The organism is Shigella flexneri 2a str. 301 (assembly GCF_000006925.2).
Taxonomy (GTDB): domain Bacteria; phylum Pseudomonadota; class Gammaproteobacteria; order Enterobacterales; family Enterobacteriaceae; genus ECMA0423.
On sequence record NC_004337.2, the window covers coordinates 4,349,998 to 4,465,340 of the forward strand.

General features: G+C 50.5%; 106 protein-coding genes, 1 tRNA gene, 4 pseudogenes and 15 other annotated features (3 of these 126 cut by a window edge). Of the genes and pseudogenes, 53 read left to right on the forward strand and 58 right to left on the reverse strand.

The genetic code is table 11. From position 1 onward, the window contains the following. From yjbH to pgi, 5 genes are all read right to left on the reverse strand, one after another. Nucleotides 1-2,058: the 5' portion of a hypothetical protein gene (gene yjbH / locus SF4176; protein NP_709890.1), read on the reverse strand. 39 nt of this gene lie to the left of the window's left edge; only the first 2,058 of its 2,097 coding nucleotides appear in the window; its start codon is at nucleotides 2,056-2,058; its stop codon lies beyond the left edge, outside the window. Continuing rightward, nucleotides 2,058-2,795 carry a hypothetical protein gene (gene yjbG / locus SF4177; RefSeq protein NP_709891.1) on the reverse strand — a complete coding sequence of 246 codons (738 nt, stop codon included), beginning with the start codon at nucleotides 2,793-2,795 and terminating at the stop codon, nucleotides 2,058-2,060. Before yjbG ends, yjbH begins: the two co-directional genes overlap by 1 nt. Then, nucleotides 2,792-3,460 carry a hypothetical protein gene (gene yjbF / locus SF4178; protein ID NP_709892.1) on the reverse strand — a complete coding sequence of 223 codons (669 nt, stop codon included), beginning with the start codon at nucleotides 3,458-3,460 and terminating at the stop codon, nucleotides 2,792-2,794. Before yjbF ends, yjbG begins: the two co-directional genes overlap by 4 nt. Before the next feature lie 83 nt (nucleotides 3,461-3,543). Then, the gene (yjbE, locus tag SF4179; protein NP_709893.1) at nucleotides 3,544-3,786 is read right to left on the reverse strand and encodes a hypothetical protein; all 243 of its coding nucleotides are present in this window, start codon (nucleotides 3,784-3,786) and stop codon (nucleotides 3,544-3,546) included. A gap of 462 nt (nucleotides 3,787-4,248) precedes the next feature. Beyond that, nucleotides 4,249-5,898: a glucose-6-phosphate isomerase gene (gene pgi, locus SF4180; protein ID NP_709894.2), complete on the reverse strand. Its 1,650-nt coding sequence runs from the start codon at nucleotides 5,896-5,898 to the stop codon at nucleotides 4,249-4,251. A 524-nt stretch (nucleotides 5,899-6,422) separates the two neighbouring features. Here pgi and lysC point away from each other — a divergent pair. Next, nucleotides 6,423-7,772, forward strand: a complete 1,350-nt coding sequence (lysC, locus tag SF4181) for an aspartate kinase (protein NP_709895.1) — start codon at nucleotides 6,423-6,425, stop codon at nucleotides 7,770-7,772. A 133-nt stretch (nucleotides 7,773-7,905) separates the two neighbouring features. Then, nucleotides 7,906-10,640: a mobile genetic element, on the forward strand. On the opposite strand, the gene SF4182 is transcribed toward lysC, so the two are convergent. Together SF4182 and SF4184 are read right to left on the reverse strand one after the other, a co-directional pair. Further along, the gene (locus tag SF4182; RefSeq protein ID NP_709896.1) at nucleotides 7,938-9,539 is read right to left on the reverse strand and encodes an insertion sequence element ISSfl4 transposase; all 1,602 of its coding nucleotides are present in this window, start codon (nucleotides 9,537-9,539) and stop codon (nucleotides 7,938-7,940) included. (Overlaps the previous feature by 1,602 nt.) Next, the gene (locus SF4184; RefSeq protein NP_709898.1) at nucleotides 9,884-10,558 is read right to left on the reverse strand and encodes an insertion sequence element ISSfl4 transposase; all 675 of its coding nucleotides are present in this window, start codon (nucleotides 10,556-10,558) and stop codon (nucleotides 9,884-9,886) included. Its footprint lies within the feature at nucleotides 7,906-10,640. Beyond that, nucleotides 10,641-11,957, forward strand: a mobile genetic element. On the opposite strand from SF4184, the gene SF4185 reads away from it, so the two are divergent. Together SF4185 and SF4186 are read left to right on the forward strand one after the other, a co-directional pair. Further along, on the forward strand, nucleotides 10,673-11,083 hold the full coding sequence (locus tag SF4185) for an IS2 repressor TnpA (RefSeq protein ID NP_709899.3): 411 nt from the start codon (nucleotides 10,673-10,675) through the stop codon (nucleotides 11,081-11,083). (Overlaps the previous feature by 411 nt.) Further along, nucleotides 11,041-11,946, forward strand: coding sequence for an IS2 transposase TnpB (locus SF4186; RefSeq protein NP_709900.1), 906 nt, complete (start codon nucleotides 11,041-11,043; stop codon nucleotides 11,944-11,946). Its footprint lies within the feature at nucleotides 10,641-11,957. The genes SF4185 and SF4186 overlap by 43 nt, the downstream gene beginning before the upstream one ends. 188 nt (nucleotides 11,958-12,145) lie before the next feature. Here SF4186 and yjiI read toward each other — a convergent pair. Continuing rightward, nucleotides 12,146-12,832, reverse strand: a complete 687-nt coding sequence (gene yjiI, locus SF4187) for a hypothetical protein (protein ID NP_709901.4) — start codon at nucleotides 12,830-12,832, stop codon at nucleotides 12,146-12,148. 135 nt (nucleotides 12,833-12,967) lie between these two features. Between yjiI and yjiH the strand changes: the two genes are divergently transcribed. The 4 genes from yjiH to yjiE all read left to right on the forward strand — a co-directional run bounded on the left by yjiH (nucleotide 12,968) and on the right by yjiE (nucleotide 16,282). Next, nucleotides 12,968-13,663: a hypothetical protein gene (gene yjiH / locus SF4188; RefSeq protein ID NP_709902.2), complete on the forward strand. Its 696-nt coding sequence runs from the start codon at nucleotides 12,968-12,970 to the stop codon at nucleotides 13,661-13,663. Next, nucleotides 13,660-14,121, forward strand: a complete 462-nt coding sequence (yjiG, locus tag SF4189) for a hypothetical protein (protein NP_709903.1) — start codon at nucleotides 13,660-13,662, stop codon at nucleotides 14,119-14,121. The genes yjiH and yjiG overlap by 4 nt, the downstream gene beginning before the upstream one ends. Nucleotides 14,122-14,133: 12 nt before the next feature. Next, a complete protein-coding gene (gene iadA / locus SF4190) occupies nucleotides 14,134-15,306 on the forward strand; it encodes an isoaspartyl dipeptidase (RefSeq protein NP_709904.1) in 1,173 nt (390 codons plus the stop codon). Nucleotides 15,307-15,370: 64 nt separating this feature from the next. After that, complete coding sequence (gene yjiE, locus SF4191) at nucleotides 15,371-16,282, forward strand: cell density-dependent motility repressor (protein NP_709905.1); 912 nt, start codon at nucleotides 15,371-15,373, stop codon at nucleotides 16,280-16,282. On the opposite strand, the gene iraD is transcribed toward yjiE, so the two are convergent. The 3 genes from iraD to insA (SF4194) all read right to left on the reverse strand — a co-directional run bounded on the left by iraD (nucleotide 16,275) and on the right by insA (SF4194) (nucleotide 17,650). Beyond that, on the reverse strand, nucleotides 16,275-16,676 hold the full coding sequence (gene iraD, locus SF4192; protein ID NP_709906.2) for a DNA replication/recombination/repair protein: 402 nt from the start codon (nucleotides 16,674-16,676) through the stop codon (nucleotides 16,275-16,277). The genes yjiE and iraD overlap by 8 nt on opposite strands. Nucleotides 16,677-16,937: 261 nt before the next feature. Next, nucleotides 16,938-17,705, reverse strand: a mobile genetic element. Beyond that, nucleotides 16,953-17,348, reverse strand: coding sequence for an insertion element IS1 protein InsB (insB, locus tag SF4193; protein ID NP_709907.1), 396 nt, complete (start codon nucleotides 17,346-17,348; stop codon nucleotides 16,953-16,955). Its footprint overlaps the feature before it by 396 nt. Continuing rightward, the gene (gene insA, locus SF4194) at nucleotides 17,375-17,650 is read right to left on the reverse strand and encodes an insertion element IS1 protein InsA (RefSeq protein ID NP_709908.1); all 276 of its coding nucleotides are present in this window, start codon (nucleotides 17,648-17,650) and stop codon (nucleotides 17,375-17,377) included. It lies within the feature at nucleotides 16,938-17,705. A gap of 411 nt (nucleotides 17,706-18,116) precedes the next feature. Here insA (SF4194) and yjiC point away from each other — a divergent pair. After that, the gene (gene yjiC, locus SF4195; RefSeq protein ID NP_709909.1) at nucleotides 18,117-18,947 is read left to right on the forward strand and encodes a hypothetical protein; all 831 of its coding nucleotides are present in this window, start codon (nucleotides 18,117-18,119) and stop codon (nucleotides 18,945-18,947) included. A gap of 140 nt (nucleotides 18,948-19,087) precedes the next feature. Here the strand turns inward: yjiC and uxuR are convergent, their stop codons facing one another. The 3 genes from uxuR to uxuA form a co-directional block, all read right to left on the reverse strand. After that, on the reverse strand, nucleotides 19,088-19,861 hold the full coding sequence (gene uxuR, locus SF4196) for a DNA-binding transcriptional repressor UxuR (protein ID NP_709910.1): 774 nt from the start codon (nucleotides 19,859-19,861) through the stop codon (nucleotides 19,088-19,090). A gap of 214 nt (nucleotides 19,862-20,075) precedes the next feature. After that, the gene (gene uxuB / locus SF4197; RefSeq protein ID NP_709911.1) at nucleotides 20,076-21,536 is read right to left on the reverse strand and encodes a D-mannonate oxidoreductase; all 1,461 of its coding nucleotides are present in this window, start codon (nucleotides 21,534-21,536) and stop codon (nucleotides 20,076-20,078) included. A gap of 80 nt (nucleotides 21,537-21,616) precedes the next feature. Then, nucleotides 21,617-22,801: a mannonate dehydratase gene (gene uxuA / locus SF4198; protein ID NP_709912.2), complete on the reverse strand. Its 1,185-nt coding sequence runs from the start codon at nucleotides 22,799-22,801 to the stop codon at nucleotides 21,617-21,619. A gap of 339 nt (nucleotides 22,802-23,140) precedes the next feature. On the opposite strand from uxuA, the gene gntP reads away from it, so the two are divergent. Beyond that, complete coding sequence (gene gntP / locus SF4199; RefSeq protein ID NP_709913.1) at nucleotides 23,141-24,484, forward strand: fructuronate transporter; 1,344 nt, start codon at nucleotides 23,141-23,143, stop codon at nucleotides 24,482-24,484. Between the two features lie 250 nt (nucleotides 24,485-24,734). Here the strand turns inward: gntP and fimH are convergent, their stop codons facing one another. The 10 genes from fimH to fimB all read right to left on the reverse strand — a co-directional run bounded on the left by fimH (nucleotide 24,735) and on the right by fimB (nucleotide 34,263). Further along, nucleotides 24,735-25,637, reverse strand: coding sequence for a minor fimbrial subunit, D-mannose specific adhesin (fimH, locus tag SF4200; RefSeq protein ID NP_709914.1), 903 nt, complete (start codon nucleotides 25,635-25,637; stop codon nucleotides 24,735-24,737). Between the two features lie 19 nt (nucleotides 25,638-25,656). Continuing rightward, nucleotides 25,657-26,160 (reverse strand): minor fimbrial subunit, encoded by a 504-nt coding sequence (fimG, locus tag SF4201; protein ID NP_709915.2) that lies wholly within the window; start codon nucleotides 26,158-26,160, stop codon nucleotides 25,657-25,659. Between the two features lie 12 nt (nucleotides 26,161-26,172). Next, entirely contained in the window at nucleotides 26,173-26,703 is a 531-nt protein-coding gene (gene fimF / locus SF4202) for a minor fimbrial subunit (RefSeq protein ID NP_709916.2), read from the reverse strand. 9 nt (nucleotides 26,704-26,712) lie between these two features. Then, nucleotides 26,713-30,125, reverse strand: a sequence feature ('Similar to Escherichia coli K12 outer membrane protein; export and assembly of type 1 fimbriae, interrupted gi: 1790772 (879 aa). BLAST with identity of 98% in 1137 aa. This CDS has been disrupted by insertion. The sequence has been checked and is believed to be correct.'). After that, nucleotides 28,762-29,529, reverse strand: a mobile genetic element. Its footprint overlaps the feature before it by 768 nt. Continuing rightward, a complete protein-coding gene (gene insB / locus SF4203) occupies nucleotides 28,777-29,172 on the reverse strand; it encodes an insertion element IS1 protein InsB (RefSeq protein NP_709917.1) in 396 nt (131 codons plus the stop codon). It overlaps the preceding feature by 396 nt. Beyond that, complete coding sequence (gene insA, locus SF4204; protein ID NP_709918.1) at nucleotides 29,199-29,474, reverse strand: insertion element IS1 protein InsA; 276 nt, start codon at nucleotides 29,472-29,474, stop codon at nucleotides 29,199-29,201. A gap of 66 nt (nucleotides 30,126-30,191) precedes the next feature. Beyond that, nucleotides 30,192-30,917: a periplasmic chaperone gene (fimC, locus tag SF4206; RefSeq protein ID NP_709919.2), complete on the reverse strand. Its 726-nt coding sequence runs from the start codon at nucleotides 30,915-30,917 to the stop codon at nucleotides 30,192-30,194. A gap of 36 nt (nucleotides 30,918-30,953) precedes the next feature. Beyond that, nucleotides 30,954-31,592 carry a fimbrial protein gene (gene fimI / locus SF4207; RefSeq protein ID NP_709920.2) on the reverse strand — a complete coding sequence of 213 codons (639 nt, stop codon included), beginning with the start codon at nucleotides 31,590-31,592 and terminating at the stop codon, nucleotides 30,954-30,956. Next, the gene (fimA, locus tag SF4208) at nucleotides 31,558-32,106 is read right to left on the reverse strand and encodes a major type 1 subunit fimbrin (RefSeq protein NP_709921.1); all 549 of its coding nucleotides are present in this window, start codon (nucleotides 32,104-32,106) and stop codon (nucleotides 31,558-31,560) included. The genes fimI and fimA overlap by 35 nt, the downstream gene beginning before the upstream one ends. A gap of 480 nt (nucleotides 32,107-32,586) precedes the next feature. Further along, nucleotides 32,587-33,183 (reverse strand): tyrosine recombinase, encoded by a 597-nt coding sequence (gene fimE / locus SF4209; protein NP_709922.1) that lies wholly within the window; start codon nucleotides 33,181-33,183, stop codon nucleotides 32,587-32,589. 594 nt (nucleotides 33,184-33,777) lie between these two features. Beyond that, complete coding sequence (fimB, locus tag SF4210) at nucleotides 33,778-34,263, reverse strand: recombinase (protein ID NP_709923.1); 486 nt, start codon at nucleotides 34,261-34,263, stop codon at nucleotides 33,778-33,780. A 1,444-nt stretch (nucleotides 34,264-35,707) separates the two neighbouring features. On the opposite strand from fimB, the gene yjhA reads away from it, so the two are divergent. The 3 genes from yjhA to yjhS all read left to right on the forward strand — a co-directional run bounded on the left by yjhA (nucleotide 35,708) and on the right by yjhS (nucleotide 38,604). Then, nucleotides 35,708-36,433: a hypothetical protein gene (gene yjhA / locus SF4211; RefSeq protein ID NP_709924.3), complete on the forward strand. Its 726-nt coding sequence runs from the start codon at nucleotides 35,708-35,710 to the stop codon at nucleotides 36,431-36,433. Then, a complete protein-coding gene (yjhT, locus tag SF4212) occupies nucleotides 36,345-37,559 on the forward strand; it encodes an N-acetylneuraminic acid mutarotase (protein ID NP_709925.2) in 1,215 nt (404 codons plus the stop codon). The genes yjhA and yjhT overlap by 89 nt, the downstream gene beginning before the upstream one ends. A 64-nt stretch (nucleotides 37,560-37,623) precedes the next feature. Further along, nucleotides 37,624-38,604 (forward strand): hypothetical protein, encoded by a 981-nt coding sequence (gene yjhS / locus SF4213; RefSeq protein NP_709926.3) that lies wholly within the window; start codon nucleotides 37,624-37,626, stop codon nucleotides 38,602-38,604. A gap of 453 nt (nucleotides 38,605-39,057) precedes the next feature. Continuing rightward, nucleotides 39,058-39,825: a mobile genetic element, on the reverse strand. On the opposite strand, the gene insB (SF4214) is transcribed toward yjhS, so the two are convergent. Continuing rightward, nucleotides 39,073-39,468: an insertion element IS1 protein InsB gene (gene insB / locus SF4214; protein NP_709927.1), complete on the reverse strand. Its 396-nt coding sequence runs from the start codon at nucleotides 39,466-39,468 to the stop codon at nucleotides 39,073-39,075. (Overlaps the previous feature by 396 nt.) Beyond that, complete coding sequence (insA, locus tag SF4215; RefSeq protein NP_709928.1) at nucleotides 39,495-39,770, reverse strand: insertion element IS1 protein InsA; 276 nt, start codon at nucleotides 39,768-39,770, stop codon at nucleotides 39,495-39,497. It lies within the feature at nucleotides 39,058-39,825. 39 nt (nucleotides 39,826-39,864) lie before the next feature. On the opposite strand from insA (SF4215), the gene SF4216 reads away from it, so the two are divergent. The 3 genes from SF4216 (at nucleotide 39,865) to SF4218 (ending at nucleotide 42,183) form a co-directional block, all read left to right on the forward strand. Further along, nucleotides 39,865-40,560 carry a DeoR family transcriptional regulator gene (locus tag SF4216; RefSeq protein ID NP_709929.2) on the forward strand — a complete coding sequence of 232 codons (696 nt, stop codon included), beginning with the start codon at nucleotides 39,865-39,867 and terminating at the stop codon, nucleotides 40,558-40,560. A 469-nt stretch (nucleotides 40,561-41,029) separates the two neighbouring features. Continuing rightward, a complete protein-coding gene (locus SF4217; RefSeq protein NP_709930.1) occupies nucleotides 41,030-41,314 on the forward strand; it encodes a hypothetical protein in 285 nt (94 codons plus the stop codon). A 56-nt stretch (nucleotides 41,315-41,370) separates the two neighbouring features. Next, nucleotides 41,371-42,183 (forward strand): hypothetical protein, encoded by an 813-nt coding sequence (locus SF4218; RefSeq protein NP_709931.1) that lies wholly within the window; start codon nucleotides 41,371-41,373, stop codon nucleotides 42,181-42,183. A gap of 21 nt (nucleotides 42,184-42,204) precedes the next feature. Next, nucleotides 42,205-42,435 (reverse strand) — a sequence feature (Similar to Escherichia coli K12 conserved hypothetical protein gi: 1790648 (265 aa). BLAST with identity of 95% in 76 aa. This CDS has been truncated. The sequence has been checked and is believed to be correct.). On the opposite strand, the pseudogene yjfZ reads toward SF4218, so the two are convergent. Both yjfZ and SF4220 read right to left on the reverse strand, forming a co-directional pair. After that, a pseudogene (gene yjfZ, locus SF4219) lies at nucleotides 42,205-42,435 on the reverse strand. Its footprint overlaps the feature before it by 231 nt. Before the next feature lie 67 nt (nucleotides 42,436-42,502). After that, nucleotides 42,503-42,826, reverse strand: coding sequence for a hypothetical protein (locus tag SF4220; RefSeq protein NP_709932.1), 324 nt, complete (start codon nucleotides 42,824-42,826; stop codon nucleotides 42,503-42,505). After that, nucleotides 42,652-43,419: a mobile genetic element, on the forward strand. (Overlaps the previous gene by 175 nt.) On the opposite strand from SF4220, the gene insB (SF4221) reads away from it, so the two are divergent. The 3 genes from insB (SF4221) (at nucleotide 42,901) to SF4223 (ending at nucleotide 44,765) form a co-directional block, all read left to right on the forward strand. Further along, nucleotides 42,901-43,404: an insertion element IS1 protein InsB gene (insB, locus tag SF4221; protein NP_709933.1), complete on the forward strand. Its 504-nt coding sequence runs from the start codon at nucleotides 42,901-42,903 to the stop codon at nucleotides 43,402-43,404. It overlaps the preceding feature by 504 nt. Before the next feature lie 105 nt (nucleotides 43,420-43,524). Next, nucleotides 43,525-44,773 (forward strand) — a mobile genetic element. After that, complete coding sequence (locus SF4222; RefSeq protein ID NP_709934.1) at nucleotides 43,561-43,899, forward strand: insertion sequence element IS911 transposase InsN; 339 nt, start codon at nucleotides 43,561-43,563, stop codon at nucleotides 43,897-43,899. Its footprint overlaps the feature before it by 339 nt. Beyond that, entirely contained in the window at nucleotides 43,926-44,765 is an 840-nt protein-coding gene (locus SF4223) for an insertion sequence element IS911 integrase core domain-containing protein (RefSeq protein NP_709935.1), read from the forward strand. It lies within the feature at nucleotides 43,525-44,773. Here the strand turns inward: SF4223 and SF4224 are convergent. Together SF4224 and SF4545 are read right to left on the reverse strand one after the other, a co-directional pair. After that, nucleotides 44,740-45,951, reverse strand: coding sequence for a P4-type integrase (locus SF4224; protein NP_709936.2), 1,212 nt, complete (start codon nucleotides 45,949-45,951; stop codon nucleotides 44,740-44,742). The genes SF4223 and SF4224 overlap by 26 nt on opposite strands. A gap of 198 nt (nucleotides 45,952-46,149) precedes the next feature. Next, nucleotides 46,150-46,234 (reverse strand) — tRNA-Leu (locus tag SF4545). Nucleotides 46,235-46,387: 153 nt separating this feature from the next. Between SF4545 and yjgB the strand changes: the two genes are divergently transcribed. Beyond that, nucleotides 46,388-47,449 carry an oxidoreductase gene (gene yjgB, locus SF4225; protein ID NP_709937.2) on the forward strand — a complete coding sequence of 354 codons (1,062 nt, stop codon included), beginning with the start codon at nucleotides 46,388-46,390 and terminating at the stop codon, nucleotides 47,447-47,449. An 80-nt stretch (nucleotides 47,450-47,529) separates the two neighbouring features. Continuing rightward, nucleotides 47,530-49,080, forward strand: a complete 1,551-nt coding sequence (yjgR, locus tag SF4226; protein ID NP_709938.1) for a hypothetical protein — start codon at nucleotides 47,530-47,532, stop codon at nucleotides 49,078-49,080. Nucleotides 49,081-49,198: 118 nt separating this feature from the next. On the opposite strand, the gene yjgQ is transcribed toward yjgR, so the two are convergent. Together yjgQ and yjgP are read right to left on the reverse strand one after the other, a co-directional pair. Continuing rightward, nucleotides 49,199-50,281 carry a lipopolysaccharide ABC transporter permease gene (yjgQ, locus tag SF4227; RefSeq protein NP_709939.2) on the reverse strand — a complete coding sequence of 361 codons (1,083 nt, stop codon included), beginning with the start codon at nucleotides 50,279-50,281 and terminating at the stop codon, nucleotides 49,199-49,201. Continuing rightward, a complete protein-coding gene (yjgP, locus tag SF4228) occupies nucleotides 50,281-51,381 on the reverse strand; it encodes a lipopolysaccharide ABC transporter permease LptF (RefSeq protein NP_709940.2) in 1,101 nt (366 codons plus the stop codon). The genes yjgQ and yjgP overlap by 1 nt, the downstream gene beginning before the upstream one ends. A 266-nt stretch (nucleotides 51,382-51,647) precedes the next feature. On the opposite strand from yjgP, the gene pepA reads away from it, so the two are divergent. The 3 genes from pepA (at nucleotide 51,648) to valS (ending at nucleotide 56,591) form a co-directional block, all read left to right on the forward strand. Then, nucleotides 51,648-53,159, forward strand: coding sequence for a multifunctional aminopeptidase A (pepA, locus tag SF4229; RefSeq protein NP_709941.1), 1,512 nt, complete (start codon nucleotides 51,648-51,650; stop codon nucleotides 53,157-53,159). 133 nt (nucleotides 53,160-53,292) lie between these two features. After that, the gene (holC, locus tag SF4230) at nucleotides 53,293-53,736 is read left to right on the forward strand and encodes a DNA polymerase III subunit chi (protein ID NP_709942.2); all 444 of its coding nucleotides are present in this window, start codon (nucleotides 53,293-53,295) and stop codon (nucleotides 53,734-53,736) included. After that, the gene (gene valS / locus SF4231) at nucleotides 53,736-56,591 is read left to right on the forward strand and encodes a valyl-tRNA synthetase (protein NP_709943.1); all 2,856 of its coding nucleotides are present in this window, start codon (nucleotides 53,736-53,738) and stop codon (nucleotides 56,589-56,591) included. Before holC ends, valS begins: the two co-directional genes overlap by 1 nt. A gap of 53 nt (nucleotides 56,592-56,644) precedes the next feature. On the opposite strand, the gene yjgN is transcribed toward valS, so the two are convergent. Next, nucleotides 56,645-57,841: a hypothetical protein gene (gene yjgN / locus SF4232; protein NP_709944.2), complete on the reverse strand. Its 1,197-nt coding sequence runs from the start codon at nucleotides 57,839-57,841 to the stop codon at nucleotides 56,645-56,647. A 192-nt stretch (nucleotides 57,842-58,033) separates the two neighbouring features. Here yjgN and SF4233 point away from each other — a divergent pair, with 192 nt between their 5' ends. Continuing rightward, a complete protein-coding gene (locus SF4233) occupies nucleotides 58,034-58,537 on the forward strand; it encodes a hypothetical protein (protein ID NP_709945.1) in 504 nt (167 codons plus the stop codon). A 45-nt stretch (nucleotides 58,538-58,582) separates the two neighbouring features. Here the strand turns inward: SF4233 and yjgD are convergent, their stop codons facing one another. Further along, the gene (yjgD, locus tag SF4234; protein NP_709946.1) at nucleotides 58,583-58,999 is read right to left on the reverse strand and encodes an RNase E inhibitor protein; all 417 of its coding nucleotides are present in this window, start codon (nucleotides 58,997-58,999) and stop codon (nucleotides 58,583-58,585) included. Nucleotides 59,000-59,160: 161 nt separating this feature from the next. On the opposite strand from yjgD, the gene argI reads away from it, so the two are divergent. From argI to insB (SF4237), 3 genes are all read left to right on the forward strand, one after another. After that, complete coding sequence (gene argI / locus SF4235) at nucleotides 59,161-60,174, forward strand: ornithine carbamoyltransferase subunit I (protein NP_709947.1); 1,014 nt, start codon at nucleotides 59,161-59,163, stop codon at nucleotides 60,172-60,174. Nucleotides 60,175-60,190: 16 nt separating this feature from the next. After that, nucleotides 60,191-60,958, forward strand: a mobile genetic element. After that, nucleotides 60,246-60,521 (forward strand): insertion element IS1 protein InsA, encoded by a 276-nt coding sequence (insA, locus tag SF4236; RefSeq protein NP_709948.1) that lies wholly within the window; start codon nucleotides 60,246-60,248, stop codon nucleotides 60,519-60,521. (Overlaps the previous feature by 276 nt.) After that, on the forward strand, nucleotides 60,548-60,943 hold the full coding sequence (gene insB / locus SF4237; RefSeq protein NP_709949.1) for an insertion element IS1 protein InsB: 396 nt from the start codon (nucleotides 60,548-60,550) through the stop codon (nucleotides 60,941-60,943). Its footprint lies within the feature at nucleotides 60,191-60,958. A gap of 2 nt (nucleotides 60,959-60,960) precedes the next feature. After that, nucleotides 60,961-61,718: a sequence feature (Similar to Escherichia coli K12 conserved hypothetical protein gi: 1790702 (617 aa). BLAST with identity of 90% in 252 aa. This CDS has been truncated. The sequence has been checked and is believed to be correct.), on the reverse strand. Here the strand turns inward: insB (SF4237) and yjgL are convergent. The 3 genes and pseudogenes from yjgL to yjgJ all read right to left on the reverse strand — a co-directional run bounded on the left by yjgL (nucleotide 60,961) and on the right by yjgJ (nucleotide 62,995). Further along, nucleotides 60,961-61,718, reverse strand: a pseudogene (gene yjgL, locus SF4238). Its footprint overlaps the feature before it by 758 nt. An 86-nt stretch (nucleotides 61,719-61,804) precedes the next feature. Next, a complete protein-coding gene (yjgK, locus tag SF4239; RefSeq protein NP_709950.2) occupies nucleotides 61,805-62,257 on the reverse strand; it encodes a hypothetical protein in 453 nt (150 codons plus the stop codon). A gap of 144 nt (nucleotides 62,258-62,401) precedes the next feature. Continuing rightward, on the reverse strand, nucleotides 62,402-62,995 hold the full coding sequence (gene yjgJ / locus SF4240) for a hypothetical protein (RefSeq protein NP_709951.3): 594 nt from the start codon (nucleotides 62,993-62,995) through the stop codon (nucleotides 62,402-62,404). A 70-nt stretch (nucleotides 62,996-63,065) separates the two neighbouring features. Here yjgJ and yjgI point away from each other — a divergent pair, with 70 nt between their 5' ends. From yjgI to yjgF, 6 genes are all read left to right on the forward strand, one after another. Then, a complete protein-coding gene (gene yjgI / locus SF4241; RefSeq protein NP_709952.1) occupies nucleotides 63,066-63,779 on the forward strand; it encodes an oxidoreductase in 714 nt (237 codons plus the stop codon). A gap of 131 nt (nucleotides 63,780-63,910) precedes the next feature. Beyond that, nucleotides 63,911-64,306, forward strand: coding sequence for a hypothetical protein (gene yjgH / locus SF4242; protein ID NP_709953.2), 396 nt, complete (start codon nucleotides 63,911-63,913; stop codon nucleotides 64,304-64,306). 280 nt (nucleotides 64,307-64,586) lie between these two features. Beyond that, complete coding sequence (gene pyrL / locus SF4243) at nucleotides 64,587-64,721, forward strand: pyrBI operon leader peptide (RefSeq protein ID NP_709955.1); 135 nt, start codon at nucleotides 64,587-64,589, stop codon at nucleotides 64,719-64,721. A 3-nt stretch (nucleotides 64,722-64,724) separates the two neighbouring features. Continuing rightward, complete coding sequence (pyrB, locus tag SF4245; RefSeq protein ID NP_709956.1) at nucleotides 64,725-65,660, forward strand: aspartate carbamoyltransferase; 936 nt, start codon at nucleotides 64,725-64,727, stop codon at nucleotides 65,658-65,660. A gap of 12 nt (nucleotides 65,661-65,672) precedes the next feature. Beyond that, entirely contained in the window at nucleotides 65,673-66,134 is a 462-nt protein-coding gene (gene pyrI, locus SF4246) for an aspartate carbamoyltransferase (protein ID NP_709957.2), read from the forward strand. 33 nt (nucleotides 66,135-66,167) lie between these two features. Beyond that, nucleotides 66,168-66,593, forward strand: coding sequence for a hypothetical protein (yjgF, locus tag SF4247; RefSeq protein ID NP_709958.2), 426 nt, complete (start codon nucleotides 66,168-66,170; stop codon nucleotides 66,591-66,593). A 205-nt stretch (nucleotides 66,594-66,798) separates the two neighbouring features. On the opposite strand, the gene mgtA is transcribed toward yjgF, so the two are convergent. Beyond that, complete coding sequence (gene mgtA / locus SF4248; RefSeq protein ID NP_709959.2) at nucleotides 66,799-69,495, reverse strand: magnesium-transporting ATPase MgtA; 2,697 nt, start codon at nucleotides 69,493-69,495, stop codon at nucleotides 66,799-66,801. A gap of 378 nt (nucleotides 69,496-69,873) precedes the next feature. Between mgtA and treR the strand changes: the two genes are divergently transcribed. From treR to nrdG, 5 genes are all read left to right on the forward strand, one after another. After that, the gene (gene treR / locus SF4249) at nucleotides 69,874-70,821 is read left to right on the forward strand and encodes a trehalose repressor (protein NP_709960.1); all 948 of its coding nucleotides are present in this window, start codon (nucleotides 69,874-69,876) and stop codon (nucleotides 70,819-70,821) included. 121 nt (nucleotides 70,822-70,942) lie between these two features. After that, the gene (treB, locus tag SF4250) at nucleotides 70,943-72,361 is read left to right on the forward strand and encodes a PTS system trehalose(maltose)-specific transporter subunits IIBC (protein ID NP_709961.2); all 1,419 of its coding nucleotides are present in this window, start codon (nucleotides 70,943-70,945) and stop codon (nucleotides 72,359-72,361) included. Between the two features lie 49 nt (nucleotides 72,362-72,410). Beyond that, the gene (gene treC / locus SF4251; RefSeq protein ID NP_709962.2) at nucleotides 72,411-74,066 is read left to right on the forward strand and encodes a trehalose-6-phosphate hydrolase; all 1,656 of its coding nucleotides are present in this window, start codon (nucleotides 72,411-72,413) and stop codon (nucleotides 74,064-74,066) included. A gap of 393 nt (nucleotides 74,067-74,459) precedes the next feature. After that, a complete protein-coding gene (gene nrdD / locus SF4252; RefSeq protein ID NP_709963.1) occupies nucleotides 74,460-76,598 on the forward strand; it encodes an anaerobic ribonucleoside triphosphate reductase in 2,139 nt (712 codons plus the stop codon). Between the two features lie 157 nt (nucleotides 76,599-76,755). Beyond that, a complete protein-coding gene (gene nrdG, locus SF4253) occupies nucleotides 76,756-77,220 on the forward strand; it encodes an anaerobic ribonucleotide reductase-activating protein (RefSeq protein ID NP_709964.1) in 465 nt (154 codons plus the stop codon). 82 nt (nucleotides 77,221-77,302) lie between these two features. On the opposite strand, the gene cybC is transcribed toward nrdG, so the two are convergent. Then, complete coding sequence (cybC, locus tag SF4254; RefSeq protein NP_709965.1) at nucleotides 77,303-77,647, reverse strand: soluble cytochrome B562; 345 nt, start codon at nucleotides 77,645-77,647, stop codon at nucleotides 77,303-77,305. A 182-nt stretch (nucleotides 77,648-77,829) separates the two neighbouring features. Then, the gene (gene pmbA / locus SF4255) at nucleotides 77,830-79,182 is read right to left on the reverse strand and encodes a peptidase PmbA (protein NP_709966.1); all 1,353 of its coding nucleotides are present in this window, start codon (nucleotides 79,180-79,182) and stop codon (nucleotides 77,830-77,832) included. Between the two features lie 93 nt (nucleotides 79,183-79,275). Here pmbA and yjgA point away from each other — a divergent pair, with 93 nt between their 5' ends. Continuing rightward, nucleotides 79,276-79,827: a hypothetical protein gene (yjgA, locus tag SF4256; RefSeq protein NP_709967.1), complete on the forward strand. Its 552-nt coding sequence runs from the start codon at nucleotides 79,276-79,278 to the stop codon at nucleotides 79,825-79,827. A gap of 82 nt (nucleotides 79,828-79,909) precedes the next feature. On the opposite strand, the gene yjfG is transcribed toward yjgA, so the two are convergent. Next, entirely contained in the window at nucleotides 79,910-81,283 is a 1,374-nt protein-coding gene (yjfG, locus tag SF4257; RefSeq protein NP_709968.1) for a ligase, read from the reverse strand. A gap of 175 nt (nucleotides 81,284-81,458) precedes the next feature. Between yjfG and fbp the strand changes: the two genes are divergently transcribed. Then, complete coding sequence (gene fbp, locus SF4258) at nucleotides 81,459-82,457, forward strand: fructose-1,6-bisphosphatase (RefSeq protein NP_709969.2); 999 nt, start codon at nucleotides 81,459-81,461, stop codon at nucleotides 82,455-82,457. Nucleotides 82,458-82,482: 25 nt separating this feature from the next. After that, nucleotides 82,483-83,909 (reverse strand) — a mobile genetic element. Here fbp and SF4259 read toward each other — a convergent pair. From SF4259 to SF4263, 5 genes and pseudogenes are all read right to left on the reverse strand, one after another. Further along, the gene (locus SF4259; protein NP_709970.1) at nucleotides 82,497-83,843 is read right to left on the reverse strand and encodes an insertion sequence IS4 transposase InsG; all 1,347 of its coding nucleotides are present in this window, start codon (nucleotides 83,841-83,843) and stop codon (nucleotides 82,497-82,499) included. It overlaps the preceding feature by 1,347 nt. A 19-nt stretch (nucleotides 83,910-83,928) precedes the next feature. Then, a pseudogene (locus SF4260) lies at nucleotides 83,929-84,924 on the reverse strand. Next, nucleotides 84,911-85,936 carry a transport system permease gene (gene ytfT / locus SF4261; RefSeq protein ID NP_709972.2) on the reverse strand — a complete coding sequence of 342 codons (1,026 nt, stop codon included), beginning with the start codon at nucleotides 85,934-85,936 and terminating at the stop codon, nucleotides 84,911-84,913. The pseudogene SF4260 and the gene ytfT overlap by 14 nt, the downstream one beginning before the upstream one ends. A 10-nt stretch (nucleotides 85,937-85,946) precedes the next feature. Further along, a complete protein-coding gene (ytfR, locus tag SF4262; protein NP_709973.1) occupies nucleotides 85,947-87,449 on the reverse strand; it encodes an ABC transporter ATP-binding protein in 1,503 nt (500 codons plus the stop codon). 139 nt (nucleotides 87,450-87,588) lie between these two features. Further along, nucleotides 87,589-88,545 (reverse strand): annotated as a pseudogene (locus tag SF4263). A 309-nt stretch (nucleotides 88,546-88,854) separates the two neighbouring features. Here SF4263 and ppa point away from each other — a divergent pair. Then, the gene (gene ppa, locus SF4264) at nucleotides 88,855-89,385 is read left to right on the forward strand and encodes an inorganic pyrophosphatase (protein ID NP_709975.2); all 531 of its coding nucleotides are present in this window, start codon (nucleotides 88,855-88,857) and stop codon (nucleotides 89,383-89,385) included. Nucleotides 89,386-89,764: 379 nt separating this feature from the next. Here ppa and ytfP read toward each other — a convergent pair whose 3' ends face one another. From ytfP to ytfM, 3 genes are read right to left on the reverse strand one after another with little or no spacing between them, the layout of a single operon-like run. Further along, nucleotides 89,765-90,106 (reverse strand): hypothetical protein, encoded by a 342-nt coding sequence (gene ytfP, locus SF4265; RefSeq protein NP_709976.1) that lies wholly within the window; start codon nucleotides 90,104-90,106, stop codon nucleotides 89,765-89,767. 2 nt (nucleotides 90,107-90,108) lie between these two features. Then, nucleotides 90,109-93,888: a hypothetical protein gene (gene ytfN / locus SF4266; protein NP_709977.1), complete on the reverse strand. Its 3,780-nt coding sequence runs from the start codon at nucleotides 93,886-93,888 to the stop codon at nucleotides 90,109-90,111. Further along, nucleotides 93,885-95,618 carry a hypothetical protein gene (gene ytfM / locus SF4267; protein ID NP_709978.1) on the reverse strand — a complete coding sequence of 578 codons (1,734 nt, stop codon included), beginning with the start codon at nucleotides 95,616-95,618 and terminating at the stop codon, nucleotides 93,885-93,887. Before ytfM ends, ytfN begins: the two co-directional genes overlap by 4 nt. 205 nt (nucleotides 95,619-95,823) lie before the next feature. Between ytfM and msrA the strand changes: the two genes are divergently transcribed. Together msrA and ytfL are read left to right on the forward strand one after the other, a co-directional pair. Further along, nucleotides 95,824-96,462 carry a methionine sulfoxide reductase A gene (gene msrA / locus SF4268; RefSeq protein ID NP_709979.2) on the forward strand — a complete coding sequence of 213 codons (639 nt, stop codon included), beginning with the start codon at nucleotides 95,824-95,826 and terminating at the stop codon, nucleotides 96,460-96,462. Between the two features lie 322 nt (nucleotides 96,463-96,784). Then, a complete protein-coding gene (gene ytfL / locus SF4269; RefSeq protein ID NP_709980.1) occupies nucleotides 96,785-98,128 on the forward strand; it encodes a transporter in 1,344 nt (447 codons plus the stop codon). 61 nt (nucleotides 98,129-98,189) lie between these two features. Here the strand turns inward: ytfL and SF4269a are convergent, their stop codons facing one another. Beyond that, nucleotides 98,190-98,462 (reverse strand): hypothetical protein, encoded by a 273-nt coding sequence (locus SF4269a; protein ID YP_008439296.1) that lies wholly within the window; start codon nucleotides 98,460-98,462, stop codon nucleotides 98,190-98,192. A 258-nt stretch (nucleotides 98,463-98,720) separates the two neighbouring features. Here SF4269a and ytfJ point away from each other — a divergent pair, with 258 nt between their 5' ends. Beyond that, a complete protein-coding gene (gene ytfJ / locus SF4270; RefSeq protein NP_709981.1) occupies nucleotides 98,721-99,275 on the forward strand; it encodes a hypothetical protein in 555 nt (184 codons plus the stop codon). 62 nt (nucleotides 99,276-99,337) lie between these two features. Here ytfJ and ytfI read toward each other — a convergent pair whose 3' ends face one another. Continuing rightward, on the reverse strand, nucleotides 99,338-100,276 hold the full coding sequence (ytfI, locus tag SF4271; protein NP_709982.1) for a hypothetical protein: 939 nt from the start codon (nucleotides 100,274-100,276) through the stop codon (nucleotides 99,338-99,340). Nucleotides 100,277-100,487: 211 nt separating this feature from the next. Beyond that, entirely contained in the window at nucleotides 100,488-101,228 is a 741-nt protein-coding gene (gene cysQ, locus SF4272) for a 3'(2'),5'-bisphosphate nucleotidase CysQ (protein ID NP_709983.1), read from the reverse strand. A gap of 189 nt (nucleotides 101,229-101,417) precedes the next feature. Between cysQ and cpdB the strand changes: the two genes are divergently transcribed. Continuing rightward, the gene (cpdB, locus tag SF4273; protein ID NP_709984.2) at nucleotides 101,418-103,361 is read left to right on the forward strand and encodes a bifunctional 2',3'-cyclic nucleotide 2'-phosphodiesterase/3'-nucleotidase; all 1,944 of its coding nucleotides are present in this window, start codon (nucleotides 101,418-101,420) and stop codon (nucleotides 103,359-103,361) included. A gap of 125 nt (nucleotides 103,362-103,486) precedes the next feature. Here the strand turns inward: cpdB and ytfH are convergent, their stop codons facing one another. Next, entirely contained in the window at nucleotides 103,487-103,957 is a 471-nt protein-coding gene (ytfH, locus tag SF4275; RefSeq protein ID NP_709985.2) for a hypothetical protein, read from the reverse strand. On the opposite strand from ytfH, the gene ytfG reads away from it, so the two are divergent. The 3 genes from ytfG to ytfE all read left to right on the forward strand — a co-directional run bounded on the left by ytfG (nucleotide 103,956) and on the right by ytfE (nucleotide 106,660). After that, a complete protein-coding gene (gene ytfG / locus SF4274; RefSeq protein ID NP_709986.1) occupies nucleotides 103,956-104,816 on the forward strand; it encodes an oxidoreductase in 861 nt (286 codons plus the stop codon). The two genes, ytfH and ytfG, sit on opposite strands and share 2 nt — an antisense overlap. 108 nt (nucleotides 104,817-104,924) lie before the next feature. Beyond that, nucleotides 104,925-105,890 carry a transmembrane subunit gene (gene ytfF / locus SF4276; protein NP_709987.2) on the forward strand — a complete coding sequence of 322 codons (966 nt, stop codon included), beginning with the start codon at nucleotides 104,925-104,927 and terminating at the stop codon, nucleotides 105,888-105,890. A 107-nt stretch (nucleotides 105,891-105,997) separates the two neighbouring features. Beyond that, on the forward strand, nucleotides 105,998-106,660 hold the full coding sequence (gene ytfE / locus SF4277; protein ID NP_709988.1) for an iron-sulfur cluster repair di-iron protein: 663 nt from the start codon (nucleotides 105,998-106,000) through the stop codon (nucleotides 106,658-106,660). Between the two features lie 44 nt (nucleotides 106,661-106,704). Here the strand turns inward: ytfE and cycA are convergent, their stop codons facing one another. Next, entirely contained in the window at nucleotides 106,705-108,117 is a 1,413-nt protein-coding gene (gene cycA / locus SF4278; RefSeq protein ID NP_709989.1) for a D-alanine/D-serine/glycine permease, read from the reverse strand. A 307-nt stretch (nucleotides 108,118-108,424) separates the two neighbouring features. Next, nucleotides 108,425-109,096 (reverse strand): FKBP-type peptidylprolyl isomerase, encoded by a 672-nt coding sequence (locus SF4279; RefSeq protein ID NP_709990.3) that lies wholly within the window; start codon nucleotides 109,094-109,096, stop codon nucleotides 108,425-108,427. Nucleotides 109,097-109,227: 131 nt separating this feature from the next. Between SF4279 and ytfB the strand changes: the two genes are divergently transcribed. Next, nucleotides 109,228-109,809, forward strand: a complete 582-nt coding sequence (ytfB, locus tag SF4280; protein NP_709991.1) for a hypothetical protein — start codon at nucleotides 109,228-109,230, stop codon at nucleotides 109,807-109,809. Here ytfB and ytfA read toward each other — a convergent pair. Continuing rightward, nucleotides 109,793-110,440: a hypothetical protein gene (ytfA, locus tag SF4281; protein ID NP_709992.3), complete on the reverse strand. Its 648-nt coding sequence runs from the start codon at nucleotides 110,438-110,440 to the stop codon at nucleotides 109,793-109,795. The two genes, ytfB and ytfA, sit on opposite strands and share 17 nt — an antisense overlap. A gap of 211 nt (nucleotides 110,441-110,651) precedes the next feature. Here ytfA and fabG point away from each other — a divergent pair, with 211 nt between their 5' ends. After that, nucleotides 110,652-111,443 (forward strand): 3-ketoacyl-ACP reductase, encoded by a 792-nt coding sequence (gene fabG, locus SF4282; protein NP_709993.2) that lies wholly within the window; start codon nucleotides 110,652-110,654, stop codon nucleotides 111,441-111,443. 9 nt (nucleotides 111,444-111,452) lie between these two features. Then, nucleotides 111,453-112,337, forward strand: a complete 885-nt coding sequence (locus SF4283) for a hypothetical protein (RefSeq protein NP_709994.1) — start codon at nucleotides 111,453-111,455, stop codon at nucleotides 112,335-112,337. Next, nucleotides 112,257-113,024, reverse strand: a mobile genetic element. It overlaps the preceding gene by 81 nt. Here SF4283 and insB (SF4284) read toward each other — a convergent pair. Further along, nucleotides 112,272-112,775 carry an insertion element IS1 protein InsB gene (gene insB, locus SF4284; RefSeq protein NP_709995.1) on the reverse strand — a complete coding sequence of 168 codons (504 nt, stop codon included), beginning with the start codon at nucleotides 112,773-112,775 and terminating at the stop codon, nucleotides 112,272-112,274. (Overlaps the previous feature by 504 nt.) The genes SF4283 and insB (SF4284) overlap by 66 nt on opposite strands. On the opposite strand from insB (SF4284), the gene SF4285 reads away from it, so the two are divergent. Next, nucleotides 112,850-113,845, forward strand: a complete 996-nt coding sequence (locus SF4285; RefSeq protein NP_709996.1) for an insertion sequence element IS600 protein — start codon at nucleotides 112,850-112,852, stop codon at nucleotides 113,843-113,845. Beyond that, nucleotides 113,025-113,888, forward strand: a mobile genetic element (partial). (Overlaps the previous gene by 821 nt.) Here SF4285 and SF4286 read toward each other — a convergent pair. Then, nucleotides 113,886-114,938 carry a lysine/cadaverine transporter gene (locus SF4286; RefSeq protein ID NP_709997.1) on the reverse strand — a complete coding sequence of 351 codons (1,053 nt, stop codon included), beginning with the start codon at nucleotides 114,936-114,938 and terminating at the stop codon, nucleotides 113,886-113,888. Its footprint overlaps the feature before it by 3 nt. A 119-nt stretch (nucleotides 114,939-115,057) precedes the next feature. After that, nucleotides 115,058-115,343: a mobile genetic element, on the forward strand; it runs 482 nt beyond the window's last position. On the opposite strand from SF4286, the gene insA (SF4287) reads away from it, so the two are divergent. Beyond that, nucleotides 115,113-115,343, forward strand: the 5' portion of a protein-coding gene (gene insA / locus SF4287; RefSeq protein NP_709998.1) for an insertion element IS1 protein InsA. The gene runs 45 nt beyond the window's last position; the window shows 231 of its 276 coding nt (coding positions 1-231); its start codon is at nucleotides 115,113-115,115; its stop codon lies beyond the right edge, outside the window. It overlaps the preceding feature by 276 nt.

Genomic DNA, 115,343 nt, shown 5'->3' on the forward strand with positions numbered 1-115,343 from the left:
CAACTGGAACTTACGCCCAAGTTGCTGACCACCGTCACGCGTCAGCGGCGTCCAGCCAATCGCCGCACGGCTGCGTGTCGGGCCAGACGAGAAGAGATCCAACGGTACCGAGACATACACGCCTTTGGTGAAGTCCCCTTCGCCGTACTCCTCTTTCGAAACGTTGGTGATCGTGGCATAGCCACCCACCACCACGCCGCTGTCAAAGCGTTTAGCGATCTCCAGCGTGCCGCCTTTATCCCCTGCCAGATACTGCCCGACGCTGGCTTTCACCAACACGTCCTGGGCGAAAGATGGCGTCCAGTAGGCGGTCAGATGTCCGGTTTTCACGCTGTAGTCGGTGAATTTCATCATATCTTTTGCACTACGCCAGTCGCGCTGTTTAACGTAGTTGGCATCCAGACCAAACGCCCAGTTACTGTCCAGCGGACGATACAACACTTCGGCCCCCGCACCGCCAAACATGGTTTCGAGATAACCTCCATAGACCTGACCGTAGAAGCCGTTGCCCAGATGCTGGAAGTAGTTGGCTTGCAGGTTATTCACATAGACATCGTTCTGCACATACTCGCGCACATGGGTACGAACGCGCGGTAAGTGCGAGTCCTGCGGTGGATTGGTGTAGTTAAACTTGTCGTAGTTGTTGGCAAGATTTGCAAACAGGCTGCCGGTGGTCAGTAGATGGTCCGTCAGCCACAAATCTGCCGTTCCCATCACGCCCAGCTGATACATGTAAAAGTTTTCCGGGCCACCGACCGACTGGTTCAGCACCGGATCGATATGGAAATCAAAGCGTGATTTGTCGATATACCAGCCCTGCTCGGTGGACTTCGGAACCACTGGCTCGACGCGTTTGTGCGCCAGCGTCGTTTCGTGGCCCAACGGCTCTCCGGCGAGATGATTTTTCAGGCTGGCGACATCGGTTTCCGTCGTCACTTGCGGCATGTTAAGGCGATTTTCCGTAATGCGGATCGTTTTGATCCCATCCGGCAGATCGTTCATCACGATCCGATTAGCACGGATGATCCCTTCGCGCGAATCACGATATTTCACCTGCTCGCCGGTAACATACAGCGTATCGCCTTTCGCCTGGATCTGCGGATCGGCAAGTCCGGCGTTGTATTTCAGCAACGTTAACTGATTCGCCACCACCGAATGCTGCAAAATGGCATCCTGCGGCTGCGGTTGATATTGCGGGCGGGCGTTATCGATGTAGGACGGGCGCAGATCGTTAAAGTTGGTGCGCAGCGTGACGCCAAACATAAAGGTGTTGCCACGTTCATAGCTAAGGTTAACGTCGGCCCAATCGGTAACGCGATAAATCGCCCCGACGTTAAACTTACTTTTTTGCTCCAGCTTCCCGGCAAAATCCTGCTGATAATTATTACCTTCATACTCCAGTTTCAGACGCAGCGGTTGCCAGGGCGTCTGGTATTCCACGCCGCCAAACAGTGAGGCAGGACCGTGGAACATCTGGCTACCGTCGATAGATCCCGCCTGTTTGTAGCTGTTATCGCGATAGCAATATTTATCACTGGCTGAACAGAGCGGATTTTTTACATTACCGCTGGTGCCCAGATATCCCCAGCCCAGGCCGAGCGTAAAATCGAACGGCCCCCAGGCTTTGCTGGCAACAAGATATTCCGCATCAAACAGCCCCGTACCGCCGATATCCCGCGCACCAACCGCCACTTGCGGCAGCCAGTAACTCTCTTCCCACAAACGCAGTTTGAGATCGAAGGCTTTATCTTTATACGTTTGATCGCCAGAGAACGCTTCGACGCTGCTGTACTGCCGGGTGCGCACGTCGGTGTAGCGCAGCGTTGTTTCCAGCCACGGGAAGAGTTGCACTGAAGCTGAGTAATAACGGTACTGATCGTTATCGCGATAGTTCAGACTCAACTCCCCTTCCCGTGCCATACGCGCGGTGGGAGTTTGTAATAATCCTACGCCACCGAAATCCGACTGCGACGGACCAATGGGCGCAGGATATGTTTCGCCGTAGCAAGCTGTGCTAATGCCCAGCGCCAGTAAGCTAAGCAGATGTCTTTTTTTCATTATTGGGGTATCCGCTGCGTCAGAGTCTGAAGAATGTCGGCGTTAAGGGCATCAGGCGTCTCACTCCAGACGGAATCTGCGAGGCCAACATAAATAATGCTGCCGGGCATCGGCTCTACGTGACGCTTGTTCCAGTAAGCCACCGGCGCTTTTTGCGTGCGTCCGTCCGGGTAAACGACCCACGCGTAGCTGCGATCCGCACCGCTGAGCAGGCTCTGGTCAGAGAGATAGCTCGCCACGTCGCGACCTGGAGTGAATGGCTGATTGCCAGGATGGCTGATAAGCCCGAACAACGTGACCGTGGACGGCGGTGGTCCGACCCACAGCGTGTAGTTGCCCTGCAACGGCGGGTTACCGCGTTCGGCAACGCGGACGATATCGGGATCAAGATTGATTTTTTGCCTGCCTGTCACTTTCAATGCCTGGATTTGCTGGCGTAAGGCGTTAATGGCGGCGGCATCGTCGGTGCTGGAATCTGCGCCCTGTTCTGCCAGCCGTGTCAGCAACGCCTGCTGCTGACGCAATGCTGCCGCCGTTGCCAGCTCTTCGCTAATCACCGCACCAGGCCACCAGCTGTTTGCCAGTCGAGGTTGCCCTACCAGATCGATTAAATGCTCTGCGCCCGTTAGCGTTTTGGCCTCACTGCTGCCATTGCTGAACACCTTGACGGTTCCTGCCGCGAAGACCGATGACGCTCCCACACTCAAAAGCAACGCGACAATAGTTTGTTTAATCATTGTTTTGCCGCCTTGATGAGAGTGGTTTTCACCGGGAAATAATCCGCGCCGAGATACTGTTCCGACTGGCGAATTTGCCCTTCGCTGTCGATCCAGTAGCGGTTATGCCAGCGCGCCTGGTCGGTGGAGACTTCTTCGTCCAGCACGCGAACCAGGGTTTCATCGCTGCCGACCTTGACGGTATCGGTGCCATCCCATTTGAAGACTGAGCGTGCGGTGGCGTAGCGTACCTGCTGGTACTCGGTCCAGCCCATCGTGCGCGTCCATGTTGCACCATCAACAATTTGTGCGGGTTTAATCAGCGGGTCGGCGGCAAGGTTATTCACTTCAATCAGGTTGTCGCCGCCAAGCAAAGTCTTCACCAGACGACCATGTTGTGTGACAAGAGTGGCTTGATCCTGAGTGACCCATTTTTGTTGTCCGTCTTCAGCGAAGGCCAGCACCACAAACAATTGCGGCCCGCCATTAAGCTGCATGTACTGGCTGGCGTAGGGCATATTTTGAATATCATCGTCCGTCAGCTGTACGCCTGGCGTGCCGAACAGACTGTCCCACAGTGAATTGCCCAGCTCTTTAGTCGTGGCTGAACAGGCCTGTAATAGCAGGCAGATAAGAATGAGTGCAGGTCGCTTCACGACTCTTCTCCAGAGGGGCAGAATAACCACACCGGAGTGTGGTTATGGTAAATCCCTTCATACTTCAAGCCACAGATGCAATGACTCAAATTATTTTGGGGATACATACTTTATTACTGGGTACTGGTGGTCGTGGTTGTGGTGGTCCCGGTATTAGAACCATCACCGCCACCGGTTGCCGCGAGCGCGACACCCACCGCCGAGCTTACGGTGCTGACGCTGGTCGCGGAGGAACTCCCCGCCGAAACCGACGTTGCTGCCGACTCTGCCGCTTCGCCCACCTGTACAGGTGCAGCCCACGCAGAAGTCGCCGCAAGCGCAGATATGGCAAAAATGCCATACAGAACTTTTTTCATAACAATTTCCCTTCATTGAATGAATGGAGATTTACCCAAAAACATTTCGGGCGGGATCGAGTATACACAACTAAAGCATGCGAATTACGGCGCGGGGAATTAGCGATGGAGTTTTAGGATAATTGGAATGAATATCAAATATAAGTTTCAACTTATATTTAAATAACAATAAAAATCATAAGCTTAAAATAAAAAACAAAAGTAATTAATCTGCGTATTCTCCGAAATAAACAACGATTAAAAATCTATTTTAGGATTAACCTCACGGTATGATTTCCGTTAAATCACAGACAAGGGGATTTATCTGATAAAACAATGCCGACTTATTGTCGGCATTGTTTTTAAGGTTATTTAACTCCTCATACTATGCATTAATGTCGATATTGGCATCAGGCTCCGGTTGCCGGATGCGGCGTAAACGCCTTATCCGGCCTACATATCGGCATCAGGCACGCATGATGATTAACCGCGCCACGCTTTATAGCGGTTAATCAGACCATTGGTCGAGCTATCGTGGCTGCTGATTTCTTTATCATCTTTCAGCTCTGGCAGAATACGGTTTGCCAGTTGTTTACCCAGCTCCACGCCCCACTGGTCGAAGGTGAAGATGTTCAGGATCACGCCCTGAGTAAAGATTTTGTGCTCATACAGCGCAATCAACGCACCCAGGCTGAACGGAGTGATTTCGCGCAGCAGGATGGAGTTGGTCGGGCGGTTACCTTCGAACACTTTGAACGGCACCACGTAGTCAAGCGTTGCCGGATCTTTACCCTGATCGCGATATTCCTGCTCAACCACTTCGCGGGATTTACCAAACGCCAGCGCTTCGGTCTGGGCGAAGAAGTTAGACAGCAGTTTCTGGTGGTGATCAGAGAGCGGGTTATGGGTGATAGCCGGGGCGATGAAATCGCACGGTACCATTTTGGTTCCCTGGTGGATCAGCTGGTAGAACGCGTGCTGACCGTTAGTGCCTGGTTCACCCCAGATAATCGGGCCAGTCTGGTAATCCACAACGTTACCGTTACGGTCAACATACTTACCGTTGGACTCCATATTGCCCTGCTGGAAGTACGCCGCGAAACGGTGCATATACTGGTCATACGGCAGAATCGCTTCAGTTTCCGCACCAAAGAAATTGTTGTACCAGATGCCAATCAGCGCCAGCAGGACAGGCAGGTTTTTCTCGGCAGGCGTGGTGGAGAAATGCTTGTCCATTGCGTGTGCGCCAGAAAGCAGTTCAACGAAGTTATCAAAGCCGATGGAGAGAACAATCGACAGGCCAATCGCTGACCACAAAGAGTAACGGCCGCCGACCCAGTCCCAGAACTCGAACATGTTGGCAGTATCAATACCAAACTCGCCAACGGCTTTGGCATTGGTTGAGAGCGCCGCAAAATGTTTCGCAACGTGTTTTTCATCACCTGCCGCTTTCAGGAACCAGTCACGCGCGCTATGGGCGTTGGTCATGGTTTCCTGAGTGGTGAAGGTTTTAGATGCTACCAGGAACAGCGTGGTTTCCGGGTTTACTTTTTTCAGCACTTCCGAGATGTGAGTCCCATCGACGTTAGAAACAAAGTGCATGTTCAGGTGGTTTTTGTACGGACGCAGTGCTTCGGTCACCATGTACGGGCCGAGGTCAGAACCGCCGATCCCGATGTTCACTACGTCAGTGATTGCTTTGCCGGTATAACCCTTCCACTCACCGGAGATAATCGCTTCCGAGAAGGTTTTCATCTTCTCCAGCACCGCGTTGACTTCTGGCATAACATCTTTGCCATCAACCAGAATCGGGGTATTGCTACGATTACGCAGCGCTACGTGCAGCACGGCGCGGTTTTCAGTGCGGTTGATCTTCTCGCCAGAGAACATCGACTTAATCGCGCCCGCCAGATCGCACTCTTTCGCCAGATCCTGTAATTTCGCCAGCGTCTCTTCAGTGATGCGGTTTTTGGAGTAATCCACCAGCATCTGATCGTCGAAGGTTGCGGAGAACTTAGAAAAACGATCGCCGTCTTTAGCAAAAAGATCGGCGATCGTAACGTCTTTCATTTCATCGAAGTGTTTCTGTAGTGCCTGCCAGGCAGCGGTCTGCGTTGGATTGATGTTTTTCATTAGCAATACTCTTCTGATTTTGAGAATTGTGACTTTGGAAGATTGTAGCGCCAGTCACAGAAAAATGTGATGGTTTTAGTGCCGTTAGTGTAATGTTGAGTGTAAACCCTTAGCGCAGTGAAGCATTTATTAGCTGAACTACTGACCGCCAGGAGTGGATGAAAAATCCGCATGACCCCGTCGTTGACAACCGCCCCGCTCACCCTTTATTTATAAATGTACTACCTGCGCTAGCGCAGGCCAGAAGAGGCGCGTTGCCCAAGTAACGGTGTTGGAGGAGCCAGTCCTGTGATAACACCTGAGGGGGTGCATCGCCGAGGTGATTGAACGGCTGGCCACGTTCATCATCGGCTACAGGGGCTGAATCCCCTGGGTTGTCACCAGAAGCGTTCGCAGTCGGGCGTTTCGCAAGTGGTGGAGCACTTCTGGGTGAAAATAGTAGCGAAGTATCGCTCTGCGCCCACCCGTCTTCCGCTCTTCCCTTGTGCCAAGGCTGAAAATGGATCCCCTGACACGAGGTAGTTATGTCTGAAATTGTTGTCTCCAAATTTGGCGGTACCAGCGTAGCTGATTTTGACGCCATGAACCGCAGCGCTGATATTGTGCTTTCTGATGCCAACGTGCGTTTAGTAGTCCTCTCGGCTTCTGCTGGTATCACTAATCTGCTGGTCGCTTTAGCGGAAGGGCTGGAACCTGGCGAGCGATTCGAAAAACTCGACGCTATTCGCAACATCCAGTTTGCCATTCTGGAACGTCTGCGTTACCCGAACGTTATCCGTGAAGAGATTGAACGTCTGCTGGAGAACATTACTGTTCTGGCAGAAGCGGCGGCGCTGGCAACGTCTCCGGCGCTGACAGATGAGCTGGTCAGCCACGGCGAGCTGATGTCGACCCTGCTGTTTGTCGAAATCCTGCGCGAACGCGATGTTCAGGCACAGTGGTTTGATGTACGTAAAGTGATGCGTACCAACGACCGATTTGGTCGTGCAGAGCCAGATGTAGCCGCGCTGGCGGAACTGGCCGCGCTGCAGCTGCTCCCACGCCTCAATGAAGGCTTAGTGATCACCCAGGGATTTATCGGTAGCGAAAATAAAGGTCGTACAACGACGCTTGGCCGTGGAGGCAGCGATTATACGGCAGCCTTGCTGGCGGAGGCTTTACACGCATCTCGTGTTGATATCTGGACCGACGTCCCGGGCATCTACACCACCGATCCACGCGTAGTTTCCGCAGCAAAACGCATTGATGAAATCGCGTTTGCCGAAGCGGCAGAGATGGCAACTTTTGGTGCAAAAGTACTGCATCCGGCAACGTTGCTACCCGCAGTACGCAGCGATATCCCGGTCTTTGTCGGCTCCAGCAAAGACCCACGCGCAGGTGGTACGCTGGTGTGCAATAAAACTGAAAATCCGCCGCTGTTCCGCGCGCTGGCGCTTCGTCGCAATCAGACTCTGCTCACTTTGCACAGCCTGAATATGCTGCATTCTCGCGGCTTCCTCGCGGAAGTTTTCGGCATCCTCGCGCGGCATAATATTTCGGTAGACTTAATCACCACGTCAGAAGTGAGCGTGGCATTAACCCTTGATACCACCGGTTCAACCTCCACTGGCGATACGTTGCTGACGCAATCTCTGCTGATGGAGCTTTCCGCACTGTGCCGGGTGGAGGTGGAAGAAGGTCTGGCGCTGGTCGCGTTGATTGGCAATGACCTGTCAAAAGCCTGCGGCGTTGGCAAAGAGGTATTCGGCGTACTGGAACCGTTCAACATTCGCATGATTTGTTACGGCGCATCCAGCCATAACCTGTGCTTCCTGGTGCCCGGCGAAGATGCCGAGCAGGTGGTGCAAAAACTGCATAGTAATTTGTTTGAGTAAATACTGTATGGCCTGGAAGCTATATTTCGGGCCGTATTGATTTTCTTGTCACTATGAGGTAGCCTGAGTTTAACGGACACTCCTTCCTGAAATAGAATGGCATCAGAAGGAGCTAATAATGAGCAGAAAAACCGTAAGCGCCCCGAGAAGTACGTAGCGTAAGGATTATTTTACAGACGAGAAGTTCCAGGGCAGCAGTTCATGCACTTGGTTCGACGGCCAGTCATTGAGCTTCTCGATCACTTCGCGCAACCAGTCCTCCGGCTCCACTTCGTTCTGTTTGCAGGTGACCAGCAGACTGTAGATGATCGCCGCACTTTCTCCTCCCTTGTCTGAGCCGAAAAAGAGATAATTTTTTCTTCCAACCGCCACCGATCGTAACGCGTTTTCACCGATGTTGTTGTCTATTTCCACCCAGCCGTCACGACAGAACTCGTTCAGCGCATTCCAGTGATTCAGGATATAGTCGAACGCCTTCGCCATCTCCGCATGTTTCGACAGCGTTTTCCTCTGCAACTGTATCCAGTCGTACAACGACTGCATCAACTGGACGCTTCTGGCTTTTCTGACTGCAAGCCGTTCCTCTGCCGGACTGCCACGTATCTCCGCTTCTATGTCGTATAACTCTGCTATCCGTCTGAGCGCTTCCTGAGTCATTTCTGTCGGACGGCGCACATCCTCGTCATGGATTTTTCGGCGGGCGTGGGCCAGGCACCCGGCTTCCTTCACCCGGCCCGTTTCGTACAGTACGTTATAACCTGCATAGGCATCAGCCTGCAGTACGCCCTGATACTTTGCCAGGTGGAGCTGCGGATGTTCTCCTTTGCGATCTGCCGAATACGCGAACCAGACGGCTGCCGGCAGGGATGAACCCGCATTACGATCATCCCTGACGTATACCCACAGACGACCCGTTTTCGTCTTTCCGTTCCCCGGGGCCAGTACTTTCACCGGAGTGTCATCTGCGTGCACCTTTCCTGCCTCCAGAACATAGTCATTCAGCGCTATATACAGAGGACGGAGTTTGTCTGCCATTTCTGATACCCAGCGCACCATGGTATTACGGCTCAGCTCCACGCCCTGTCGCGCGTATATTTCTGACTGGCGATATAAAGGGATATGTTCCATATATTTGCTGACCAGGATCCGTGCAAGTAACCCTGCACTGGCATAACCGCGTTCGATCGGTTTAGGAGGAAGTGGTGCCTGAACGATGACATCACACCGGCTACAGGCCAGTTTGGGACGTATGGTTTCGATAACTTTAAAGGCGGTATTAATGATATCCAGTTGCTCTGAGATTGTTTCCCCCATTTCTTTCAGAACACCTCCACAGGCCGGGCAACTGGTTTCAGCAGGCAGAAGGCGATGTGTCTCCCGGGGAAGTTCTGCCGGCAGCGGTTTTCGTGAAGATTTTCGTCCCGGGGATTCAGGCTTACTGGCGATCGGGTTTTCTGACGGGGGACTGGTGTCAGGTGAATCTGTGACTGACGATGCATCTTCCAGAAGATTTCTGGCTGTGTTCAGCCGGTTTTCCAGTTCCGACAGTCGTTTTTCTGCCTGTCGGATCTGATTTTCAAGCTTATGACGCTTTTTCTCTGAACTCTGGCCGAACAACATACGACGCAACCTGTCGAGTTGCGCTTTCAGCCGTTCAATTTCCTGCTCATAGCCCGCGACCTGACAGGCATACTGTCGAAGCCGACTCTGTTGCTTACGCAACATGGCTTTAAGCAGCTCAATATCATCGGGGAGTTCATTGTTCATTCCCTTGTTTTATCACGGGTTATATCCGGATGCCAGGCCGTTCTGTCCGTTTGGGATGTTGCCACGCGATCCCCTCCAGTAGCATGGATAACTGAGCTGGCGTCAGGTGTACTTTCCCTTCCCGGGTCACCGGCCAGACGTTTGGCGAACAGGCATAACCCGTCACGATCGGCCCACAGTATTTTCACCATTTTGCCACTGCGGCCCCGGAAGACGAAGATATGCCCGGAGAACGGGTCATCTTTCAGCGTGTTCTGCACCTTCGAAGCCAGGCCATTGAAGCCACAACGCATATCTGTGATGCCAGCGATGATCCAGATTTTCGGTACCGGTCGGCAGCGTTATCATCGGATACCCCCTTTCATTTCGCGGATTAGCGCCCGTAACAGTTCCGGAGTGAGAGGGTCAAACAGTTTTACCACACCTGATTTAAGATGCAGCTCGCACCGTGGGACGTTTCCGGGAGCCCCCTCAGGGCGCTCATCATGCTTGTTACGCCAGAAGGGATTTGTAACTGGTCTGGTCGGCTCCGGCGTATCAGTCAGTGCCACCGGGACAGGCATGCATTCCTGTATGTCATCATCGCTCAGTAAGCCGTCCTCGTACTGGCTTTTCCATTTAAACAGCAGGTTATTATTGATATCGTGTTCTCTGGCGATCCGGGCAACAACAGCCCCAGGCTGTAACGCCTGCTTAGCCAGACGGACCTTAAATTCACGGCTATAGCTGGTTCGCCGTTCTTTTCGCCATGAGCCTTCTCTGATTTGAGGCTCTGTTAATTCCTTCTTTCTGTTGGCATAAAGGATGGCGTCAAGTTGAGCGAATGAAACTGAATCGGGCAATGGCCATGCGATACCGGATGCAAGAAATCGCTGAAAAAGCGTATGTATTGTGGAATGACTGAGACCCAGACGCTGAGCGATGGCCCGGATGGTCAGTTTATCTTCAAATCTTAAACGCAGGGCATCAGGCAAATAAGAACGGAAGCAGGGAATATCTTTTGTTGTCTGGGAATTCATCGTTCGTGTCCATCAATATAGATGGGCGCGATTGTTGCCAGACAGGACAATTTTCACAAGACGTCGCTGATGGGGCGCTTACGAATCTCCAGACAACCAGTATCACTTATTTAAGTGATAGTCTTAATACTAGTTTTTAGACTAGTCATTGGAGAACAGATGATTGATGTCTTAGGGCCGGAGAAACGCAGACGGCGTACCACACAGGAAAAGATCGCAATTGTTCAGCAGAGCTTTGAACCGGGGATGACGGTCTCCCTCGTTGCCCGGCAACATGGTGTAGCAGCCAGCCAGTTATTTCTCTGGCGTAAGCAATACCAGGAAGGAAGTCTTACTGCTGTGGCCGCCGGAGAACAGGTTGTTCCTGCCTCTGAACTTGCTGCCGCCATGAAGCAGATTAAAGAACTCCAGCGCCTGCTCGGCAAGAAAACGATGGAAAATGAACTCCTCAAAGAAGCCGTTGAATATGGACGGGCAAAAAAGTGGATAGCGCACGCGCCCTTATTGCCCGGGGATGGGGAGTAAGCTTAGTCAGCCGTTGTCTCCGGGTGTCGCGTGCGCAGTTGCACGTCATTCTCAGACGAACCGATGACTGGATGGATGGCCCCCGCAGTCGTCACACTGATGATACGGATGTGCTTCTCCGTATACACCATGTTATCGGAGAGCTGCCCACGTATGGTTATCGTCGGGTATGGGCGCTGCTTCGCAGACAGGCAGAACTTGATGGTATGCCTGCGATCAATGCCAAACGTGTTTACCGGCTCATGCGCCAGAATGCGCTGTTGCTTGAGCGAAAACCTGCTGTACCGCCATCGAAACGGGCACATACAGGCAGAGTGGCCGTGAAAGAAAGCAATCAGCGATGGTGCTCTGACGGGTTCGAGTTCTGCTGTGATAACGGAGAGAGACTGCGTGTCACGTTCGCGCTGGACTGCTGTGATCGTGAGGTACTGCACTGGGCGGTGACTACCGGCGGCTTCAACAGTGAAACAGTACAGGACGTCATGCTGGGAGCGGTGGAACGCCGCTTCGGCAACGATCTTCCGTCGTCTCCAGTGGAGTGGCTGACGGATAATGGTTCATGCTACCGGGCTAATGAAACACGCCAGTTCGCCCGGATGTTGGGACTTGAACCGAAGAACACGGCGGTGCGGAGTCCGGAGAGTAACGGAATAGCAGAGAGCTTCGTGAAAACGATAAAGCGTGACTACATCAGTATCATGCCCAAACCAGACGGGTTAACGGCAGCAAAGAACCTTGCAGAGGCGTTCGAGCATTATAACGAATGGCATCCGCATAGTGCGCTGGGTTATCGCTCGCCACGGGAATATCTGCGGCAGCGGGCTTGTAATGGGTTAAGTGATAACAGATGTCTGGAAATATAGGGGCAAATCCACGGTATGACCGGAAGCGACGCTGATTCCAGTCCCCAACTGACCGCCTGCCGTAAATCACTTTAATTTCAGCAGTTGTTATTAAAGGATACCCTTTTTACGAGGGTATCCCTTCAGACTGATAACAAACGCTACATTGCCGGATGTGCTGCGCTTACCAGGCCTATATAACCCCTGCAATATATTGAATTTATTGTTTTTGTACCCCAGTCGGCATAAACGACCACTCAAGAAACTCAACAGCAACCGTTGATGTCAGCCAGACCCCGTTTTCCGCTTGCCAGAAAGGGATGCCTCGTTTCGCCATTTCCTGTGCTTTGACGGTTAAGACAACCGGCGATCCGTGTCTTGCTCCCACTTTGCGTGCCGTTGCTTCATCAGCAGAGAGATGCACGTAATGACGATCCCCTGCAATCAGCCCCTGTTTTTTTATCTCGTCAAGGAAACGGCTTGCCGTACCGTGGTAGAGAAACTGTGGCGGTGTTTTTTCGGCAAAGGAAATAGCGACCTGCGAAGTCGAATGCCCCTGAACCGCGCGGATGCACCTACCATCACTGGAATAACTAAAACGCTTTTTATCGCTGGTTGCGACCACGGTATCCAGCAATGCACGGGTTAATCGCTTGCCCGCTTTTTGGGCACAAAGTATGAGCTTATTGATATCCGCCCATCCTTCACGGTCCAGTACGATACCAATCGCCTCCGGTTTGTGTCGGAGGACAAAACTTAAAAACTTGCTCGTATCCGCCAGCTCTTTTTCGTTGTACTTTGCCATCGCGTTTTCGTCCCTGGATTTTCTGTTTTTATTTACTAATGTCATTGTCACTGGGTTTATGAATTTTCTGCAACTCAATCCTGCGCAGAACCTTTTCCACACAGCGTAATTTTTCCCCTATGCAAAAAACGCATAGCCAGAAACATACTTGCATTTTCCCCATACCCACATGGCTGATAAGGTTTTTCAGTTCCAGGAATTTTCCTGGCTCAAGCAACACACAAACACAAAAAAACAATGGGGATTGTTATGACACAACAAGGGGATGCTGTAGCCGGGGAGCTGGCGACAGAAAAAGTGGGCATTAAAGGGTATCTGGCTTTTTTTCTCACCATAATCTTTTTTCCCGGTGTTTTTTCCGGAACAGACAGCTGGTGGCGCGTTTTTGATTTTTCCGTTCTGAACGGATCGTTTGGGCAACTGCCTGGTGCGAATGGAGCCACCACCTCATTTCGCGGGGTGGGTGGCGCGGGGGCTAAAGATGGCTTTCTCTTTGCGCTGGAGCTGGCACCGTCAGTCATTCTCTCTCTGGGGATTATTTCAATTACCGATGGTCTTGGCGGATTACGCGCCGCGCAGCAGTTAATGACACCTGTGCTAAAACCGTTGTTGGGCATTCCAGGGATCTGCTCGCTGGCACTGATCGCTAACCTGCAAAACACGGATGCCGCCGCCGGTATGACCAAAGAGCTGGCGCAGGAAGGTGAAATTACCGAACGCGATAAAGTGATTTTCGCCGCATATCAAACCAGCGGTAGCGCCATCATCACCAACTACTTCTCTTCCGGCGTCGCGGTGTTTGCCTTTCTGGGCACGTCCGTAATCGTACCTTTAGCCGTCATCCTGGTGTTTAAATTTGTCGGAGCCAACATTTTGCGCGTCTGGCTTAACTTCGAAGAACGTCGCAACCCAACGCAAGGAGCGCAAGCATGACAACTCAGGTCCGCAAAAACGTCATGGATATGTTTATCGATGGCGCGCGCCGTGGCTTTACTATCGCCACGACCAACCTGCTGCCAAACGTGGTGATGGCGTTTGTCATCATTCAGGCGCTGAAAATTACCGGCCTGCTCGACTGGGTGGGGCATATCTGTGAACCCGTAATGGCGCTGTGGGGATTACCCGGTGAAGCGGCAACCGTCCTTTTAGCCGCATTAATGAGTATGGGCGGCGCAGTCGGTGTTGCCGCCAGTCTGGCAACCGCTGACGCATTAACCGGCCACGATGTCACCGTTTTACTGCCCGCAATGTATTTAATGGGCAACCCGGTGCAAAATGTCGGTCGCTGCCTGGGGACAGCCGAAGTGAATGCCAAATATTACCCGCATATCATTACGGTCTGCGTGATTAACGCATTGCTGTCGATCTGGGTTATGCAGCTTATTGTTTAACAAGGAGTTACCATGATTGATTATACCGCAGCCGGTTTTACCCTGCTGCAGGGAGCGCATTTGTATGCGCCGGAAGATCGGGGAATTTGCGATGTCCTCGTCGCTAACGGCAAAATTATCGCCGTTGCCAGCAATATCCCTTCTGACATTGTACCGAACTGCACGGTTGTCGATCTCAGCGGGCAGATCCTCTGCCCAGGTTTTATTGATCAACACGTCCATTTGATTGGCGGTGGCGGCGAAGCAGGTCCCACGACGCGCACGCCGGAAGTGGCGCTAAGTCGCCTGACGGAAGCGGGCGTCACGTCAGTGGTTGGTCTGCTGGGCACCGACTCTATCTCTCGCCACCCGGAATCCCTGCTCGCCAAGACCCGTGCGCTCAATGAAGAAGGCATCAGCGCCTGGATGCTGACCGGCGCTTATCATGTCCCTTCCCGCACTATTACGGGTTCCGTGGAAAAAGACGTGGCGATTATCGATCGTGTGATTGGCGTGAAATGCGCCATCTCTGATCACCGTTCTGCCGCACCGGACGTTTATCACCTGGCTAATATGGCGGCAGAATCCCGCGTTGGCGGTTTGCTCGGCGGTAAACCTGGCGTCACCGTGTTCCACATGGGCGACAGTAAAAAGGCGTTAAAGCCTATTTATGACCTGCTGGAAAACTGCGATGTGCCGATCAGCAAGCTGCTGCCGACCCACGTTAACCGCAACGTACCGTTGTTTGAGCAGGCGCTGGAGTTCGCGCGCAAAGGCGGCACCATCGATATCACCAGCAGCATTGACGAACCGGTCGCCCCTGCCGAAGGTATTGCCCGCGCCGTTCAGGCGGGTATTCCGCTGGCACGCGTCACCCTCAGCTCCGACGGCAACGGTAGCCAGCCGTTCTTCGATGACGAAGGGAATTTAACCCATATCGGTGTTGCAGGTTTTGAAACGTTGCTGGAAACCGTGCAGGTGCTGGTCAAAGACTATGATTTCAGTATCAGCGATGCCCTGCGCCCGCTCACCAGTAGCGTAGCCGGTTTCCTTAACATGAGCGGGAAAGGCGAAATTCTGCCAGGCAATGACGCAGACTTACTGGTCATGACGCCAGAATTGCGCATTGAGCAGGTATACGCTCGCGGCAAACTGATGGTCAAAGACGGCAAAGCCTGCGTGAAAGGAACGTTTGAAACGGCTTAAACGGTTGTCAGCCGCCCTAATGGACGTAGAATGCCCCCAAGGGCGGCTGACAGAGTAAAACGTAATGGATGACTGTGGTGCGGTTTTGCATAATATTGAAACCAAATGGCTTTATGATTTTCTGACTCTGGAAAAATGCCGCAATTTTTCCCAGGCGGCAGTCAGTCGCAACGTCTCGCAACCGGCATTCAGCCGCCGCATCCGTGCACTGGAACAGGCGATTGGCGTTGAATTGTTTAACCGCCAGGTGACGCCACTGCAACTCTCAGAACAAGGGAAAATCTTCCATTCGCAGATCCGCCATCTGTTGCAACAGTTAGAAAGCAACCTTGCAGAGCTGCGTGGCGGCAGCGATTACGCGCAACGTAAAATCAAGATAGCCGCTGCACACTCTCTTTCCCTCGGTCTGTTACCGTCCATTATCAGCCAGATGCCGCCGCTCTTTACCTGGGCAATTGAAGCCATTGATGTCGATGAAGCGGTCGATAAACTGCGTGAAGGGCAAAGTGACTGTATTTTTTCCTTTCACGACGAAGATTTGCTGGAAGCGCCGTTTGACCACATTCGCTTATTTGAATCTCAATTGTTCCCTGTCTGCGCCAGTGACGAACACGGAGAAGCACTTTTTAACCTCGCGCAGCCACACTTTCCGTTACTGAATTACAGCCGCAACTCCTACATGGTGCGATTGATTAATCGCACCCTGACGCGCCACAGTGAGTTAAGTTTCAGCACCTTTTTTGTCTCTTCGATGAGCGAGCTTTTAAAGCAGGTTGCCCTCGACGGCTGTGGGATTGCCTGGCTGCCGGAGTATGCCATCCAACAAGAAATTCGCAGCGGGCAGCTCGTTGTGCTGAATCGGGACGAACAGGTGATCCCGATTCAGGCCTACGCATACCGGATGAATACCCGCATGAATCCAGTTGCCGAACGCTTCTGGCGTGAACTGCGCGAGCTGGAGATTGTGCTTAGCTGACATTCTCAAGCGTCGCACTGCGCCAACCGCCATTATCCCAGACCAGATCAAACGTTAGCGGTTCATCGTCGTGGTACAGCATTATCTCAAGGCTGATCGCCAGAGTGTGGCAGTACGCTTCTTTCAAATTAACCTGCAACGCCGCAATCCGTGGCTCATGAAATAACAGTGCAGAACGCAGCTGACGGCAATACCAGCTCTGGAGATGTTTGTCGCTCGGGTTATGCACTTGCCACTCGGGCATGCCTGAAACAAGTAATGACGGTAATGCCGAATGAGGAGAATTAAAAAGAGTGAGGAGATCGCTGCATACCGATTTACGCAGCAATGACGTTTTATTGCCTGAAATTTCAGGTAAAACAGCCTGAAGTGATTGGCGCATCATTTTGCGCACTCCTGACGTTTAGCAACATATGCGGCTTGCCCTGAACACCGGGCACCACTGTATTGATGCTCATTTTCCATAGCCATTCCCTTTTGTTCATTACATCCATGTCAGTCTGAGACAGGCCTGAATCCTGTCAGCAAAGTATAAAACCTTACTTGCCTATGAATATCTACTGACTTTTCAGGAAAAAAGTCATGATTTGATAAAAATCATCAAACTCAAAAAAAAAACGCTAGTATATTCTGAATATTCCGAATAGTTACGTAGGGTAATGACTCCAACTTACTGATAGTGTTTTATGTTCAGATAATGCCCGATGACCTTGTCATGCAGCTCCACCGATTTTGAGAACGACAGTGACTTCCGTACCAGCCTTGCCAGATGTTGTCTCAGATTCAGATTATGTCGCTCAATGCGCTGAGTGTAACGCTTGCTGATAACGTGCAGCTTTCCCTTCAGGCGTGATTCATACAGCGGCCAGCCATCCGTCATCCATACCACGACCTCAAAGGCCGACAGCAGGCTCAGAAGACGCTCCAGTGTGGCCAGAGTGCGTTCACCGAAGACGTGCGCCACAACCGTCCTCCGTATCCTGTCATACGCGTAAAACAGCCAGCGCTGACGTGATTTAGCACCGACGTAGCCCCAATGTTCGTCCATTTCAGCGCAGACAATCACATCACTGCCCGGTTGTATGCGCGAGGTTACCGACTGCGGCCTGAGTTTTTTAAGTGACGTAAAACCGTGTTGAGGCCAACGCCCATAATGCGTGCGCTGGCGCGACATCCGACGCCATTCATGGCCATATCAATGATTTTCTGGTGCGTACCGGGCTGAGAGGCGGTGTAAGTGAACTGTAGTTGCCATGTTTTACGGCAATGAGAGCAGAGATAGCGCTGATGTCCGGCAGTGCTTTTGCCGTTACGCACCACGCCTTCAGTAGCGGAGCAGGAAGGACATCTGATGGAAATGGAAGCCACGCAAGCACCTTAAAATCACCATCATACACTAAATCAGTAAGTTGGCAGCATTACCGTTACGTAGATGAAAATACTTGTCACCGCTGCTACTTAATTCCGGTGGGAAATTATTTATTTCCGCATAATCAGCTATGTATTATTTGAAACAATTAGTTTGTAAATAATATAAATTGATAACATATCAAATACATCAAAAATACCATTCACAGGCATTATTAATATAGACCTCAATATAGCAATATCAAATTCCAATTAGTAATAAGATATGCTTTTAAATTGCATGCAAATAATTTTAAATGAGCGTTTTTTGATACTTTAGAGTGTTTCCTACCCTTTAATATCACTGTGTAGAGTTGATATCACTACAACAGAAACATGCATGTCATTTGTTTACTTCTCTTTTTACTACAGAAAAATTTATCTATTTTTCTAAACATCAGTTAAATACTCATAAAAGGTAACTATTATGTCTATGCCATTAAGCAATGCCGCTAATAACCAATTCAATACAAATAATCACTTCCTTCATCATCCAAAAGTCGACAGTGAGTTAACACGTCGATATGAATATGCACGCCTGGATACGGAAAATATCTATCTTCTGCCTCTTGCTCGTGGCAATAACCATAATTACGATGGAAAAAGCGTTGTCGAAATTAGAAAACTTAATATTGGCAAACAGTCCTGGCCATTTAATTATGTGACAGATACATGCAGAGAATTCAATGGTATTACAACAACAGGACGTATGCTCTATCGAAACTTGAAAATCACCTCAGCTTTAGACGAAATATATGGTGGTATATGTAAAAAGGCGCATGCTGCTACAGAGTTAGCAGAAGGTTTACGGCTAAATTTATTTATGAAGAGCCCTTTCGATCCTGTTGAGGACTATACAGTTCATGAAATAACATTAGGCCCTGGTTGCAATGTTCCTGGTTATGCCGGAACCACGATAGGATATATTTCAACCCTTCCAGCTTCTCAGGCAAAAAGATGGACCAATGAGCAGCCAAGAATTGATATCTATATTGATCAGATAATAACTGTCTCAGGGGTAGCAAATTCTTCCGGATTCGCCCTTGCCGCATTACTTAATGCTAATATTGAGATGGGAAATGACCCAATCATTGGTATAGAAGCCTATCCTGGTACCGCGGAGATCCATTCAAAAATGGGATATAACGTTATCCCCGGTGATGAAGATGCGCCACTCAAACGCATGACTCTGCAACCGTCATCTCTTCCAGAACTGTTTGAATTAAAAAATGGTGAATGGAATTATATTGGTAAATAGCCACTGAGAAGAATGAGTACTAATATTCAGGTTATACAGATATTTAAACAAAACCCTGCAATTTACAAAGTAATACTCATTGCGACTTCTTAATTTAAGAAAGCGCAAGGAACGTTTACCCTTGCGCTTATTATAATAAGTCAGGCGTCGACTTTATCCAGCGGCCATGAATCAAAGAGATAGCCGTCAAAATAAATATCGTCAACGTTCGAGAATTCCAGCAGACGTTGCTTAACGTTTTCCAGATGCTGCCACATTGCCAGCTTCGCCGCTCGGGCATCTTTTTTGATTAACGCGGCGAGGATCTGTTTGTGATCGCCCAACCACTCTTTGCGATACAGGCTGTCATCCAGATGGCTGTGCAACTGGATCCACATTGGATTGTTTTCCCGCCACTGCCAGGACTGACGGAATAACTCCACCAGCATGCTGTTATGCGTTGCTTCAGCAATGGCGAGATGGAACTGCATGTCACCGCTTTCGCTGCTACCCGGCGCGCTGGAAGCCAGTTCACGCTCTTCCAGTTGCAATGCCTGACGCATTTTGACGATATCTTCGCGGGTAGCCTGCAGTGCGGCAAACTCGGCGATGTTACTTTCCAGTAACTGACGCGCCTGTAACAGCTCAAAAGGACCCGCATCATTGCAGACGTTGGCATCCGGACTGTCTGTGTTGTGGCTGCCTGAGCTATCAAGCACATAGATACCGGCACCCCGGCGCACTTCCACCAGCCCTTTGATCTCCAGCATGATCAGCGCTTCACGTACCACCGTCCGCGTGACATCAAGCATTTCTGCAATTTCACGCTCCGGCGGCAGCCGTTCGCCAGGATTGTACGGCGTCTTTATGATCAGATCGTGGATCATCGCCCCGACTTCCTGGTAAGGTCTTTGCGCAGAGGTGACAGATTTCATGGTGTTGTGTCCGTTAGGTGCGGTTAATCAAATTTTTGCCGGATGCGGCGTGAACGCCTTATCCGGCCTACAACGGGCAATTTTACGGCCCCCGTTAATCTCAAACTATACCATTAGCACTGGAAGTTGGCACGTACAGGTGGGCAAAAAAACGAAAACTGGTCAACCAAATATCAGTTTGATTGACCAGTAAGTCTGTAGGGTAATCAGTTAGTTACAGCGCAGCCACACACTCGCGCGCACCGCGTTCGCACAGCTGCTGATATGCCGACGTCACCGCGCCAACAAAGTCGGCATTCTGCGGCAGATCATCGGCAAAAATACCGCTCAGGCCCAGCAGCGCTTTCACGCGGTCTGCGCCCTGATACTGCGCGTTAATCTTCTGGAACTCGGCCAGCATCGGGTCGACCACGTCAATGGCATTACCCTGCTCATCCACGCCCTGGGTGTAACCCATCCAGCCAGCCACGCCCAGCGCCAGGTGACGCCAGCTGCCGCCGTTTTGCAGGTGCAGACGCACCGGGTCCAGTAGACGCTGCGGTAACTTCTGGCTGCCGTCCATCGCAATCTGCCAGGTACGGTGACGCAGAGACGGGTTGCTGAAACGCTCGATCAGCAGCGTCGCATAGGCGTTCAGGTCCGTACCTTCCGGCATCGACAGCGTTGGCGCTTGTTCCTGCATCATCAGGGCAAAGGCCGCTTTGCGATAATCCGGGTTAGTCATGGTGTCGGCAATGGTTTCATAGCCGCCGAGGTAACCGAGGTACGCCAGGAAAGAGTGGCTGCCGTTCAGCATACGCAGCTTCATCATTTCGAACGGCACAACGTCTGCAACGAACTGTGTGCCCACTTTATCCCAGTCCGGGCGACCATTAACGAAGTTATCTTCAATCACCCACTGACGGAACGGTTCGCAGGCAATGGCGCACGGGTCGTAAACACCCAGCTGGTCAGCAATTTCCTGTAAGGTTTCTGGCGTCGCCGCCGGAACGATGCGGTCAACCATGGTGCACGGGAAGGTGACGTTCTCTTCAATCCATGCCGCTAGCTGCGGGTCACGCGCCTGAGCCAGCCCCAGTACCGCGACCTTCGCCACATGGCCGTTTTCACGCACGTTATCGCAGGACATCACCGTAAATGCTTTCAGCCCTTTTTCACGACGCAGACGCAAGGCTTCGACGATGTAACCAATCGCGGACTTCGGCGCAGTCGGGTTTTCCAGATCGTGCTTGATCAGCGGGTTATTGAGATCCAGTTGACCGCTTGCCGCATCAGCGCAGTAGCCTTTTTCCGTGACCGTTAGAGAGACAATCGCCGTTTGCGGACGCGCCATCGCGTTGAGAATACCTTCGCAGCCGTCGATTTCCGGATGCAGCGCTTCTTTCATCGAACCGATAATTTTCAGCTCGGTGCTTTCTGCGCCTTTTTCCGCTACGGTGTACAGCAGTTGCTGTTTTTTCAGGTTTTCGATCAGCATGCGGTCGTTGCCTGGCATCAGGTTAACTTCGCAGATGCCCCAGTCGCTGTCGGTGCTTTCCAGCAGATGATGGGTATACAGCGCCTGGTGCGCGCGGTGAAACGCCCCGCAACCGAGATGCACAATGCGTGATTCCAGACGAGAATGATCCCATGACGGGCGGGCAACCGGCAGATTGCTGTCAACAATAGTAGTCATCGTAAACTCCAGAATCCGTCTTCAGAGAGTGACGGCAAGGAAGAAGGAACCGGCACGGCGCGCAGCCATGCCGGTGGGTATTAACGGCTAAAGAAAGCGCGCTGGATCGCCAGTTCGACACCGCGAACTTCGGCCAGGCCTTTCAGACGACCAATTGCGGAGTAACCAGGGTTGGTTTTCTTCTTCAGGTCGTCCAGCATCTGATGACCGTGGTCCGGACGCATCGGGATCAGGTCTTCTTTGCCTTCCGCTTTACGACGGTGTTCTTCTTCAACAATCGCTTTCACCACTTCGTACATATCAACGTCACCGTTCAGGTGCGCCGCTTCGTGGAAGGTTTTCGGGTTATCTTCACGCATGGTGGAGCGCAGATGGGTGAAGTAAATACGCGGACCGAACTGCTTGATCATATCAACCAGATCGTTGTCAGCACGCACGCCGTAGGAACCGGTGCACATGGTGAAACCGTTCGCCATGCTGTTTACGGTATCAACCATCCACTGCATATCTTCAATGGTGGAAACAATGCGCGGCAAGCCGAGGATCGGGCGCGGCGGATCGTCCGGGTGAACCGCCATACGCACGCCAACTTCTTCAGCAACTGGAATAATCGCTTTCAGGAAGACGGCAAAGTTTTCGCGCAGTTTGGCTTTGTCGATATCTTTGTACAGCTCCAGGTGCTTACGGAACTGGTCGAGGGTATACCCTTCTTCCGCGCCCGGCAGACCGGCAATGATGTTACGCGTCAGACGCGCTTTGTCTTCGTCGCTCATAGTGGCGAAGCGTTCAGCTGCCTGAGCAATTTCTTCTTCGGTGTAATCCGCTTCCGCGCCTGGACGTTTCAGGATATGCATTTCGAATGCAGCGAATTCGATCTGGTCGAAGCGCAGAGCTTTGGAGCCGTCTGGCAGCACGTATTCGAGGTCAGTACGGGTCCAGTCGAGCACCGGCATGAAGTTGTAGCACACGGTGCGAATGCCACACTGCGCCAGGTTGCGCAGAGTCTGCTGATAGTTAGCGATCCACTGCTCATAGTTGCCAGTGTGGGTTTTGATATCTTCGTGAATTGGTACGCTTTCTACGACAGACCACACCAGGCCTGCGTCTTCAACGATCGCCTTGCGTTTGAGGATCTCTTCTACGGACCATACTTCGCCGTTCGGGATATGGTGCAGCGCGGTAACCACGCCAGTTGCGCCCGCCTGACGGACATCAGCTAAAGAAACCGGATCGTTTGGGCCGTACCAGCGCCAGGTCTGTTCCATGATTTTTCCTCTTTCACATAGTGGGTTCCACAGCAAAGAGACGCGGAACCTTGGAGTTGTTTAGGTATCCGGATGAACAACCAGACCGCAGCCGTGGCGTTGCATCGGATGAGATGGCGTATAAGTTCTACCTTTTGGTAAGACATGTCAACCAGAATTCTGAAATTGGTTAACCGCGTCGCAAGAATTTCACTCTCATGGTTGTTGCTGCAAATTGCAGCAAAGGGTAATCGATGGTTATTGATCAGAGGATGTGACATTCATCGCAACAATGGTTGACCAATTTACATAACATGTCGCCCAAAATAACAACGGTTCAACCAAGTAAGGTAAAACGTTATGCATGTGCTTAACATTCTCTGGGTGGTATTCGGCATTGGCCTGATGCTGATACTGAATTTGAAGTTCAAAATCAATTCAATGGTGGCTTTGTTGGTGGCGGCGCTGTCCGTCGGGATGCTGGCAGGCATGGATTTGATGTCGCTGCTGCACACCATGAAAGCGGGCTTCGGCAACACGCTGGGAGAACTGGCTATCATCGTGGTGTTCGGTGCGGTCATCGGTAAATTGATGGTCGACTCCGGCGCGGCTCACCAGATAGCACATACGCTGCTGGCGCGTCTCGGTCTGCGCTATGTACAGCTGTCGGTGATTATCATCGGCCTTATTTTCGGTCTGGCGATGTTCTATGAAGTGGCCTTTATCATGTTAGCGCCGCTGGTTATTGTTATTGCCGCCGAAGCTAAAATTCCGTTCCTGAAACTGGCGATCCCGGCAGTAGCAGCTGCCACTACCGCACATTCACTGTTCCCACCGCAGCCGGGTCCGGTGGCGCTGGTGAATGCTTATGGCGCGGATATGGGGATGGTTTATATCTATGGCGTACTGGTGACGATCCCAAGTGTAATCTGCGCAGGTCTGATCCTGCCGAAGTTCCTCGGCAATCTTGAGCGCCCAACGCCATCATTCCTGAAAGCAGATCAACCGGTAGATATGAATAATCTGCCCTCTTTCGGCGTTTCGATTCTGGTGCCGCTGATCCCGGCGATCATTATGATCTCTACCACCATCGCCAATATCTGGCTGGTAAAAGATACCCCTGCCTGGGAAGTGGTTAACTTTATTGGTTCCTCGCCGATTGCGATGTTTATTGCGATGGTGGTTGCATTCGTACTCTTTGGCACCGCGCGTGGTCATGACATGCAGTGGGTGATGAACGCTTTTGAAAGCGCGGTGAAGAGTATTGCAATGGTGATTCTGATCATCGGTGCGGGTGGCGTGCTGAAGCAGACCATCATCGACACCGGCATTGGCGACACCATCGGCATGTTGATGTCCCACGGCAATATCTCGCCCTACATTATGGCATGGCTGATCACTGTGCTAATTCGTCTGGCGACGGGTCAGGGTGTCGTTTCGGCGATGACCGCCGCCGGGATTATCAGTGCTGCAATCCTTGATCCAGCAACCGGTCAGCTGGTTGGCGTGAATCCGGCGCTGCTGGTACTGGCGACGGCTGCGGGTTCCAACACCCTCACCCACATTAATGATGCATCTTTCTGGTTGTTCAAAGGTTACTTTGACCTGTCAGTAAAAGACACGTTGAAAACCTGGGGTCTGCTGGAGCTGGTCAACTCCGTGGTTGGGCTGATTATTGTGCTGATTATTAGCATGGTAGCGTAAAAGAACACCAGAGCCTGCCAATGGCAGGCTCAGACTGATGACTAAAGTCTAAAAATGTGCCCGGACAGTCCCCTCGCCCCTCCGGGGAGAGGGTTAGGGTGAGGGGAACAGACCAGTAAAGTGCGCTTTGTTTATGCCAGATGCGACGCTGACGCGTCTTATCTGGCCTACAAAGGGCTAACGTGCAGGTTTTGTAGGTCTGATAGCGTAGCGCCTCAGGTACCAGCATTAGCAATGCGCTGTAATTTTTTTATTGATAAACAAAAGTCACGCCAATAATCGATTGCACATTCCCTGCAGTCACCTGCCCTCCGGTACGTGCGTAATTTGCCGTTAATCCCAGACTTACCGCCGAAGTTCCTACTGCTCCTAACGATACCGTGTTATTCGCTGGAATAATCGTACCGTTGCGCGTCAACTGTACGCCGACGCCCTGCGCTGGTGAAAACGACGCGGTATTGGTGAAAATCGAGTTGCCCGCATCTGCGGTTGTGCCGGAGAGGTAATACCCCAGGTTTTGGCTTTTCGCACAATAAACGGTAAGAGGAATTGGCACTGAACCAGGGTAGTCCGGCAGAGTAACGGTGACATCACGAGCAGAAACATCACAACCGCCAGTGGGCACCACCACATCATTATTGGCGTAAATATTCCACACAAACTGAAAATCATCGCTGTTATAGTTGTTGGTCTGTCGCAAAATAAGCACGGCAATTAATGAACCAGCTTTAATAGCCACCCCGCCCGCACTGCTCACAGGCGTCAAATAAAGCGCCACCGGCCACGGCTTATCCGTTCTCGAATTATAAACAACCCGCGGCGTTTCGCTGGTGGTCGGAAATGGATAGCTACTGCCACTATATTTTACGGTCCCGGAAAAATTAGATAACACGCCGCCGTAAGCCGAGCCTCGTTGCAGTGTGACATAGTCTGTAATGGTTTCCGGATAATCGTTATGGCAAAAGATTTGCGTCGAAAGATCTACGACCAGGTTTTGCCCCACATTCACGACAGGCGCAAGGTTTACATAAACATTAGCGCTGCCACCGCCAATAGGGATAGCGGTACCATTGGCGGTTTTACAGGCGAATGACCAGGCATTTACCGACCAGCCCATCAGCAGTACAGCAAACAGGGTAATAGCTCGTTTCATTACAATTATCTCTTCGGGTTCAGCTGTAGGTATAGGTGATGCTAATTACTGCCTGAATGGTTCCCTGAGTGGCTCCGCCATTTACCGTCAATGCTCTGACCTGTAACGGGAAGTGCGCTGATTGTGAGGAATCATCCACCTGAACTGTTTTGGTTGCGCCAGTATTCAATGTGTTGCCACTGTCATCCTGTAGCTCTAACTGGATGTTTTGCGCGGTCCCCTGGTTTTTATAATATCCGGTGCTGTCGGCTGCCCCGCTGAAGCTGGCAGTGACCCTCGACGTTCCCACCGGACAATTAGTCAACTCAAGCGCAACATCATGCCAGGCCGATGCCGCCCCGGCAGACATAAGACTGAAAGAATAAAGATCGCCGAGATCTACCGTGGCATTGGTGGTGGAAACCGTACACGGTTTGGCGACGACCTTACCGTTCACCGTGATGGTGACATCGGCTGCCTGTATCGTCGCACTTGCGAGCGCCAACATTGCCGCCAATACATACCCACGTTTGCACCATTTCATGAGCATCTCCAGTTACTGATATTCAAGAGTGAAGGTAGCCGTAGCATTGATATGCCCCGCAGTGACAGGCACCTGTGTCGCCATTAGCCGGGCGTAAAAATTCAGCGTATTTGGTTTACCCGGCGTCAGGGTCGTCCACGAAATCGCAGACGATGGAGCATTAAGGGGTATTTGATTTTGCTGCTCATTCAGAAGCTGTATTCCCAGTCCCGCAGCCGCTGACACCGTATTTTCAAGTGCAAGCAGGTTGGCATTGTGGCTATCTGCAACGCCGGTAAACCCAACTTTTACGGCAGAAACGGCATTACCACAGGGTGACAGCAAAATACGAAATGGAACGACAGGAGTCGTCGCGCCAATGTTGTTAAATTGCTTCGCCGCGTTTTCCATCAGATCAACAGTAAAATTGGTTGATTCAGCGGCCACACTACAGCCGTTATCTCTGACATAGCCGCGGATAGTAATCGTGCTATCCGCAGCCAAAACGCGACTTACCGCCAGCCACAAAAAAGCGCACAGAAGATAAAAAGGTTTGTTTCTCATCACGCCCCCTTAACGACATTCAGCTGATAGCTGGGTTAATAACTGCTGCTGACTCTCTGGTGGCAGTTGATAATTGGCGACACAGTGAGCATTTTCCTCTTCTCCCCATTTCACCTGAACTTTTCCCGCTAAAGGCATTCCGCTGAGGTAAACCTGACCATTATCCGCAACAATGCCGCTACTCTGGCTACTCTCTGATGTCACCATCGCCCCAAACGGCAGCGGCTTATTATTGTGAGTTAGCGTCATGAGCAGTTTTATCCCAACGCGCGCTTTAAACTCTGCTCGCACGATCGCCCCACGAGTGGGAACAACGTTAGCGACCGCGTTATCTAAATCGACGTTATCAGCCAAGGTATTGGTATCCAGCGCCACTCTATTTTCCCGATATTCAGTGGCATAAGGCAGCACGGCATAACCACGCCAGTCGGTACGCACCCCCGTCTGGTTTTCGACTTTTGCATCTTTTGCGCCAGGCGCTTTAACAAGCACCACCGTATCGTTTAACGGCTGCCCCAGCGTTACGCCATTGGCATGAGCCAATACCCCACCGCTGACTCCGTAATAGAGCTGCTTAATATCATCGCTATGGCTGTAACCGATATTGGCATTGCCGTAACCACCGCGATAATTCAGCGTGGCGTAGCCTGTACTTCCGCTATTACCATCGCCTCCCCCGGCATAGCCGGTTTGCACGCTATAACTGAGGTTGTTGTCTTCCAGCAACGTACCGTATACACCAGCCAGATTGGTCATCCGACCGTTGAGATCGTGTGACATGCTGTAGCTGGCACTGGCATGTCGCCACTGAGATTTACTGTCAGAACGCAGCCAGTGGCTGAAAGGAATATTGACGTTAAGCGCTAACATCTGATCCCGTCCTTTTTGCCAGGCGTTTTTCGTCAGGCTATAGCTGAGCGTCCAGTTGATATCTTCGAACGCAGTATTTAATCCAGCCTGGAATTGCTCATCGACATTACTCGTTCCCCAATAAGTTTGATGGCTACCACTCAAATACAGTGTTGATGTGCGCCCGAGTTGCTGAGTAACGGTGAGCTGTAATTTCCCGCGTTTGTTATAAGCGAGGTTGTAATAGTCGGTGAATTTCGGCTTAACCTGAATAACTCCATCCTGTGTTTCGATGTTGTAGCCATTCATTCGACTGTATGTTGTATCAGCGAAATTAAAATATCCGCTGGTCGAATAACGGTAACCCACTAACTGAATATTCGTGCCTGATTCATTGAGCGATTTGTTATAGAGAAAACGCACCGATTGTCCGTCATGCTGACTGTCATCGGGAAGTGTGGAATTAGCCTGCGTCATATCCACAGACAGAGCGCCCAGTGCCTCCATGTTTTTCCCGATACCGAAATTAAAAGCACGATAACGATCCGCCAGTTGCGTTCCACCATATATTGTCCAGCCAGCCGGAAGGCCGTGGAGTAATGTACTCTGGAAAAAGCGGGGTTTTTCCTGCTGCGCATTTCCACTACGGTATTCTCCTGCCGTAATGGAATAACGAGTATGCCCTTCACGTTGCAAAAGCGGGACTGACGAATAGGGTACGGTAAAAATCTGCGTGCTGCCGTCAGCCTCTTTGATCGTTACCTGCAAGTCACCACTATTACCTGCGGCATAGATATCGTTGATGGTAAAAGGCCCCGGTGGCACCGTACTATTATAAATGCCATATCCATTTTGTTTAATAGTGACCTGTGCAGTACCACGAGCAATACCGTGGATCACCGGGGCAAATCCTCTTTGGCTATCGGGTAACATATTGTCATCTGAGGCCAATTGTGCGCCGCGAAAGTTAATACCATCGAAAATATCGCCCTGGGTATAACCATCACCCAACGTCAGCCGGGAACGTAAAGGAATTATGTCTCGCTCAATCCAGGTAATGATATGCTGCCATTTATTTTTGCTACCTGATGAACTGTCGCTACTGTTATAACTCCAGGTGGTATTGTCGCGTAAACGCCACGCACCAATATTTAACCCACTCTGTAGGTTTAAATATGCATAATGGCTGTTACCCCCAATCCGATTCTGGGTAATGACTCCAACTTACTGATAGTGTTTTATGTTCAGATAATGCCCGATGACCTTGTCATGCAGCTCCACCGATTTTGAGAACGACAGTGACTTCCGTACCAGCCTTGCCAGATGTTGTCTCAGATTCAGATTATGTCGCTCAATGCGCTGAGTGTAACGCTTGCTGATAACGTGCAGCTTTCCCTTCAGGCGTGATTCATACAGCGGACAGCCATCCGTCATCCATACCACGACCTCAAAGGCCGACAGCAGGCTCAGAAGACGCTCCAGTGTGGCCAGAGTGCGTTCACCGAAGACGTGCGCCACAACCGTCCTCCGTATCCTGTCATACGCGTAAAACAGCCAGCGCTGACGTGATTTAGCACCGACGTAGCCCCAATGTTCGTCCATTTCAGCGCAGACAATCACATCACTGCCCGGTTGTATGCGCGAGGTTACCGACTGCGGCCTGAGTTTTTTAAGTGACGTAAAACCGTGTTGAGGCCAACGCCCATAATGCGTGCACTGGCGCGACATCCGACGCCATTCATGGCCATATCAATGATTTTCTGGTGCGTACCGGGCTGAGAGGCGGTGTAAGTGAACTGTAGTTGCCATGTTTTACGGCAATGAGAGCAGAGATAGCGCTGATGTCCGGCAGTGCTTTTGCCGTTACGCACCACGCCTTCAGTAGCGGAGCAGGAAGGACATCTGATGGAAATGGAAGCCACGCAAGCACCTTAAAATCACCATCATACACTAAATCAGTAAGTTGGCAGCATTACCCGATTCTGTACACTATTTCCGCTGAAATTATAATTGAGCAATCCGGCATTAATACCGGGATCCCATAACTCAGGAGGAATATAACCACGCGCGCGATTACTCATAAATGCCTGAGGGATCGTCAGGTTCAGTCGCTGCTGACCAACATCCAGATGCGCAGTAGCGTCCTGGACCATTGTGGTTAATGGCACACAGGCATCATCCGCCAGCAGATTCATACCGGCGACAGAAGCCGTATTCAGCCCCATACTGGCGAGTTGCGCGCGTGTCAGGCAGGGAACAATCCCTTGTTCACTGTCGCCCGTATTAAATGTGACATCACGCGTTGCCATATAACCATTATTCAAATAGATATCGACGCGATACGTCCCTGGCGGTAATTCTTGCCCATTTTCAAAACGCGATAAATCGGCCACAGCCTGGGGATCATCCGCTAAAAAGCGCAGATTAAAATAGAGGTCGGCAGATGACAAAGGTGCCTGTGCGGCAAAAGCACAGGCGACAACGAGTCGGACAAAAAAACCAGCCAAACGATGCTTACGAATATGCAAGCATTGTGTGTTTCGCTGGTAAAGTCTTAAATTCAGATATGACATTATTCCTCCGGTTTAAAATCACCCGGCAGTCAATTCTTTTTATTCAGGCGAAAAATTCCCCCTGCGTTATTCCATTACGCCCGTCATTTTGGGGGTAAGTGCGCCATAATCATTTATTGTTCGGTAAGTAATATTGCTTCCTGCATCAGAAGGCAATTTAACCGTGCTTTCGCCCATTGGAGGCACCAATGCATTTTCAAGAACCCGGGTTCCGGCATTCAACTCTGTTACCGTCAGGTAATAGGGTGTCGGGTTAATCAGCGTCAGAGAATTCGCGCTACGACGAAATCTTAATTTTTCTGCGGCCTGATCGGGTGGCAACGCTAATTTAGCCGGGCGATAGTACAGTTTAATGCGGCTGATAATTGCGAGCTGTAGCATATTCTCAGTCAATTTTGATTTATCCATTGACGGAATCGCTTTAACGTTCATCCAGAATAAACTTTCCCGGTCCTGTGGCAATTGGTTATTTGTTGCATCAAGAATACGTAAGGTATTCTCTTTTTTTCCCTTCATCGCAAACAGAGGAGGCGTCACGATAAAACGACCATCCTTTACACCATCGGCATTTTCCACCCATGATTGAATTAAATAGGTACTATTTTCATCATTATTTGTCACGGCAAGTTGCACTTGTTTTTGCCCTGCCGGATAAATTACGCGAGTCGCACCTAAGGCCACTCCTGCTTCAGCGCGTCCGGCAACCATCATTGCCATGAACATCAGGATACCTGCCAGCAAGCAGAATGTTATTTCCTGCGATTTCCTTACATTGACGTTTTTATTACTCACTGTCCTGTTCCTGTTATCACATTATCTACTGAACAATTACTGATAGGTTAAAGAGAACCAGGCCTGGGCATTGGCGATGCCGCCAGTAACCCGACGCCCGGTAGCACGATATTTGGCGATGAAATGTAGCGAAGTAGAGCCTGAGTAAAGCCGTTTCCAGTTTGCTGGAGGACGATTAATCGGTACGAGGTTTCCTTCATCATCAAACAACGCTACACCAATATTGGAGGCTATCCCTGGCCCCTCTCCCACGGAGAGCACATCCGGATTTTTACCATCCGCGACACCGTGAAACGCCACACCCACACGTTCACTCACCACCGTGCTACATTCCCGTAAATGAATAACAAAAGGCACCGGTGCGCTATCTTCCCCTGCCGCATGAAACCGGTTACTGCTGATTTGCCCCATATTGACCGTCATTTGTTTATCACCGGCTTCAATCCGGCAAGTTTCCGCAATAATGACGCCCTGAAATTGCATATTTCCGCCGGGCAGCGTGGTATTCCATTTATTTCCGGCCAGAGCAAACATTGGCAGCAACGACGCTAACAGAAATAATCTCTTCCTTTTCATCGTTATTTTTATCGCACAAGGGTGGGCATCCCTGCCCGTAATGACGTCCTTGAACCTGGGTAGGTTATTGATACTGAACCTTGAAGGTTGCATCCGCATTAGCTGCACCCGGGGTTGCCTCGCCGATTGCATAATAACGCGCCTGGAACGGAATGGTGTTGGTACCGTTATTCAGGGTTGTTTGTGCACTAAATGTCGCACCGTCCAGCGTCAGAGCATTGCCTGTTCTGTCTAGGATCTGCACGCCAACGTTTGTTGCACTACCTGCAGCAGAACTCTGCAGAGCCAGTACATCAGTACGCGTAGCATCAATTGCCGTACCTAAGAAGGCAACAGCGGCTTTTGTGGCAACAGTGGTATCGCAATCATTCAGCTGAATGTTAAAACCAACGGCAGAGCTGGTTGCTCCAGCCTGCTTCAGGCTAGCGGTACGAACCTGTCCCAACTGAACGGTTTGATCAACAGAGCCTGCATCAACTGCGCAAGCGGCGTTAACAACTTCCCCTTTAAAGTGAATGGTCCCACCATTTACCGTCGTAGTATCGGCCAGAGCCGCTGCGGAACTGAGGGACAGAGCCGACAGAACAACGATTGCCAGAGTTTTAATTTTCATGCTGCTTTCCTTTAAAAAAACTATTTCTAAATCGACATGGGCAGTCGTTCTGTACACTTTGTTTTGTCAACGAGTTTGACTGCCAACACTGCACAGTTTTCCCCCAAAAGATGAAACATTTGGGGCCATTTTGACTCATAGAGGAAAGCATCGCGCACAAACTTTTTCAGTTTATTTGTTGGCTTAATATTCTATTATTATCTTTATTTATAGATTTTTATATTGCATGAGGTGGTTTTTGGAGAGAAGAATGAGGAAGATGCGTCGAGCCACAGAAACGTTAGCTTTACATATAGCGGAGGTGATGTGAAATTAATTTACAAGAGAAATAATTTACATATCAAATAGTTAGATGCTTTTTGTCGTTTTTTAATATTTTTATGCTTGAGAAAAAATACGTAACTTATTTATGATATGGACAGTTTGGCCCCAATTGTCTTGTGTTTATTTGTTTTTTAACTTTATTATCAATAAGTTAAATCAAACCTCTTCTCTTTTTAATTTTTCGTTTATGAGATTATTTCTTTCCCATAATCCGGCAAAACGAGCAGCATTACTGGCGGTATAACGCACAGTATGGCGAATATTTCGATGCCCGAGATAATCCTGAATTAAACGGGTATCTGCACCACGCTCCGCCAGTTCATAACCGCAAGCATGCCTTAACATATGAGGATGAGTCTGCGTTACGGTTCCAGCTTCAATACCGGCATCGCGAATAATGCGATAGGCCTGCTGGCGAGAAAGCCGACTCCCGCGGCGAGAAATAAATATAGCGTCGGTCCGGTCAGCGCCTTTCCAGTTAGCACGTTCCTGGGTCCAGCGTTCCACGGCTTCACGCTCATCAAAACGTAACGGGTGAACGGTAGAAAATCCGTTCTTCAGTCGGCGAATATTTATTCGACCTTCATTAAGGTCAAGGTCCTGATAATGCAGATCAAGCAGTTCACTAATACGCATCCCATGCCGATATGCCAACAGAATAAGACAATAATCTCTGGCTCCCGTTGCCCCGTAACAAACCGCCTGCATCATGGCCTGAACTTCTTTACCGGTAAGATAACGACGTTTACTCACAATAGTAGTACTCCTAACTGAGATATATTTGAATGAATACCTATAGGAAACCTCAATCGGTCAAAATTAGCCCAATAGATAAAAAGATAACCACACACGAAGTTATGTGGCTATCAGTCAATTACATTAAACATCATACAAAAATAAAATATCACTGATGTGACAACATCTATTTTCATTGATTTGATTCAATATAACAATAGATTACAGAGGATTAACTTCCAGTTACTTAAAAAATAAAGAAAAAAGTGTGGAAACAGGAGAATTTAAGTGATGTGTAAACTTATGAATGATTTTGTTTATTTATTTTGAAGAACATAAATCATTAGATTTTGTATGGGTATGGTTAACTTAATGTTTATTATGATAATTAAGAATCACACTTACAATAACATCAATTAATAAATGGTTAATCATTTTTGATATATCGTAAGAATAATGTAGTTTTTAACACCATCCCTGGTATCTCAACTATCTCTATAAAACAGCATGACGCTGTCGTCCTCTGGCTCTATCCCAGATGCCGTAAAAACGCCCTGCATTGCTGGCGGTATACCAGACAGTATGACGAATATTGCGATGCCCAAGATAATCCTAGATAAGTCGCGTATCTATTCCCATATTCGCCAAAGCAAAACCACACGAATAGCGTAACATGTGCGGATGAATCTCCAGTGACAACCCGGCATTACCACCAGAAGTCGAGATAATATGGTAAAACTGTTGCCGAGAAAGCGGATTCCCCTTACGTGATAAAAATACCCACTCGCTCTCAGCATGCGGATAAGAAGTACGGATACTCAACCAGTTTTTTAAAGCCTGAACTTCTTTGTTCAATAGCGGGTGCGTTGTTGAAAAGCCTTTTTTTAATCGATGGATATATATACACTTTGCTTTAAGATCAATATCCGAAATCCTCAATCGACAAATTTCACTCGCCCGGAAACCATGAATAAAACAAAGCAAAATCAGACAATAATTACGTGTTGCATGAGGCCCGGTATTTGCTGCTTTAAGGAGTGACTCGATTTCACTATGGGTAAGGAAGTTCCTTTTTTTGTTATCAGCCTTATTCCTCATCGTTTTCCCTTATAATTACAGACGCGCACTAGCTGTGCTGGGTTAGCAATAATCCAACATTTTTATCCTGATTATGTTTATAAAAGCGAACGTTTGCTTAATAACTTACGTAAGTGGACCAGTTCTTCTGAGCGAACTTAAATGGAGTAGCGATAGTTACTTATAATAACTTTGCCATACAAACGCCATGCTCTTGCATGCTATGTACCTTTATATATTTATCAATCTGATACGAATCTAATAATAACCCTCATCATTAATGCAACTAATCTTATCTATATATCATGTGATATGTTCTGTAACAAGTAAAATCAACATAAAAAATTCAGCAAAATTTAATATTTGTTAAACTAGCCGTCTCAAATATGACATTATTAGTTAACTGCATTTGCCACAAAATGGCTATTTCATGGAACGCAGTAATTTCTTAGTGGCTATTATCATGCTAATTCTTAGATCCCTAGCGATTATTCCTGCCTGGTTCGTCAGCTTAGGCCATGAGATTGTTACATTCCTTTTTATCCTGGAGATATGGGGGAACGCAGGCGACGCTTTTTCATCTACATCCGTTGGTAAATATAGCTTTGGTCACTACGACTTAAGCCTTCCTCAATCACAGCTATTCGCCGGGCGATACGGCAAACAAACTAAGTGAAACATCATCCTGAAAACACCAACATCAACAAGCCTCTCCAGATCGACATCAGGAGTGACCAGTTACAAGCCACAAACCAAGAAACATATTTCATGATGAGAATTATGCTCAGCCTGATGGCGAGTAAACCCTTATTTTCACCACTCTCACTGAGTTAGCTTGCAAAGCTTTCTTTGTTTAGATTCTAAATAAATTATTTATAAAACATATAGTTAAAAGAAAATCTTTAGTTTTTGAAGACCACCGCAAGTGTTCGTCTGGCTTCACATGGCATCTTCTTCTTAGAAAAAGATCGACATATTTTGTGACGCGAATTGCAAATCTGGTTTTGTTGTATGGATTGCGTGATTTTTGATCTGGTATAACAGGTATAAAGATGCACCACGATAGTCAATGAGACTGGGCATCTCGTAATCTATGGCAAACATCACTTCAGTTCTTTCACATCGGGTGATGAAAATGCACTTCAGTCTGAAAGGAATATGAAAATGAGATCAACAGACACTCTATTTTATGACTCTGGGTAAAATGGGTTGAGTAAGTGATATAACTTACGAATATTCAAATCAATTAAAAATCAGAAGAGATTTTATACTCAGGTATTTAATCTGGATCTCTGTTTATTTAAATAATGTTAAAAGAGAATTTTCACAGGAGACCTTATACAAAAAATATAAAATACAGTTACCCGTTGCCAAAGACACTATAAGCCTGGCAAAAAAATATTACACAACATAAATGCTAATTGTTTATGCGGGCTTTGTATTGCTTTCTGTATCCTACAAATGAGTGAAATTTATGAAAAAGGCTAAAATACTTTCTGGCGTATTATTACTGTGCTTTTCGTCCCCATTAATTTCTCAGGCTGCGACACTGGACGTACGTGGTGGATATCGTAGTGGAAGCCACGCCTATGAGACTCGACTCAAAGTCAGTGAGGGATGGCAAAATGGATGGTGGGCAAGCATGGAAAGTAATACCTGGAATACCATTCATGATAATAAAAAGGAAAATGCCGCACTCAATGATGTTCAGGTTGAAGTTAATTACGCAATTAAACTTGATGATCAATGGACGGTGCGCCCGGGAATGTTAACGCATTTTAGCAGCAACGGCACACGCTACGGACCCTACGTAAAACTGTCCTGGGACGCGACAAAAGATCTTAATTTTGGCATTCGCTATCGTTACGACTGGAAAGCTTACCGACAACAAGACTTATCCGGTGATATGTCTCGTGATAACGTTCATCGTTGGGATGGATATGTCACTTACCATATTAATAGTGATTTCACCTTCGCATGGCAAACGACGCTATACAGCAAACAGAATGATTATCGCTATGCAAACCACAAGAAATGGGCGACGGAAAATGCCTTTGTTCTACAATACCATATGACGCCCGATATTACGCCATACATAGAATATGACTACCTTGACCGCCAGGGTGTTTACAACGGCAGAGATAATTTATCGGAAAACAGTTATCGCATTGGTGTGTCATTTAAACTGTAGTAGACAGGAGACAGTCACAATGAATAAAACTATAATGGCGCTTGCTATCATGATGGCTTCATTTGCCGCAAACGCGTCTGTATTACCGGAAACTCCTGTGCCATTTAAAAGTGGTACCGGAGCAATTGATAACGACACTGTCTACATTGGTTTAGGTAGCGCAGGTACAGCATGGTACAAGCTAGATACACAGGCCAAAGATAAAAAATGGACTGCGTTAGCTGCATTCCCTGGTGGACCGAGAGAGCAAGCAACCTCTGCATTTATTGATGGCAATCTGTATGTGTTTGGCGGCATTGGCAAAAACAGCGAGGGATTGACTCAGGTATTTAATGACGTACACAAATACAACCCCAAAACCAATAGCTGGGTTAAATTGATGTCGCACGCGCCGATGGGCATGGCGGGTCATGTGACTTTTGTACACAACGGCAAGGCTTATGTTACTGGCGGTGTTAACCAGAATATCTTCAATGGCTATTTTGAAGATCTCAACGAGGCTGGAAAAGATTCAACCGCTATAGATAAAATCAACGCCCACTATTTTGACAAAAAAGCAGAAGATTATTTCTTCAATAAGTTTCTGTTGTCTTTTGATCCCTCAACACAGCAATGGAGTTACGCTGGCGAATCGCCCTGGTACGGAACGGCTGGTGCGGCGGTTGTGAATAAAGGTGATAAAACCTGGCTTATTAATGGCGAAGCCAAACCAGGATTGCGAACGGATGCCGTATTTGAACTTGATTTCACCGGTAATAATTTAAAATGGAATAAGCTTGATCCCGTCTCATCACCAGATGGCGTCGCTGGCGGTTTTGCGGGGATAAGCAATGATTCTCTTATATTTGCTGGAGGGGCCGGATTCAAAGGTTCACGAGAAAATTACCAGAACGGTAAGAACTATGCGCATGAAGGCCTGAAAAAATCATATAGCACTGATATTCATCTTTGGCATAACGGGAAATGGGATAAATCGGGTGAATTATCGCAAGGTCGGGCCTACGGAGTATCATTGCCCTGGAATAATAGTTTATTAATTATTGGCGGTGAAACTGCAGGCGGCAAAGCGGTGACGGATTCAGTTTTAATTTCTGTGAAGGATAATAAAGTCACAGTACAAAACTAACGCTTCAGGGCCCCGGTAAAGGGGCCCTGCTATCAATTTGTCATTTGTATTACGCGAAAATTATATGAACGCAATAATATCACCCGATTATTACTATGTTCTTACCGTTGCTGGTCAGTCTAATGCCATGGCGTATGGCGAAGGACTGCCATTACCGGACAGGGAAGATGCGCCTCATTCCAGAATTAAACAATTAGCGAGATTTGCGCATACGCATCCCGGAGGCCCGCCATGTCACTTTAACGACATTATTCCACTGACTCACTGCCCACACGATGTTCAGGATATGCAGGGTTATCACCATCCTCTGGCAACGAATCATCAAACACAGTACGGCACCGTTGGCCAGGCACTGCATATTGCACGGAAATTACTGCCCTTCATTCCTGATAATGCAGGGATTCTTATCGTTCCGTGTTGCCGTGGCGGATCGGCTTTTACCGCGGGCAGCGAAGGGACATATTCAGAACGGCACGGAGCCAGCCATGATGCTTGTCGTTGGGGAACGGATACTCCGCTGTACCAGGATTTAGTCAGCAGAACGCGAGCCGCACTGGCAAAAAATCCGCAGAACAAATTCCTCGGCGTATGCTGGATGCAAGGCGAATTTGACTTAATGACCAGTGACTACGCGTCACACCCTCAACACTTTAATCATATGGTTGAAGCCTTTCGTAGGGATCTAAAACAATACCATTCTCAGCTTAATAATATTACTGACGCGCCGTGGTTTTGCGGCGATACCACCTGGTACTGGAAAGAAAATTTCCCGCATTCGTATGAAGCTATTTATGGCAATTATCAAAATAATGTTTTAGCCAATATTATTTTCGTCGACTTCCAGCAACAAGGTGAAAGAGGACTGACGAACGCGCCTGATGAAGACCCGGACGATTTAAGCACGGGATATTACGGTTCAGCGTACCGGTCACCGGAGAACTGGACGACGGCACTGCGAAGCAGTCATTTCAGCACGGCAGCCCGTCGGGGGATTATTTCTGACAGATTTGTAGAAGCAATTTTGCAGTTTTGGCGCGAAAGGTGAGCGGGGAGTTTATTCATGGGGGATGTCCTTGTTCGTTCTCAGAGTAGACAACAAAAAACAAATGAGATCAAGGTAATATCTCTTCACTTGCGGGCTCGAACAGCAGGCAATTGCCAATATAATAATCTGGCACAAGGGTGAAAAACGCGCACCGCATAAACCGTTGTTATTGCTTACAGATTAGCCGGATGCCTTAATAGACATCCGCGCCTTTTCGATTATGGCTCGGAAATCTACGAACATCTACACAGTTTACTGGAACGTTTTGGGCCACAGCGTTCGCAGCACCGTCCTGATATGCCGTTCTGGCGATTATAAGTCGACGGATTCTGGCAAATAGACGATGATGATATGCTTAATGATGTTCAAAGAAATTAGGCCATTATTATATTATTGCTTGCATTTTCTTTCATTCCTAAAAGCACCCGCCATTAATCCCAGGCGCATTATGCAGGTAATGACTCCAACTTACTGATAGTGTTTTATGTTCAGATAATGCCCGATGACCTTGTCATGCAGCTCCACCGATTTTGAGAACGACAGTGACTTCCGTACCAGCCTTGCCAGATGTTGTCTCAGATTCAGATTATGTCGCTCAATGCGCTGAGTGTAACGCTTGCTGATAACGTGCAGCTTTCCCTTCAGGCATGATTCATACAGCGGCCAGCCATCCGTCATCCATACCACGACCTCAAAGGCCGACAGCAGGCTCAGAAGACGCTCCAGTGTGGCCAGAGTGCGTTCCCCGAAGACGTGCGCCACAACCGTCCTCCGTATCCTGTCATACGCGTAAAACAGCCAGCGCTGACGTGATTTAGCACCGACGTAGCCCCAATGTTCGTCCATTTCAGCGCAGACAATCACATCACTGCCCGGTTGTATGCGCGAGGTTACCGACTGCGGCCTGAGTTTTTTAAGTGACGTAAAACCGTGTTGAGGCCAACGCCCATAATGCGTGCACTGGCGCGACATCCGACGCCATTCATGGCCATATCAATGATTTTCTGGTGCGTACCGGGCTGAGAGGCGGTGTAAGTGAACTGTAGTTGCCATGTTTTACGGCAATGAGAGCAGAGATAGCGCTGATGTCCGGCAGTGCTTTTGCCGTTACGCACCACGCCTTCAGTAGCGGAGCAGGAAGGACATCTGATGGAAATGGAAGCCACGCAAGCACCTTAAAATCACCATCATACACTAAATCAGTAAGTTGGCAGCATTACCAAGAAAACCGACAGAATCCATTTGAAAGACGCAGCGCGAATGCTGGAAGTTTCTGTAATGACTATTCGTCGCGATCTCCATCAGGAAGATGAACCTCTGCCACTGACCCTACTGGGTGGCTATATTGTAATGGTGAATAAACCCGCGCCATCCATGCCAGTAATCCATGACGTTCCAAAAAATCATCGTGATGACTTACCTATTGCAATTCTGGCTGCCGGAATGGTTAATGAAAATGATCTGATCTTCTTTGATAATGGCCAGGAGATACCACTCGTTATAAGCATGATCCCGGATGCAATCACCTTCACCGGCATCTGTTACTCACATCGCGTCTTTGTTGCGTTGAATGAAAAGCCTAATGTAACAGCAATACTTTGTGGTGGTACGTATCGTGCCAGAAGTGATGCTTTTTACGATGCCAGTAACTCTTCGCCATTAGACTCTCTCAATCCGCGAAAAATATTTATTTCCGCCAGCGGTGTGCATAATCACTTTGGCGTCAGCTGGTTTAACCCTGAAGATCTTGCCACTAAGCGTAAAGTGATGAACCGTGGACTACGGAAAATTTTGCTCGCCCGCCACGCGTTGTTCGATGAAGTGGCCTCTGCCAGCCTCGCACCGATCTCTGCATTTGACGTTCTGATTAGCGATCGTCCGTTACCGGCAGATTATGTTACGCACTGCCAGAATGGTTCTGTAAAGATCATTACACCTGATTCAGAAGACGAATGACTTACTGAAAAAACACCACAATCTTGTTAAACATCGTCGGGTTGGACTGATTACGTTGCACTTTCACCACATATTCCAGCTTATCTATTTGGCTTATCACCTACTCCAGACGCTGGTCATCCTTGACCAGTAGCCAGATATGGCTTTTGTCGCAGTCCTGAATCGGCAGGCAGAGAATGTCTTCAACGTTAAGAGCGCGACGGGCAAAAGCCCACAAAGGTGAGTCATTACACCCGGATGGTAAACAGGCACTTCCTTGTTGTAGAAGCCGTTATATTGTCCATAATGTCTGGGTTTTTAATGCATACTGGGTAACAACCGGACGAATCTTCGAATATCACTGGCGCTGCCAGCCGGTTTGAATTCATCTCACAACCCTGCATAGAGCGAATCTCCTGCCTGCACGTCACTCTGAATCGCCACGGGTTTAACAGACACCTCAGAGTCATTTAAGATGGCTTAAAGAGAGGTGCCCATGAGCGGTAAGCGTTATCCCGAAGAGTTTAAAACTGAAGCAGTCAAACAGGTTGTTGATCGCGGTTATTCTGTTGCCAGCGTTGCAACACGTCTCGATATCACCACCCACAGCCTTTATGCCTGGATAAAGAAGTACGGTCCGGATTCTTCCACTAATAAAGAACAGTCAGATGCTCAGGCCGAGATCCGCCGTCTCCAGAAAGAGCTGAAACGGGTTACCGACGAACGGGACATATTAAAAAAAGCCGCGGCGTACTTCGCAAAGCTGTCCGACTGAGGTACGCCTTTATCCGTGACAACTCCTGTTGCTGGCCTGTTCGCCTGCTCTGTCGGGTGCTGGATGTTCATCCCAGTGGTTTTTACGCCTGGCTTCAGCAGCCGCATTCACAACGCCATCAGGCAGACCTGAGACTGACAGGACAGATTAAACAGTTCTGGCTGGAATCGGGATGCGTCTATGGTTATCGCAAAATCCATCTGGATCTGCGTGACAGCGGGCAACAGTGCGGAGTAAACAGAGTCTGGAGACTGATGAAACGTGTCGGAATAAAGGCTCAGGTCGGATACCGAAGCCCGCGGGCACGTAAAGGCGAGGCCAGTATCGTGTCACCCAACAGGCTCCAGCGACAGTTCAATCCGGATGCTCCTGATGAGCGTTGGGTAACGGACATAACCTACATCAGGACCCACGAAGGCTGGCTGTATCTTGCCGTTGTTGTTGATCTGTTCTCACGCAAAATTATCGGCTGGTCCATGCAATCCCGGATGACAAAGGACATTGTCCTGAACGCACTGCTGATGGCTGTATGGCGGCGTAATCCCGAAAAACAGGTGCTGGTTCATTCGGATCAGGGCAGTCAGTACACAAGCCATGAGTGGCAGTCGTTCCTGAAATCACACGGCCTGGAGGGTAGCATGAGCCGTCGCGGTAACTGCCATGATAATGCGGTTGCAGAAAGTTTTTTCCAGTTGTTGAAACGTGAACGGATAAAGAAAAAGATCTACGGAACGCGGGAAGAAGCCCGCAGTGATATTTTTGATTACATCGAAATGTTTTATAACAGTAAGCGTCGGCATGGTTCTAGCGAACAGATGTCACCGACAGAATATGAAAACCAGTATTATCAACGGCTCGGAAGTGTCTAGATTATCCGTGGCGATTCATACTCCATCGTAAGCATTACACTTCGTTGCTAACTTATTGAATGCTTGCCAGTCAGAGAGATCTAGTTTGTGGATCTCAACAGTACGTCTGCCATCGCAATTATGATCTCTTCCACGATTTGACAGTAATGTAGCGCGTGCGTATTGATGAAATTTTAATTTTGCTGGTTTGTCGGTGGACGAAAAACGGGGTAAATATGCGGGGAATGAATAAATAGTTGTTGGTAATGTCATTTTATTGTTGCCTGTTTAATGTTTTTACAAATATCGCAGTTGAATGTTCAAAGAAAAAGAATTGATTTTAATAAAAATAAGTTTGTTTTCTGAAGTGGTGAAAATAGCGGATGGTGAAAGATATTAATATCAAAAATCGCTCATCACGGATATAACGATGCACCAGAGAGGGGGGAGATGACTGACAACGCGTTGGTAAGCGAGGTTCGATAACTCGGTAATGCTGCCAACTTACTGATTTAGTGTATGATGGTGATTTTAAGGTGCTTGCGTGGCTTCCATTTCCATCAGATGTCCTTCCTGCTCCGCTACTGAAGGCGTGGTGCGTAACGGCAAAAGCACTGCCGGACATCAGCGCTATCTCTGCTCTCATTGCCGTAAAACATGGCAACTACAGTTCACTTACACCGCCTCTCAGCCCGGTACGCACCAGAAAATCATTGATATGGCCATGAATGGCGTCGGATGTCGCGCCAGTGCACGCATTATGGGCGTTGGCCTCAACACGGTTTTACGTCACTTAAAAAACTCAGGCCGCAGTCGGTAACCTCGCGCATACAACCGGGCAGTGATGTGATTGTCTGCGCTGAAATGGACGAACATTGGGGCTACGTCGGTGCTAAATCACGTCAGCGCTGGCTGTTTTACGCGTATGACAGGATACGGAGGACGGCTGTGGCGCACGTCTTCGGGGAACGCACTCTGGCCACACTGGAGCGTCTTCTGAGCCTGCTGTCGGCCTTTGAGGTCGTGGTATGGATGACCGATGGCTGGCCGCTGTATGAATCACGCCTGAAGGGAAAGCTGCACGTTATCAGCAAGCGTTACACTCAGCGCATTGAGCGACATAATCTGAATCTGAGACAACATCTGGCAAGGCTGGTACGGAAGTCACTGTCGTTCTCAAAATCGGTGGAGCTGCATGACAAGGTCATCGGGCATTATCTGAACATAAAACACTATCAGTAAGTTGGAGTCATTACCCGCAATCCGCGCCCGATCCAGCAGTGTTTTAAGTTCACGCTGCTCGCGTTCAGTCATCTCTTTTTGGGTAATACGGGGGAGTGCCATGATGGTGCCCTCAGTGAGTGAAGTGGCACACTGAATTTGGCCACCTGAACAGAGGTGATATGCTCACCTCAGAACAACACAGGTGCTCCAATGAAAAAAAGAAATTTTAGCGCAGAGTTTAAACGCGAATCCGCTCAACTGGTTGTTGACCAGAAATACACGGTGGCAGATGCCGCCAAAGCTATGGATGTTGGCCTTTCCACAATGACAAGATGGGTCAAACAACTGCGTGATGAGCGTCAGGGCAAAACACCAAAAGCCTCCCCCATTACCCCGGAACAAATTGAAATCCGTGAGCTCAGGAAAAAGCTACAACGCATTGAAATGGAGAATGAAATATTAAAAAAGGCTACCGCGCTCTTGATGTCAGACTCCCTGAACAGTTCTCGATAATCGGGAAACTCAGAGCGCATTATCCTGTGGTCACACTCTGCCATGTGTTCGGGGTTCATCGCAGCAGCTACAGATACTGGAAAAACCGTCCTGAAAAACCAGACGGCAGACGGGCTGTATTACGCAGTCAGGTACTTGAGCTACATGGCATCAGCCACGGTTCGGCCGGAGCAAGAAGCATCGCCACAATGGCAACCCGGAGAGGCTACCAGATGGGACGCTGGCTTGCTGGCAGGCTCATGAAAGAGCTGGGGCTGGTCAGCTGTCAGCAGCCGACTCACCGGTATAAACGTGGTGGTCATGAACATGTTGCTATCCCTAACTACCTTGAAAGGCAGTTCGCCGTGACCGAACCAAATCAGGTGTGGTGCGGTGATGTGACCTATATCTGGACGGGTAAGCGCTGGGCGTACCTCGCCGTTGTTCTCGACCTGTTCGCAAGAAAACCAGTGGGCTGGGCCATGTCGTTCTCGCCGGACAGCAGGCTCACCATGAAAGCGCTGGAAATGGCATGGGAAACCCGTGGTAAGCCCGGCGGGGTGATGTTCCACAGCGATCAGGGCAGTCATTATACGAGCAGGCAGTTCCGGCAGTTATTGTGGCGATACCAGATCAGACAGAGTATGAGCCGGCGCGGAAACTGCTGGGATAACAGCCCAATGGAACGCTTCTTCAGGAGTCTGAAGAACGAATGGATGCCGGTGGTGGGTTACGTAAGCTTCAGCGAGGCAGCTCACGCCATAACGGACTATATCGTTGGATATTACAGCGCACTAAGACCGCACGAATATAACGGTGGGTTACCCCCAAACGAATCGGAAAATCGATACTGGAAAAACTCTAACTCGGTGGCCAGTTTTTGTTGACCACTTCAAACATCAACCTACGCTCCCCAAGATGTTCCGCCTTATGGATGTAAGCTGCTCGCACAGAGCTACGCTCCTGGTGACTCATCTGCCGCTCTACCGCATCCCTCGACCATAATCCCGACTCAATCAACGAACTACAAGCCATCGTCCTGAAGCCATGCCCACAAACCTCGACCTTCGTGTCATACCCCATTACGCGCAAAGCCTTGTTCACCGTATTCTCACTCATCGGCTTACGTGGATCGTGATCGCCCACAAAAATCAGCTCTCGATTTCCGCTCATGCTTTTGATCTTTTCCAAAATACTTAGGGCCTGCCGCGACAAAGGTACAAGGTGTGGTGTCCGCATCTTCGAGCCACGCTGAGAATGCTTGACTCCTTCCAGTTGCTCACGCTCACCTGGGATTGTCCACATAGCCGTTTCAAAATCTATTTCTGACCAGCGGGCAAAACGCAGCTCGCTCGAACGGATGAAAACCAATAAAGTGAGTTCAACCGCCAGTCGAGTTAACGGTCTGCCAGAATAGTGATCTATGCGATGAAGTAATTCAGGTATACGGTTCAGTTCAAGAGCTGCACGGTGCTGTCTTTTCGCCGTAGCAACCGCACCTGCAATCTCTTGCGCGGGGTTGTAGTCGATTAAGCCGCTCTGAACGGCAAAGCGCATAATCGCGGTAGTACGCTGCTGTAAACGGGCGGCAACTTCGAGCCGCCCGGATGACTCGACTGCTTTAATGGGTACAAGAAGATCCCGCGTCTTCAGTTCCGCAATGTTCCGCTTACCGATAGCAGTAAAGAGATTATCCTCCAGACTTTTCAAAACACGAGCGCTATGCGATGCCGACCACTTCTGATTGCTGGCGTGCCAGTCTCTGGCGACTACTTCAAACGTTATCGCCTCTTGTTCCTGTTCTACCTTAACAGCTTTCTTGTTTTCACTGGGATCGACACCATTAGCTAAAAGCTTACGAGCCTCATCCCGGCGTGCCCTGGCATCCGCCAACGACACTTCGGGGTATTTCCCCAATGCCAGCATCTTCTCTTTGCCGCCAAAGCGATAACGTAGCCGCCAGTATTTGGAGCCGTTAGGGTGAACCAGCAAAACCATGCCTTCACCGTCGGTCAGCTTATAGGCTTTTGCTTCAGGCTTAGCCGAACGAACCTTCACATCACTCAGAGCCATGATGAGTATCCTTTCAAGGGTTCTGTGTGGGTACAAACATTATCGAACCGGGAAATACCCGCAGTTGTACCCGCATCAGTAAGTTGATGTAGATTGAATCAGGTTGACTTAGGTTGAGTGAAAAAGCGAGGAAAGCCTTGCGGATACTGGATTTTAGGCACAAAAAAAGACGTCCGTTGACGTCTATTGATGTTCCGATGGTGCCGAAGGCCGGACTCGAACCGGCACGTATTTCTACGGTTGATTTTGAATCAACTGCGTCTACCGATTTCGCCACTTCGGCACTGAAGAGGTATGCGGAAAACGTTGTGGATTATACCTGTCGCACGCCACCATGCAAGCGCCAGCTTGCACCCACCTCGCTAAGTGCTGAAATTTTCAGCATTACACTCAGCGATATGTAACCTTTGTCACACTCCAGGCACCCCGCCCTGCCATGCTCTACACTTCCCAAACAACACCAGAGAAGGCCCCAAAAATGTCGATGATAAAAAGCTATGCCGCAAAAGAAGCGGGCGGCGAACTGGAAGTTTATGAGTACGATCCCGGTGAGCTGAAGCCACAAGATGTTGAAGTGCAGGTGGATTACTGCGGGATTTGTCATTCCGATCTGTCGATGATCGATAACGAATGGGGATTTTCACAATATCCGCTGGTTGCCGGGCATGAGGTGATTGGGCGCGTAGTGGCACTCGGGAGCGCCGCGCAGGATAAAGGTTTGCAGGTCGGTCAGCGTGTCGGGATTGGCTGGACGGCGCGTAGCTGTGGTCACTGCGACGCCTGTATTAGCGGTAATCAGATCAACTGCGAGCAAGGTGCGGTGCCGACAATTATGAATCGCGGTGGCTTTGCCGAGAAGTTGCGTGCGGACTGGCAATGGGTGATTCCACTGCCAGAAAATATTGATATCGAGTCCGCCGGGCCGCTGTTGTGCGGCGGTATCACGGTCTTTAAACCACTGTTGATGCACCATATCACTGCTACCAGCCGCGTTGGGGTAATTGGTATTGGCGGGCTGGGGCATATCGCTATAAAACTTCTGCACGCAATGGGATGCGAGGTGACGGCCTTTAGTTCTAATCCGGCGAAAGAGCAGGAAGTACTGGCGATGGGTGCCGATAAAGTGGTGAATAGCCGCGATCCGCAGGCACTGAAAGCCCTGTCGGGGCAGTTTGATCTCATTATCAATACTGTGAACGTCAGCCTCGACTGGCAGCCTTATTTTGAGGCGCTGACCTATGGCGGTAATTTCCATACGGTCGGTGCGGTTCTCACGCCGCTGTCTGTTCCGGCCTTTACGTTAATTGCGGGCGACCGCAGCATCTCTGGTTCTGCTACCGGCACGCCTTATGAGCTGCGAAAGCTGATGCGCTTTGCCGCCCGCAGCAAGGTTGCGCCGACAACCGAACTGTTCCCGATGTCGAAAATTAACGACGCCATTCAGCATGTACGCGATGGTAAAGCGCGCTACCGAGTAGTCCTGAAAGCCGACTTCTGATCCCTTTGCCGGGTGCTGTCGCCCGGCACTTAAATCTCTTTGGAAGGCGTCTCGCAATCTGCTGAATTTAGCGGTGAAGAGTGCACAGCCGTTGCCTATACTCCAGGCAGGAAACTGGAGGAAATCTCATGAGCGAACCCCTGTTAATTGCCCGCACGCCGGACACAGAACTGTTTTTACTGCCGGGAATGGCTAACCGTCACGGGCTGATTACTGGCGCAACGGGGACGGGTAAAACCGTTACGCTGCAAAAACTGGCAGAGTCATTGTCGGAAATCGGCGTGCCGGTGTTTATGGCTGATGTGAAAGGCGATCTGACCGGTATCGCGCAGGCAGGAACGGCGTCGGAAAAACTGCTCACAAGGCTTAAAAATATCGGCGTCAATGACTGGCAACCGCATGCCAATCCGGTGGTGGTGTGGGATATCTTTGGCGAGAAAGGCCACACGGTGCGGGCGACGGTTTCGGATCTGGGGCCGCTGTTGCTGGCGCGACTGTTGAATCTCAACGATGTGCAATCTGGCGTGCTGAATATTATCTTCCGCATTGCGGACGATCAGGGATTGTTGCTGCTCGACTTTAAAGATTTGCGGGCGATTACCCAGTACATCGGCGATAACGCCAAATCCTTCCAGAATCAGTACGGAAATATCAGTAGCGCATCGGTTGGTGCCATCCAGCGCGGATTACTGTCGCTGGAACAGCAAGGCGCAGCACACTTCTTTGGTGAGCCGATGCTGGATATCAAAGACTGGATGCGCACCGATGCCAACGGTAAAGGCGTTATCAATATCCTCAGCGCCGAGAAACTTTATCAGATGCCGAAACTGTACGCCGCCAGCCTGCTGTGGATGCTTTCAGAGTTGTATGAACAATTGCCGGAAGCGGGCGATCTGGAGAAACCAAAACTGGTGTTTTTCTTCGACGAGGCACATCTGCTGTTTAACGATGCACCGCAGGTACTGCTGGATAAGATTGAGCAGGTGATAAGGCTTATTCGCTCAAAAGGCGTGGGCGTCTGGTTCGTTTCGCAAAACCCGTCTGATATTCCGGATAATGTGTTCGGCCAGCTCGGTAATCGTGTTCAGCACGCTTTGCGGGCTTTTACGCCAAAAGATCAGAAAGCAGTGAAGACAGCGGCGCAAACCATGCGGGCCAATCCGGCATTTGATACCGAAAAGGCAATCCAGGAACTGGGGACCGGCGAGGCGTTAATCTCGTTTCTCGATGCAAAAGGAAGTCCTTCTGTGGTGGAACGGGCGATGGTGATCGCACCTTGTTCGCGAATGGGGCCGGTGACGGAAGATGAGCGTAATGGCCTGATTAATCACTCCCCGGTGTATGGCAAATATGAAGATGAGGTGGACCGCGAGTCCGCCTATGAGATGCTGCAAAAAGGCTTTCAGGCCAGTACCGAGCAGCAAAATAATCCCCCCGTGAAAGGGAAAGAGGTGGCGGTGGATGACGGTATTCTTGGTGGATTGAAGGATATTTTGTTTGGCACTACCGGACCACGCGGCGGGAAGAAAGATGGTGTGGTGCAAACAATGGCGAAAAGCGCCGCTCGCCAGGTGACGAATCAGATTGTACGCGGGATGTTGGGGAGTTTGCTGGGGGGGAGAAAAAGATAAGTCAGACGTGATCTGTGCCCCTCACCCTAACCCTCTCCCCAAAGGGGCGAGGGGACCGTTCGAACTCGTATTTGACTTTGTCAACAATAATAAAGGGAGCTTTCGCTCCCTTGTTAGATTACGATTTTCTCATTAACAGCCACAGGCTGATTAAGAAGAAGCTGGCACTTGGCAACAGTGCGCCGATGATCGGCGGGATGCCGTAAACCAACGTCAGCGGGCCGAAGATCTGGTCCAGTACGTAGAAGACAAAACCGAAGCTGATACCTGTGACCACACGCACGCCCATCGGTACGCTACGCAGTGGGCCAAAGATAAACGACAGCGCCATCAGCATCATCACCGCCACGGATAGCGGCTGGAAGATTTTGCTCCACATGTTGAGCTGATAACGTCCGGCATCCTGACCGCTCGACTTCAGATACTTCACGTAGTTGTGCAAACCACTGATGGAGAGTGCATCCGGGTCCAGCGCCACCACGCCCAGTTTGTCTGGCGTGAGGTCGGTTTTCCAGGTGCCGCTCACCGTCTGCGAACCGGTAATCTGTTTCGGATTGGTCAGATCAGATTCATCAACCTGCGACAGACGCCAGACTTTATGTTCCGGGTCAAACTTCGCGGTAGCGGCATAACGTACGGATTGCAGACGACGATTCTCGTTAAAGGCATAAATACTGATGCCACCTAACACCTCGTCACCTTTAACCCGCTCAATGTAGACGAAGTTGTTGCCATCTTTCGCCCATAAACCTTGCTGGGTAGAGAGCAACGAGCCGCCGTACATCGCCTGCGCACGGTAGTTACGCGCCATCTGTTCGCCCTGCGGCGCGACCCATTCGCCAATCGCCATCGTCAGCAAGACCAGTGGAATGGCGGTTTTCATCACCGACAGCGCTACCTGCATACGGGTAAAACCAGAAGCCTGCATCACCACCAGTTCGCTGCGCTGCGCCAGCATCCCAAGACCAAGCAACGCCCCAAGAAGAGCCGCCATCGGGAAGAAGATCTGCACATCTTTCGGCACGCTCAGCAAGGTATACATTCCTGCGCCTAACGCGTCGTAACTCCCCTGCCCGGCTTTTTTCAGCTGATCGACAAATTTGATAATGCCCGACAGCGACACCAGCATGAACAGCGTCATCATGATGGTGGTGAAAATAGTTTTACCGATATAGCGGTCAAGTACGCCAAAAGGTTGCATCACACCGCTCCTTTACGCGAAAAACTGGCGCGCAGGCGGCGGACCGGCACGGTGTCCCAAAGGTTGAGAACAATCGCCAAAGCCAGATAAATCAGGTTAACGGTCCACATCCACAGTGTCGGGTCCAGCTTACCTTTACCGCCGTTCGATTTCAGGGAGGTCTGGATCAGGAAGAAAAGTAGATACAGCAGCATGGCTGGCAGCATCGACAGTACGCGTCCCTGACGCGGGTTAACCACGCTCAACGGTACAACCATAAGTGCCATCATAAACACGGTGAATACCAACGTGATACGCCAGTTCAGTTCTGCGCGAGCACGATCGGTGTCAGTGTTCCACAATGTGCGCATGTCCATCTGGTCGGTATCGTTCGGGTCGAGCGCCACCGCCTGGTGACCAATGATCGCCTGATAATCCTGGAAATCCGTAATGCGGAAATCACGTAACAGTGCAGTGCCTTCGAAGCGCGTTCCCTGGTTGAGAGTGACGACCTGGGAGCCGTCGCGCAGCTGGGTTAAATGTCCGGAATCGGCCACCACCACAGAAGGACGTGCATTACCTTTTGGTCGAATTTGTGCGAGGAACACATCTTTGAAATCGCTGCCGTCAACGCTTTCGATGAACAGCACCGAGCTGCCATTAGTCGCTTGCTGGAATTGCCCTTGCGCCAGCGCCGCCATGCCAGGGTTCGCTTTCGCTTCTGCTAACACTTCATCCTGATGACGCGATGACCACGGTCCCGCCCACATCACGTTAACCGCCGCGACGATTGCCGTGAATACCGCAAGGATCATTGCCGCTTTCACCAGAACCGCTTTGCTCAAGCCGCAGGCATGCATTACCGTAATTTCACTTTCGGTATACAGTTTGCCCAGCGTCATCAGCAGCCCGAGGAACAGGCTTAATGGCAGGATAAGCTGCGCCATTTCCGGCACGCCCAACCCGAGAAGGGAGAGCACCAGATTCGCCGGAATATCGCCGTCAACCGCTGCGCCGAGGATCCTCACTAACTTTTGACAGAAGAAGATCAAAAGCAAGATGAAGAGTATCGCCAGCTGGCTTTTGAGCGTCTCCCGCACCAGATATCTTATGATTATCACTTTAAATACGCCCGTAAAAACTCGTCTTTTGCAGGATTTTAGCTTGTTTCATGGCTTAAACGTCATTTATTCTCTTGAGTCGTCGAAATCGTCGCTAAGATAATTATACTCAACGGATTCACCTCTCAGATTTTGTTCTGACGTGCCAATGCCGTAATAACGTTAAGATTAACACGAAGTCATCGCAACAGCGGACATGAGTTACGAAAGCTTGCAATTCTATCTGTAGCCACCGCCGTTGTCTTTAAGATTCAGGAGCGTAGTGCATGGAGTTTAGTGTAAAAAGCGGTAGCCCGGAGAAACAGCGGAGTGCCTGCATCGTCGTGGGCGTCTTCGAACCACGTCGCCTTTCTCCGATTGCAGAACAGCTCGATAAAATCAGCGATGGGTACATCAGCGCCCTGCTACGCCGGGGCGAACTGGAAGGAAAACCGGGGCAGACATTGTTGCTGCACCATGTTCCGAATGTACTTTCCGAGCGAATTCTCCTTATTGGTTGCGGCAAAGAACGTGAGCTGGATGAGCGTCAGTACAAGCAGGTTATTCAGAAAACCATTAATACGCTGAATGATACTGGCTCGATGGAAGCGGTCTGCTTTCTGACTGAACTGCACGTTAAAGGCCGTAACAACTACTGGAAAGTGCGTCAGGCTGTCGAGACAGCAAAAGAGACGCTCTACAGTTTCGATCAGTTGAAAACGAATAAGAGCGAACCGCGTCGTCCGCTGCGTAAAATGGTGTTCAACGTGCCGACCCGCCGTGAACTGACCAGCGGTGAGCGCGCGATCCAGCACGGTCAGGCGATTGCCGCCGGGATAAAAGCAGCGAAAGATCTCGGTAATATGCCGCCGAATATCTGTAACGCCGCTTATCTCGCCTCTCAGGCGCGCCAGCTGGCTGACAGCTACAGCAAGAATGTCATCACCCGCGTTATCGGCGAACAGCAGATGAAAGAGCTGGGAATGCACTCTTATCTGGCGGTCGGTCAGGGTTCACAAAACGAATCGCTGATGTCGGTGATTGAGTACAAAGGCAACGCGTCGGAAGATGCACGCCCAATCGTGCTGGTGGGTAAAGGTTTAACCTTCGACTCCGGCGGTATCTCCATCAAGCCTTCAGAAGGCATGGATGAGATGAAGTACGATATGTGCGGCGCGGCGGCAGTTTACGGCGTGATGCGTATGGTCGCGGAGCTGCAACTGCCGATTAACGTTATTGGCGTGCTGGCAGGCTGTGAAAACATGCCTGGCGGGCGTGCCTATCGTCCGGGCGATGTGTTAACCACCATGTCCGGTCAAACCGTTGAAGTGCTGAACACCGATGCCGAAGGCCGCCTGGTACTGTGCGACGTGTTAACTTACGTTGAACGTTTTGAGCCGGAAGCAGTGATTGACGTGGCGACGCTGACCGGTGCCTGCGTGATCGCGCTGGGTCATCATATTACTGGTCTGATGACGAACCATAATCCGCTGGCCCATGAACTGATTGCCGCGTCTGAACAATCCGGTGACCGCGCATGGCGCTTACCGCTGGGTGACGAGTATCAGGAACAGCTGGAGTCCAATTTTGCCGATATGGCGAACATTGGCGGTCGTCCTGGTGGGGCGATTACCGCAGGTTGCTTCCTGTCACGCTTTACCCGTAAGTATAACTGGGCGCACCTGGATATTGCAGGAACCGCCTGGCGTTCTGGTAAAGCAAAAGGCGCAACCGGTCGTCCGGTAGCGTTGCTGGCACAGTTCCTGTTAAACCGCGCTGGGTTTAACGGCGAAGAGTAAGTTTGCGTTTTACCCTCACCCTAACCCTCTCCCTAAGGGAGAGGGAACCGATCGAGCGCAATAGAAATTCATTGCTCATCTTTCAGGGTGAGGAATGCAGCAATATTTAAATCCACCACAAGAAGCCCCATATATGAAAAACGCAACGTTCTACCTTCTGGACAATGACACCACCGTCGATGGCTTAAGCGCCGTTGAGCAACTGGTGTGTGAAATTGCCGCAGAACGTTGGCGCAGCGGTAAGCGCGTACTCATCGCCTGTGAAGATGAAAAGCAGGCTTACCGGCTGGATGAAGCCCTGTGGGCGCGTCCGGCAGAAAGCTTTGTTCCGCATAATTTAGCGGGAGAAGGACCGCGCGGCAGTGCGCCGGTGGAGATCGCCTGGCCGCAAAAACGCAGCAGCAGCCCGCGCGATATATTGATTAGTCTGCGAACAAGCTTTGCAGATTTTGCCACCGCTTTCACAGAAGTGGTAGACTTCGTTCCTTATGAAGATTCTCTGAAACAACTGGCGCGCGAACGCTATAAAGCCTACCGCGTGGCTGGTTTCAACCTGAATACGGCAACCTGGAAATAATGGAAAAGACATACAACCCACAAGATATCGAACAGCCGCTTTACGAGCACTGGGAAAAGCAGGGCTACTTTAAGCCTAATGGCGATGAAAGCCAGGAAAGTTTCTGCATCATGATCCCGCCGCCGAACGTCACCGGCAGTTTGCATATGGGTCACGCCTTCCAGCAAACCATCATGGATACCATGATCCGCTATCAGCGCATGCAGGGCAAAAACACCCTGTGGCAGGTCGGTACTGACCACGCCGGGATCGCTACCCAGATGGTCGTTGAGCGCAAGATTGCCGCAGAAGAAGGTAAAACCCGTCACGACTACGGCCGCGAAGCTTTCATCGACAAAATCTGGGAATGGAAAGCGGAATCTGGCGGCACCATTACCCGTCAGATGCGCCGTCTCGGCAACTCCGTCGACTGGGAGCGTGAACGCTTCACCATGGACGAAGGCCTGTCCAATGCGGTGAAAGAAGTTTTCGTTCGTCTGTATAAAGAAGACCTGATTTACCGTGGCAAGCGCCTGGTAAACTGGGACCCGAAACTGCGTACCGCTATTTCTGACCTGGAAGTGGAAAACCGCGAATCGAAAGGTTCGATGTGGCACATCCGCTATCCGCTGGCTGACGGCGCGAAAACCGCAGACGGTAAAGATTATCTGGTGGTTGCGACCACTCGCCCGGAAACCCTGCTGGGCGATACCGGTGTAGCTGTTAACCCGGAAGATCCGCGTTACAAAGATCTGATTGGCAAATATGTCATTCTGCCGCTGGTTAACCGTCGTATTCCGATCGTTGGCGACGAACACGCCGACATGGAAAAAGGCACCGGCTGCGTGAAGATCACACCGGCGCACGACTTTAACGACTATGAAGTCGGTAAACGTCACGCCCTGCCGATGATCAACATCCTGACCTTTGACGGTGATATCCGTGAAAGCGCCCAGGTGTTCGATACCAAAGGTAACGAATCTGACGTTTATTCCAGCGAGATCCCGGCAGAGTTCCAGAAACTCGAGCGTTTTGCTGCACGTAAAGCAGTCGTTGCTGCGGTTGATGCACTCGGCCTGCTGGAAGAAATTAAACCGCACGACCTGACCGTTCCTTACGGCGACCGTGGCGGCGTGGTTATCGAACCGATGCTGACCGACCAGTGGTACGTGCGTGCCGATGTACTGGCGAAACCGGCAGTTGAAGCGGTTGAGAACGGCGACATTCAGTTCGTACCGAAGCAGTACGAAAACATGTACTTCTCCTGGATGCGCGATATTCAGGACTGGTGTATCTCTCGTCAGCTGTGGTGGGGTCACCGTATCCCGGCATGGTATGACGAAGCGGGTAATGTTTATGTTGGCCGCAACGAAGAAGAAGTGCGCAAGGAAAATAACCTCGGTGCCAACGTTGCCCTGCGTCAGGACGAAGACGTTCTCGACACCTGGTTCTCTTCTGCACTGTGGACCTTCTCTACCCTTGGCTGGCCGGAAAATACCGACGCCCTGCGTCAGTTCCACCCAACCAGCGTGATGGTATCTGGTTTCGACATCATCTTCTTCTGGATTGCCCGCATGATCATGATGACCATGCACTTCATCAAAGATGAAAATGGCAAACCGCAGGTGCCGTTCCACACTGTTTACATGACCGGTCTGATTCGTGACGACGAAGGTCAGAAGATGTCCAAATCCAAGGGTAACGTTATTGACCCGCTGGATATGGTTGACGGTATTTCGCTGCCAGAACTGCTGGAAAAACGCACCGGCAATATGATGCAGCCGCAGCTGGCGGACAAAATCCGTAAGCGCACCGAGAAACAGTTCCCGAACGGCATTGAGCCGCACGGCACCGATGCCCTGCGCTTCACCCTGGCGGCGCTGGCGTCTACCGGTCGTGACATCAACTGGGATATGAAGCGTCTGGAAGGCTACCGTAACTTCTGTAACAAGCTGTGGAACGCCAGCCGCTTTGTGCTGATGAACACAGAAGGTCAGGATTGCGGCTTCAACGGCGGCGAAATGACGCTATCGCTGGCGGACCGCTGGATTCTGGCGGAGTTCAACCAGACTATCAAAGCGTACCGCGAAGCGCTGGACAGCTTCCGCTTCGATATCGCCGCAGGCATTTTGTATGAGTTCACCTGGAACCAGTTCTGCGACTGGTATCTGGAGCTGACCAAGCCGGTAATGAACGGTGGAACAGAAGCCGAACTGCGCGGTACTCGCCATACGCTGGTGACTGTACTGGAAGGTCTGCTGCGCCTCGCGCATCCGATCATTCCGTTCATCACCGAAACCATCTGGCAGCGTGTGAAAGTACTTTGCGGTATCACTGCCGACACCATCATGCTGCAGCCGTTCCCGCAGTATGATGCATCTCAGGTTGATGAAGCCGCACTGGCCGACACCGAGTGGCTGAAACAGGCGATCGTTGCTGTACGTAACATCCGTGCAGAAATGAACATCGCGCCGGGCAAACCGCTGGAGCTGCTGCTGCGTGGTTGCAGCGCGGATGCAGAACGTCGCGTAAATGAAAACCGTGGCTTCCTGCAAACGCTGGCGCGTCTGGAAAGCATCACCGTGCTGCCTGCCGATGACAAAGGTCCGGTTTCCGTTACCAAGATCATCGACGGCGCAGAGCTGCTGATCCCGATGGCTGGCCTCATCAACAAAGAAGATGAGCTGGCGCGCCTGGCGAAAGAAGTGGCGAAGATCGAAGGTGAAATCAGCCGCATCGAGAACAAGCTGGCAAATGAAGGCTTTGTCGCCCGCGCACCGGAAGCGGTTATCGCGAAAGAGCGTGAGAAGCTGGAAGGTTATGCAGAAGCGAAAGCCAAGCTGATTGAACAGCAGGCTGTTATCGCCGCACTGTAATCAACACAGTGATGAAAACGAAGGCCGGAGCATGCTCCGGCCTTTTTTATCTCTTACAGAAATGGTAAAGAAGGCATAACTCCCCGAGAAATACTGGCTAAGAAGCCTTTATCTGGTTGTTCTTCTTTATTGATTAAAGGAAGGTCATCCAAATCGCCCAGCAAATACGTATTTTTTGCCTGCCAGTCAATCATCCATATTTTCAGCAGTGGGTAAGCCAGACCACCCGTAATCCCGGATATCACCACCAACGCACACATGCGATAAAGCATACCGTGGTACGTTAAAGTTGAGCGAAAACGAATACGCCCATCATTCAGTGACAGGTTGCTCATAAAATGATTTCGCAACGACACCGTTAAATAACTGGTGCTAACAGCAATCCCAAAATAATAAATTAACTGCGCGATTATCATTTTACGTTGCATTTCCATAAATTGCTGTAAATTCTCAATATCATCATTTGCATACCCAGAACTATCATACTCATTTAATATTTGATCGAAGATAATATAACCAGCAACAGCGAGAAAAGGTAATAAAGCTAAAAATGCGAGGATGGCATATTTTATACAATACGCAGTATCTAATTTCACCTTGAAACGATGTATACCGAAACTGGTATTGCTCCAGAGAAAACTCATTACCAGGCTATATAAAGTACCATTAAAAATACCAATGGAAACAATACCAACTATTGCCATCAGAACCACAGATATAATAACACTACTTGAACTATTGGCATGTAGCATCTTTGTCGAGATAAAGAAAACAGTCCCCATCCCAATGGCCATTAAAATCGGCAAGAAAAAGGTTACCCACCAGAACCCTTTCAAAGAGCAATTAAAACTAAATCTTACGCCGTTGAGACTGGTCATTAAGGCCTGATAACGCAGTCCTTTTGCTGCCATAAATATAAGCAAAACCAACAGTAACAAAGTCAAAACACAGCCAACAAGCGGCATATCTGCTGACACTGTCATTAAGATTGCGAAATAGAAAAAAACAAAAACAAGACAACTAACAAAAACATTCCCACCGGTAATTCCATAAGAAAATCGTTGTCCGTTAACTTCCATATTAGCATAAAGATAACGCTTACATTTCATTAATGCCCATGGTAAATAGATACCTAGCGTTATAATCGTTAACAACACATTCACCACACAAATAAGAAAATATCTCTCACCTGTACCATGAAAAACAAAAGAATGGGACGGAACATCCATTTCATTAATAACTTGAGCCATAAAAATCCCCTGAATTAAAAAATCCATTGATATAATTTATAGATACAGACAGTAAAATGTTCTGCCACGTTACAATACTCTTATCAGTAATAGGCTGGCAAAAACTTTATTGCTTTATAAGACGCTTGCGCACGTAAGAAGAGAGTGGTATTAAACAAATGTATAATTACTTTATTTTTATTGGGTTAAACTATGAATAACATTGCGCCGCAATCACCTGTAATGCGTCGCCTGACGCTGCAGGATAATCCTGCTATCGCCAGCGTCATCCGTCAGGTTTACGCAGAGTATGGTCTTACCGCCGATAAAGGCTACACCGTTGCCGATCCGAATCTCGACGAACTGTATCAAGTGTACAGCCAGCCTGGCCATGCTTATTGGGTGGTTGAATACAATGGCGAAGTGGTCGGCGGCGGCGGGATTGCGCCATTAACAGGTAGTGAAGCGGACATTTGCGAACTGCAGAAAATGTACTTTCTTCCCGCTATTCGCGGTAAAGGGCTAGCGAAAAAACTGGCCTTAATGGCGATGGAGCAGGCACGAGAGATGGGCTTCAAACGCTGCTATCTGGAAACGACCGCTTTTTTAAAGGAAGCCATTGCGCTTTATGAGCATTTGGGCTTTGAGCATATCGACTATGCGCTTGGCTGCACGGGCCATGTCGATTGTGAAGTGCGGATGCTACGCGAACTCTAAAAAAATGCCCGCTAGTATGTGCTATCGGGCATTTTAATCAATTAATTAGTGGCGAACCCCGTCATCGTCTTCATCGACAAAATCTTCATCGTCGCCATCTTCGCCGTTAGGATCTTCAAAGTAAGTGCCCCAACCGTCGTACTCAACGTCAAATTTCTCCGCCAGCGTCATCAGTTGTTCAACCTGGGCATCGATCAGATCGGCATTCAACGCGCACTCGCTGAGGATGTCGCAGCAAATCACGATATCACCATCTTCAACTTCCAGCTCTTCTGGATCGGTCACTTCGTAACCGAGTTTAAACGCTTCAACTGCCGCTTTTTCCAGAGTTTCCAGATCGTCTGCGGAAAGATGGTGTTCGATGGTGTACAGCGCGTCCGGATCGCTGCCATCTTCCAGTAATTCTTCAATAATCAAACGTGTTTCTTCACGCTGTTCTTCCAGTTGTTCCGGGTTTGCCATGGCTCATTCCTCTTAATGTCCTGCCGATACTCTTATTGTCACACACCACTGACATTGCCTCCACCTTTGTGACAAAGATTTATGCTTTAGACTTGCAAATGAATAATAATACACATAAATTGAGTTTTAATTCATTGAGGCGTTAGCCACAGGAGGGATCTATGTCCGGGTTTTATCATAAGCATTTCCTGAAATTACTCGATTTCACGCCAGCTGAACTCAACAGCCTGCTGCAGTTAGCCGCGAAGCTGAAAGCTGATAAGAAAAGCGGTAAAGAAGAAGCCAAACTCACTGGTAAAAACATCGCGCTCATCTTCGAAAAAGACTCGACTCGTACCCGATGCTCTTTCGAAGTTGCCGCATATGACCAGGGGGCTCGCGTTACTTATCTTGGCCCAAGCGGTAGTCAGATTGGTCATAAAGAGTCGATTAAAGACACTGCCCGCGTGCTTGGTCGCATGTATGACGGTATTCAGTATCGCGGCTATGGTCAGGAGATTGTCGAAACACTGGCGGAATACGCTGGCGTGCCGGTATGGAACGGCCTGACCAATGAGTTTCACCCCACGCAGTTGCTGGCGGATCTCCTCACCATGCAGGAGCATTTACCCGGTAAAGCATTCAACGAAATGACGCTGGTCTATGCAGGTGACGCACGTAACAACATGGGCAATTCGATGCTCGAAGCTGCGGCGCTTACCGGTCTGGATTTGCGTCTGGTCGCGCCACAGGCATGCTGGCCAGAAGCTGCGCTGGTTACGGAATGCCGCGCCCTGGCACAACAAAATGGCGGGAATATTACGCTGACGGAAGATGTAGCTAAAGGAGTTGAAGGTGCTGACTTTATCTATACCGATGTATGGGTGTCGATGGGTGAAGCAAAAGAAAAATGGGCTGAACGCATTGCATTACTGCGTGATTATCAGGTGAACAGCAAGATGATGCAGTTGACCGGTAACCCGGAGGTCAAATTCCTCCATTGCCTGCCCGCGTTTCATGACGACCAAACGACGCTTGGCAAAAAAATGGCGGAAGAGTTTGGCCTACATGGCGGAATGGAAGTGACTGATGAGGTCTTCGAATCTGCCGCCAGCATTGTATTTGATCAGGCGGAAAACCGCATGCATACCATCAAAGCGGTGATGGTCGCGACGCTCAGTAAATTAAATAATTAATATCTCTATAAAGATGGGTAATGCTGCCAACTTACTGATTTAGTGTATGATGGTGATTTTAAGGTGCTTGCGTGGCTTCCATTTCCATCAGATGTCCTTCCTGCTCCGCTACTGAAGGCGTGGTGCGTAACGGCAAAAGCACTGCCGGACATCAGCGCTATCTCTGCTCTCATTGCCGTAAAACATGGCAACTACAGTTCACTTACACCGCCTCTCAGCCCGGTACGCACCAGAAAATCATTGATATGGCCATGAATGGCGTCGGATGTCGCGCCAGTGCACGCATTATGGGCGTTGGCCTCAACACGGTTTTACGTCACTTAAAAAACTCAGGCCGCAGTCGGTAACCTCGCGCATACAACCGGGCAGTGATGTGATTGTCTGCGCTGAAATGGACGAACATTGGGGCTACGTCGGTGCTAAATCACGTCAGCGCTGGCTGTTTTACGCGTATGACAGGATACGGAGGACGGTTGTGGCGCACGTCTTCGGTGAACGCACTCTGGCCACACTGGAGCGTCTTCTGAGCCTGCTGTCGGCCTTTGAGGTCGTGGTATGGATGACGGATGGCTGGCCGCTGTATGAATCACGCCTGAAGGGAAAGCTGCACGTTATCAGCAAGCGTTACACTCAGCGCATTGAGCGACATAATCTGAATCTGAGACAACATCTGGCAAGGCTGGGACGGAAGTCACTGTCGTTCTCAAAATCGGTGGAGCTGCATGACAAGGCCATCGGGCATTATCTGAACATAAAACACTATCAGTAAGTTGGAGTCATTACCCTTTATTCAATGCTTTTTCTAATAAATCCGTAATCGTAGAATCAACTGAACCTTTACAACTCACCTGCGAGTTATTTAACTCCTGCGAATTATTTAACTTCTGTGAATTATTTAACTCCTGCGAATCATTTAACTCCTGTATATTATTTAACTTCTGATGATTATTTAATAGACGCGCTATTTTCTTGTTAGCTTCGCGTTGGTAACACGCCAGAACCTTGTTAGTAATCAGGTGTAATGAACTATCATCTTTTCTTTCAAAAGACTTCCCTTCATAACGATTAGTCGAACCATCAGATTGTTTAAATATAATGACTGTATGTCCTTCACGAATCCCTTTAGTAGAAGCTGAGGCAAGTGTAATTTCTATCTTCACCTTAGATAAATCCGCTCGCTCCCCTTCAGGATTATTCATGTAAAACTTCATTTTTTCATTGCCATCAGTATCTTTAGAATAAGATGAGAACTCAATATGAGCCATCATATTTCTACCCGCTTCGTTGGAGCGTTTGCTAAAATCCACATAACCCAGGGTAAATATCTTTGCCAAAAACTCCAAAAATGCTCTAGGAGAAAGAATATTGCTTCTGCTATTCTGCCCCCCGGCAATTCGGGCAAAATCATTCATTCCCACATACCAGGTATCTAAGGCTTCATTTTTTTGTTTAAAATTGTCGGCTAATGTAATGTGTTGAGAATAATTCAAATCTGATATTTTGCCCATGACGAACTCCTTGAGTTAATAAGAACGTCTAAGCATTACAAATTTTACTCACAAAAAAATATCAAAAAACGCTCTTTTCACAAACTCGCCGTAAACCTGGAGTTATTTACGGCGAAAAGTCATCACGCCATCAGCATCTTCACTACTGCTTTGCGAACCTGGGCTGGCGCGCCCACTGCGCACAGCGGTTTATGCACTTCCCCCGGATAAAACACAACAAAATCACCTTCATTTAGGATAACTGTTTTCTCATCAACGCCTTCCGGCAAAAATGCGATGTCTTTATCAGCTAACCAGTCGGTATCCGGCGCGCCTGCAGGTTGCGTGCTGAAGGTCATGCCTTCCTGACCTTTTAACACAATCTGAATGTCAAGATAGCGGGCATGGTACTCCGCACGGCGAGCTTCGTACGGCTCGGTCATATCTTCCGAGATAAGATAAAACAGACGATTGCCTTCGATATCATGCTTGCCCTTTGGCGTTTCTGCCGTAACGTGTGCTTTGATATGCTCAATCGCCTGGCGTAACTCCTGGGGTAGCCACGGCTGAAGATTATGAATATTTCCGATGATCATCTTTTCCACTCCTTAATTAAAACAATGTTTCATTTCTATCGTTATACGAAAAGATGATCAATTCCGCCAGCCTTAACGCGTGAATTATTGTCTTATCACAACTTATCGGCAGGCGCGTTCCCGCCTTTCGGATCAAGGCCAGCATCACTCCTTGAGAAGAGTTTTTATCGCTTCCCCTGCCAGGGCAGCTGTTGCACAGAGTTGTTCGATGGAGTGCCCCTCCCGTGCCTTCGCAGAAAGCCCTGACATCACGGTACTCATAAAATCAGTCACACATTGTGCGCTTTGTGGATGCCGCCTGGCGATATAGTCATAAATGGTCGTTTCTGCGGCGTGATAATATTGAATGGCAATATCACGCGCTTGTGGATCATGACTATGAATACCTTCAAGAACCATACAGCCAGCGCAGCCGCCGTTTTGGCTATATCTGCGCGCCGCTTCTTTTAATACCTCAACCAGGCACTCGCCTACCGGACGATCATCACGAAGAATATCGGCAAGCGGAATAGCTTCCGTACCGACATATTCATTGAGTACACGGCTAAATAACCCAGCCTTACTGCCAAAAGCCGCGTAGAGACTCGGGGGGTTAATACCAAGATAATCAGTAACTTCAGAGACACTTACTGCATCGAAACCTTTTTGGTGAAAAAGCACTTTTGCCGCAGAGACTGCCTGCTCAGGAGCGAAACGTCTGGGACGACCTGGAACGCGAGATTGTTTTTTAGTGACCATTACAAAACCTGTTGACAGAAAGTTAAAACAGTTTTGTAATGCATGTTACATAATAAATCAAGGAGTCCTTATGGGCGCTTTTACCGGTAAGACAGTTCTCATCCTCGGTGGCAGTCGTGGAATCGGTGCCGCTATCGTACGTCGTTTCGTCACCGATGGGGCCAATGTACGATTCACCTATGCGGGGTCGAAAGATGCCGCTGAACGTCTGGCACAAGAGACTGGAGCGACAGCAGTATTCACAGATAGTGCTGACAGAGACGCTGTTATTGATGTCGTTCGTAAGAGCGGCGCATTGGATATCCTGGTGGTAAATGCAGGTATTGGCGTCTTTGGCGATGCCCTGGAATTAAATGCCGACGATATTGATCGCCTTTTCAAAATCAATATTCATGCTCCTTATCATGCCTCTGTTGAAGCCGCCCGGCAGATGCCCGAAGGCGGGCGCATCTTAATCATCGGCTCCGTGAATGGCGATCGTATGCCTGTTGCAGGCATGGCTGCTTATGCCGCCAGTAAATCTGCCCTGCAAGGCATGGCGCGCGGGCTGGCCCGTGATTTTGGACCGCGAGGGATCACCATCAACGTCGTCCAGCCAGGACCAATTGATACCGACGTTAATCCCGCCAACGGGCCAATGCGCGATATGTTGCATAGTTTTATGGCCATCAAAAGACATGGGCAACCGGAAGAGGTCGCTGGTATGGTCGCATGGTTAGCAGGGCCAGAAGCCAGTTTTGTTACCGGCGCGATGCATACCATTGATGGCGCGTTTGGCGCATAACCGACTACGCTCAATTAAGCCCAGCCATTATCCATGATGTCTGGGTTTTGTTTACTAACGTCGTCCCCCTAAAAGCGGCTCCCGATAAATATAAATCTTCTGTTCATGTCGTAAATCTTGAGGATAACCAAATGGTAGAAAGAACCGCTGTTTTCCCTGCTGGCCGACATTCACTGTATGCTGAGCATCGTTATTCTGCGGCTATTCGTTCCGGCGATTTGCTGTTTGTTTCCGGGCAAGTAGGAAGTCGAGAGGACGGAACACCAGAACCCGATTTTCAGCAACAAGTCAGACTGGCCTTTGATAATTTGCATGCGACCCTGGCAGCTGCGGGATGCACTTTTGACGATATCATTGATGTTACGAGCTTTCATACCGATCCGGAAAAACAATCTGAAGACATCATGACGGTGAAAAATGAAATATTTAGCGCCCCACCTTATCCAAACTGGACGGCGGTGGGTGTTACCTGGCTGGCAGGCTTTGATTTTGAAATTAAAGTGATAGCGCGTATCCCTGAGCTATAAGCAATAGTGTTAGCCGTTCGTTTTCACCCTCCGCCCTATAAGTCGGATGAATGGAATAAAATGCATTTCTGATTGCGTGAAAATGAAAAAGAAAAAAGCAGGAAATGTCTGCAATTATTGATACCGAACGACACTTCCCCTCCAGAATCATAGAAAATAAAAATGCATATATTTTGACTTTTAATTCAAATAAACCGTTTGCGCTGACAAAATATTGCATCAAATGCTTGCACCGCTTCTGGCTATGAGTATAATGCCGGACAATTTGCCGGGAGGATGTATGGTTCAGTGTGTTCGACATTTTGTCTTACCGCGTCTGAAAAAAGACGCTGGCCTGCCGTTTTTCTTCCCGTTGATCACCCATTCCCAGCCCCTCAATCGAGGGGCTTTTTTTTGCCTAGGTGTCAGGAGATAAAAGATGGCTAATCCGCTATATCAGAAACATATCATTTCCATAAACGACCTTAGTCGCGATGACCTTAATCTGGTGCTGGCGACAGCGGCGAAACTGAAAGCAAACCCGCAACCAGAGCTGTTGAAGCACAAAGTCATTGCCAGCTGTTTCTTCGAAGCCTCTACCCGTACCCGCCTCTCTTTCGAAACTTCCATGCACCGCCTGGGTGCCAGCGTGGTGGGCTTCTCCGACAGCGCCAATACATCACTGGGTAAAAAAGGCGAAACGCTGGCCGATACCATTTCGGTTATCAGCACTTACGTCGATGCGATAGTGATGCGTCATCCGCAGGAAGGTGCGGCACGCCTAGCCACCGAATTTTCTGGCAATGTACCGGTACTGAATGCCGGTGATGGCTCCAACCAACATCCGACGCAAACCTTGCTGGACTTATTCACCATTCAGGAAACCCAGGGGCGTCTGGACAATCTCCACGTCGCAATGGTTGGTGACCTGAAATATGGCCGCACCGTTCACTCCCTGACCCAGGCGCTAGCGAAGTTCGACGGCAACCGTTTTTACTTTATCGCGCCGGATGCGCTGGCAATGCCGCAATACATTCTGGATATGCTCGATGAAAAAGGGATCGCCTGGAGTCTGCACAGCTCTATTGAAGAAGTGATGGCGGAAGTAGACATCCTGTACATGACCCGCGTGCAAAAAGAGCGTCTGGACCCGTCCGAGTACGCCAACGTGAAAGCGCAGTTTGTTCTTCGCGCCAGCGATCTCCACAACGCCAAAGCCAATATGAAAGTGCTGCATCCGCTGCCGCGTGTTGATGAGATTGCGACGGATGTGGATAAAACGCCTCACGCCTGGTACTTCCAGCAAGCAGGCAACGGGATTTTCGCTCGCCAGGCGTTACTGGCACTGGTTCTGAATCGCGATCTGGTACTGTAAGGGGAAATAGAGATGACACACGATAATAAATTGCAGGTTGAAGCTATTAAACGCGGCACGGTAATTGACCATATCCCCGCCCAGATCGGTTTTAAGCTGTTGAGTCTGTTCAAGTTGACCGAAACAGATCAGCGCATCACCATTGGTCTGAATTTGCCTTCTGGCGAGATGGGCCGCAAAGATCTGATCAAAATCGAAAATACCTTTTTGAGTGAAGAGCAAGTAGACCAACTGGCATTGTATGCACCGCAAGCCACGGTTAACCGTATCGACAACTATGAAGTGGTGGGTAAATCGCGCCCAAGTCTGCCAGAGCGCATCGACAATGTGCTGGTCTGCCCGAACAGCAACTGTATCAGCCATGCCGAACCGGTTTCATCCAGCTTTGCCGTGCGAAAACGCGCCAATGACATCGCGCTTAAATGCAAATACTGTGAAAAAGAGTTTTCCCATAATGTGGTGCTGGCCAATTAATTGCGGTTGGTAATAAAAGTCTGGCTCCCTATAATGAGCCAGACTTTTTACCGCTGTAATAAAGGAGAAATCATGAGCAAAACTATCGCGACGGAAAATGCACCGGCAGCTATCGGTCCTTACGTACAGGGCGTTGATCTGGGCAATATGATCATCACCTCCGGTCAGATCCCGGTAAATCCGAAAACTGGTGAAGTACCGGCAGACGTCGCTGCACAGGCACGTCAGTCGCTGGATAATGTAAAAGCAATCGTCGAAGCCGCTGGCCTGAAAGTGGGCGACATCGTTAAAACCACTGTGTTCGTGAAAGATCTGAACGACTTCGCAACCGTAAACGCCACTTACGAAGCCTTCTTCACCGAACACAACGCCACTTTCCCGGCACGTTCTTGCGTTGAAGTTGCCCGTCTGCCGAAAGACGTGAAGATTGAGATCGAAGCAATCGCTGTTCGTCGCTAATCTTGATGGAAATCCGGGCTATCATGCCCGGATTAAGTCTGATGACAAAAGCAAAATCGCCCGATGCGCTACGCTTATCAGGCCTACGTGATTCCTGCAATTTATTGAATTTGTAGGCCGGATTGGGCGTTTACGCCGCATCCGGCATGAACAAAGCTCACTTTGTCTGCAATCTGAATCCGGGCCACCATGCCCAGTTTATTCTTTACTGCCAGCCGTAACGACGGCTATAGAACCCTTTCACCAACTGGGTTAACGTCATATACCCTGCCAGAATCGCAACCAGCCACGGGAAATAGCTTAACGGCAGCGCCTGCAGCTGCAGATAACTGGCCAGCGGTGAAAACGGCAATGCGATCCCGACAATCATCACGATCACGGTCATGATCATTAACGGCCACGATGCACAGCTCTGAATAAACGGCACACGGCGGGTACGGATCATATGCACAATCAGCGTTTGCGACAGTAATCCCACCACAAACCAGCCCGACTGGAACAGCGTTTGCGTTTCCGGCGTGTTGGCATGGAATACCCACCACATCAAGCAAAACGTCAGAATATCGAAAATCGAGCTGATCGGTCCGAAGAAGACCATAAAGCGCCCCAGATCCGCCGGATTCCAACGCTGCGGCTTTTGAATTTGCTCGTCGTCGACGTTATCAAACGGGATCGCCACCTGTGACACATCGTACAGCAGGTTCTGAATAAGCAAGTGTAACGGCAACATCGGCAGGAAGGGCAAGAAAGCACTCGCCACCAGCACGCTGAACACATTACCGAAGTTAGAACTCGCCGTCAATTTGATGTATTTCAGCATGTTGGCGAAAGTGCGACGTCCCTCAATAACCCCCTCTTCCAGCACCATCAGGCTTTTTTCCAGCAGGATGATATCAGCCGCTTCACGGGCAATATCTACCGCGCCGTCCACAGAAATGCCGATATCCGCAGCGCGTAAGGCGGGCGCATCATTAATACCATCGCCCATAAAGCCAACCACATGCCCTTCGCGCTTCAGTAAAGTCACAATGCGTTCTTTATGCATCGGCGTCAGGCGGGCAAACAGCGTGGTGCGCTGTGCGAGATTTGCCAGTTCATCGTCAGATAGCGTTTCAATATCACTACCAATGACCACCTCTCCCGCATCCAGCCCCACTTCATGGCACACTTTCGCTGCAACTAACTCACTGTCGCCAGTAAGGATTTTTACGGTAATTCCACTCGCTTTTAATGCCTTCAGTGCCGGAGCGGTTGTCTCTTTTGGCGGATCAAGGAAAGCAATATATCCTTCGAGGATCAGGTCGGATTCATCCGCCCGCTGGTAATCTCCTTCACGCGCTGGCAGGTATTTCGTCGCCACCGCAACCACGCGCAGCCCCTGACGATTCAGCGTATCAGTAACCCGCTTAATCTTACGCAGCATGGTGTCATCGAGCGGTACAATCTCGCCATTGTGACGCACCTGCGAACACACATTGAGGATTTCCTGCAATGCACCTTTGCAAACCAGCTGATGGTGTTCGGTATTTTCTGCCACTACCACCGACATCCGACGACGCTCGAAATCAAACGGAATCTCATCAATTTTTTGCCAACGGCTGGCCAGCGAACGCGCTGACTCTTCATCCGTACCTTCGAGCACCGCGGTATCAAGCAGATTTTTAAGTCCGGTCTGGTAATGACTGTTCAACCACGCGCTATGCAGCACGCGTTCGCTGGTTTTACCGGAGATATCGGTATGATTCTCCAGCACAATTTTGTCCTGCGTCAGGGTGCCGGTTTTATCAGTGCACAGAATATCCATTGCGCCAAAGTTCTGAATGGCATCCAGATGTTTGACGATCACTTTCTGTTTCGACAGCTTTACTGCGCCGCGCGCCAGCGTCGAGGTAACAATCATCGGCAACATTTCCGGCGTTAAGCCTACCGCGACCGAAAGCGCAAACAGTGCCGCTTCCCACCAGTCGCCTTTGGTGTAACCGTTGATAAGCAACACCATCGGAGCCATCACCAGCATAAAGCGAATCAGCAGCATACTAACGCGGCTGATCCCTTGCTGAAAGGCATTCGGCTCGCTTTCCTGCTCACTAACACGCCCCGCCAGTTGACCAAACCAGGTGTTGGCTCCTGTAGCAATCACCATTGCTTGTGCCGTGCCGCTCACCACGGTGGTGCCCATAAAACACAGGGTGTCGCACTCCAGCGGATTGCTGTGCTCCGGCTGGCGAGTAGTAGCGGCTTTTTCCACGGGCAGAGACTCACCGGTTAACGACGCCTGAGCGACGAACAGATCCCGCGCCTGCAAGATACGTAAATCTGCCGGGATCATATCCCCCGCCGCCAGTTTTATAATATCGCCGGGCACCAGCTGGTCTATCGGGATCTCCAGCCAGCCATTTTCGCCTTTGTCGTTAATTACTCGCAGTACCGTCGCGGTATTACTGACCATCGCTTTCAGGGCATCTGCCGCTTTGGTGGAACGAGCTTCCTGAATAAAGTTCAGCAACGTAGAAATAGCGACCATTAGCGCGATAACACCTGCGGCAAATAAATCTTCCGTGGCGTAAGAAATAGCACCAAGAATGGTGAGCAAAATATTAAAGGGGTTGCGATAGCAGACCCATAAATGTACCCACCACGGCGACGGTTGTTGGGCGGGTAATTTATTATCACCATGTTGTTCGCGGGCAGATTCCACTTCCGCCTGATTTAATCCTTCCGGATGGGTGTCGAACGTTTTCCACAATTCTTCTTCGGGCATCACCGCCATTTTCAGGCAATGCGCACTTAAGGACGGCGGGACCGCCGTATTCACTGTCTGCTGCGCGCCAGGCAATGGATCGCGATGAACCAGACGGGAAGGTAAATGGCGAATGAACCGGGTAAAAATTTCTTTAAACATAAGGAGTCCCTCCGCACTGTCTGAAACAGTACAGAAATGTCTTCAGGCGTGGCGAAGCCTTACCTGAAGGTAATAAAGCTGAGCAGGGACATTAAAACGTCACGGCCTTACGCATCCGGTAACGCCGTGAAAAGACGGGCTTACCGGAAAAGTTTTAATCTCCGTCGAGGGAGAGGCGTGGGATCAGGTTCCATATAACCTCCGGTAAGTGAAAAAAGCGCCGCAAATAATAAGGAGAATCCAATAATATTCGTAGCATTTATGGCGATATAATACCTGCTGGCAACTAAACCAACGATAAACCAGACTTTACCCATTGCTGAATGCACGGGTAAAGTTAGGCTCAAATAATTAAACAACACGTTATGGGACAACAGGATGCAAAATCGGCTGACCATCAAAGACATCGCGCGCTTAAGCGGCGTGGGGAAATCTACGGTTTCCCGGGTGCTGAATAACGAAAGCGGCGTGAGTCAGCGCACGCGCGAGCGTGTTGAAGCAGTGATGAATCAGCATGGATTTTCCCCTTCCCGCTCTGCGCGCGCTATGCGTGGGCAAAGCGATAAAGTGGTCGCCATCATTGTTACCCGTCTGGATTCGTTGTCAGAAAATCTCGCCGTTCAAACCATGCTGCCAGCGTTCTATGAACAAGGTTACGATCCAATCATGATGGAAAATCAGTTTTCCCCACAATTAGTTGCCGAACATTTGGGGGTGCTGAAACGGCGTAATATCGACGGCGTAGTGCTGTTCGGTTTTACCGGCATAACCGAAGAAATGTTAGCCCACTGGCAGTCATCGCTGGTTCTGCTGGCGCGTGACGCAAAAGGCTTTGCTTCGGTCTGTTATGACGACGAAGGGGCAATCAAGATTCTGATGCAACGGCTCTATGACCAGGGGCATCGCAATATCAGTTATCTCGGCGTGCCGCATAGTGACGTGACGACCGGGAAGCGACGTCACGAAGCCTACCTGGCGTTCTGCAAAGCGCATAAACTGCATCCCGTTGCCGCTCTGCCAGGGCTTGCTATGAAGCAAGGCTATGAAAACGTAGCAAAAGTGATTACGCCTGAAACTACCGCGTTACTGTGCGCAACCGACACGCTGGCTCTTGGCGCAAGTAAATACCTGCAAGAGCAACGCATCGACACCTTGCAACTGGCGAGCGTAGGTAATACGCCGTTAATGAAATTCCTTCATCCGGAGATCGTCACCGTAGATCCTGGCTACGCCGAAGCTGGACGCCAGGCGGCCTGCCAATTGATCGCACAGGTAACCGGGCGCAGCGAACCGCAACAAATCATCATCCCCGCCACCCTGTCCTGATCGTTTCCTGAACGATAAATTGTGATCTTCGCTGCGTTTCGGGAACGTTCCCGTTTTTAAATTTTTCCGCGCAATATATTCTGCAGCCAACCAAAAATGTCATCTGCCATGGGGCTTTATGATGAGCAAAATAAACCAAACGGATATCGATCGGTTGATTGAACTGGTCGGCGGGCGCGGCAATATTGCGACGGTGAGCCACTGTATTACTCGCCTGCGCTTTGTCCTCAACCAACCGGCCAATGCCAGACCGAAAGAAATTGAGCAACTCCCCATGGTGAAAGGCTGTTTCACCAATGCCGGGCAATTTCAGGTGGTGATTGGCACCAACGTGGGTGATTACTATCAAGCACTAATAGCGTCAACCGGACAGGCGCAGGTTGATAAAGAGCAGGTAAAAAAAGCCGCCCGGCAAAATATGAAATGGCATGAGCAGTTGATCTCTCATTTCGCGGAGATCTTCTTCCCGTTGCTGCCCGCGTTGATTAGCGGCGGTTTGATCCTCGGTTTTCGCAATGTGATCGGCGATTTGCCCATGAGCAACGGTCAGACGCTGGCGCAAATGTACCCTTCCCTGCAAACGATCTACGATTTTCTGTGGTTGATCGGTGAAGCGATTTTCTTCTACCTGCCGGTCGGGATTTGCTGGTCAGCGGTGAAAAAAATGGGCGGCACGCCGATCCTTGGTATCGTGCTTGGCGTGACACTGGTTTCCCCCCAGCTGATGAACGCTTATCTGCTCGGGCAGCAGCTGCCGGAAGTGTGGGACTTTGGCATGTTCAGCATCGCCAAAGTGGGCTATCAGGCGCAGGTGATCCCGGCACTGTTAGCCGGGCTGGCGCTGGGCGTTATTGAAACTCGCCTTAAACGCATCGTACCGGATTACCTCTATCTGGTGGTGGTGCCCGTCTGTTCGCTGATCCTCGCGGTGTTCCTCGCCCATGCGCTGATTGGTCCGTTTGGTCGCATGATTGGCGATGGCGTTGCCTTTGCGGTACGTCACCTGATGACCGGCAGCTTTGCTCCGATTGGTGCGGCATTGTTTGGCTTCCTGTACGCGCCGCTGGTGATCACCGGCGTACACCAGACCACCCTTGCTATTGATTTGCAGATGATTCAAAGCATGGGTGGCACGCCAGTGTGGCCGCTGATTGCGCTGTCGAATATCGCTCAGGGCTCCGCCGTGATAGGCATTATCATTTCCAGCCGCAAGCACAATGAACGCGAGATCTCCGTGCCTGCCGCTATCTCCGCCTGGCTTGGGGTCACTGAGCCTGCAATGTACGGCATCAACCTGAAATATCGCTTCCCGATGCTGTGCGCGATGATTGGTTCTGGTCTGGCAGGATTGCTATGCGGCCTGAACGGCGTTATGGCGAATGGTATCGGCGTAGGGGGCCTGCCGGGAATTCTCTCTATTCAACCGAGCTACTGGCAGGTATTTGCGCTGGCAATGGCTATCGCCATCATCATCCCGATTGTACTCACCTCGTTTATCTATCAGCGGAAATACCGCCTGGGCACGCTGGACATTGTTTAATTTTCTTCGGGGCGCAATTGCGCCCCCTCGCATTTGCAGGAATAACGTAATGACTAATCTTCCCCACTGGTGGCAAAACGGCGTTATCTACCAGATTTATCCAAAGAGTTTTCAGGACACCACGGGTAGCGGCACCGGCGATTTACGTGGCGTTATCCAACGCCTGGACTATCTGCATAAACTGGGCGTTGATGCCATCTGGCTAACCCCCTTTTATGTCTCTCCCCAGGTCGATAACGGTTACGATGTAGCGAACTATACGGCGATTGATCCCACCTACGGCACGCTGGACGATTTTGACGAACTGGTGACGCAGGCAAAATCGCGCGGGATTCGTATCATTCTCGATATGGTGTTTAACCATACCTCTACCCAACATGCCTGGTTTCGCGAGGCGCTGAACAAAGAAAGCCCTTACCGCCAGTTTTATATCTGGCGCGATGGCGAACCAGAAACGCCACCGAACAACTGGCGTTCAAAATTTGGCGGTAGTGCGTGGCGCTGGCATGCGGAAAGCGAACAGTACTATTTGCATCTCTTTGCACCAGAACAGGCGGATCTCAACTGGGAGAATCCAGCGGTACGCGCAGAGCTGAAAAAAGTCTGTGAATTCTGGGCCGATCGTGGGGTCGACGGGTTGCGCCTGGATGTGGTGAATCTGATCTCCAAAGACCCGCGTTTCCCTGAAGACCTGGATGGCGACGGGCGTCGCTTCTACACCGACGGGCCACGAGCACACGAGTTTTTGCACGAGATGAACCGCGATGTGTTTACGCCACGCGGGTTAATGACCGTAGGTGAAATGTCCTCCACCAGCCTTGAGCATTGCCAGCGATACGCGGCACTGACAGGCAGTGAATTGTCGATGACCTTTAATTTTCATCACCTGAAGGTCGATTATCCCGGTGGTGAAAAATGGACGCTGGCTAAACCTGACTTTGTGGCGTTGAAAACATTGTTCCGCCACTGGCAACAAGGAATGCACAACGTGGCATGGAATGCCTTGTTCTGGTGTAACCACGATCAGCCGCGCATTGTTTCTCGCTTTGGTGATGAAGGTGAATACCGCGTGCCTGCGGCAAAAATGCTGGCGATGGTGCTGCATGGCATGCAGGGAACGCCGTATATCTACCAGGGCGAAGAGATTGGCATGACCAACCCGCATTTCACGCGCATTACTGACTATCGCGACGTGGAGAGCCTCAATATGTTTGCCGAGCTGCGCAACGATGGTCGTGATGCCGACGAGTTATTGGCAATCCTCGCCAGTAAATCCCGTGACAACAGCCGCACGCCCATGCAATGGAGCAACGGCGATAATGCCGGGTTTACGGCTGGCGAACCGTGGATTGGCCTAGGCGATAACTATCAACAAATCAACGTAGAAGCCGCGCTGGCCGATGACTCCTCTGTGTTTTACACCTACCAAAAGTTAATCGCACTGCGTAAGCAAGAAGCCATCCTGACATGGGGCAATTACCAGGATCTGCTGCCAAACAGCCCTGTATTGTGGTGCTATCGCCGTGAATGGAAGGGGCAAACCTTGCTGGTCATTGCCAACCTTAGCCGTGAGATCCAACCCTGGCAGCCAGGGCAAATGCGCGGCAACTGGCAGCTTGTGATGCATAACTACGAAGAAGCCTCACCACAACCCTGTGCCATGAATTTACGGCCTTTTGAGGCTGTCTGGTGGTTACAGAAGTAAATCTTCCCTAAGCCCCGATAATGCCGGTCATTCCGGGGTTTTGTCTGTCAGCATGTTGTTTTTGTTGATTTTTCAACCAGCAAATTCATTAAAAAATTTACATAACGCTGTAGCGCCCGTCATCCGTACGCTCTGCTTTTTACTTTGAGCTACATCAAAAAAAGTTAAAACATCCTTGATGCAAAGCACTATATATAGACTTTAAAATGCGTCCCAACCCAATATGTTGTATTAATCGACTATAATTGCTACTACAGCTCCCCACGAAAAAGGTGCGGCGTTGTGGATAAGCGGATGGCGATTGCGGAAAGCACCGGAAAACGAAACGAAAAAACCGGAAAACGCCTTTCCCAATTTCTGTGGATAACCTGTTCTTAAAAATATGGAGCGATCATGACACCGCATGTGATGAAACGAGACGGCTGCAAAGTGCCGTTTAAATCAGAGCGCATCAAAGAAGCGATTCTGCGTGCAGCTAAAGCAGCGGAAGTCGATGATGCCGATTATTGCGCCACTGTTGCCGCGGTTGTCAACGAGCAGATGCAGGGGCGCAACCAGGTGGATATCAACGAGATCCAGACCGCAGTTGAAAACCAGCTGATGTCGGGTCCATACAAACAACTGGCTCGTGCTTACATCGAGTACCGTCACGATCGCGACATTGAACGTGAAAAACGCGGTCGCCTGAACCAGGAGATCCGTGGTCTGGTCGAGCAGACCAACGCCTCGTTACTCAACGAAAACGCCAACAAAGACAGCAAGGTGATTCCAACCCAGCGCGACCTGCTGGCCGGGATCGTGGCTAAACACTATGCACGCCAGCACCTGCTGCCGCGTGACGTGGTGCAGGCACATGAGCGTGGCGATATTCACTATCACGATCTCGATTACTCGCCGTTCTTCCCGATGTTCAACTGCATGTTGATCGACCTGAAAGGCATGCTGACCCAGGGTTTTAAAATGGGGAACGCCGAGATTGAACCGCCGAAGTCGATCTCTACGGCAACCGCGGTAACTGCGCAGATTATTGCTCAGGTCGCCAGCCATATTTATGGCGGCACCACCATTAACCGTATCGATGAAGTGCTGGCGCCGTTTGTTACCGCCAGCTACAACAAACATCGCAAGACCGCAGAAGAGTGGAACATCCCGGACGCCGAAGGCTACGCTAACTCTCGTACCATCAAAGAGTGCTACGATGCCTTCCAGTCGCTGGAGTACGAAGTAAACACCCTGCACACCGCCAACGGTCAGACGCCGTTTGTAACCTTTGGTTTTGGTCTGGGCACCAGCTGGGAATCGCGCCTGATTCAGGAATCGATCCTGCGTAACCGTATCGCAGGCCTCGGTAAAAACCGTAAAACTGCGGTGTTCCCGAAACTGGTGTTTGCGATTCGCGATGGCCTGAACCATAAAAAAGGCGATCCGAACTACGACATCAAACAGCTGGCGCTGGAGTGCGCAAGCAAGCGCATGTATCCGGATATCCTGAACTACGATCAGGTAGTGAACGTCACCGGTTCGTTTAAAACCCCGATGGGCTGCCGCAGCTTCCTCGGCGTGTGGGAAAATGAAAACGGCGAGCAGATCCACGATGGTCGTAACAACCTCGGCGTGATCAGCCTGAACCTGCCGCGTATTGCTCTGGAAGCAAAAGGCGATGAAGCCACCTTCTGGAAGCTGCTGGATGAACGTCTGGTGCTGGCACGTAAGGCACTGATGACCCGTATCGCTCGTCTCGAAGGCGTGAAAGCGCGCGTCGCCCCGATCCTCTATATGGAAGGTGCTTGTGGCGTACGTCTGAATGCTGACGATGATGTTTCTGAAATCTTCAAAAACGGTCGTGCGTCTATTTCGCTGGGTTACATCGGCATCCACGAAACCATTAACGCGCTGTTCAGCGGCGAGCATGTTTACGACAACGAGAAGCTTCGCGCGAAAGGTATCGCCATTGTTGAACGTCTGCGTCAGGCAGTGGATCAGTGGAAAGAAGAAACGGGTTATGGTTTCAGTCTTTACAGCACGCCGAGTGAAAACCTGTGCGACCGCTTCTGCCGTCTCGATACTGCTGAGTTTGGCGTGGTGCCGGGCGTGACCGATAAAGGTTACTACACCAACAGTTTCCACCTTGATGTGGAGAAGAAGGTGAACCCGTACGACAAGATCGACTTTGAAGCGCCTTACCCGCCGCTGGCGAACGGTGGTTTCATTTGCTACGGCGAGTATCCAAACATTCAGCACAACCTGAAAGCGCTGGAAGATGTCTGGGATTACAGCTATCAGCATGTACCGTATTACGGCACCAATACACCGATTGATGAGTGCTACGAGTGTGGCTTTACCGGTGAGTTCGAGTGCACCAGCAAAGGCTTCACTTGCCCGAAATGTGGTAACCATGACGCCTCCCGTGTGTCGGTAACTCGCCGCGTGTGCGGATATTTAGGTAGCCCGGATGCACGTCCGTTTAACGCTGGTAAGCAGGAAGAAGTTAAGCGCCGCGTTAAACATTTGGGGAATGGGCAGATAGGTTAATCTTCACTCTGCGCTAAGCAAATGCCGGATGCGGCGTAAACGCCTTATCCGGCCTACATTTGGCAACGGCTGTAGGCCTGATAAGACGCGACAGCGTCGCATCAGGCATTGATTACCGGATGCAGCCTACACGCGGACTGATAAGCCAGGCGAAATAATGAATTATCATCAGTACTATCCTGTCGACATCGTCAACGGCCCCGGCACTCGCTGCACCCTGTTTGTCTCCGGGTGTGTTCATGAATGCCCCGGTTGCTATAACAAAAGCACATGGCGGGTAAATTCTGGTCAGCCATTTACCAAAGCAATGGAAGACAAGATCATTAAAGATCTGAATGACACTCGTATCAAACGCCAGGGGATTTCCCTCTCCGGCGGCGATCCGCTGCATCCGCAAAACGTGCCGGATATTCTGAAACTGGTAAAACGCATCCGCGCCGAGTGTCCGGGTAAAGACATCTGGGTGTGGACAGGCTATAAACTCGACGAACTCAACGCTGCGCAAATGCAGGTTGTTGATTTGATTAACGTGCTGGTCGACGGCAAATTTGTGCAGGATTTAAAAGACCCTTCCCTGATCTGGCGCGGCAGCAGCAATCAGGTGGTGCATCATTTGCGATGATAAGTTCCCTGTTACCTGAGTGCAGGCAACAGGGAAATGAGGAATTAACGATACTTCTGGTGATAGGCGTTGCGGGTCGTTTTCAGTTGCTCTGCAGCAGCCTGCGCTTCTTTTTACCTTCATTTGCCAGCTTCAGCGCGTCGTCAATCTGACCGACCAGAATGTCGAAACCGTGGCGGAAATCTTTCATTTCCGGGCTGTCCGGTGATTTATCTTCGAGCTTCGGCGGCGTTGCTTTTTGCGCATCCAGCGCTGCGGCGCGCATCTTCGTTAACGCGTCTTTGACTTGCGCCGCGTTATCCGCTTTTTCGATCACTTTTAAATTGTCGTTGAGGGTTTCCATATTGTCTTCAAGATCAGCGGCAAACGACGCAGAACTGAATACCAACGAGGAGACTGCAAGAATAGCTAACAGGCTTTTACGCATTGCTCACTTCCTTTTTTATTTACACTTCATCCTTCACACTGCCTCATCGACGGCTACGCTCATTCGCCCGGGTCACGTACTGCGAGTACGCTCCCCGGCCCTCATTCACTTTCCGTCTCGATGCAGTGCGAATGATTTTGTGTAATTTTTTAGTTTATAGCGCGGCAGGTCGCGCCAGTTTTTTACTGCCCGGCGATTTTCATCTCCGGCAACAGCACAGAACCACACTGTATATTACTGCGTGTTTCAATATCGTTACCGACGGTGACAATATTGCGCCACATATCTTTTAAATTACCTGCGATGGTGATTTCACTAACGGGATACTGAATTTCGCCATTCTCTACCCAGAAGCCCGCTGCACCACGGGAATAATCACCGGTAATGGCACTCACGCCCTGGCCCATCAGCTCCGTCACCACCAGCCCGGTGCCCATCTCTTTGAGCATTTGTTCGAAGCTTAGCCCTTGTCCGGCAATCCGCCAGTTGTGAATACCGCCCGCATGTCCGGTGCTTTTCAGCCCCAGTTTCCGCGCCGAGTAGCTGGTCAGCAGCCACTGAGTCAGGATGCCATCTTTAATAATATCGCGACGCTCGGTGCGCACACCTTCGCTGTCGAATGGCGTCGACGCCAGCCCTTTCAGCAGATGCGGATGCTCTTCAATGGTCAGCCAGTCCGGCAGAATTTGTTTACCCAGCGAATCCAGCAGAAAGGTAGATTTACGGTAAACCGAGCCACCCGCTATCGCCCCCACCAGATGGCCAAAAAGCCCGGTTGCCACTTCATTGGCAAAAATGACCGGCGCTTTCATGGTGGAGAGTTTACGCGGTGACAGGCGCGATAAAGTACGGCGAGCACAGTCGGCCCCGACCCACTCTGGCGTTTGCAGATCGCTCATCGCGCGGCCAATGGTGTAGGCGTAATCACGCTCCATATCGCCATTTTCTTCGGCAATTACACAGCTGGAGAGCGAATGACGCGTTGAGCAGTAACCCTGCAACATGCCGTGGCTGTTGCCAAAAACTTTGACACCGTAGTGGCTGTTAAAGCTGCCACCTTCGGTATTGGTGATGCGTTTGTCCGCCTGCAATGCCGCCTGTTCTGCGCGGGCCGCCAGTTCAATGGCTTCATCCGGGGAAACTTCCGCAGGGTGGAACAAGTCGAGATTCGGTGCGTCAAAGGCCAGCAGCTCTTTGTCTGCCACGCCGGCACAGGGATCTGGCGAGGTATAACGGGCAATATCCAGCGCCGCCTGTACGGTGCGGGCAATGGCCTGCGGGCTTAAATCGGTAGACGATGCGCTACCTTTACGGTTCTGGTGATAAACAGTGATCCCCAGCGCGCCATCACTATTGAATTCAACATTCTCCACTTCACCATAACGCGTGCTTACGCTAATGCCGGTGGTCTTGCTGACGGCAACTTCCGCACCGTCCGATTTGCCTGAGGCCAACTCCAGCGCAGTGGAAACTGCTTCTTCCAGAATCTTGCGCTGCGCTTCAACTTGAGAGATTACTTTCATTGCAAGTGCCATAATGTAGAGAGTTTCTCTGAAGTCTAACAGAGAACCGTTTTTCAGTGCGCATCTTAACTGGTAACATTAGCCTCTTTTTTTAAGGAGCCTGAGATGACTAAGCAGCCCGAAGACTGGCTCGACGACGTTCCCGGTGATGACATCGAAGACGAAGACGATGAAATTATCTGGGTCAGTAAAAGTGAAATTAAACGTGATGCCGAGGAGCTAAAACGCCTTGGCGCGGAAATTGTTGATCTGGGGAAAAACGCGCTGTATAAGATCCCGTTAGATGCGGATCTGCGCCCGGCTATTGAGCTCGCCCAGCGTATTAAGATGGAAGGTCGCCGCCGCCAGTTGCAGCTCATCGGTAAGATGCTGCGCCAGCGCGACGTAGAGCCTATTCGTCAGGCGCTGGATAAGCTGAAAAACCGTCACAACCAGCAGGTGGTGCTGTTCCATAAACTGGAAAACCTGCGCGATCGTCTGATCGATCAAGGTGATGACGCCATCGCTGAAGTATTGAATCTGTGGCCCGATGCCGATCGTCAGCAACTGCGTACACTGATCCGCAACGCGAAGAAAGAGAAAGAAGGGAATAAGCCGCCGAAATCCGCACGCCAGATTTTCCAGTATCTGCGCGAACTGGCGGAGAATGAAGGGTAATTTTCGTTGTTGATGTGAGTATGGTTTGCCGGATGCGGCGTAAACGCCTTATCCGGCAATGCTATATCAGGCTGAAGCCGAATTACTGCGCAGCTTCCGCCTTCTTCGCCAGACCATCCAGCAGTTTCTGATGGATCCCACCAAAACCGCCGTTGCTCATCACCAGAATATGGTCGCCTGGCTGAGCGGTTTTCACCACCATATCTGCCAGCGTATCCACATCGCCACTCCAGTGTGCAGGCTGAACGCAGGCTTCTGCCACTTCTGCCACCTGCCACGGAATATGCGCCGGTTGCAGCAGGAAGACTTCATCAGCACGACCTAATGAAGGTGCCAGATCGTCTTTGCAGATCCCCATTTTCATGGTATTCGAGCGCGGTTCCAGCACAGCAATAATGCGCGCCGTACCACCAACTTTGCCACGCAGCGCCGCCAGCGTTGCCAGAATCGCCGTCGGGTGATGGGCAAAATCGTCATATACCGTGACGCCATTCGCTTCACCACGCAACTCCAGACGGCGACGAGCATTAATAAACGAACCCAGCGCGTTAGCGGCATCTGCCGGCGCTACACCAACATGGCGAGCCGCTGCAATCGCCATCAGGCCATTGTGCATATTATGTTCGCCTACCAGCGACCATTTCACTTCGCCCACTTTTTCGCCATCCAGCAAAACTTCCCATTCGGAAGCATCGGTGGTCAGCTTTTTCGCCTGCCAGTGACCCTGCTCACCCACCAGCTCCTGCTCGCTCCAGCAGCCCATCGCCATGGTCTGTTTCAGGTTGATGTCATTTTCCGGCCAGATAATACGGCCCTGCCCCGGAACGATACGCACCAGATGGTGGAACTGTTTCTGGATCGCTTTCAGGTCGTCAAAGATATCGGCGTGATCGAACTCAAGGTTGTTGAGGATCAGCGTACGCGGGCAGTAATGGACAAATTTAGAGCGTTTGTCGAAGAAGGCGCAGTCGTACTCATCCGCTTCGATAACAAAGAAGTCGCTTTCGCCCAGACGCGCCGAAACCTCAAAGTTCCCCGGCACACCGCCGATCACAAATCCCGGTTTGTAACCACACTGTTCCAGAATCCAGGTCGCCATTCCCGCGGTGGTGGTTTTGCCGTGTGTACCGGCAACGGCCAGCACCCAGCGGTCGCGCAGCACAAAATCGTGCAGCCACTGTGGACCTGACATATAAGGGATGTTTTTTTCCAGTACCGCTTCCACACACGGATTTCCACGGGTCATGGCGTTGCCAATAATCACCAGATCCGGCTGCGGCTCGAGCTGGCTGGCATCGTAACCCTGAATCAGCTCAATGCCTTGCTTCTCAAGTAAGGTGCTCATCGGCGGATACACATTGGCGTCCGAACCCGTTACTTCATGGCCTAACTGGCGCGCCAGCATCGCCAGACCGCCCATAAATGTGCCACAAATTCCTAAAATATGAATGCGCATACGTCACTATCCTTTTTTAATCTGCCGCTCATTTTACGCATATGTCGGGCAAGTGAGAAACGCATTTCAGGATAATCCGCAATTTGCTGGCGCGATTCACCTGAGCGCAACATTGAGATTATTTGTTAAGATTGTTGCGGTCGCTTTACTCCATAAACATTGCAGGGAAAGTTTTATGAAAACGTTAGGTGAATTTATTGTCGAAAAGCAGCACGAGTTTTCTCATGCTACCGGTGAGCTCACTGCTTTGCTGTCGGCAATAAAACTGGGCGCCAAGATTATCCATCGCGATATCAACAAAGCAGGACTGGTTGATATCCTGGGTGCCAGCGGTGCTGAGAACGTGCAGGGCGAGGTTCAGCAAAAACTCGACTTGTTCGCTAATGAAAAACTGAAAGCCGCACTGAAAGCACGCGATATCGTTGCGGGGATTGCCTCTGAAGAAGAAGATGAGATTGTCGTCTTTGAAGGCTGTGAACACGCAAAATACGTGGTGCTGATGGACCCCCTGGATGGCTCGTCCAACATCGATGTTAACGTCTCTGTCGGTACCATTTTCTCCATCTACCGCCGCGTTACGCCTGTTGGCACGCCGGTAACGGAAGAAGATTTCCTCCAGCCTGGTAACAAACAGGTTGCGGCAGGTTACGTGGTATACGGCTCCTCTACCATGCTGGTTTACACCACCGGATGCGGTGTTCACGCCTTTACTTACGATCCTTCGCTGGGCGTTTTCTGCCTGTGCCAGGAACGGATGCGCTTCCCGGAGAAAGGCAAAACCTACTCCATCAACGAAGGAAACTACATTAAGTTTCCGAACGGGGTGAAGAAGTACATTAAATTCTGCCAGGAAGAAGATAAATCCACCAATCGCCCGTATACCTCGCGTTATATCGGTTCACTGGTTGCGGATTTCCACCGTAACCTGCTGAAAGGCGGTATTTATCTCTACCCAAGCACCGCCAGCCACCCGGACGGCAAACTGCGTTTGCTTTATGAGTGCAACCCGATGGCATTCCTGGCGGAACAAGCGGGCGGTAAAGCGAGCGATGGCAAAGAGCGTATTCTGGATATCATCCCGGAAACTCTGCACCAGCGCCGTTCGTTCTTTGTCGGCAACGACCATATGGTTGAAGATGTCGAACGCTTTATCCGTGAGTTCCCGGACGCGTAATCTCCTGCGCCTCTCCACACGGAGAGTAATGCCAGTCAGTTAAGCAACTGACTGGCTCTTTTTCGGGGCTGTGGGGTATTTCCAGGGCCTCTCCTTTACCACTCTCGGGAAGGCCCTTCCCCTTCTCGTCGGTAATTTCACAAGTTGTCCCATACTTGCAAGATCGCTCATCAGCTCCGGTATACGTCCCGGTGAAGCGCCCTGCAATGTCATCAGCATTCTCATCACCATTCCGCATGATTCTGAGAAACTCAGTTGATTCGGCCAGTAACCTTTCAGATGTTCCGCCATTTTAATCATCTGATATCTCACCAGATTATAAGCCAGTAAGACACCCCACAGCTCTTGCTCCACAAGCTCCGGCTTTTTACTTCTCAGCGTCAGCCTGCTCAGTTGCATCGTCTGTTTTATCTCCCTGTATCCCAGTTCGATTTCCCAGCGATTACTGTACAGATCCGCCATTTCTCCTCCGGGGAAGCGCATGGCGTCCGTCATCGACGTCAGCAGATGGCAGACTTTTCCTTTGCGCGTCACGGTCAGCAGGCGGGCTGTCACTTCATTTCCCAGTCCCGGCCACTTTTTTCGTGCCTGCGGGCTGGTTTTCAGCTTCACCAGATGATCGCCTTTACCCAGTTTTCTGAGCTCTTCATATTGCGCTCCCTTTCTGAGAGGTATCATCCAGTGGCGGTGTTCTCCCGCCAGGCTCCAGCCATTTAACAGTCCCAGTGAGTAATAACCTTTATCCATTAACGTCAGAGTGTTATCGCCGGTTTGTCCTATAAGTTGCTCAGCAAGCTCATTTTCGCTGTTCTTCATCGTGCCGAAGGCTGCAGCCGTCAGCAGATGGCTGGTCAGTTCCATCTGGCAGACCATTTTGACCTGCGGGTAGAGCGCCGGGTTCCCGGCATGTGTCTGGCGGGGGAAGGCTGCATCGTTCTCTGGTGTATCCGGTGTGCGCCAGAACACACCATCGATGGCCAGCAGGGTCAGGCCGCACCAGTGCGGATGCGGCGTGGCGTTATGCCAGAGCTGCGCTGTTTTCGTGAACATGCGGCGGACAGCCTCACTTCCCAGGCGCTGGCGGGCCTGAATAACGGCACTGGGGGCAACGAAGGGGCGATTGCCCGGCAGCATGATGTCCAGGCGATTCACAATCTGGTGAAGAGGTTCTTTACGCTCAAGCACCATGCCAACAATACACCAGACCATCATTTCGAGGGGAAGACGGCGCTTGCGTAGCGTTACAGTACCTGATTCGGCAAGGCAACGAGAGATGAGTTCGGGGGCGAGGTAATCCCCCAGAGAAGTCAGTGGGTTACGCAGAGAATCGTAACGGGATACCAGATCAAGAGCCTGTCCAATGTGCATAAAAAAATCCGGAAACAAGTGAGCGTTTCCGGATTCTTACACAGCCACTGGATCGGTCAACTGATCCTTAACTGATCGGCATTATCCACACGGAGAGGCATTTTTATCGCTGCGCAATGTTGACTCTTGTCACTGGCGAACTCTGACGATTCTCCCACAGCACCGTTAACCCACGCTGTAATGCTATAAAAATAAACAACAAAATACCGATGGCGATTTTCGTCCACTAGGAACTCAGCGTGCCGTCAAAGTTGATGTAAGTCTGGATCAGTCCCTGAATTGCCACGCCAAAAAGCGTCCCAAGCACCGTCCCGACGCCACCACTTAACAACGTACCGCCAATCACCACCGACGCGATGGCGTCCAGTTCCACACCTACGCCCGCCAGTGCATATCCGGCTTGGGTATAAATCGAGAAGACAATCCCCGCCAGTGTTGCCAGTCCGGTGGAGAGCATATAAATGCGAATAGTGGTGCTGCGAGTAGAAATCCCCATCAGGTTCGCCGACGTCGCGTTGCCGCCAATAGCGTACACCTGATTGCCAAAACGGGTACAATGCGCAAGGAAAATACCGATAACCACCACCGCCAGCATCAACAGCCCCATCGCACTAAGGCGACCGCCGCCGGGGATTTTCCACGCAAGGCTTGAGAGCGTGTCATAAATGGGATGGTTTATCGGAATCGACTCTTCCGAAACGAGATAGCTGACGCCGCGCAAAAAGAACATCCCCGCAAGCGTAATGATAAATGCCGGGATCTTCAGGGCGTCGATCAGAAGCCCCATAAATGCGCCGAAGGCACAGCCCATCACCAGCACTAGCGGAAACGCCAGCAGCGGCGAGAGGCCGAAATCGCCAACCACTTTTGCCAGAAACACGCCAGTAAAGGCGATCACCGAACCGACGGAGAGATCGATACCGCCAGAGAGGATCACAAAGGTCATGCCAACGGCGATTATCCCAAGAAAGGCGTTATCGGTCAGGATATTGCAGATCACCCTTGTGGAAGCAAAACCGGGAAACTGGGTCAGGCAGTAGAGATAGCCCAGCACAAAGACGCCGATGGTGATCATCAGCGGCAAGTTACGTTTTATCATGGCTACGTACTCCTTTAATCAGACTGATAAAGCGTTGCGACTGAACAATCAGCACACAAAGCACCACCACCGCTTTCACCACCTGGTTCATCTCCGGCGGAAAGCCCGAAAGCAAAATTCCGGTGTTCATCCCCTGAATAATCAGCGCCCCCACTACCGAGAGCAGCAGGTTAAAGCGCCCGCCCATCAGCGATCCGCCGCCAATCACCACCGCGAGAATGGCGTCCAGCTCCAGCCATAATCCGGCGTTGTTGGCATCGGCACCGCGAATATCCGCCGCCACGATAATGCCCGCAATCGCCGCACATAGCCCGCTCAACACGTAGGTGAGCATGACGATGATTCGCGTGTTTACCCCGGCATTTTTTGCCGCCCGAATGTTGATACCAACGACTTCGATAAACATCCCCAGCGCCGTTTTGCGGGTCAACAGCCAGAACAGGAGAAGCGTCAGCACCGCGATAATGACCGGCGTTGGCAGGAACAACAGCGATCCGCTGCCAAACCATGAGAGATCCGGCGAGTTAAACGTGACGATCTGCCCGGCGGTGATCAGTTGCGCCACGCCGCGCCCGGCGACCATCAGGATCAGGGTGGCGACAAACGGCTGAATTTTGAGGATCGCTACCAGTATGCCGTTCCACAATCCCGCCAGGATGCCGGTGCCCAGGGCGCTTAACAAAACAATCGGCAGGCTGAATCCCGCGACCGTCATCGCAGCCGTTGTGGCTCCGGCGATAGCCATCACCGCCCCCACAGAGAGATCGATACCACCGGTGGCGATCACCAGCGTAATACCAATCGCCAGTAACGCAACGGGAGCTGCACGGTTAAGAATGTCGATAGGGCTACCGAACAAACGCCCATCCTGAAGCACCACCTGCCAGAAATGCGGGGCTACCAGGCTATCGACCAGCAGCACCAGCAACAGTGCCGCCAGCTGCGGCATCCCCGTCGGCCAGTGAAAACGCCTTTTTGGCGGCGTAGTGTCAGGGAGAGATTGAGGCATCACACTGTTCTCCTTACGCCGCAATGGCGTTCATGATCGCCGGAACGGAAAGCTGTGCCAGCGGGATCTCCGCCACCTGTTTGCGATCGCGCATGATGATCACCCGGTCGGCATAGCCCACCAGCTCTTCCAGTTCGGAGGAGATCACCAGCAGCGCCAGACCGTCAGCACACAGCGTTTCAATCAGGCGGATGATCTCGGCGTGGGCACCAACATCAATGCCACGGGTTAGCTCATCAAGGATCAGAAATTGCGGTCGGGTCAGTAGCCAACGTGAAAGCAGCACTTTTTGCTGATTGCCACCGGAGAGAAATTCAATCGGTTGTTCAGTTGAAGGTGTGCGAATGCCAAGCTGGCGGATAAAGCGTTCGGCAATCTCTTGCTGCTCTTTGCGGGAAATGGGTCGTAGCCAGCCGCGCTGGGCCTGGAGAGCGAGGATGATATTTTCCCGCACCGAGGCGGCGGCGATGATGCCATCGGTTTTCCTGTCTTCCGGGCAGAATCCGATGCCCAGTACTGAAGCCTGATGTGGCGATCGCAGGGTTTGCGGTTTGCCTTTGATCAACGCCGTGCCGCTGTCAGCAGGTTTGATACCGAAGATCACTTCGGCGGTTTCGGTACGTCCGGATCCCAGCAAGCCAGCCAGACCGACGATCTCGCCGGGGCGCACTTCGAGATCAAACGGTGCTATCGTTCCTTTTTTGCCGTAATTTTTGAACGCGGCAACGGGTTTGTCGCTCAACAATGTTCGCCCGGCACGCTGTAGCGCGTGGGTATCCAGCTCGCGCCCCAGCATCATTTTTACCAGTTCGATCTGCGGTAGCTCGCGCGTTTCCCGACAGCCTACGAAACTGCCGTTGCGTAAGACGGTGATCCGATCGCTGACCTGATAGACCTGATCGAGAAAGTGAGTGACAAAGATCAGGCTGACGCCGCGATCGCGCAACTGACGCATCAGGCCAAATAATAGCTCCATTTCCTGGGTGTCGAGGCTGGCGGTGGGTTCATCGAGGATCAGCACTTTGGCGGAGAGATCGATAGCCCGGCAAATGGCGACGATTTGCTGCATCGCCACCGAAAAACGGTTAAGCGGTTCGCGCACGTCGAGGGAGAAACCGTAAGATGCCATCAGTTCGGTGGCGCGCTTTTCCATCTCTTTACGGCGTAGAAGGCCGAAACGTTTGGGTTCGCGACCTATGAATAGATTATCAGCAACCGACATATTGGGTAGCAGGTTGACTTCCTGATAGACGGTGCCGATACCGAGTTGTTGTGCATGGGCGGTATTTTTCGGTGAGATAGTCTGGCCTTCCAGCCAGATGGTGCCGCGATCGGCGTGGTATACACCAGTTAATGCTTTGATTAGCGTTGATTTTCCCGCCCCGTTTTCACCAAGCAGCGCCATGATTTCGCCACGGCGCAGGCTGAAATCAACGTTGTCTAACGCTTTGACGCCGGGGAAAAATTTACTTAATCCTTCGGTGCGGAGGATCTCCTGGTGTTGGTCGGTCGTCATGGTTTCCCCCGGTGTAAAGCGTGCTCCCAGTAGGCATGATAAGACGCGGTAAGCGTCGCATCAGGCTTCAGTGCACCATCGCCGGATGCGGCGCGAGCGCCTTATCCGGCCTACGAATCGGCATCAGGCATAGCAACCCTCAATACCCCATATTTTTCTTCTTCTCTAACTCTTCTTTTGCGGTATCAGGCAGGTAAAGGGTGGATTTGGTTAACGTCAGCTTTTCAGGCATGGTGCCGTCTTTTTTGTATTTCTCCAGCGCATCGAAAGCGGGTCCCGCCATGTTCGGCGTCAGTTCAACACTGGCGTTCGCTTCGCAATCCATCATCGCTTTGTAGATGTCCGGTACACCGTCAATGGAACCCGTGAGGATATCTTTGCCCGGTTTCAGGCCCGCTTCTTTAATTGCCTGAATTGCACCAATCACCATGTCGTCGTTATGGGCGTAAACCATGCAGATGTTTTTGCCGTTGTTTTCCGCTTTGATAAAGCTCTCCATGACTTCTTTGCCTTTACTGCGGGTGAAGTCACCTGACTGCGAGCGGATAATTTTGATATTTGGCGCATTCTTAATGGCTTCGGCAAAGCCTTTCTTACGGTCAATGGCGACGCTGGCCCCAACGGTGCCCTGCAGCTCCACCACGTTGCATGGTTTGCCATTCACTTCTTTTACCAGCCAGTCACCGATCAACTTACCTTCGAGGATGTTGTCGGCAGTAACGGTGGTCATATAGAGAGATTTGTCTTTCACATCGATGGAACGGTCGAGCAAGAAGACCGGGATTTCGGCATCTTTCGCCTCTTTTAATACCGGTTCCCAACCCGTCGCAACCACTGGAGCGATAAAGATCGCATCCACCCCTTATGCAACGAAGGAACGTACCGCTTTAATCTGGTTTTCCTGCTTTTGCTGACCATCGGCAATTTTCAACGTAATTCCGCGTTTTTCGGCCTCACTTTTCGCCACATTGGTTTCTGCGGCGCGCCAGCCGGATTCCGATCCGACCTGCGAAAATCCTACGGTTAATGGAGCGGCCAACGCCATAGACGACATGGCTGCCGAGACTGCAGAGACTACAAGTAAGCGTTTCCACATAGGGTTGTCCTCGTCGGGGTAATTATTATTGGTGAAAAGATGTTCGCGAAAAAACTATAGACAATTCGTTATGTAACGGATTGCGTTACATCACACTTCAAAAAAGTAAATAAAACGTTAATCACAAGTTTGTAATCGCTTTCATCTCACTATGAAAAATGCGGCTACGGTTATGGATTTTCCTGCTCTGTATACCGTCTTAAAACTGGCGAAAAAGGAAAATGAAGACGAAAACAAGCAAAGACATTCGGCGCGAGTTGGCTATAATACTTGGCACTTGTTTGCCACATATTTTTAAAGGAAACAGACATGAGCTTACTCAACGTCCCTGCGGGTAAAGATCTGCCGGAAGACATCTACGTTGTTATTGAGATCCCGGCTAACGCAGATCCGATCAAATACGAAATCGACAAAGAGAGCGGCGCACTGTTCGTTGACCGCTTCATGTCCACCGCGATGTTCTATCCGTGCAACTACGGTTACATCAACCACACCCTGTCTCTGGACGGTGACCCGGTTGACGTACTGGTCCCGACTCCGTACCCGCTGCAGCCTGGTTCTGTGATCCGTTGCCGTCCGGTTGCCGTTCTGAAAATGACCGACGAAGCCGGTGAAGATGCGAAACTGGTTGCGGTTCCGCACAGCAAGCTGAGCAAAGAATACGATCACATTAAAGACGTAAACGATCTGCCTGAACTGCTGAAAGCGCAAATCGCTCACTTCTTCGAGCACTACAAAGACCTCGAAAAAGGCAAGTGGGTGAAAGTTGAAGGTTGGGAAAACGCAGAAGCCGCTAAAGCTGAAATCGTTGCTTCCTTCGAGCGCGCAAAGAATAAATAAGTTCTTCTAGCGCAATAACCCTGAACGCCGGGCTTCGGTTAGTAAGGGTTTTTTTATGCCCGCGATAAATAAACTCTCTATTCCACCATCATTATTCTCAGCGGTTGCAAGGCTTGAACGGTAAGAACAAGCAAACCCGACCACCATTTTGCTGTTCATAGCCACTTGCTGGAAGTTAGCCGACCTCACTCATACTCACCGTTCAAAGCGTGCCCCCGTTTTACCCCTGCACATTTGTGAACGCCAGCAGAGTTTTTTATGCGATTGCAGATATGGAAAGCGGCTCGGAGAGAAAAGCAAAAGATGGAAAAGTTACAAAAAAAAATCGCGAGATACATCGCATAAAACAACGCCACCCGAAGGAGGCGTGCTTTTATTATTACTTATCCCTGTCTAACCAGTCGCCGCTTTCAATTAGCTTTAATCCATCGACGGGTCGTTGATAAACGTACATCCATGCACTCCCATACGGCGTCTGAATCAACTGGCGCGCGTATTCACCGCCCCTGGTGCGCAAGGCATCAAGTTCGGCCAGCGTGGCGTTGTCAATACGATAAACTTCACCGTGTACCGTTCCGTTCCCCGGAACTGCGCCTGGATAGTGGCCCAGGCTATACAACTGGTAGTTATCGATACTGAAATCGCCCAGTAACTGGGCATTGGTCATCCAGTGACTGTTGCCTTGTTTGTGGCGTAAACTGCCGTAGACAAATATTCGCATTGCTAAAACTCGAACTGATAGAGCAAATCCAGTGCCTGGTCTACACCAGACACGGCTTCCAGATATAGCTTAGGCATCAGGCGATAACGTAACGTGAGTGTTGCTATAGAGTCAAATATACCCACGCCGTATTTCACTTGCAGACCTGGCAATACATAGCCGCTGACCACTACCTGGGAGGAGTCGCCTACTCCCAGGGTGTCGAGCGCTAAATTGCTTACGCCAAACGTCTCGCCGATTTTACCCACAATCTGGCCACTTTGCGCAACCCCCAGACCAATCAGCATCGAGGTCATTGCCGCACTGTCGCTCTGATCGCTCTCCAGCCCTTGTCCACGTAGCAAATAAGACAATGCAGCTTGTTGCGACATCGCCGGGTCAGAGAAGATCTCCGCTTTCGGTTCGTCCGCCAGACCAGTGACGCGAACTCCGGCGATTACATCGTCTTCTGTAGCATCCGGGTTACGAATAGCTTCAATATTAAGATACGGTTGATCCGGCGGACCAGAGAACAGTAACTCACCCTTACGCACAATCAGATCCTGACCATAGGCATGGAAGCGCCCTTCAGGGATGTTGATCTGCCCGTTCAGGCCCAGCCCTTGTTTGTCCTGTACGACGTTAAGATCGCCCGTCAGCCGCGCTTTCAGGCCAAAGGCGTCAATGCGCACATTGTTGCCAACGTGGACAATCAGGTTACTGTTAATCGGAATCGACGCCGTTTTCGGCTCTTCCGGTTGCAGGTTATCGTTAAGCATCACCACATCGCTGGAGACGCCTACTGCGCTTTCCGGCAGATCGTGCACCACGATGCGCGCCCACGGGACATCCACGCGACCATCGAGGGTAAACAGGTTTGGTGTAGCCTCGAATACAACATCTGGCGATACATCCATTCGTACCATCGGCGGCACGGTGATCCGCACTTTACTGCCTTTCGCCGTTACTCGTGCCCGCCAGTTTTCAATTTGGCTCCAGTCGGCATCACCGTTCAGGTAGATTTCACCCTGCTGGGTCCGTACTGTACCGGCAAGCGTCGAGCGCATACCGTTAAAGTTGACCGCAAGCTGGCTCGGCTGCATATCAAACGGCATAAAGTTGCCGTCGATATCCACACCCGTAACCTGAAGCTGACCAAACAACTGCGGGCTTTGCACATCACCACCCAGACGCAAGTTGGCACTCACCATCCCCGCTGCTTTTTCCCCACGGGTAAAGATGGGGTTTATCATCGCAAGGTTGAAGTTACGGATATTGACGTTGCCACCAAGATTACGGCGGCCTTGCGGATCGGTCACCTGCACCTGTCCATCAAACTGGCCGTTATTGGTCAGGCGGATGGTCCAGCCCAATTCGGCACGGTTGTTACGCAATTCCGCCGTCAGATTCAGTGTCTGAAACGCCACCGGCAGCGCCGCATCGTTGACGGTTTGCGTTACCTGCACGTTACGCCCCGAAAGGGTGATACTGCCCTGCGGCAGCCCCTCTTTCGTGGTGTCCCAGGCAACATCCGCTTTACCCGTGAAGATACCGCTGGCCTGAGTGGTTTCTGGCATAAACGGTTTCAGCATGGCGAGGTCGAAGCGGTTGAGATTCACCACCGCACGCCCTTCGGCCCCCGCATCGATAGTTTGCGGCACGCACAGTTCCGCATTCGGGTTAAGCCAGCAGTGTGGCCCGATGCTGATTTTTTGCTCCTTATTGCGGTAATCCAGCGCAATATCGCGGGTCAGCGACCACGGGCCGACCGGCGTCTGGAAGCGGGTATTGCTAAGAGTTCCCTTCCAGCGTTCTTCTTTGCGATCAAAACTTCCTGCCAGATTAAGCTGCCCGGAGACAGGCTCGCCCTGAATCCGCAACTGTAGCTCGTGCTGCTTTTCGCTGCCTTTGGCATTCAGGGTGACGAGGTTGATATTTACATCCGGCTGCGAAATTTGCTCAACGCGTACGTCGAGTTTCCCGGCGATCTGATCGGTGGATTTAATGTCGCCTTCCACGCGAACCTGCGCCACGGAAAGTTCCTGCCAGCGCAGGCCGCGCGCGGTGATATCTGCCAGTAGTTGTGGCGCTTCCACCGTGCCGCGTACTTTCACCAGCCCTTTCGCTGTACCGCCAAGCCCCGGCAGCGCGTTATCCAGCCCCGGCGCGTTGATGGTGGCATCAAGATTGAGATCTTTTACCCCCAGCTCGCCTTTCACTTCGGCACTGTTTGGCCCGAGTTCCAGATGAAGCCCAGGGATCATCCACTGCATATAACTGTTGCCTTTCAGCGTGCCGTCAACGTTCACTTTGTTCTGTTTGACGTTACCGGTCAGCTTCAGTTCTGGCACCTCCATCTGCCAGGTGCCGCCGTACAGGCTACCGCGGGTTTTAATCAAGCCATTGAGTTTCGACGGCCACTCCGGGAACTCTTTGGCGGTGTTAATGCCATTAAGCGTTAGCTCACCGCGCCAACTAATGGCCTGCTGCCAGTCGAGCAACGCCTTGAGTTCAGTTTTCCCTTCCAGCGCCGCGACGGTGAGTTTGTCGAGATTGACCTGCTGTTCATTACCTTTGGCATCAAGGGTAATGGTGGCTGGCGGGATCTCCTGTCCCTTCACTGCCGTACGCATAGAGAGCGTGTAATCGGTCATTTTGCCGGTAAGTTTCAGTTTCAGATCATCCGCCTGATACTGCTTCTCACCAGTGAACGGCCAGTAAAGCTGTTTGCTGTTCACTTCCACGTTGAGTGGCAATCCGGCTTCCGCCAGTCGCGTCTGGGCGCGTAAATCCATATCCACCGGACCGGAAAGGTTAACGCCTATCTCCAGCTGTTCGCGCAGCGCGCCGCCCACTTTCAGCTTCACCTTTTCACCTTTCAACGGCTCCACGTTCAGTGTGCTGTTGAGGGTGATATCCACCGGCCAGTTGTCTGACAGCTGCGCCGTGCCGCTGGCGTTGACGATCCCCTGGTTGGAATCGATATCCAGGGCGTCCAGTTTAGTATTGCCGTCAATGCTGCTCACTTTCAGCAGCATGGTGCGCACGGTGATGTCCGTGTCGCCCGTCACGCGCAGCTGCTCGCCCTTAAACTCTTCAATGTTCAGGTTAAGCGGCAAATGCACGTCGGTCATTTCCGGCAATACCGGGCGAGAAAAGAGATCTTTCAGCGTTTCGCCGAGCGGCTTTTCCTCCGGCTGCGGATTTTCAATTTTCGGTTCGACCACTTCTTCCTGCGCCACTTCCACCACTTTCGGCAGAGCAATCAGCAGGCCTTTCAGCGACGTCGGTTTCAGGGTCAGGGTTTTCTCCTGCCAGTTCAGGCCGGAGGTGAAGTCCATCACCGACACCGTGGTGTCATCAATCTTGATGTTGACGTTGTCCAGCGCCACCCGTGTCAGGGTGATGGGATACGGCGTGGAGAGATCCAGCGGACCGCTATCTTCCTCTTCTTCAACCTGTTCAGAAGGAGGCATTTTTTTACTGTCGATGTTGACCTGAATGTCTTTCAGCGCCAGGTCATTAATACAAACGCTACTGTTCCACAGGCACTCAAGACCGACCCCCAGATGCAGATTACCCGCTTTTACCGCCACGCCTAGCTGCTCATAACGAACGTCAGACAAGGTGAGATCGCGCCAGCCGCCGGTGACCTTGCCAATATCCAGTCCTGGCACCCAGCGATCCGCCGCTTTAAATACAAGATGCAGGCCGCTGGTGGTGCCCACCAGAAACGCCACCGATCCCAGCAACAGTAAGATAACGATAACCACGCCGAGGCTGATTTTTTTCCATAAACTCATAATTCTGGCCCCAGACCGATGTAAAACTGTAACCCGTGTTCGTCTTTATCCGCGACCGGTACGGCAAAATCGAGTTTGATTGGCCCGACCGGCGATTCCCAGCGTACGCCGACCCCGGTACCGGTTTTAAAGTCGCTGCGGCGAATATCGCTTACCGCTTCGCCACTATCGACAAACACCGCGCCCCACCATTTTCCGGTCACGTTGTACTGGTATTCCAGCGATCCGGTTATCAACTTCGAGGCCCCTTTCAGGTCACCGTTGGCGTATTTCGGGGCGATAGATTTGTATTTGTAGCCGCGAATACTGCGATCGCCCCCGACGAAGAAACGCAGATCCGGCGGTACTTTGTCGAAATCACCGGTTTCAATCCAGCCCAGCGTGCCGCGTGTCACAAAGCGATGGCGATCGTACAGTGTGCGGATCCAGACGTGCTGCGCCTGGAAAACGGAGAAATCGACATCTGAACCCCAGGCCGTGTTGGAGTAGTCGATAGAGTAGCGTTGCGAGTCTCCCCAGGTTGGCATCAGGCCACCACGAGAACGCGTGCGGCTAATCATCACCCCAGGATAAAACAGCATCGTGGTGTTGGTAATTTCACCCTGGGTAAAGTGGTCGAGGCTCCAGCGCAGGTTAATGGCACGCTGCCAGCCGCTGGAGAGATCCCAGTAGCGAGAAGCCACCAGCGTAGTGGAGTCAGATTCGGTATCGTTCAGGTCAGTGCGCTTAAAACCGCCCTGCACCAAATAATATTGTTCCAGTGGATTCTTCAGCAGCGGCATTTTATAGCTGAAGTCGAGGGTCTGTTCCGGCGCGGAAATACTGGTACTGGTGGTCAAACTGTGACCGTATGAGTTCATCCACGGCTTTTTCCACGTCGCTTTCACGCGCGGTCCCACGTCCGTAGAGTAACCGACCCCGGTTTCGATGGTGTTTTCTGTTCGCGGCGAAACCACGCCCGTCAATGGTAATACTTTCGTTTCGCGCGCTTTATCAAATTGTGGAGCCACCACCACCGAGTTAAACCAGCCGGTAGCAGAAAGTCGGCGGTTCAGTTCCGCCAGATCTTTCGATTCATACTCATCGCCCTCTTTAAACGGCACCAGATTTTGCAGGTATTCATCGCGGATTTGTGATCCTTCAAAGGTCACATGCCCAAAGCGGTAACGTTCGCCACTGTTATAATCAATATCCCAGAAGGCTTTATGCAGGCCGAGCGCAATGCCCAGCTGCGCTTTGGTAAATTCGCTATCGAAATAACCTTTACGCAACGCAATACTGGTTAAGGACTTTTTGAAATTTTCATAATCGCCCTGGTTCAGTACCGTACCAATAGCCGGGCGAGTATCGAGCAATTTCAAATAGTCTTTATCGGTCCGCGCGCCGCCGCGCAATACCACATCGGTGCCGCCAATTAACACCGGCACACCTGGCGTGACTTTGGCGATCAATACCTGCCGCCCTTTCTTTGGCGGTGGACGGAGATCAAATTCAATGGTCGGCTGGTAATAACCCAGCGCTTTCAGACCTTCACGGATGGCATCATCGACGCGTGCGCGAAAGCGACGGTCTGGCGTCACTTCATCACTTTCAATCGTAGAAAGCTGCGCACGAACGTTCTTTTCCAGCTGTCCCGATAACCCCTCGACCTGTAGACGGACGTTCGCGGCGACGGCAGATCCGCTTAAGCAGAGTAAGCTTACACAGCATAACTGTCGGATATAGCGCACATTTTCTCCTGAATATCCTTTTTTCCTGCCCCTGGAACGCCGTTAAACGGCTTAACAAAAATCCAGTAATATGGATTAAAAAGCAGACTAAACCCCAAATATTTCTTATGTTTTACTTTAGACCTATTCACGGTGGTTATTGTGTGCAAATACGCCTCTTGTTACAACCTTAACCCCAATGACCGATTTTCGGGAGAGCGACACCATGAGTTTATTTGATAAAAAGCATCTGGTTTCCCCCGCCGATGCCCTGCCTGGACGTAACACCCCGATGCCCGTAGCCACGCTGCATGCGGTCAACGGTCACTCAATGACCAATGTACCTGACGGAATGGAGATTGCCATTTTTGCGATGGGTTGTTTCTGGGGTGTGGAGCGTCTGTTCTGGCAGTTACCCGGCGTTTACAGCACCGCCGCAGGCTATACCGGCGGCTATACGCCAAATCCGACTTATCGGGAAGTGTGCTCCGGTGATACGGGTCATGCCGAAGCGGTACGCATTGTTTACGATCCTTCCGTCATCAGCTATGAGCAGTTGCTACAGGTATTTTGGGAGAATCACGATCCCGCCCAGGGAATGCGTCAGGGCAATGACCACGGCACGCAGTATCGTTCAGCGATTTATCCGCTGACCCCAGAACAGGATGCCGCAGCTCGCGCCAGTCTGGAACGTTTTCAGGCGGCGATGCTTGCCGCCGATGACGATCGTCACATCACCACGGAAATCGCTAACGCCACACCGTTTTATTATGCCGAAGATGACCACCAGCAATATCTGCATAAAAACCCATATGGTTATTGTGGAATTGGCGGAATTGGCGTCTGTCTGCCGCCGGAAGCATAGCGTTACGGGTACAAATGTAGTTTGTTGATAAAGTGCTCTTTGTCTATGCCTGATGCGGCTTAAACGACTTACCAGGCCTACAAAATCGCCCAAATTCAATATATTGCAAGGACTGCGTAGGCCTGATCGGCATAGCGCATCAGGCAGTATTGCATTTATCAGCAGTCTGAATTTTAACCCTCTGGCGACTTTACAGTACCTTACGCTATACTAGCCACTGAAAATGCCGGTTCACTTTCTTCGAATCGGCTTTCAATGTGTATTTCACACAAATTAATCAACTTTCCCTTCCGAGGGTCTGGCCTGAAAGGTCGGATAAGATATGTTAAACAGTATTTTAGTCATACTCTGCTTGATCGCTGTAAGTGCGTTCTTCTCGATGTCCGAGATCTCGCTTGCCGCCTCACGCAAAATCAAACTTAAACTGCTGGCTGATGAAGGCAATATAAATGCCCAACGCGTTCTGAATATGCAGGAAAATCCCGGCATGTTCTTTACCGTGGTCCAAATCGGTCTGAACGCAGTGGCGATTCTCGGCGGTATCGTCGGTGATGCGGCATTTTCTCCAGCTTTTCACAGCCTGTTCTCCCGCTATATGTCGGCAGAGCTCTCTGAGCAACTGAGCTTTATTCTCTCTTTCTCGTTAGTGACTGGCATGTTTATCCTGTTTGCGGATTTAACCCCGAAACGCATCGGTATGATTGCGCCAGAAGCGGTGGCTTTGCGTATCATCAACCCGATGCGCTTCTGCCTGTACGTTTGCACCCCGCTGGTGTGGTTCTTCAACGGCCTGGCGAACATGATCTTCCGTATTTTCAAACTGCCAATGGTACGTAAAGATGACATCACTTCTGATGACATCTACGCGGTAGTGGAAGCCGGTGCGCTGGCGGGCGTGTTACGTAAACAGGAACACGAGCTGATTGAAAACGTCTTTGAGCTGGAATCCCGTACCGTTCCGTCTTCAATGACACCGCGTGAAAACGTGATTTGGTTTGATCTCCACGAAGATGAGCAAAGCCTGAAGAATAAGGTGGCGGAACATCCGCACTCTAAGTTCCTCGTCTGTAATGAAGATATTGACCACATCATCGGTTATGTCGATTCTAAAGACCTGCTGAACCGCGTGCTGGCTAACCAAAGCCTGGCACTGAACAGCGGCGTACAAATTCGCAACACGCTGATTGTGCCGGATACGTTAACCCTTTCAGAGGCGTTGGAAAGTTTTAAAACCGCAGGTGAAGACTTCGCGGTGATCATGAACGAGTACGCGCTGGTGGTGGGGATCATCACCCTCAACGACGTGATGACCACGCTGATGGGCGATCTGGTCGGTCAGGGGCTGGAAGAGCAGATTGTCGCCCGTGATGAGAACTCATGGCTGATTGACGGCGGCACCCCAATTGACGACGTCATGCGCGTGCTGGATATTGACGAGTTCCCGCAGTCGGGCAACTACGAAACCATCGGCGGCTTTATGATGTTTATGCTGCGTAAGATCCCGAAACGCACCGATTCGGTGAAATTCGCCGGCTACAAATTTGAAGTGGTGGATATCGATAACTACCGCATCGACCAGCTGCTGGTGACCCGGATCGACAGCAAGGCCACCGCCCTTTCGCCAAAACTGCCTGACGCTAAAGATAAAGAAGAAAGCGTCGCGTAACCCCCAGAAACATCAACGGCTCCTGAATCAGGAGCCGTCTTATTACTGCATAGCACTTTGGTTAAGCCATCTCTGTTTGCAGACGCATAACCTGACGGTTAACTTCGGACATCACTGACAAATGCAGCTTATCCTTCACTTTTGGGATAAGAATCTTACCCTTATCAAATTCAAAAGCGCCAATGTCCTTGATGTATAACCGTCCACGGAACAGGATCTTTACGTACTTCGCCACCTGAAGTGGGTTGTACCGTTGGAAAATTTTCATTGTTATCTCCTGCTGAGTATTACGCCTGTGCGGTGCCACAATCGGCCCAACTATTATGAGGCGCAAATTTTAATGCTTAGTGACTATAGACTATCCGGGCAATGTTTCCACCGCGTATAACTTTTTTTACCTAAAGGTTACAATTATTCAGAATTATCTTTTTACCGAAGCGCGGTCTTCAGTATAAGCATTCATTTTTCATATGATTTGTGCGCTTGACCGCAAACTGGCATCACACTTGCGGGAAATTCGATAAATAGCACATATGATTAAAACTCAGACCCAAGTGGTCGGATCACCTGCATATCATAAGAAGGAAACACCATGACCCTACGCAAGATTCTGGCACTCACCTGCCTGCTGTTGCCGATGATGGCTTCCGCACATCAGTTCGAAATCGGTCAGCGAGTGCCGCCGATTGGCATTACCGATCGGGGCGAGTTGGTGCTTGATAAAGATCAGTTTAGCTACAAAACCTGGAACAGCGCGCAGTTAGTGGGAAAAGTGCGAGTACTGCAACATATTGCTGGTCGCACCTCTGCAAAAGAGAAAAACGCGACGCTGATTGAAGCGATTAAATCAGCGAAGTTACCGCACGATCGTTACCAGACCACCACCATTGTTAACACCGACGACGCGATTCCGGGTTCCGGCATGTTTGTGCGCAGCAGTCTGGAGAGTAATAAAAAGCTTTATCCCTGGTCGCAGTTTATTGTCGATAGCAATGGCGTCGCGCGCGGTGCCTGGCAGCTGGATGAAGAAAGTTCCGCTGTAGTGGTGCTGGATAAAGACGGTCGCGTGCAATGGGCCAAAGACGGGGCGCTCACACCGGAAGAGGTGCAGCAAGTGATGGACCTGCTGCAAAAGTTGCTCAAATAATGGCAATAACATAAATTCTGGAAAAATAATTTTCCCCTATCGTTATCTATGGGATAGGGGAATTAAGTCTCTGAGTTCTTACACCGAACTAATACTGGTAACGCTAGTTGCTCTTTTTTAAACGCCTCAATGGTCGATTTATATTTCTCGCAAATCTTTTCTTTGGTAATATTACTATCTGCGGCCAGATTCGCACTTACTATCGCATCCACTTGTTCGGCTAATTCGACTTGTTGGCAACCTGCATTAACCAGAAAATTATAAATAAGAGAGTAATCTTCATCCTCCAAAACAACAGAGGAACCATTACGAAAACGTTCATCCCCTCCATAGATTTTAAGCGCAAAGCCCAAAGATTCTATGACTATGGCAAAATTATCATCAATTATTTTTTCGTAAATATACCATCCATCGCATTCTTTAATTCCACCGCCTGGTATTTGGAGTTCAAATTTACCCCGTTTTAATTTGCTTACTACATCCTCCAATAAGGCATAACCGAAAGATACGTCACCAAACGCCTGGCGAATATAACCTTTAATCCTTTTTGGTATGTCAGACTGTTTTTTCTGCAAAATATCACAGGCATACAATCTTCTGTTTTGTTCTAACGGAAACTCGCGGTTTTTGAAATCCATGAATGAGTTATACTCATTTATTGTTATGGGAATTTCTTCGTATTCAAACCCACTGCCTCGCAATGTTATTGTATATTCAGCACCGTTATCTTTAAGGCTGAAACTGATAAGAAAATTATCCATGGCATTAACAGTTTCATTTTTTGATGAAAGCACTTGATAACTATTTTTATCAATCTGTGTTGCGCAACGAAAGGACTCCCGCAAAGTTAACAGACTATCATAATTCGAAACCCAATCTTTTTTCTTAAATGCATGCTGAATATTATTAAAAAAATCGTTTGAATGTGTTTTTGTATGCGATGACTTTACAAATAACTCCACCGCACCAATAAAATTATTGTGTCTGATCCTGGGTAACATATGGCTACCTTATTTTATTTGGTTATTTTATGTCGCCATTAAATATCTCATTATAGAAGTAAACTATCAAAAAACGCTCATTATTAAAATGTAACTTACTAGCAATTGAATTTTTGCACTTTAAATACAATCTCTTTTTATTTATAACTTTTTAGGTTGGGATAAATCAGGATGGCAGAATCAGGAAATACACTGTTTCTGCCATCTGAATTTAGTAAATGGACACTCTGAACCCCGGATTCAGGAACGACTCGCGCGGAGTGTAATCCAGCGGTTTACCCTGCCAGTCGTGAACGTGCGCTCCGGCAGCTGCAGCCACAGCATGTCCGGCGGCGGTGTCCCAAATATTCGTTGGTCCGAAGCGCGGGTACAGCTGCGCCTGTCCTTCCGCCACCAGGCAGAATTTCAGCGAAGAGCCGATGGACGTGGTCTGATGTTCGCCAAGCTGTTGCAGATACTCTTTCAGCTCCGCATCTGCATGGGAACGGCTGATAACCACCAGCGGCGGGCGCGCATCGCGGACCTGAATCAGCTTGCGCACACCGCACTCTTCTTTCCAGGCCTTGCCTTCTGCCGCGCTGTACATTACGTTCATTACCGGCGCATACACCACACCTAAAATCGGTTTGCCATGGTCAATGAGCGCAATGTTAACGGTGAATTCGCCATTACGTTTAATAAACTCTTTAGTACCATCCAGCGGGTCTACCAGCCAGTAACGCTGCCAGTGCTGACGGACTTCCCAACCGGGAGGATCTTCTTCAGAAAGGACCGGAATATCCGGTGCCAGCGTACGTAAACCGTCCATGATAACGGTGTGAGCGGCAATATCCGCTGCCGTTACCGGAGAATTGTCCGCTTTGCTGACGACGTCCATCGGTTTCGTCCCGTCGTAGACCTGCATAATGGCATCGCCTGCATTCCGTGCAAGCTGGCATACTTGATCTAACATTTCTCCACCTCGTCTCTGTGAGCGGTGTTAACTTATTGTTTTACTTATACCCTATCGTTAATGAATGCGCCAACTGTGATAGTGTCATCATTTTCAAAGCGTAAAATTGTGGCATTCTTCACTGTTCTATAAGTAAGGCGTTTATTCTCCCTTTTCTTTCGTATTCCCGATGATAAAAGGATGTCCCTGATGATTAAGTTTAGCGCAACGCTCCTGGCCACGCTGATTGCCGCCAGTGTGAATGCAGCGACGGTCGATCTGCGTATCATGGAAACCACTGATCTGCATAGCAACATGATGGATTTCGATTATTACAAAGACACCGCCACGGAAAAATTCGGACTGGTACGTACGGCAAGCCTGATTAACGATGCCCGCAATGAAGTGAAAAACAGCGTACTGGTCGATAACGGCGATTTGATTCAGGGGAGTCCGCTGGCCGATTACATGTCGGCGAAAGGATTAAAAGCAGGTGATGTTCATCCGGTTTATAAGGCGCTGAATACGCTGGATTATACGGTCGGTACACTCGGCAATCATGAATTTAACTACGGTCTGGATTACCTGAAAAATGCGCTGGCGGGAGCGAAATTCCCTTATGTAAATGCCAACGTCATTGACGCCAGAACCAAACAGCCAATGTTTACACCGTATTTAATTAAAGATACCGAAGTGGTCGATAAAGACGGAAAAAAACAGACGCTGAAGATTGGCTATATTGGCGTCGTGCCGCCGCAAATCATGGGCTGGGATAAAGCTAATTTATCCGGAAAAGTGACGGTGAATGATATTACCGAAACCGTGCGCAAATACGTGCCTGAAATGCGCGAGAAAGGTGCCGATGTCATTGTCGTTCTGGCGCATTCCGGGCTGTCTGCCGATCCGTATAAAGTAATGGCGGAAAACTCAGTTTATTACCTCAGTGAAATTCCGGGCGTTAACGCCATTATGTTTGGCCATGCTCACGCCGTTTTCCCGGGTAAAGATTTTGCTGATATCGAAGGGGCTGATATCACCAAAGGCACGCTGAATGGTGTTCCGGCGGTAATGCCGGGCATGTGGGGCGATCATCTTGGGGTGGTCGACTTACAACTCAGTAATGACAGCGGTAAATGGCAGGTGACGCAGGCGAAAGCGGAAGCACGGCCGATTTACGACATCGCCAATAAAAAATCCCTCGCGGCGGAAGACAGCAAGCTGGTAGAAACACTCAAAGCCGATCACGATGCCACACGCCAGTTCGTCAGCAAGCCAATCGGTAAATCTGCCGACAATATGTATAGCTATCTGGCGCTGGTGCAGGACGATCCGACCGTGCAAGTCGTGAACAACGCGCAAAAAGCGTATGTCGAACATTACATTCAGGGCGATCCGGATCTGGCAAAACTGCCGGTGCTTTCAGCTGCCGCACCGTTTAAAGTTGGTGGTCGCAAAAATGACCCGGCAAGCTATGTGGAGGTGGAAAAAGGCCAGTTGACCTTCCGTAATGCCGCCGATCTTTATCTCTACCCCAATACGCTGATTGTAGTGAAAGCCAGCGGTAAAGAGGTGAAAGAGTGGCTGGAGTGCTCCGCCGGACAGTTTAACCAGATTGCTCCTAACAGCACGAAACCACAGTCACTCATCAACTGGGATGGTTTCCGCACTTATAACTTTGATGTTATTGATGGTGTGAATTATCAGATTGATGTTACCCAACCCGCCCGCTATGACGGCGAGTGCCAGATGATTAATGCCAATGCAGAGCGGATTAAGAACCTGACCTTTAATGGCAAGCCGATTGATCCGAACGCTATGTTCCTGGTTGCCACCAATAACTATCGCGCTTACGGCGGCAAATTTGCCGGTACGGGCGACAGCCATATCGCTTTTGCTTCACCGGATGAGAACCGCTCGGTGCTGGCAGCGTGGATTGCTGATGAGTCGAAACGTGCGGGGGAAATTCATCCGGCGGCAGATAACAACTGGCGTTTAGCACCGATAGCTGCCGATAAGAAACTGGATATCCGTTTCGAAACTTCCCCGTCAGATAAAGCCGCAGCGTTTATTAAAGAGAAAGGGCAGTATCCGATGAATAAAGTCGCGACCGATGATATCGGGTTTGCGATTTATCAGGTGGATTTGAGTAAGTAAAACACTTCTTTTTCGGCCTATAAATCAACCGCATCCGGCATTTATTGGCGGATGCGATGCTGCCGTATCTTATCCACCCTACAAGCCATGAACCGTAGACCGGATAAGCGCAGCGCATCCGGCAGTTATGCCGCACGTTCATCCCGCACCGCCAACACCTCGGGCAAATTCAACTCAATCCAGTCCGCCAGTGCAGCAACCTTTTCGCTCACCTGCTCGCCCAGCGGCGTGAGGCTATATTCCACATGCGGCGGCACCACCGGATACGCGATACGGTTAAGAAAACCATCCTGTTCTAACGCCTGTAACGACTGCGCAAGCATCTTTTCACTCACCCCACCGATTTTGCGCCGCAGGTCGCTAAAGCGATGAGTACCTTCGCGTAGCGCCACCAGAATCAACACCCCCCAACGGCTGGTGACGTGTTTCAACACCTCGCGCGACGGGCACTGTTCCGCAAAGAGATTACCCTCTTTCAGTTGTTGTGACAGGCTAACCTGACTCATTTCATACTTACCTTTTTGCACGTACTTACTAAAAGTAAGTTTAGGTGTTAGCGTATTTAAACACAAGACAAAACGATGGAGACTTCCCATGATCGCTATTACTGGTGCCACTGGCCAACTTGGTCACTATATTATTGAATCCTTGATGAAAACGGTTCCTGCCAGCCAAATAGTGGCTATCGTTCGTAATCCGGCAAAAGCCCAGGCCCTGGCAGCACAAGGCATTACCGTGCGTCAGGCTGACTACAGCGATGAAGCCGCACTGACATCTGCACTTCAGGGAGTGGAAAAACTACTGCTGATCTCTTCCAGCGAAGTGGGTCAACGTGCCCCGCAGCATCGTAATGTTATTAATGCCGCAAAGGCGGCTGGCGTGAAATTTATCGCTTATACCAGCCTGCTACATGCAGATACCTCCCCGCTCGGCCTCGCCGATGAGCACATCGAGACGGAGAAAATGCTGGCTGATTCTGGCATCGTTTACACCCTGCTGCGCAACGGCTGGTACAGCGAAAACTACCTCGCCAGCGCCCCGGCAGCACTGGAACACGGCGTATTTATCGGTGCGGCGGGCGATGGCAAAATCGCCTCAGCAACGCGGGCAGATTATGCGACAGCTGCGGCACGCGTGATTAGCGAAGCCGGTCACGAAGGCAAGGTTTACGAACTGGCGGGCGATAGTGCCTGGACGTTGACACAGTTAGCGGCAGAGCTGACCAAACAGAGCGGCAAACAGGTTACCTATCAAAATCTGAGCGAAGCCGATTTCGCCGCGGCACTGAAAAGCGTCGGACTGCCCGACGGACTGGCGGATATGCTGGCGGATTCTGACGTTGGCGCATCGAAAGGTGGTCTGTTTGATAACAGCAAAACGCTTAGCAAATTGATTGGCTGCCCAACGACAACGTTAGCCGAAAGCGTAAGCCATCTTTTTAATGTTAATAACTAGTTAATTAAAGTGGCATCCTCCCGCATCCTCTCTGATAATGACGGGATGCCGGGAGCAATCATGTCTGCTTCCTGAACGTTTCTTCTGACAGACCAATGGATGCCAGTAATGATTAGCGGCGTGCTGTACGCCCTGTTAGCAGGGTTGATGTGGGGGCTTATTTTTGTCGGGCCGTTGATCGTGCCGGAATACCCGGCGATGTTGCAGTCGATGGGGCGTTATCTGGCGTTAGGGTTAATTGCGCTACCCATTGCCTGGCTGCGACGCGTGCGTCTGCGTCAGTTGGCGCGTCGGGACTGGCTTACCGCCTTGATGCTCACTATGATGGGCAACCTCATTTATTACTTCTGCCTTGCCAGTGCCATTCAACGTACTGGCGCGCCTGTTTCCACGATGATTATCGGCACCCTGCCGGTGGTGATTCCTGTCTTTGCCAATCTGCTTTATAGCCAGCGCGACGGCAAACTCGCGTGGGGAAAACTCGCCCCGGCACTGATTTGTATTGGCATCGGCCTGGCGAGTGTGAATATTGCTGAGTTAAACCACGGACTCCCCGATTTTGACTGGGCACGTTATACCTCTGGCATCGTGCTAGCGTTAGTTTCCGTGGTCTGCTGGGCATGGTATGCCCTGCGCAACGCCCGCTGGCTGCGGGAAAATCCCGACAAACATCCGATGATGTGGGCGACGGCGCAGGCGCTGGTCACGCTGCCGGTTTCTCTCATCGGCTATCTCGTCGCCTGTTACTGGCTGAATATACAAACGCCGGACTTCTCCTTACCTTTTGGCCCCCGTCCGCTGGTGTTTATTAGTCTGATGGTTGCGATAGCCGTGCTTTGCTCATGGGTTGGCGCACTCTGCTGGAACGTCGCCAGCCAGCGATTACCGACAGTGATTCTCGGGCCGCTGATTGTTTTCGAAACGCTGGCAGGTTTGCTGTACACCTTTTTACTCCGCCAGCAAATGCCGCCGCTAATGACGCTGAGCGGTATCGCGCTGTTAGTGATTGGCGTGGTCATCGCGGTCAGAGCAAAACCAGAAAAACCTTTAACTGAATCTGTCTCAGAAAGTTGACATGCTGGCAGTGAGTTAAATAAGCCTCTGCTACGTAAGGGTTATAGCTTTTGCCTTAAAGGTGTATTTAAAATACATCTTATCTTATTAAGAATGAGGTATCAGCTATGGCTTATCGCGACCAACCTTTAGGTGAACTGGCGCTCTCTATCCCTCGCGCTTCGGCTCTGTTTCGTAAATATGATATGGATTACTGCTGTGGCGGTAAGCAGACGCTGGCGCGCGCGGCGGCACGTAAAGAACTGGATGTTGAGGTCATTGAAGCTGAACTGGCAAAGCTTGCTGAACAACCGATTGAGAAAGACTGGCGTAGCGCCCCGCTGGCAGAAATCATTGACCATATCATCGTGCGCTACCACGATCGTCACCGCGAGCAGCTGCCGGAGCTGATCCTGCAAGCGACTAAAGTCGAGCGCGTTCACGCCGACAAACCGAGCGTGCCAAAAGGGCTGACAAAATACCTGACCATGCTGCATGAAGAGCTTTCCAGCCACATGATGAAAGAAGAGCAGATCCTCTTCCCGATGATCAAACAAGGCATGGGCAGCCAGGCAATGGGGCCAATCAGCGTAATGGAAAGCGAGCACGATGAAGCGGGCGAACTGCTGGAAGTGATCAAACACACTACCAATAACGTCACACCGCCGCCAGAAGCCTGCACCACCTGGAAAGCGATGTATAACGGCATTAATGAACTGATTGATGACCTGATGGATCACATCAGTCTGGAAAACAATGTACTGTTCCCACGCGCCCTAGCGGGTGAGTGATCTAAAAGCTGGATGGCATTGCGCCATCCAGCATGATAATGCGGTTATTTCCGCAGTTCAGCAGCCCGCTTCTTACCAATAAACAGCCAGCCCAACCCCAGCGCGATAAACCACAGCGGGGTAACCAGCAGCGCCTGGCGAGTGTCATCTTCCAGTGTCAGCAACACGACCACGAACACAAAGAACGCCATACATACCCAGCACATCAGCTTGCCGAGCGGCATCTTGTAGATCGACTTTTCATGCAGATGAGGACGCTGTTTGCGGTACACCAGGTAAGAGCAAAGGATAATCGTCCAGACGAACATAAACAGAATCGCGGAAACGGTTGTAATCATCGTGAACGCGCCAATCACGCTAGGATTCACATACAACATCACCACGCCGCCGAGCAGACAGATACACGAGAAGGTCAACCCTTTCGCGGGTACTGCGCGCTTAGAAAGTTTAGCGAACGCTTTCGGCGCAACACCTTCCTGCGCCAGACCAAACAGCATACGGCTGGTAGAGAAGACACCGCTGTTAGCGGAAGACGCCGCAGAGGTCAGCACCACAAAGTTGATCACGCTGGCAGCCGCAGGCAAACCTACCAACACAAACAGCTCAACGAACGGGCTTTTCTCCGGGACTACCGAACTCCACGGTGTCACGGACATAATCACAATCAGCGCGAAGACGTAGAACATAATGATACGGATCGGAATGGAGTTAATCGCGCGTGGCAGTGATTTCTCCGGATCTTTGGTTTCCGCAGCTGTTGTACCTACCAGCTCAATCCCCACGAAAGCGAAAACCGCTATCTGGAATCCGGCAAAGAAGCCACTTAAACCTTTCGGGAACCAGCCGCCGTCATTCCACAAATGCGCGAATGACGCTTCCACACCGGTCGGTGACTGAAAGTGCATCGCCACCATGACCAGGCCGACGACAATCAGCGACACGATGGCGACGATTTTGATCATCGCAAACCAGAACTCCATCTCACCGAACATTTTCACGGTGGCAAGGTTGAGCGTCAGCAGCAGCACTATCACCGCCAGCGAGGCGACCCAGTCGGAGAGATCGGGGAACCAGAACTGAGCATAAGCCGTGATCGCCACCACGTCTGCCATACCGGTTACAACCCAGCAGAACCAGTAAGTCCAGCCGGTGAAATATCCCGCCCACGGCCCCAGTAAATCGGAAGCGAAGTCACTAAAAGATTTGTATTCCAGATTCGAAAGCAGCAATTCCCCCATTGCCCGCATCACGAAAAAGAGCATAAAACCAATGATCATATAAACGAAAATGATCGACGGCCCGGCAAGGCTAATCGTTTTGCCGGACCCCATAAACAACCCAGTACCAATGGCACCTCCAATGGCAATAAGCTGAACATGTCGGTTTGTGAGATTGCGCCGTAGCGACTGTTCAGCCGGAGCCTGATCATCGGCAACGACTTTTACCTGATCTACCATGTTTTTTCTTCCTGTACCTGTCTGTGTTGTTCAGGCTCTACGGCCTTTAGTCAGTCTATGATACGACGAATCTGTATCGGGACTCATCGATATTAGGTAACAATACGCGGGATGGAATACTAAGATTTAGATCTAATGTTAATTTATGTTTATAAGTGAGTGTCATATCACGGTGATAACGCGAACCAGCTCACAAAAATACACGCTTACGGGGTCTTTCAACACAAAATAGCGCCGTTTGGCAAACTGAAGGGTTTATTGCTGAATGCCTGCTCCCCTCTGGTTCGAGGGGAACAGAATGCGCTGCTTAGAGGATTTCCAGCAGTTCGACTTCAAACACCAGGGTGCTGAACGGAGGGATGGATGCACCTGCGCCGCGCTCGCCATATGCCAGTTCCTGCGGGATAGTCAGTTCCCATTTAGAACCTACCGGCATCAGAGTCAGTGCTTCAATCCAGCCAGGGATCACGCCATTAACCGGGAATTCAGCGGGTTCACCACGAGCAACGGAGCTGTCAAACACGGTGCCGTCGATCAGTTTACCGGTGTAATGAACACGAACGCGGTCGGTACGTGCCGGAATTGCGCCTTCACCCTGGTTGATCACGCGGAATTGCAGGCCAGATTCGGTGCTATTCACACCTTCTTTTTTGGCGTTTTCTTCCAGGTATTTCACGCCTTCAGCAGCCATCGCCTGGAAACGCTGACGACGAACGGCATCGGCGCGTTCGTGGATTTCACGCAGCGCGCGATGCACCACATCAACCGGCACAGCCGGATGTTTGCCTTCCAGCGCATCGGCAATACCTGCAACCAGTGCTTCTGGCAGCAGCCCTTCCAGGCCAGATTCACTCAGTTGTTGCCCTACCTGCAAACCAATGCCGTAGCTTGCTTGCGCTTCGATGGTGTCAAAAGTTGGGGTGGTCATCGTATTTCCTTTCTTAGGGTATAAAAGTAGCGGGCAGCATATCAGCCACACTTCTTTGGGTAAAACTTTGTCGCAGGAATGATGACAAATCCCGGGGAAAAAGAAACAATAGCAATATCCCGTATGAATATAATAAAGGCGGGTTTACCACGGACATCATAGCGTTAGCTTATTCATAGGCTATGATTGAGGAACAAGACGTGGAGCAGGAGGAAACCATGCCCGGGCGCTTTGAACTAAAACCAACCCTGGAGAAAGTCTGGCACGCGCCGGACAATTTTCGCTTCATGGACCCGCTGCCGCCGATGCATCGTCGGGGGATCATTATTGCCGCCATTGTATTGGTGGTCGGATTTCTGCTTCCATCTGATGATACGCCCAACGCGTCGGTGGTGACGCGTGAAGCGCAGTTAGATATTCAGTCGCAATCACAACCGCCGACAGAAGAACAGCCGCAAACTACCCAAACGCAACCATTCCAGCCAGATAGCGGAATTGATAATCAATGGCGCTCTTACCGTGTCGAACCCGGTAAAACGATGGCGCAGCTGTTCCGCGACCACGGACTGCCCGCTACCGATGTCTATGCAATGGCGCAGGTAGAAGGCGCGGGTAAGCCGCTGAGTAATTTGCAAAATGGGCAGATGGTGAAAATCCGCCAGAACGCCAGCGGCGTGGTGACGGGCTTAACCATTGATACGGGGAATAATCAACAGGTCCTGTTTACCCGCCAGCCGGATGGCAGTTTTATTCGTGCGCGGTAGATGAAGGGTCAACCAAAAGCCAGCTAAGGATTGTCTCTTTGATGACCTTACGTCTGGCTTCCAGTGCCTGGGGGGAAACCATACTGATATGATAAACTAGGCCAAGCGTATGCTGGTTGATCAAATAATATCCCCCAAGCGCAGCAATATTAATATTCACCTGCAATGGGTCGATACCTGGCTTAAAAATATTGTATTTCTTCCCTTCATCCAATAAGGATTCCATTAACTGCAAGTGAGCATGGTTAATTTCTAAGAGACGCTGTGATTTTGCATAATGCACACCTTTACTTTGATTTTCACTATGCACAATTTTTAAAAACCAAGGATTAGCAATATAATAATCCCATGTAAAATCAATAATTTTCTCAATGGCTTTTTGTGGCGGAAGATCTGAGAAATCAAGGGCCTTTTCTTTTTGTCGAATATCGTTCCAGGTATATTCCAGCACTTCGATAAATAAATTTTCTTTATTACCAAAGTGGTGATAAACCGTCTGTTTACTACACCCTGCTGCCTTTACAATATTATCTACTCTGGCCCCTTCATAACCATATTCGGCAAATTCATTAACCGCACATAGCAGCAATTTTTCCTTCAGGCTCTGTACGTTGCTGGTATCAATATACATAACGCTTCCCCACGACCTCTTCGTGGTGACTATCATAACCTGATTTGATTTCAGCTTCAGAAAAAAGGGCAAAAACTTGTACTTTCATCAGGTTATCAAATGTCCTGTGATCGCCATCGCATATCAACCAACTAGATGGTTTATCTTTTTATCCTCCAGTCGCAAGCTAATCATCACCAAGGAAACAAAATTCAAAAAAGAGAGCTATTGTATGAAATCCACTCGTCCTGTTGCCGTGATTACCGGAGCCACTCGCGGTATTGGAAAGGGCTGTGCGCAGGAGCTTGCTCGTGGCGGGTTTAACCTGCTGATTAACGATCGTCCCGATGCCGACAGCGTAGAAAAACTGCATATCACACAACAAGAATGTTTGGCGGAAGGCGTGGAAGTGATTTGCTTCCCTGCTGATGTCGGTGATCTATCTCTGCATGAGGAGATGCTCGACGCGGCGCAAAACCAGTGGGGGCGGCTGGACTGTCTGCTCAATAACGCGGGGATTTCAGTGAAAAAACGCGGTGACCTCCTCGACCTCGAACCAGACAGCTTCGATCAAAACATTGCCATTAACACCCGCGCGCCGTTCTTCCTTGCTCAGGCATTCAGTAAGCGCTTACTGGCACAGCCGAAACCGGAAGCGGAGCTGCCGCACCGCTCGATTATTTTCGTCAGTTCCATCAACGCCATCATGCTGGCGATGAATCGCGGCGAATACACCATTGCCAAAACCGCCGTTTCTGCCGCTGCTCGTCTGTTTGCTGCTCGCCTTTGTAATGAACAAATTGGCGTTTATGAAGTGCGCCCTGGTCTCATCAAAACTGATATGACTATTCCGGCAACGGCTTATTACGACGAACTGATTGCCAAAGGTCTGGTGCCGTGGGGACGTTGGGGTTATCCGGCTGATATTGCTTCCACCGTCCGCGCGATGGCGGAAGGTAAACTGATTTACACCTGTGGTCAGGCGGTCGCAATCGACGGCGGCTTAAGTATGCCGCGCTTCTGAGGCTGAATCATGAGAGATCTGTTACAACGCCCGGATTTATTCAGTATCAATACCGCGACACTGGGCTATAAAACGCCGCTACCCGCCATTATTGATGCCTGCGCCGCACGCGGTATTGGCGCAATTGCCCCCTGGCGCAGGGAGTTGCAGGGTGAAGATCTCCAGCAAATCACCCGCCAGCTTGCCGCCAGTAACATGAGCGTTTCCGGTTTGTGCCGTAGCACTTACTACACCGCGCCGACACTGGCGGAACGCAAACTGGCGATTGATGATAACCGCCGGGCGCTGGACGACGCAGCGGTGCTTAACGCCGCCTGTTATATGCAGGTGGTTGGCGGTCTGCCAACGGGCACTAAAGATCTATATGAAGCGCGAGAACAAGTGAAACAAGGGATTCGCCAGTTGCTGCCACATTCGAAAGATGTCGGCGTGCCAATTGCGCTGGAGCCACTGCACCCGATGACAGCTGCCGATCGCTCTTGCCTGTGCACGTTACGTCAGGCGCTGGACTGGTGTGATGAACTCGATCCCGATGGTGAGTTTGGCCTCGGCGTGGCGGTGGATGTTTATCACGTCTGGTGGGATCCGGATCTCGCCAGTCAGATCCTGCGTGCCGGAAAACGCATCCTCGCGTTTCATGTTTCCGACTGGTTAATGCCGACCACTGATCTGGTCAATGACCGTGGTATGCCGGGAGATGGCGTCATCAATATTCCGTCAATTCGTCGGCTGGTTGAAAACGCCGGATTTAATGGTGCTATTGAACTGGAAATATTCTCGCCTTACTGGTGGCAGAAAGATATTAACAGCACGGGTAATGACTCCAACTTACTGATAGTGTTTTATGTTCAGATAATGCCCGATGACCTTGTCATGCAGCTCCACCGATTTTGAGAACGACAGTGACTTCCGTCCCAGCCTTGCCAGATGTTGTCTCAGATTCAGATTATGTCGCTCAATGCGCTGAGTGTAACGCTTGCTGATAACGTGCAGCTTTCCCTTCAGGCGTGATTCATACAGCGGCCAGCCATCCGTCATCCATACCACGACCTCAAAGGCCGACAGCAGGCTCAGAAGACGCTCCAGTGTGGCCAGAGTGCGTTCACCGAAGACGTGCGCCACAACCGTCCTCCGTATCCTGTCATACGCGTAAAACAGCCAGCGCTGACGTGATTTAGCACCGACGTAGCCCCAATGTTCGTCCATTTCAGCGCAGACAATCACATCACTGCCCGGTTGTATGCGCGAGGTTACCGACTGCGGCCTGAGTTTTTTAAGTGACGTAAAACCGTGTTGAGGCCAACGCCCATAATGCGTGCACTGGCGCGACATCCGACGCCATTCATGGCCATATCAATGATTTTCTGGTGCGTACCGGGCTGAGAGGCGGTGTAAGTGAACTGTAGTTGCCATGTTTTACGGCAATGAGAGCAGAGATAGCGCTGATGTCCGGCAGTGCTTTTGCCGTTACGCACCACGCCTTCAGTAGCGGAGCAGGAAGGACATCTGATGGAAATGGAAGCCACGCAAGCACCTTAAAATCACCATCATACACTAAATCAGTAAGTTGGCAGCATTACCCGATGTGTCAGGTATTTGGTGTATCCAGGAGCGGTTATTACGACCGGGTACAGCATGCCCCCTCAGACAGAAAACAAAGTGATGAGCGGCTAAAACTGGAGATTAAGGTGGCACATATCCGCACTCGCGAAACATATGGAACCCGGCGGCTCCAGACGGAGCTGGCAGAGAATGGCATCATCGTTGGTCGTGACCGACTGGCACGTCTTCGTAAGGAGCTAAGGCTACGCTGTAAGCAGAAACGCAAGTTCAGAGCGACTACGAACCCGAACCACAATCTGCCAGTTGCGCCAAATCTGCTGAACCAGACGTTCGCTCCTACAGCACCAAATCAGGTCTGGGTGGCGGACCTGACGTATGTTGCCACACAGGAGGGATGGTTGTACCTCGCTGGCATCAAAGATGTTTATACGTGCGAAATTGTCGGCTACGCCATGGGAGAGCGCATGACAAAAGAGCTGACAGGTAAAGCCCTGTTTATGGCGCTCAGGAGCCAGCGCCCACCTGCCGGGCTAATCCACCACTCTGATCGAGGTTCACAGTACTGCGCATACGATTACCGGGTCATACAGGAGCAGTCTGGTCTGAAAACATCAATGTCGCGTAAAGGTAACTGTTACGACAACGCTCCGATGGAAAGCTTCTGGGGAACGCTGAAAAATGAGAGTCTGAGCCACTATCGTTTTAATAACTGGGATGAAGCCATCTCAGTAATACGGGAATACATTGAGATTTTCTACAATCGTCAGCGTCGTCACTCTCGTCTGGGGAATATCTCCCCGGCAGCCTTCAGGGAAAAATATCATCAGATGGCTGCTTAAAAAAAGAACAAATGGTAGTGTCCGCTATTGCCAGTACACCTCACAGGTCAGATGCTTTACCACCGGCAGAGTTCATCAGAGTGATGAGGATCATCAGGGCAGTCATTTTCACTGCAGCCAGCAGCAGACCTTTTTTCGGAATACCGTTGCTGTCGACTTCACCATAAACTTTCGGGAAGTTACCGTCGTTAGCGGCACGTACACCTGCCTGGCCTACCAACATCATCCAGGGGCCCAGAGAAGTCAGGCACGCAAAGGCGGTGAATGCAGAAACCAGCGGCGCAGCCCAGTTACCGAGGATAGTTGAAGCACTGATTGCAAACGGAGCACCGGAAGCCGCCATTACAGAAGACGGATACATACCGGAAAGCACCTGAGTCGCAGCGATATAAACAATACCTGCTAAACCAGTACCCAGCATGGTTGCCAGCGGAACGGTACGTTTCGGGTTTTTAACCATACCAGTACTTACTGCTGCGGATTCAACACCCACGAAGGCCCACAGGCAGAGCAGAATACTTTTAATGATCGCATGACCATCAGTGGTATCCGCAGTATTCCAGTTAGCTGCATAAGTTGCCGCATCAAACCAATGCCAGCCAACAATAGCAGTCATCACCACAGGAATAAGAACCAGCACCAGACCAATAGTGGTTAAACGGCTTACCCAGGTACCGCCGAGCATATTTACAAAGGTAAATACCCAGACGATAGCAATACAGGCGATACCCGCCGGAACAGGATCATTTAATACTGGGAAGAAGGTGGAAAGATAAGATACAGCGGTAATACCAATCGCCAGGTTACCAATCCAGTTAGCATGGTAATAAAGAACACCTGTCTGAAAACCAAATGCAGGGGAAATTTCTCCGGCATAAGCAATTGGGCCACCTTGTTGCGGGTTTTTTGTTGCCAGTCGGGCATATACATACGCCAGCGACATTGCACCAATAATAGAGATAATCCAACCCCAGATAGCAATACCACCGATACTTGCTAGGTTCGCAGGTAATAATGCAATACCGCTCCCCATCATATTACCGGCAACAACACCGGTACAGGCAAATAGCCCGATCTTCTTGGCAGAACTCATGCTCTTCTCCTAATTTCATTTTTGAATTTGGAGTCCGGGTCATGATGTATAACTATTTCCTGACCAGACCAAACTGGCGATAAGATTACTCACGAAAAAAGGATTAATCCTAAAGATTAGGTAATGCTGCCAACTTACTGATTTAGTGTATGATGGTGATTTTAAGGTGCTTGCGTGGCTTCCATTTCCATCAGATGTCCTTCCTGCTCCGCTACTGAAGGCGTGGTGCGTAACGGCAAAAGCACTGCCGGACATCAGCGCTATCTCTGCTCTCATTGCCGTAAAACATGGCAACTACAGTTCACTTACACCGCCTCTCAGCCCGGTACGCACCAGAAAATCATTGATATGGCCATGAATGGCGTCGGATGTCGCGCCAGTGCACGCATTATGGGCGTTGGCCTC

Coding starts and splice junctions, on each gene's coding strand:
- yjbG (NP_709891.1), bottom strand. CDS start 2,795: ATGATTAAACAAACTATTGTCGCGTTGCTTTTGAGTGTGGGAGCGTCA.
- yjbE (NP_709893.1), bottom strand. CDS start 3,786: ATGAAAAAAGTTCTGTATGGCATTTTTGCCATATCTGCGCTTGCGGCG.
- pgi (NP_709894.2), bottom strand. CDS start 5,898: ATGAAAAACATCAATCCAACGCAGACCGCTGCCTGGCAGGCACTACAG.
- lysC (NP_709895.1), top strand. CDS start 6,423: ATGTCTGAAATTGTTGTCTCCAAATTTGGCGGTACCAGCGTAGCTGAT.
- SF4182 (NP_709896.1), bottom strand. CDS start 9,539: ATGAACAATGAACTCCCCGATGATATTGAGCTGCTTAAAGCCATGTTG.
- SF4184 (NP_709898.1), bottom strand. CDS start 10,558: ATGAATTCCCAGACAACAAAAGATATTCCCTGCTTCCGTTCTTATTTG.
- yjiH (NP_709902.2), top strand. CDS start 12,968: ATGGGGATTGTTATGACACAACAAGGGGATGCTGTAGCCGGGGAGCTG.
- yjiG (NP_709903.1), top strand. CDS start 13,660: ATGACAACTCAGGTCCGCAAAAACGTCATGGATATGTTTATCGATGGC.
- iadA (NP_709904.1), top strand. CDS start 14,134: ATGATTGATTATACCGCAGCCGGTTTTACCCTGCTGCAGGGAGCGCAT.
- yjiE (NP_709905.1), top strand. CDS start 15,371: ATGGATGACTGTGGTGCGGTTTTGCATAATATTGAAACCAAATGGCTT.
- yjiC (NP_709909.1), top strand. CDS start 18,117: ATGTCTATGCCATTAAGCAATGCCGCTAATAACCAATTCAATACAAAT.
- uxuR (NP_709910.1), bottom strand. CDS start 19,861: ATGAAATCTGTCACCTCTGCGCAAAGACCTTACCAGGAAGTCGGGGCG.
- uxuB (NP_709911.1), bottom strand. CDS start 21,536: ATGACTACTATTGTTGACAGCAATCTGCCGGTTGCCCGCCCGTCATGG.
- uxuA (NP_709912.2), bottom strand. CDS start 22,801: ATGGAACAGACCTGGCGCTGGTACGGCCCAAACGATCCGGTTTCTTTA.
- gntP (NP_709913.1), top strand. CDS start 23,141: ATGCATGTGCTTAACATTCTCTGGGTGGTATTCGGCATTGGCCTGATG.
- fimH (NP_709914.1), bottom strand. CDS start 25,637: ATGAAACGAGCTATTACCCTGTTTGCTGTACTGCTGATGGGCTGGTCG.
- fimG (NP_709915.2), bottom strand. CDS start 26,160: ATGAAATGGTGCAAACGTGGGTATGTATTGGCGGCAATGTTGGCGCTC.
- fimF (NP_709916.2), bottom strand. CDS start 26,703: ATGAGAAACAAACCTTTTTATCTTCTGTGCGCTTTTTTGTGGCTGGCG.
- fimI (NP_709920.2), bottom strand. CDS start 31,592: ATGCGGATGCAACCTTCAAGGTTCAGTATCAATAACCTACCCAGGTTC.
- fimA (NP_709921.1), bottom strand. CDS start 32,106: ATGAAAATTAAAACTCTGGCAATCGTTGTTCTGTCGGCTCTGTCCCTC.
- fimB (NP_709923.1), bottom strand. CDS start 34,263: ATGAGGAATAAGGCTGATAACAAAAAAAGGAACTTCCTTACCCATAGT.
- yjhT (NP_709925.2), top strand. CDS start 36,345: ATGACTACCTTGACCGCCAGGGTGTTTACAACGGCAGAGATAATTTAT.
- yjhS (NP_709926.3), top strand. CDS start 37,624: ATGAACGCAATAATATCACCCGATTATTACTATGTTCTTACCGTTGCT.
- SF4216 (NP_709929.2), top strand. CDS start 39,865: ATGCTGGAAGTTTCTGTAATGACTATTCGTCGCGATCTCCATCAGGAA.
- insB (NP_709933.1), top strand. CDS start 42,901: ATGTCGCGCCAGTGCACGCATTATGGGCGTTGGCCTCAACACGGTTTT.
- SF4224 (NP_709936.2), bottom strand. CDS start 45,951: ATGGCTCTGAGTGATGTGAAGGTTCGTTCGGCTAAGCCTGAAGCAAAA.
- yjgB (NP_709937.2), top strand. CDS start 46,388: ATGCTCTACACTTCCCAAACAACACCAGAGAAGGCCCCAAAAATGTCG.
- yjgQ (NP_709939.2), bottom strand. CDS start 50,281: ATGCAACCTTTTGGCGTACTTGACCGCTATATCGGTAAAACTATTTTC.
- pepA (NP_709941.1), top strand. CDS start 51,648: ATGGAGTTTAGTGTAAAAAGCGGTAGCCCGGAGAAACAGCGGAGTGCC.
- holC (NP_709942.2), top strand. CDS start 53,293: ATGAAAAACGCAACGTTCTACCTTCTGGACAATGACACCACCGTCGAT.
- valS (NP_709943.1), top strand. CDS start 53,736: ATGGAAAAGACATACAACCCACAAGATATCGAACAGCCGCTTTACGAG.
- yjgN (NP_709944.2), bottom strand. CDS start 57,841: ATGGCTCAAGTTATTAATGAAATGGATGTTCCGTCCCATTCTTTTGTT.
- SF4233 (NP_709945.1), top strand. CDS start 58,034: ATGAATAACATTGCGCCGCAATCACCTGTAATGCGTCGCCTGACGCTG.
- yjgD (NP_709946.1), bottom strand. CDS start 58,999: ATGGCAAACCCGGAACAACTGGAAGAACAGCGTGAAGAAACACGTTTG.
- argI (NP_709947.1), top strand. CDS start 59,161: ATGTCCGGGTTTTATCATAAGCATTTCCTGAAATTACTCGATTTCACG.
- yjgK (NP_709950.2), bottom strand. CDS start 62,257: ATGATCATCGGAAATATTCATAATCTTCAGCCGTGGCTACCCCAGGAG.
- yjgJ (NP_709951.3), bottom strand. CDS start 62,995: ATGGTCACTAAAAAACAATCTCGCGTTCCAGGTCGTCCCAGACGTTTC.
- yjgI (NP_709952.1), top strand. CDS start 63,066: ATGGGCGCTTTTACCGGTAAGACAGTTCTCATCCTCGGTGGCAGTCGT.
- yjgH (NP_709953.2), top strand. CDS start 63,911: ATGGTAGAAAGAACCGCTGTTTTCCCTGCTGGCCGACATTCACTGTAT.
- pyrL (NP_709955.1), top strand. CDS start 64,587: ATGGTTCAGTGTGTTCGACATTTTGTCTTACCGCGTCTGAAAAAAGAC.
- pyrB (NP_709956.1), top strand. CDS start 64,725: ATGGCTAATCCGCTATATCAGAAACATATCATTTCCATAAACGACCTT.
- pyrI (NP_709957.2), top strand. CDS start 65,673: ATGACACACGATAATAAATTGCAGGTTGAAGCTATTAAACGCGGCACG.
- yjgF (NP_709958.2), top strand. CDS start 66,168: ATGAGCCAGACTTTTTACCGCTGTAATAAAGGAGAAATCATGAGCAAA.
- mgtA (NP_709959.2), bottom strand. CDS start 69,495: ATGTTTAAAGAAATTTTTACCCGGTTCATTCGCCATTTACCTTCCCGT.
- treR (NP_709960.1), top strand. CDS start 69,874: ATGCAAAATCGGCTGACCATCAAAGACATCGCGCGCTTAAGCGGCGTG.
- treB (NP_709961.2), top strand. CDS start 70,943: ATGAGCAAAATAAACCAAACGGATATCGATCGGTTGATTGAACTGGTC.
- treC (NP_709962.2), top strand. CDS start 72,411: ATGACTAATCTTCCCCACTGGTGGCAAAACGGCGTTATCTACCAGATT.
- nrdD (NP_709963.1), top strand. CDS start 74,460: ATGACACCGCATGTGATGAAACGAGACGGCTGCAAAGTGCCGTTTAAA.
- nrdG (NP_709964.1), top strand. CDS start 76,756: ATGAATTATCATCAGTACTATCCTGTCGACATCGTCAACGGCCCCGGC.
- cybC (NP_709965.1), bottom strand. CDS start 77,647: ATGCGTAAAAGCCTGTTAGCTATTCTTGCAGTCTCCTCGTTGGTATTC.
- pmbA (NP_709966.1), bottom strand. CDS start 79,182: ATGGCACTTGCAATGAAAGTAATCTCTCAAGTTGAAGCGCAGCGCAAG.
- yjgA (NP_709967.1), top strand. CDS start 79,276: ATGACTAAGCAGCCCGAAGACTGGCTCGACGACGTTCCCGGTGATGAC.
- yjfG (NP_709968.1), bottom strand. CDS start 81,283: ATGCGCATTCATATTTTAGGAATTTGTGGCACATTTATGGGCGGTCTG.
- fbp (NP_709969.2), top strand. CDS start 81,459: ATGAAAACGTTAGGTGAATTTATTGTCGAAAAGCAGCACGAGTTTTCT.
- ytfR (NP_709973.1), bottom strand. CDS start 87,449: ATGACGACCGACCAACACCAGGAGATCCTCCGCACCGAAGGATTAAGT.
- ppa (NP_709975.2), top strand. CDS start 88,855: ATGAGCTTACTCAACGTCCCTGCGGGTAAAGATCTGCCGGAAGACATC.
- ytfP (NP_709976.1), bottom strand. CDS start 90,106: ATGCGAATATTTGTCTACGGCAGTTTACGCCACAAACAAGGCAACAGT.
- ytfN (NP_709977.1), bottom strand. CDS start 93,888: ATGAGTTTATGGAAAAAAATCAGCCTCGGCGTGGTTATCGTTATCTTA.
- msrA (NP_709979.2), top strand. CDS start 95,824: ATGAGTTTATTTGATAAAAAGCATCTGGTTTCCCCCGCCGATGCCCTG.
- ytfL (NP_709980.1), top strand. CDS start 96,785: ATGTTAAACAGTATTTTAGTCATACTCTGCTTGATCGCTGTAAGTGCG.
- ytfJ (NP_709981.1), top strand. CDS start 98,721: ATGACCCTACGCAAGATTCTGGCACTCACCTGCCTGCTGTTGCCGATG.
- ytfI (NP_709982.1), bottom strand. CDS start 100,276: ATGTTACCCAGGATCAGACACAATAATTTTATTGGTGCGGTGGAGTTA.
- cysQ (NP_709983.1), bottom strand. CDS start 101,228: ATGTTAGATCAAGTATGCCAGCTTGCACGGAATGCAGGCGATGCCATT.
- cpdB (NP_709984.2), top strand. CDS start 101,418: ATGATTAAGTTTAGCGCAACGCTCCTGGCCACGCTGATTGCCGCCAGT.
- ytfG (NP_709986.1), top strand. CDS start 103,956: ATGATCGCTATTACTGGTGCCACTGGCCAACTTGGTCACTATATTATT.
- ytfH (NP_709985.2), bottom strand. CDS start 103,957: ATGGGAAGTCTCCATCGTTTTGTCTTGTGTTTAAATACGCTAACACCT.
- ytfF (NP_709987.2), top strand. CDS start 104,925: ATGATTAGCGGCGTGCTGTACGCCCTGTTAGCAGGGTTGATGTGGGGG.
- ytfE (NP_709988.1), top strand. CDS start 105,998: ATGGCTTATCGCGACCAACCTTTAGGTGAACTGGCGCTCTCTATCCCT.
- cycA (NP_709989.1), bottom strand. CDS start 108,117: ATGGTAGATCAGGTAAAAGTCGTTGCCGATGATCAGGCTCCGGCTGAA.
- ytfB (NP_709991.1), top strand. CDS start 109,228: ATGATTGAGGAACAAGACGTGGAGCAGGAGGAAACCATGCCCGGGCGC.
- ytfA (NP_709992.3), bottom strand. CDS start 110,440: ATGTATATTGATACCAGCAACGTACAGAGCCTGAAGGAAAAATTGCTG.
- fabG (NP_709993.2), top strand. CDS start 110,652: ATGAAATCCACTCGTCCTGTTGCCGTGATTACCGGAGCCACTCGCGGT.
- SF4283 (NP_709994.1), top strand. CDS start 111,453: ATGAGAGATCTGTTACAACGCCCGGATTTATTCAGTATCAATACCGCG.
- insB (NP_709995.1), bottom strand. CDS start 112,775: ATGTCGCGCCAGTGCACGCATTATGGGCGTTGGCCTCAACACGGTTTT.
- SF4286 (NP_709997.1), bottom strand. CDS start 114,938: ATGAGTTCTGCCAAGAAGATCGGGCTATTTGCCTGTACCGGTGTTGTT.